This window comes from Sphingopyxis terrae subsp. terrae NBRC 15098, assembly GCF_001610975.1.
Classification (GTDB): domain Bacteria; phylum Pseudomonadota; class Alphaproteobacteria; order Sphingomonadales; family Sphingomonadaceae; genus Sphingopyxis; species Sphingopyxis terrae_A.
The window spans coordinates 1,290,206-1,405,548 of the sequence record NZ_CP013342.1; the positions used below are offsets into that span (position 1 = coordinate 1,290,206).

A 115,343-nucleotide genomic window follows, 5' to 3' on the forward strand; every position below is an offset into this window, starting at 1 on the left:
TCTACGGAAACGTGAACAGAAAGATTTATTAATGGATTTGCCTATCTGAGTTTTCTATTTCTTCGTTGAATGAATCGCTGGATTTCGTGAGTGAAAACGAACGAATCCAATGCGATTAGGAGGGCTGATTTATCAGCCCGACTCCTGAAGATTAATTGGTGATCAATCCGAAGAGGTAATCACCGAGCTATCACCACTCGCGTATCCCGCGAAATCTTCAATGATCCCATTCCTCATGGCCGAGTGGTTTATGGTTCAACTCGGCTCTAATCACTCGCCAGCGCGGGAGATGCAGGTCCATCAGTGAAATAAAGCGCTCCCCATGTGAGCGCTCGATAAAATGCGCGATCTCGTGACAAACCAGATAATCGATGCAAGCGGGCGGCTTCTTCGCCAATTCCAAATTAAGCCAAATGCGGTTCGCCGACGCATTGCATGTGCCCCACTTGGTGCGCATCCGCTTTATGCCTAACTCGGGGATCGAAAGGCCGTATATGCGCGTGTAAGCTCGACAGGACAGTCGCTCGACATCCAGCATGAAGCCCTGACCGATGCAGGGTGCGAGAAGATGTTCGCTGAGAAGGTGTCAGGACGTTCGACCCACGACCGCGAAGGATTGGCCCGAGCCATCGACTTCGTTCGGGAAGGCGATACCCTTGTCGTGACACGGCTCGACCGTCTGGCACGGAGCGTCGGCGACCTTCATCGGATTATCGAGAAGCTGACCGAGAAGAAGGTCGCGTTCCGATGCCTGAACCAGAGCGGCGTCGATACCGATAGCTCGACGGGGCGATTGATGCTCGCGATCCTCGGTGCTGTCGCGGCCTTCGAAAACGACATCCGCCTCGAACGGCAACGCGAAGGCATCGCCAAGGCCAAGGTCGAAGGAAAATACAAAGGACGGAAGCCGACTGTCGATGTCACCCGCGTGAAGACGCTTCGAGATGACGGTCTGGGGCCGTCGCAGATCGCGAAGACCATGGGCATAGGTCGGGCATCCGTCTATCGCGCGCTGGCAGCTTAAGGGGAGTTAGAATGGGGGCCTCGTTGAATGCGGGAGATGTGTTCCAGCTATCGGAGTGGCGAAACAGCGTCGAAGCCCGACGGGCTGTCATCCGTACAATTATCAATCGCGTGATCATTGGTGATGAAAAGCTCGATCCCGTTCTCGCCGAGTTTAAAAGAGCCGTGAGATGGTATCGAATGGCAGATCGAGACAAGAACGCTCTTAATGTCATGTTCCATGATATCCGAAGCATTGTGTGGAACTGGCATCTCATCCCTCAGAAGGATCGTGAAGCCTTCCTTGTGGGGAAGATCGTTCCTTCTACAATGGCGAAGCAGGCACGCGCATTGGCCCCATGATCACACGCTTCACCTGCCCCAAGTGCACGCAGAAGACGGGCGTCCCCATCATATACGGCTTCCCGAGCAAGAGACTGCTCCGAAAGGAAAAGCAGAAAGAGGTCGCGCTCGGCGGCTGCGTCGTGATGGTCGATGATCCAGATCGAAAATGCCTCGAATGCCGACATCGATGGTCACATCAGCCCGACACATAGCAATATGGCGGCACCCCTACAGGCACCGCCATAAGGCAAGGGGCGAACACGATGTGCAAGGTGAACCCCCCTCTGGGTCGCACGAATCGTATAGCACAATCGGCAGGCGAAGAAATTAACGACCAAGAGCGTCCGCCGATCATCGCCCAATCGAACTCGTTGACGCCTCCGCGATCTGTGCGACGATCACGAAATGACCGACCAACACGCTGACCAGATCGATGATGCCGCATCATCAACAACCATCGAAATACGCTCGAAACAGGCGTCCGAGGATGGTCAGGATGATCCCCAGATCATCGCAGCCGATGCGGTCCCTTCGCCCGCTCCAGAAATTCAGAAATCGACGGAAAACTGCGACAGACCGTCCTCGCAACGGTCCCGTGCGAGCGTCCTTCCCACAAAGCTGCTACACAATGATGTCGCGGAACGTCCCTCAAACCTGCGGAAACACGGACATGCGAATACCAAAAAACTTCAAATGGGAGCGTGCTCCTTGGTCGCAATGCCCAATGTGCAAGGAGAATACGCTCGGTTTTTTGAGCGGCGGGGGTCACAGCATCGTCTGGAGATGCTCCACGTGTCGATATGATGAAAAAGAGCCACTTCCGCCGACCGACAAAAAGATTCTCTATCTCGACCAGTTTGCATTTAGCGAACTTTTCAAGCTGAAGTCAGGATCACGCAGAGAGGATAAGCTAACTGAATTCTGGCAGGAGGTTGACGTCTTAATACATCGCGTTGTGCATCTTCAGGCCGCCGTATTCCCCCACTGTAACATTCACCACGGCGAAACTGTCGTTTCGCCGTGGCCGAAAGAACTTCGCGAAGCGTATGAGGAAATTGGCGGCGATATGCGCCTTGAAGATACGGGCGAAGTGCAACTTCGAGAGATAACGGAGTTTGCCCAAGCGTTCATTGAAGGCCGCGATCCGACAATGAAGTTTGATGTGGATGACATCCTTCGCGGAAACCGCAACGAGTGGCTACCGAACATCCGTGTTGTCGTGAACGTCAACTACGACCAATTTGCTGACGGCACGCGAAAGCGTCGTGAAAAGACGGGAAACAGCGTCAATAATTTGATGCAAGCTTGGCGTGAACGTGACCTTGGGTTTGATGAGGTGTTGGAGATTGAACTGGGTGCATACTCAGACAGTCGGATCGGTGCGCTCAACGATTATCGACAGAAATATTCGCGAGCCGAGGCAGAAGGTGACGTGATGGAGATGTTGAATCTCGACATGAGTCCAATATCCCGAGAACTTGCGATGCTCGGCCGCCTGTTCGAGAGGGTAGGCATCCCCGAACCTAATCACGCGGCAGTTAGAGATCAGTTTTGGCAATGGAACCGAAATCGCGAAATGCCGTTCGGTCGCCTCCTCGCATATATGTTCGCAGCATTGGCTGGTCAGGTAAAAGCTGGCAGGAAAAAGGGCGTCTCGTCAGGGTTCATGAACGATGTAGAGGCCATCGCAGCCTACGCTCCGTTCGTAGATGCAATGTTCATTGATAAAGAATGCGCGTCGCTTCTGACGCAGGGCCGCGCTGGACGAGAATTGACGTATCGATCACGCATTTTCTCACTTTCTAACCGAACTGAATTTTTGGACTACCTACGTGAGCTAAATGCAGATGCCACCGAAGAAACAAAACGATACGCTCGAATAATTTACGGCCTTGATTGAGAGCGACACTCAGACCGCATATAGATGGGAGAAATCGATGGTGGGGAAGCGAACGGCGTTCAAGGCTTCGGCCAATGCGGACGCCCGATATCCGTTGCCATAAATGTCAGCTACTACCGATCCACTTCCCTCGGTTGTCCAACCGCCCAAAATCAGAGCGAGGTCGCGGCCAACCTTCGCATCTCGGAGGCCATCGCGGAAATTGTGGCGAAAGCTGTGGAAGCAGGTGAGTGGGGCGGACGCCTCGGCTGTAACCAAAAAGCGTGAGAACCAGCGAGAGAAGCTCGTCGAGCGGTAGCCAAGATGCCCCAGCGGAAGCTCGGGAAAGAGGCTAACCTCTCCGTGCAGCCGTTGGGCCTCGACGAACGCGAGGAAGCCGAACCGTATCAACTCATTGTGAATCGGAACGATCCGTTCGCTCGCAGCGGTCTTCACTCGCTTCTGTTGGCCAGCGTCGCTCAATCCCGCCATGACCCGAAGGCAATGCACGCCTTCGATGTGCTGGATGTCGGCAACTTCCAGTTGGCAGATTTCATTGAGCCGAAGCCCGCTGAACAGCGCAATCAACGGCACCCAAAACCGCGCTCGACGAGGACGCTGATCGCCAACAACGGCATAGTGATACTCGTCGTTCCGACAGCCCGTGAAAATTGGCGCGCTGAAGATCGCCCGCAACTGATCGGTGGAGAACGGGTGCCGCTTGTCGCGCTTTCTCACGGGGTCACGCAGCTTGAGGCCGCGAACAGGATTCCGCTCGATGTAACCTTCGTCGAGCGCCCAGTTCATGACGCCGCCAAAGCGGTTCACATACGCGTTGAGATTCGCGGTGTTGATAAGGCGCCTTTCGTTTTGCTTCTTTGCGGCGGAGACGGCTTCGCGGATCGACATGTTGGGAAAGCGCTTGTCTGCGTGCTGCGGCATAGACCGCAGCAGATCGACGAACTCGCGGCACCCCTCTCGTGAGATGTCTGTAATCGGCGTATCGCCACCGAAGACCTCTACCACCCACTTGCGGGTCGTCACATGAGCGACCGCCGTTCGCTTCGACCAGTTGTGCTTCGGGTCGGCGATGAATTGGTCATATACCTCACTGATCGAGCGCGTGCGGGCAGGCTTCGTTTCGTGGCTCGACACGGAATGATCGACGGACGCCAAAACGGTGGGGAGACCGTCAAAGGACGGTGGGGCAGGCGTCACGATAAGCGTAGGATCAATTGATTGACCGAGACTGGACCGCGCTCGCTCGAACTCGGCTTCTATGCCACGCCATGGAGACGGCGAGCCGCAAGCTTTCGGCTATCAGTGTCCAGCGAGCGCCAGATTTCACGACAACCGAGCGCCGTCACCAAATCGGTCGGAACACGCCTTCGATAATATAACCGTCCGTTCCGATCGAACAGGCCAACCACTCGTTTGTGTAGCAGCTTTGTGTAGCAGCCAGATCGATCATTTTCTGAGGATTTCCGCAGGTTTGAGGGACGTTCCGCGACATCATTGTGTAGCAGCTTTGTGGGAAGGACGCTCGCACGGGACCGTTGCGAGGACGGTCTGTCGCAGTTTTCCGTCGATTTCTGAATTTCTGGAGCGGGCGAAGGGATTCGAACCCTCGACCCCAACCTTGGCAATATTCATCTCTTTTATAACTACTGACGTGATGGCGTGGACGGCCCCTGCACCCGCGTAGCTGTGCAATGATGCGGCCGTTGTAGGTCCACGCCTAGGAGTCGTCATATGAAGCAGGAGGTTGCCACCGTCGGATTAGATCTGGCGAAGAACGTTTTTCAGGTACATGCGATCGGTAGCGACGGCGCCGTCCTGGTGCGGCGGAAGTTGAGGCGCGCGGAGGTGATCGGCTTCTTCACCGACCTTCCAGGCTGCGTGGTCGGCATGGAAGCGTGCGCATCCGCGCACCATTGGGCTCGCGAGCTGATCGCATTCGGCGATGCGGTGTGAGGACCAAAAAAGTCGAGCGCCGGGATTTTAACCAAGCCATGGGAGAAGGGTTTGACTTCCAGCGGGCTGGCGAACTCTGGCTGCGCGGGCGACTTGTCGCTCGAGCCATCGCCGCCGAACAAGCGCTGGAAGAACCCCTTCATGCGGCCGCGTTCAAGGAATTCTGCAATTCTGCAATCGCCTCGACGACCGCATCAAAGGGCGGCGGCGCGCCGAAGATCATCGTGTTCATGGCGCGATAGTCCTGGCGCAAGGCATCCGTCATCCCTCCCTCCGGGCACAAGGCAAATGTCGGGGCCTGCGCGGCGGCGAGATCGAAGTCCGGGCGATTGAAGAACATGCGGGCATGGGCAACGCAGTCCTCGCCAAGCGCGCGGTTTGCAAGGGCGGCTTGGCCGATCTCCGATTGGACCAGGCGGAACAGGTCGTAATAGTGCCGAGAGATGCGCTGGCCGTCGCCCCGCAGCTGCCCTCGGATTTCGAACCATCGCCTCAGGCCATGAAGGATGACGACCTTGTCCCAGAAGGTTCGCTCGGCATCGACCACAGTCACGCCCGGCACGGCGAGGTCGAGGTCGACGGCGTCAGCGTCGACATAGGGCACAATAGTTCGGACCGAATTAGGATCGAGCGCCGACTTTGCGCCTGATTCGATCTTCACCGACTTGGCGATGTAGGCATCCTCGGGAGTGATGCTGGGATATACCAGGAGCAAGGTCTGGCCATCCCGGGCGTCGGCCTCGACCCGAATTGACTGCACTTCAAGGCCTGCGCGCGCGCAGGTTTCGGCGCAGATTTGCGCGAGGCGCGCCTTCATTAGTCCGTTGATATGGGTTTCGCAGGCGTCCTTGATTTCATCGAGCGCGGCTTCCCGCTTCTTGCGGCTCAGTGCAGCCAATCCCGCGATGGTCGCGGGCACGCCGAGATCATCGCGGAAGACCGTTACGTCGATGTCTTCGGAGAACCGCTCGATCAGCCCAAACCCCTTCGACAGGGAGGTTCCGCCCTTGAACAGCAGGCGGGGTCCGTCCTCGATTCCGTTGAACAACGCATCAAGGGTCCAGCAGACCCAGAAATCCTTTTCGACGTTTTGCGGGGTCGTGCCGAGGCGTTGCGCAGTCGCCGTATAGAGCCCCGTGCGGGTGGCCGTGTCAGCGCGCAGCACTTCATCGAAGGCGGAGTTCATGCGCTGGGCACTTCAGAGACGAGCGGACGGAGCAGGTCCTGCATCCAGGCCGGGAGCGTTGGCAGCCCCTCGGCAAGATCAGCGCGCAAAGCTGCGCCGTGGGTGGGGTTGCCGAGAAGGGCGGCAAGTCGCTCACGCCATTGTCTCGTGTCGTCGTCCGTCGACATTGTATCGCGCAGCCAGTGCAGCGCCTGGACGATCCTCATGGCCGGGCGTCCCGCCCAATAGAGTTTGCTTGCCGCGGTCGTTTTGAATTCGATGGTTAGGTTGCCGAGCTTGATCGACTTGGGCCGCGCTTCGCTGTGCACGACGATTTTCGCCGGTACGGCATTGGTAAAGCCGAGATCGTTGGCGGCCGTCATTCCGTCGACCAGGACACGGATCTGATCGCGCCGCGCGACGGCGTCGATGACCGCTCGCGGATCGGGAGCATTGTCCTGCCGGGTCAGGCTGTTGAACTGCGGTTTGTCATAGAGGCCGCGATCGATCCGGCGCAGCTCGCCCCATTTGACCAAACGCTGGAGGGTCTTGTCGACCGCATCGCGACCGGCAAGGTCGAGGAAGTCGGCCGGTGTCCAGACAGTGTTCGCCGTCCCTCGGCTTACACGATCGAGGATTTGCGCTTTCAGTCCGGTCGGGATTTTGTCCATGTCCGAAATAAGTAGCATAACTTCGGACATTATCAAAATCGCTATTGTCCGAAAAATGTAGACGGATTTCGGACGGGGTAGTGACGAAAACCGTCTCCCCCGGCCCAAGCAGATCAAACAGCTTATGGATAAAAGGGAACGTAAGGCTCGGCCTTCTCATTGAAAAACCGGGGCGCCATGTGTGGACGACCCCTGCGGCGCAAGAGCTTTTGTCTAATGATGAGCACCGGTCGGGTGCATCCATGTGTTCGGCCTGTTCGCGCAGCGCCGCATGGCTGCTGGCCCTGATGAAGTCCGCAGGTGCTGCACGACAATCAAGGTGAGAACAGCGCGACAATCTGGATGAGAAAGGCGGCGGTGTGTCTGTCGAGACGAGGGGAGAAGCCCCGAGGAGCGACAGACACACCGCCGCGAGCGTCTTTTCTTCTGGAAGGGCGCTTTTGGTGATCGTGACCTGTCAGGTGGCGCCTCCTTCTGAAGGGGAGAAGCGGTGCCTGGGAGCCATATCAACGATCATCAGGTGAGATTATATATGAAGATGAGACAGACAGTGTCGCCGCGTTCAGCGGGGGCGTGCGCGGCGTTCAGCACGGCGACGGCCTATCGGCTGGAGCAGGATGCGCAGTTACCGTCGCGGAAGAAGGCGCCGCGCGGTCGCCGTCGCCCCGATCCGCTGGCGGATATCTTCGACAGCGAGGTTGTGCCACTCCTGGAGAGTGAACAAGGTCAGGAGCGCTTGTCGCAGAAAACAAAAGCTTTGCCGCGCTTACGCTCTGCTTACAACCAGCGAAGCCGAAGGCTTTGTAAGCAACCAACTGCGTCGATGATTGGCCACAACATCTAGGTGTTTAATGAAAAAACTGGAGCGGGCGAAGGGATTCGAACCCTCGACCCCAACCTTGGCAAGAAATTACTGCAAATACCCCAGAGCTTCTTTTTCTACGCCAAGGTACGAAAATCCAAGCATTTGTTGACTTCGGCCTACGATAATTTATCCTAGCCCTACCCTGCGAAGCGGTGATTTTCTATTACGTCCTCATTACTTTTCGAATCGGCCACCCTCGCGTAATATGATGGAGGAACTTGTGGCGCTTGCGAAGCTCAATAAGCGGACGGTCGATGCGCTGGCTGCACCAGCGACAGGCCAGGCATTTCTTTGGGATACCGAGATCAAAGGTTTCGGTGTCCGTGTCGGCGCAACCGGGACGAAAACCTTCGTCATCCAGTATATGAATGAGGAAGGCCGGGTTCGGCGAGTGAAGATCGGGCGCTTCGGCGTGATGACGGTCGAGCAAGCCCGCGAGCTCGCGAAGATTCAGTTGGGCAAGGTCGCCTCTGGCGAAGATCCCGCAGAGGAGTCGCGCCGGGTCCGGAAGGATCTCAATGTCGCCGAGATGTGCGAATGGTATCTCGTCGAAGCGCGAGCCGGCCGCATTCTTGGACGGAAGAACCGCCCGATCAAGGACACCTCGCTCAACATGGATGAGAGCCGCATCCTGACGCATATCATCCCGCTGATGGGCAAACGCCTCGTGCGGAAGCTGACGATCGCCGACGTCGAGGCAATGCAAAATGACATTGCAACCGGTCAGACCCGAAAGCCTCCTTCGGGCGGGCGCGGCGGCCGCCCGACGGGCGGTGCCGGCGTTGCCGGGAGGAGCCTCGGCACCCTCCAGGCCATCCTAGGCCATGCAAAGCACAAGGGACTGATTGCGGAACATCCTACGAAGGGCGCGAAGAAGCTCGCGACCAAGAAAAGGACCCGGCGTCTCAGCATCGCCGAGATCGAGCTGCTGGGTCGGGCGATCGGCCGGGCCGAACTGGGTTCCGAGAACCCCGTTGCGCTCGCAATTGTCAGGACGCTCCTTCTGACCGGCTATCGGCGCGAAGAGGCGCAGGCGCTGCAGCGGCAGTGGGTTAACCCCATGGGCGGCTACGTCGCGTTCCCCGACACGAAGAGCGATGCACAATTTCGGGCGATCGGACCCGAGGCGATCAAGATCGTCGTCGCTCAACCCGAAATAGCCGGCTGCCCCTACGTCTTTCCCGCGTCGAATGGCGAAGGCCCGTTTACCGCCGTCAGCGACTGCTTGGCCCGACTATGCCGCTCGGCCGGCATTGAGGGCGTAACGCCGCATACGCTGCGCCACACCTTCGGCAGCATGGCGGGCGAACTCGGCTTCTCCGAGCTCACGATCCGCGCGATGCTAGGCCACGCGTCGCAAAGTGTGACGCAGGACTATGTTCATATCGATGAAGCCGTGAAGCTGGCGGTCAGCCGCACTTCGGACGAGATCGCAAAACATCTTGAGACTGGCGTGCGGAAGGCGGCAAAGATGAAGTTCGCCGCCTGATCAAGGCGGCGAACCGTCGCGCGCCTCCATTTGCTCGAGAAGCTGCACTCCGATGATTTCCAAATCGGACTTGCCGATATCGGCAACTCTCCGGATCGAGAGGTCATGCTTTAGTATGGCAAGGTCCATCATCAGATCGGGCTCGCCATTCTCCTTCACGTAAGTGGGAACCAGAATGAACGAGCCACCCGCGGGATAGTTATCGAGAAAGAACCTCAGATTCGTGTCGGCGGCAGGTTCGAGCAGCTTGAGGCGGCTCGGCATGCTCACCAGCGTACCAGCGAAATCCCCTGGCTCAGTTCCCGCCATCAATAGCACCGCATAGTGGGACGGGGGCCGACCAGGTAGTTCGCGCAAGATCGCGATGTGGATAGCCCCTTTGGCATCTCGTGCGCCGAACCGTTCGCGCCAACGCTCGAAAATTTGGCGTCCCGCCTCGCGATCCTCAAAGTGCAATCCGACGATCGGGAGATCATGCTGCAGACCGAGCATCACGCCGATCCAGCGGGCCTGCTCCCATTGCGGAATGTCCAAGATCGAGCGCACTTCGACGCTGCGGTGATCGCCAGTCGCGTATCGCTCGCTGATTGTTTCTTCTTCGGGATCAGCCTCTGGCACCCTTACAATTACCGGCCGGTCGGCCTTCGGCGGAAACCGCTCGAGCGATAGCTCGTTCCAATCCGTCAGTCGCGACGCTGGACTGTTCATCGCCCGGATGCGGCTGTTCGAACTCGCGACTGCGGCGCTGACGCGCTCAAGGAGTGATTCTTCCCGAAAAAGCTTCTCCAGAGATATTTTTTGCCGGTCGGCGAGTGAGGTCGCGACGAGCATCAGCGTTGAGAGAAGCAGGAATTGGCTATGGGTTCCGCTCTCACCGAGATGATCGGCGGGTGTCGATCCGGCAGGCCAATGAAGTTTGGCGCGCATGTTATTGCCATCGAAATCAACGTTCGGTGCTGTGGCAACATCGCTTTCCACGAGATCGATATCAAAGCGCTCGACGAATGCTCCGATCCGCAGGCCGATATGGCTGCATATTGCTCGGATCTCGCGGCGCAGCTGCCATTCGGGTTGCTCAGGCCGGAGACGCTGACCTGGAAGCTGGCCGCCATGGTCATGCTCGCATCCGCTGGCACGCCTCCGCGCGAGGATCACAGTTTTTCCCGCGAGGAATTGCCGGACCTGTTCGAGCAGCTCGTGGTCCAGATGCAGCAGCTTCCGGCGCCGCCCCCGGTGTACCGCGCCCAGGTCGACGAACCCGCCCTGCTAAGTGACCAGCCCGTCCGCATCATAGCGGGACTTTCGGGCTCGGGGAAAACCGCCTGGATGGCCGAGGCCGCGGTCCATGCTGCGCTCCCGGTCACCTATCTCGACGTTGGGGACACGCCGGGACCCGCGCTCGCGTCAGCGGTAGCGCGCGAAGTGGCGGCGAAGATGTTCGGTCGCTCCAACGACAAGCTCGGCGAAATTCTTCTGCCGGGCGCGAGCGGATTGGACATGGTGAGCGCGCTGAGCATCAAGCTCGGCGAAGACGGCCTTCACGCGGCTGTCGTCATCGATAACAGCCACCGCATTCCCGCGGCCGATATAGAGGCGCTGGTAGCACGGGGCCCCAATCTCCGATTTGTCCTGCTGAGCCAACCGGGTCGGCACATCGCCGAACTCGAAGCAGGACTAGATATTCAAGCCGAGACTCTGAACGGCTGGGACGAAGACACTATCGCGGCGGCAGTTCAAGATGCTGGTTGCCGTGCCGATTTCGGCGATTGCGAGCGGCTATCCAGAATTACCGGAGGCCTGCCATTTTATGTACTCAATGCGGCGACGATCGCGGCGCGCGAATATGGCGGCGACATTAGGGCCTTTTGTACGGATATCGAGCAGCAGACCAATATCGTCGAGACGGCTCAAGAGATTATCCTGAGGCGCGCGTTCGAAGGCTTGCCGCCGGTCGACAGAGAAACGATCGCGGTCCTGAGCCTCGCCGATGTCGCGCTCTCACGGGACGAAGCCAGTGCCTTGCTTCAAGCCGCATGCGACATCGACGCGAAGGCGGCCACGGCCCGGTTGCGCGCGCTTCCCGCAACGGGTGCGCTGGAATTATTCGGGAATAGCGGCCTAAAAATTCACGACGCGGTGAGGATACTCGGCAAAGCGGACGTCTCGGCAAAGGGTCAGGACTTCGAGCAGAAAGCCTTGGGCTCGCTGCAGCGGGTCATCGTAAGCTCGATCCGGACCAACTGGAGCCTCGCGAAGTTAGGACTGCTCATCCGTCTGTTCGGGCTTCTCGGTCAGGCGAGAATATTGGTGCAGTTTGCCACAGACGAATTGTTCCACGAACTCGGGGTCTGGCCGGAAATCGAACCCTATCTGCTGACGATCGCGGCCGATCCGAACGGAGATGCCGAGACAAGGCTGTGGGCGCTCGACGGCCTGGTCTTCAATGATCTGCGCGAGGGAGATTATGAGGCCGGCCGGGAGCGGGTCGACGAGATGGAATCGCTGCTGAGGGCGAACGAGCTCGGCGACGAGGAGTGGATGGCCTGGGGCATGAAGCGGATGTTGCTCTTGTCCGAGCTTGGCGACATTGATGGCGTCCGGGCCATGCTTGACGAAGTTTCGGATCGACTTCCCGACCAGCCCGAACATCTGCGCGTGTTTCGCTACAATCGCGCCCTCGCCCTCTTCAAGCTCGGCGACAACGATACAGCGGTAAGTGAGGCACTCGCCCTCATCGGCGAATATTATCGGGAGCTCGGGATCAGGCCCGACGATGTGATAGGACGGAACGCCCCCGAACTTCGGGAGCTTCTTCCCAAAGACGAAGATCTCACCGATCGGCTGAAACATCTGGCAGACAGTCACGATCTTTTCGCGCAGGCCTTGGGCCGGAAGAGCCAGCGATCTACTCTCGCACGCATCCATGCGATGAAATTCTACGAACTGTCGCAATCCTACCAGTCATTCGTCCGGGTTGGTCTCGATCTTGTCGAAGAACTGGTCTGGGTGAACGACTTCATAAGCGCCCGCGAGGCCTTCGAACGGAACATCTTCCCCATCTTGCAAGGCGCGGGCCTCGCGGGGCCCGTTCTCGAAGCTCGCGCTCTATATGCGGTGGTTCTTGCGTACTGCGGCGACCATGATGCGGCGGCGAACGAGGTCGAGCGGCTGCTGCCGTTCGAGGATGCGATGGATCCGAACCATCGCGCGGCATTCCAGGAGCAGAAGGCCATCATTCGCGAGGTTCGGCGCAAAGGCGGTCCCCCGCAGCGACAGGTTGTGATTCCTGCCCCTTTGCAGGCGCTGTTCGATCAGCGTCGCGGTGCCCCCAGGGAGGTTGAGCCGAGGAAAAAGGTCGGCCGCAACGAAAAATGTCCCTGCGGTTCTGGCAAGAAATACAAAATCTGCCACGGGCGATGATCGCGAGCGGCTAGAGTCGGTCGTAGATGGCGTTCGGCAGAAGTTTCATCAGGCCAGCGACGAGCCACCAGCGTTTGGTGACATAGGCATGAGACTTACGGGCGCGGATGGCGCCGTAGATCTGCTTCGCCGCCTTTTCAGGCGAAGCAACCCAGAAGAGTCCGTCACCCTTCGCCATCGCGGTGTCGACGAAGCCGGGCCGCACGTCGGTCGTTGCAATCGGCAGGCCCCGGCGCGCCATGTTCTGGCGTAGCGCCTCCATATAGTTGGAGACGAAGGCCTTGGACGCATTGTAGGCAGGCGCGTCGCCGCTTCCCCGCAATCCCGCGATCGACGAAATGGCCACCAGATGCCCCGTGCCTTGGGCGATGAAGTGCTGCATGCCGATATTGGCCGCGGCCGCGAAACCTTCGACATTCACCGCGATGGTCTCGCGTTCCGCCTCCCAGACAAGATCGGCATTTATGTGGCCGACCCCGGCACTGATCACCAGCAAGTCGAGCCCGCCAAGCCGCTCGATCAGGGCGGCGAGTCCGCGTTGCATCGCGGTCGTGTCGGCCACGTCGAACGCCTCGTAGATTATCGAACCGGAAGAATTGCCAGCGAGATTGGCGAGCAGGTCGCGGCGCCGACTGGTGACGCCAACCGAATAGCCATGATGCGAGAGCAGCATCGCCAGCTCTCGGCCGATCCCTGAACTCGCGCCGACTATGATCGCTTTGTTCACGGGCAAGCTCTTGGAATGCGCCGGAACGAAACTGCGATCACAGCCTTCGTCATCAGATTTCGAATGCCTTGAGGAAGTCGGCCATAATTTCCGCGGCATGTCGCTGCCGCAAGATCCGGGCGTTCAGCAGATCGGGGTCGGCCGAGACATCGGCTTCGTCGTCTTCGAAACTTGCCACGGCGACGGGCCCGTCGCGCAAATAGCTCTCGTCGGGATTGGGATCGCGGAAGCGAGCCGCCATGCGAGTAAGAGCCTCGCGTATCGCCTCGGCATGCGGACCGGTCAGTGCAGCCGCGAATGCGGATTGCGCCGCGCCGACGCCACCTTCCAGATTCTCGATGCAGTAGATCAGGTCGTGCGCATCCTTGCGCTCGAACCTCTGATCGAAAGCAAAGGCCTTGAGACAGGTGAAGGTGACGATATCAGCGTAGCGCACGACCTCGGTGGCACGGCCCTTACCGTTCAGCAGGTCCGCCGTGATTTCGACGGTCCCGTGATGGTCGAACACCATGGAAGCGTGGGGGATGTTCAACGCCGAGACATTTCCGTCCGAAGGAAGTTCCTTTACCTTGCCGCCTCCAAGTTCCGGCGAGTCCGCCAGAAACTCGAGGATCATCGTCGTGCCGTCCTCGATCTCGGCGCGCCACCGCCAGGATTGCTTCGCACCCTTTTCATTCTCGGCGCGCTCGAAGTTCATCGCCTTTAGATTTTCTTCTAGCGTACTGTAGGCTTCGGTCGTCGTGAGGATTCCGACGTCGACGACGATATCGACGTCACCCGTGCCCGCATGTTTCGGGACTTTCGGCGGCCTGGCGGTCACGAGATAGCGCGGCGCGAGTCCGCCGACGAGAAAGACCGAATCCTTCCATGGTCCAAGCCCGCGCAGGAGCGTGACCAGTACGCGCTCGCACGCGTCGGTGACCATGTCCTCATAGCCGCTGATCGTCTGTGGTTTGGGCATTATTTATCCAGACATTCGCTACGGAGGTGCATCGCCAATTCACGGGAACGGCCGGACGCCTGGAGCAGGTCGAGATAGACCTGCAGCGGCGGCGCATAGCAGACGCCATCGATCCGTTGGCCGACCGCGACATCGCGCCGGCTCTTCGCCTCGATGATACCGAGATTCCACCCCTCCGCCACGGGCCGGGCGTCGAGATTGAGCAGCGCCTCGATCAGCTTCTGCCCGGGCTCGATCCGGCAACGAAGCTGCGAGATGGAAGAAAGATAGGGGGCATAGATTTGAGCGGCTACCTCGCCGGTGACCGCATAGGCGGCTTTCGCCTCGTCGCACGCCTGATCAAGGCGCAGCGCCAGCGCCAGTGCGTCACTCCCTTTCGGGACATAGTAACGCCGCACTGTCGGCGCCTTCTGATCGCTCGCATAGCTGGTCCAAGCTTCGAGAAGGGGCCGTGCGGCGCGCAATCGACGCTGTTTCGACGGACCCGCCCCCTGCACATCCACCCACTCGCGCCGTTCGAGTTCCGTGAGGGTCTCGGAAGCCGTAGCGGGCGATACGCCGCTCGCATCGGCGAGATCCTTCACGCCCAGCCAGTCCTGCCGCCTCTCATAAATTTCATGGAGTGCGCGCGCCTTTTGCCCCTGAAAAATGGAATCGAATTTCTTCGTCCCTTTTTTCGGAGCCGGTTTATCGAGAAATATGAATGCCTTTTTCCCCGGAATATAAAGCGAGCCTCCGAGGTCGTAATATCCGACGCGCTCTTCCCGAAAAATCTCTCGAGCGCCCGGCGAGATCGCACGGGCGACAAAAAAAGGAATGATTTCCCGGTCGTCACCGGAATTGCTGAGATGGGCCTGATTATTCCGAAGCTGCCAGATTGCTTCGCGCACATCGCGCGGAAAAAGCTGCGCCTTGATTTCGACAAGCAATAAGAGCGGCTGGCGGCCGATATATGCGCCGATCAGGGCGTCGGCGCGGCCGCGAGGCCCGATTTCGACCTCATATCGCTCGATTTGCGCGTGCGACTGCGGCAGCGCCAAAAGCGCCTCCAAAAGCGCATCGAGCAATTCGCGCTGAGAATTTTCAAATTCGGCCATATTTTGTGCCCAGCAAAAATCACCCTAAAAGTGAATATTCGGAAAAACCTTGATATTTGCTGCGCAGAAAATTTGCATTAAAAAAATGGAAAAAATTTCATCTGAAATCTGGAAAGCGTCGAAACTGGCAACGCTCCGGTGGCGTCAACGAAGGATTTTGGCGTCACCGCGCCTCGAGGGTGATTTCACGCCTGCTGAACTGAGATGGCAATTTGATCTCGATATCGCCCGATGTGATAGCCCAATCGGTCGTCACCAAGGCTGGCTCTTCGCCACTATCGTCCTCGGACACCAGCACCTCAACATAAATAGCCGCGCTGGAAGTTGGACGAGCATGGTAAGTCCGAATATCCAAATCAGGCTCTCCCCGCCGCGAGATGACATACTCATGACCCGTCTCACGAACGTCGGCTTCGACCTCAGCCAAGACTTCGACCTCAAGGACAAAATCCTGTCCCTCCTCGGATTCGTCGACGAGAAACACGCTCGAAATCTCAAGATCGAAGAACTCGACATCTTCAACCTCGATATCGACACGGCGCGGACGATAGGAGTTAAGGCGTGCCCTCAGCCTTTCGAGCAGGGACGCGTCTCCACGGACATGCGCTTCAAGACGCTTCACCAACTGGGCTGACGCCAGAGCCAGCGAGAGAAGCTGGGCAACGGAGTCCAATTGGATCAGATCGTCCCGTCCCTCGCAGAATTTCACCAGGTCCGGATCCTTGCCAACCACATATATTCTGGGTCGACCGGGCCGGATCCAGGCGAGGAGGCTCGACAGCACAAAGGCGTCCGGAAACTCGCTCTTTTTTTTGCCCTCCCCAAAGGGCGCAGCACCAGCAAAATAATCGTCAAAAATCGCTTTGTGATCGGCAACAACGGGGATTTCGGTAAATTTTGCTGTCGCTAGGAATTCTCGAAAGCGCGCGTGAAGCAGTGCCTTCCGATCGGCTGGATCGGTATCACCAAAGGGACCGCTTTCTCCAAGCTGGCCAAAAATCGCGCCGTGCTTCTTCGCTGCTGCTTCCGCCTCCGCCAGCGCTTCCGAAAGTCTCGCTTCAACCTCCCGCGTGGTGATGGAAGTCGTGATCGGCTCGAGCGTGCTCTTCGACGCTAGATCGATCAGGCTGGACCAAGTTCGCGATTGCCAGTCGAGACCCGCCGCACGAAAAGCCTCGGTATCGATGAAAGCATATGGTGTGACGAGGCGCTGTCCGCGCGGTGCTGGTGGTTCGCTCATCGTTGCAAACTAGCTTTTGCGACGGATTTCCTCAATCGTTCCCTTGAGCCTCGCCGCCCAATGCGACGCTTGAGAGAGAGCTAAGAATGGCGCAAAACTGGCTCACATAGGCCGATGGACGGAGAACTAGCCTCAATTTGGTTCTAAATCTCAAATCGCCACTGCATGGACCGGGTCGCCGACGCTAGAGTTGATCGTCGGAGGTGACGATGATCATTTTCAAGATGCTGGCGATCGCCAGCCTGACGATCCTGACAGCATGTGCTCCGCCGGAGCCACGCAGCGTTCAATATTTCGAGGCCAATCTCGATGAGGCACGCGACGTCGTCCAAAGCTGCACGGCGGGCGACAAGCGCGGCGATGAATGCAGCAATGCCAATGTCGCGGTCGAGACTGCCGAGGGAAAGGCCAAATTCGAGCGGTTCCGCGGGAAAAAGTAGCGGGTCTCAACCTGCCTGACGCGCTGTTGTCTCAAGCTCAGCGATGCGGTCACGGCAAATAGTCTCGACGATACCGGCGAGATGCTGAACCCGCGCGCCGAGCCATTCCAGTTCGTCGGCGGTGATCGCGTAATGCTTCGAATAGCGCGCCTTGATGTACGCTTCCTTCAACTTTTCGAACCGCGACCGGTCGGCCTTAACTTCTCGCGGCCATGCCTCGATCAATCGATCATCGATCCGCTCGGCTTGGGTGCGCAGGAAAACAAGATTATGGATGTGCGGCGTGTGGAAAGTGCATACCAATAAGATGCAGTGGTAATATCGTTCCGTCGCCTGATGAAGCTGAAAGGCCGCATTGTTCAACCAACCTGCAGCGACAGCGCTTCGATAGTGATGAAGAAACTGCGCTCCGCTAGGATACCACTCATCAAAATACTCGCGCGCCATCTCGAGCGCCGCATGCGGCGTCATCGGCTTGGGTTCTGCGAGCTCCTTCCCGTCGGCCTCGTACAGCGCGATCCCGTCACGAGCGACGTCGATGAAGAAATAGCGACCCTGCGTCAGTCCGGCATTCACCTCGTCGAGACTGTGAACGATGAAATTCACCGGCGTGCGGAGCCGCTTCGTTACCGACAGCTCACGAATGAGCCGGTCGTCGAGCTTCGACCAATAGTCCGCCCGATCGGTCAGCCGCTTGTCGTTGACGATGATCAGCAGGTCATAGTCCGACTGATAGCCCTTCGCCGTGTGCGGCTCGTCGACCCACCCACCCCGTGCATAGCTGCCGTAGAGGATGATCTTGGAAATCCGGCCCTTGCGCTTCCAGTCCTGCGTCGCGAGCGCCAGCGCATCCTCGAATTCCTCGAAGATGATCTCGACGACGCGCTCGATCTCGCGTTGCTTGTGCGGGGGAAGATGTTCGAGGCTGCTCTGCATTGGGGTCACCCTAACAAGGTGGCGGCACCCTTGCACCCGGAAGATTGTTCCGATGCGCAAGGATGCCGCAAGATGGCCGCCGCTCAGTCGGCGGGTGTCCAGATGATCGCGAAAACATTGTCGCGATCCTGCCCCGCGGCCCGCCCGAGATTGGCGTAGATGCGCCGCGGCCCGAACTCGGGGGTCGCGAGCGAGAGCGAGACATAGGGACGCCCCGATTGCTCGGCGACGCGAATCCAGCCGGCTCCGATCTCGACGCCATCGGACCAAACGCGATAGTCGGGCTGCACATCGCTCGCCTTGCCGCGGTTGGGGCGTATCTCGATCGGTGCCTTGATCGACAGCGTGATGAGCTGGCCCACAAAGCCCTTCTCGATGCTGCCGCTGACGATGCCGATGCTCGCCATGTCGATACTCCTGCTGATTTGCCCGGGACCATCCCGGGCGTGCAGCCGGGCGGGTCGGCGGCTTGAGGCGCTTGCGCACCCGAAGGGCCGAAGCGCAGCGGAGGAGTGAGGCTACGCCTCGCTTGCGCGGGCGCCGCCGCCGACCAGATTGGCGGAGCGCTCTTGGGTGGGACCGGTCGAACTTCGAAAATGGAAGAGCGATCAGGGCGAGCGATCGCGCCAAGGATATGACGAAGCCGAAAAGGGAGCTGCATCGATACGGATGCTTCCCGGCCTCGTCGCGGCGATATATAGGCCTGCTCTATCGGGCGTGGTTCTTCTGAAGGCACGCGCTCGACGGTCGTAACTCTGCTGAACAGGATCGTGTCGATGCCGTGGCCCAAAGGTACGCGCGCCCTCGTGCTGCACAATGCAAAGGCGCGGCAGGGCGAGCAGGCGCTCGTTCCCGTTCGCGAGCGCCTCGCTGCCGGCGGCCTTCTGGTGACGGTCGAGCCGTTCGAGAGCTTGCCCGAAATTGCACGCGACGTGACACGCTTGCATCAGACCGCCGATATCATTGTCGTGTGCGGCGGCGACGGTTCGATCTCATCCGCCGCGCCCGCGGTGATCGAGAGCGGCCTGCCGCTGGGAATCATTCCCGCCGGAACCGCGAATGACTTGGCGCGCACCCTGTCGATCCCGCTCGACTTCGCGGCGGCGGCCGACGTCATTGTCGAGAGTCACAGCCGACGGATCGATGTCGGCATGGTCAATGGCCATGCCTTCTTCAATGTCGCGAGCATCGGGATCAGCAGCGAACTTGCGCAGAAGCTCGACCCGGCGATCAAGAAAAGGTTCGGCCGCCTCGGCTATGCCGTCGCCGCGCTGCGGGTCATCCTGGCTGCCCAGCGGTTCCGGGCGAGGATCAGGGAGAAGGGCGAGTCGAGGACCGTCAGCACCTATCAGGTCGCGATCGGCAACGGGCGTCTCTACGGGGGAGGTAATGTCGTAGAAGAGAATGCCGCGATCGACGACGGCACGCTCGATCTTTATAGTCTCGAGGTCAAAAACCTCTGGAAGCTCGCCCTCATGCTTCGCGCCTTCCGGTCCGGCACGCATGGCGCGTGGAAGGAAGTGCGCACCGCCAAATGCGTCGAGTTCGATATCGAGACGCGGCGGCCGATGCCGGTGAACACCGACGGTGAGATCGTCACCGCGACGCCTGCGCATTTCCGCGTCTTGCCTCGAGCGATATCGGTGCTCGCCCCGTGCGAATGCCCGACCACCGCACGGCAATTCCCGCTCTACCATCACTGACCGAGCGAAGGCCCAGCGCAGTTGCGGCTGCAGCGTGCGGCGACGATTTTCAGTCGTTCGAAATGGCTCTGTGACATCGCGCCGCGCGGACGTCCAAAAATCGTCTCGTTAAGTATTTGAAAAATTTGAGTTCATATCGAAGGTTGAAAAACGAGGAGGCACAGGGTAGTTAAATTAATAAATTAAGCAGTGTGACATCGACCATGACCACCATCGCGCAATATCTTTCAGAGCATGGCCCATCGCGCTCGTCGCTGATTGTCGAGGCGCTCGTCGCTGCCGGAGCGAGCCCAGAGGCAGCGCGCCAGCGCGTCGCTCGGGTCGCAAAACCGATACGCCGCTTTCCAGTCCCGATGCTGCCCAAGCGCGAAGCCTTTCTCTATCTCGACAAGGATCGGAACAGCGAACGCTTCTGGCAGAATTTCATTCGCGACATGCGCGCGACCAATTCGGTCTTCGCTGCATCGGTCGATGGCATGATCGCACGCGGCGGCCTCATCCGTGCCGACCAATTCGCGTCGATCAGCGGCGCGACGGTCATCCCGCAGCGCGGACAGCTGCCGGTCGAGACGGTCGCGCAACGCCTGATCGCCGCAGGGTTCATCAAGGAAATACATAATATCGACCACGGCCGATGTTTCGAGCTCGCGCCGTCGCTGGCTTTCGGCACGCCTGCCGGACTAAGGGCCCGCGACCTCACAGAGGGGATTCTGCTCGACGGAATGCGCGAATGGGCGAGGAAGATCGGATTTGCGAGCTACAATCTGATCCGCATCCGCGGCGACGAAGAACTCCAGCCCATCGGCCCCTTCGCCTTCGATTTCGCCGGCCCGAGCTACCTGCTTCCGCTCCAGGGTCCCGGCGGCAAGCCCGGCTTCATTGTCGCCGACGTGTTCGCTGAGGGGCGGCTTACCGCCGACGAAATCCAGTTCTTCATCCGCAAGGCGAGGATGCTCAAGGCGACCCTCAAGAATATCGGGGTGTTGTCGATCATTGTCGCGGAAGAATTTACCGGCGAAGCAATGAAGGCTGGCCATGCCGCGGGCGTGATGCTCGCCACGCCGAAAGATCTGTTCGGCAAACGGGTTGGGGTGGCGATTGCGTCACTATGCGAAGTCCTAAAAAATGCCGCCAAATATGCATCGTCCAGTCCTGAGCGGCTCACATACCTCCTCGACAATTTGCTCGACATCGAGGGACGCAGCCTCAACCTGCGCGGCATCCTATTCGAGTTAGTGGTCGGCTACCTCGCCCGGCGAAGCGCTATCTCTATCGATATGGGGGTTACCGCGCGAAATCCTGCGACCGGCCAGACCGCGGACATAGACGTTCAGGCCATCACCCAGCAGTCGAGCGCGGTGACAGCGATCGAATGTAAAGGCAAAGAGCCCGGCGGATCACTGTCGCGCGCTGAGGTCGAAATCTGGCTCAAAAAGATTCCGATCTTTCGTGCGCACTATGCGAACCATGCCGCCCTACGAGAAGCCGAACATCGCTTCGAGATATGGACGAGCGGAACGATCGATGCCGACGCTCTCTATCTTCTCAAGGAAGAAAAGGCCAAGCGGTCCAAGGCGCCGATCGACTGGAAGGACGGGGATGCGGTTCTTGCGTTGGCGCGTGCCGGAAAGGAAAAGGGTATCGCCGACGCGCTCAACCAACATTTTTTCAAACACCCGTTCGCCGAGGTCGGCAAGACGCTCGCGGCCGAAAATCCTCCAGAGTTCAATTTCCCGTCGTTCATGATGCCTGCTTTCAAGCCAGACACGGGACCCGGCCCCTCGGGGCTGCCCGCCCTTCCCGACCTTTCGGGGATGGTCACCGAATGCTCACTCGACGACGAACTAAAGGGCGCGAAATAGCCTCGCGGTCCGCAGGAATTTGACTCGATCTGGACCTATCTCCGCACAGCCGGCTTGCAAGCGACAGGGGCAAAGCTATGCTTTGAGGTGCATCGGGCAAGGCGCACGGTGCCAGGCGTGAGAACCTGCTTAGCTTAGTTTTCCTATTCCATCCTGCCGGGTGGCCGCTGCGCATGTCCAAGCCCTCGGGCTAAAGGCGGCGGCGCTTGTTCGCTAAGCAAGTTCTCAACGCCCGGCTTGCCGCCTTCGTCCCGAACGGGAAGGCGGCAGGTATGGACTTCGAGGACAAGGACAGCGAGCGACCGGGTATTGCCGGCGGCGACCCCTTGCCGCCAGAGGATTGGGAGCGCTTCGGCCGATCGGCGCGCATCGAGGCGATCTACTCCGAACACCGCCCCCAAATAACCCGCTTCTTCAAGAGCCGCGCGCCGACCCAAGATGTCGGCGACCTTGTGCAGGAAGTCTTCAGCCGCTTTGCGAGCGCGCGCGGCGGCCTCGCTGCGCTGGTCGAAGGCCCCGGAGCCTATCTCGTGAAGAGCGCCCGGATGCTCCTCGCCGAATATGGTCGCGCCGACGGGCGCCGTCACCGGTCGCAGCACGACAGTTTCAGTGACGAGCATGCGCGTGGGTGCGGCTCGAACTTCGGCAATAAAGTCGAGAAGAGCGGGCGCGATGAACCGACCGAAATCGCGGCTTGTTTTCACGTTCGATGACAGCGAAGCCGCCGCCAATCGGCCACGGGGAATGATGCTCGCAAGCTCTTCGGCCAGCGACTGCGGGTGTCTCGCGTCGTCACCCGCGAACAAGATGACCGGAACGGAAATGACGGCAAGCTCTTCGGGATCTTTAAAGGATCGGTCGCGACCGATCGCCGCAGCCGCGGCAATGCTCTCCGCATCGGAACGCGGGATCGCCTCGCAAACCATCGCGCCGATGATCGGAGATAGATGCGGCAAGAGGGGCTCCCATCCGGCCAGAATGCCGTCACGCTGTACTCGCAAGGCGAACGCCTCCATCATCCGGATTTCAGCCTCCTTTGCCTTATCGTCCTCGATATCCTCGATCCCGATCGCGATGACAGCCAGAACATAGGTCGGAAGATCCACCGCGAAGCGGAGTGCTATCGTCGATCCAAGTCCGGCGCCTCCGATGATGGCGCGCGAGAAACCAAGGGCGTCAAGCAACGCGACTGCATCGGATACATATTGGGCCCAAGTGTGGCGCGCCGTGTCGCGACATCGCGATCGGCCATAGCCGCGCACATCGGGAAGTATTACCGCATATTCGTCCGGGATTGTCTCGATCAGGGGCAGGAACATTGCGTGATCGGGTCCGCCACCGTGGCATAGCAGGATCGGCGTTGGATTCTCGATCCCTGGAGCCGCCGCCGACACCCAGGCAGACAACTCACATCGATCATCGCCCAGAAACCGGATCTCGGCCAGAGCCGCTTGCCTCGACATGATCGCCTCTCCTTCATTCTCGGGCCTAGGCGGTGTCTGCAGCTTCGCCGTCGCGAAGAAAGCGAGCGACGATGCAGCCATCATCGCTTATTCCGTCGCGGCGGGCATCGTCTAGAATGCCCTCCAGTTCCAGCCTCCCGATCGGGTCGTCGTCATTTTCCAGGAGACCGCGGGCCGATCGTTCGACTTCGGCGACGTCGAGCGGCGAAAGGATAAGGCGGCAAAAATAGTCGATCGAAAATTCTTCGGCTGCAAACATAGAGATTAGTTCGATCGCCGTGGGGCAGGCGTTGTGCACATATCCGCTCTTGCGGTCGCGCCTCTTCAGCCAGTTGTCATAGCGTCGTGCGACGCGCTGGGAAGCAAGGGTGTCGTCGAACCAGCAATCCAGGATGAGCACGGCGCAGCGCGCGACGCGCGACGCCTCGCGCAATGCTCTCGGCAAATTCTCCGTATGATGTGCGACATAATCGAGCGTCACGACGTCGAAACTGCGGTCTTCGAATGGCAGCGCTTCGGCACGACATGAAATGACGTCCAAACCCCGGGATCGCGCGCGGACGCAAGCTTGGGTTTCCGGCTCGATCCCGACAGTGCGGGCGATGCCCGCTTCGCGCGCTGCGACGAGAAGATCGCCCGTGCCGCATCCGACGTCGAGTAAGGTTGCCGGCTTGAGAGCGACAATTTCGTCGAGCAATTGGCGCTTATATTCCCCATGGGGACGGGCGGCGGACGAACGCTTCGTGGACTGGATCATCATGGGTAGGCGCATAAGGTCTCCGTCGATTGCGAAGACGATGCTGAGCGTTGGAGACTATGTCCGATAGATGATATCAGGACATAATGAATTCACTATCCGACAAGAATGCTCCTTCGGTCTCGATCGAGGTGGAACGAGCCACATTCCATGCACGAAGCATCGGGGAGTGGCACCGGCACCCAGTAGTCCAACTGATATACCCGAGCAGGGGGGTCATGATATTGCACACCCGTGAGGGACAATGGGTCGTTCCGCCCCAGCAGGGCGTTTGGCTGCCCGCGGACCATGAGCATCGCGTCGAGACCTCGGGCGGTTTCGAGATGTACAGCATATATTGTTTCGGCAGCATTCTACGGAGGCTGCCGAAAGAAGCCGGGCTAACTTCCGTGAGCCCCTTGATGCGCGAGATCATTTTTGCGGCCGCAGGCACGGGCGCAGGGGCGCGTCAGCGGCATCTGGCCTTCCTCTTCGCCGACGAGATGGCGTTGAAAATATCGCCTGCCCTGACGATCCCGTCGGTCACAGCGCCCCGTATCGCGCAAATCGCCGCGGCACTCGATCGCAATCCCGGCGACCGGAGGAGCCTCGAAGCCTGGTCGGAGCAACTCCATATCTCGAGCCGAAGCCTTGCGCGGCTGTTCCAACGCGATACCGGAACAGGCTTTACCGCGTTTCGGAACCAGATTCGGCTCAAGGCCGCGCTCTTGCGGCTGGCGCAGGGCGAGGCGGTCACATCGATCGCGCTCGAACTCGGTTTTGGGACGGCGAGTAACTTTATCCGCTCGTTTCGCGAACTGACCGGTGTAACGCCGGCACGCTACTTTCCCGATCGCAAGCGGAATCGAGACAATTAGTCTCCCGCTCTCACCGAGAGTGGCTTGGCGCGCAAGTTTTTGCGCAATCGGCGCGTGACATTCTGTTTTACCTAGCTGGGAGTCGGCGAAGTTGTATAGACGACTTATGAACCCTTCGCTCACTCGAAAATCCCCCGCTTCAGAATCTCGGCCCCGCGAGGCAACCCGGCCGCCCGAAGAGACGGGAGGCGAGGTGATGCCCCGGTACGTCGCCATCAAGCAAAGCATTTGCGATGCAGTGCGGGACGGCCGCCTCAACCCAGGAGACCGGGTGCCGTCGGAAGCGGAGCTGGTTCAGCAGTTCGACGTTTCGCGGATGACCGCGAACCGCGCTCTACGCGAGTTGCAGGCGGCGGGCGTCGTCGTGCGGCGCGCCGGCAGCGGATCGTTCATCGCAGAGCCAAAGCCGATCGGCCAGATGATTGAAATCCGCAACATCGCCGAGGAAATCCGGGAGCGCGGTCATGCGTACCGCGCCCGCGTGATCCAGAACCGCGAAGAGCGCGCCAATGTAGAGACGGCGCCGCTGCTCGAGGTGTCCGTGGGCACGAAATTGTTCCATTCGATCATCGTCCATCACGAAGCCGAATTTCCGATACAGATAGAAGAGAGGTTCGTTCTCGCGTCGATCGCCCCCGACTATGGCACGCTCGACTTCACGCGGATGACACCAAATGAATATCTGACGCGCATTGCACCGCTCGAACGGGTCGAGCATCGCGTTTGCTCGACGATGCCCGACGAGCGGATGCGCGGCATGCTGGGATTGTCCGACGGCGAACCGGTGCTCCAGATGACGCGCCGGACTTGGAGCCGCTCGCGCCTTGTGTCGCATGCCTGGCTGACACACCCCGGAACACGCTTCGAGCTGTCAGCCGCCTTTTCGATCGACGATTGAGGCCGGTCAGCCGGTGCGGGTGACCACGACCGGCTTGCGGCGCCGGCGCAGCCAACGGAAGTCGGCTTTGCTGAAGCTTTTGAACAGCAGGTAGAAGCCGGTTCCCGACAGCCATAGTACACCGAAGGCGACGAAGATGATCAGCGGGTGGTTGAAGCTCGACCGGTTGATATAGTCCATATTGTGGAGCATCCAGAAGAAGTCCCATGTGCGCCAGGTATCGCCGCGCATCACGAGAAAGCGGGCGGTATCGAGCGAGACATAGGCGCTGCTGTTCTCGTCGTCCGCGAAATCGACGCGCCACATCGCCCCCTCATGATCGCGCGATTCGAGGTTCGGCTTGGCGATTACGCTCACCTCTCGGATCGGCGCCTCGTTCATCATGGAGGCGACTTCGCGCGCCATGGCCTCGTCGACCCGGATGTGCTCGCCGCTTGTCGCGTCGACGAGACGGACGCCTTTTGCGGAGCGCACTTCATAGACCGGCCGGGTTCCGAGATCGCGAAGGATCACGCCCGTGACAGGTTCGCCGCGCGGCAGGGCCGCCACGTCGAAATATTCCCCCGGTGGCAGTGGATGCGCATGCGACATCCCGCCGCCGTGCCCGCCGACCTTATCCTTGTCGAGCAGCGCCATCACCGATCCGCTGAGCGCCCAGAGCAGGAACTGGAGACCCAGGATCAGCCCGACCCATTTGTGGATGCGCCGGAAGAAGAGCGGCGTCAGTCGGATGCGTTTCATGCCTGCTTCCTCTTGCGGCGTTTGAAGGACCAGATCAGCAACCACGCCCCGCTGATCGCCATCGCGAAGACGCTCCAGGTCGCGACGCGGAGCAACGGGTTGTTGACGTCGGTCCGCTCATCATAGTCCATGATGTGGAGCATCCACGCGAAGTCGAACACGCGCCACAATGCGTGCCGGCGCGAGATAAGCTCACCGGTCGTCGGCGACAGATAGAGCGTCGGGCGGTTCCAGCCCTCGAACTCGACCTGCCAATAGGGCGGCTTGCGCGACTGCATTTCCTGTGGCGCTTCGGTCAACAGCCGCACCGACACGATCTTGCCGTCGCCGGTGTAGATGCGCCGCGCCTGCTCGCGGACCTGGGACTCGGTAAGCGCAGGCAGCGGCGCACCCGAGCGGGCATCGAACAGCCGCGCCCCTTCGGGAGTTTCAGCGCGCCAGACGGGGCGATCGAAGAACCGCTGCAAGCGAACCTCGGACGCACCGGGCGCGGCCGCAACGATCCGCGACGGCGGCGCGAGGCCCGCGAGGTCGAAGGGCTGAACCATCGGCGCGCGCACGAGATGGTCGCCATGGATGGTGTCGATATGCACGACCACCATGTAGAAGCCGGTCAGCGTCCAGAGCAGCGCCTGGACGCCGACCACCAAGGCCAGCCATTTATGCGTTCGCCGGACGAGCAGCGGCCAACGGATCGCCATATCGATTACCCTCAGAACGCGGTGCGGAAGCCGACGTAGAAACGCCGTCCGAGCAGGTCATAGGTCATCGTGTCGGTGTTCGCATCGGTGAAGCTCTGGATATAGGGCGCCTTGCGATCGAAAAGATTGTCGACACCGACCTGGAACCGGGTCTTCTCGTCGATTTCGAAAGCGACCTGGAGATTGTGGTAGAAGACATTCGGCGTGCTGTAGCCGATGTCGCCGGGGGCCGCATTGAAGTCGGTCGCCTTGCCGATCCACTGGGTCGACCAGGTCGCGCTGACCCCGTCCTTTTCAGCGGTCAGCACGCCATAGCCGCGCCATTTCGGATAGCCGCCATTGCCGCCGCCGATAAAGCCGTCGAAGTCGATCGGCGCGCCGCCGGGGAAAGGCAGGACCACATATTTGTTGAGATAGGTCACGTTGACGTCGAGCGAGACGTTCACGCTGCCGATGTCATTGTTGTAAACGAGACCCAGATCGAGGCCGTTCATTTCTTCGCGGCCCGTGTTGATCGGTTGCGCGGAGAGGAAGGTAACCTCGCCGGTCAACGGGCTGCGGGTAAAATCTTCGCAGAAGGGATGCGAAAGATTCTGGCTCGCATAACAAATGCTGAGCTTTGTCGAGCCCGGAATAGCACGGATCGCATCCTTGATCTTGATGTCGAACCAGTCGGCAGTGAGCGAGAGTCCCGGAACCAGTCCCTTCGGTGAAATCACCGTCCCGACGGTCCAGGTCGTCGAGCTTTCGGGTTTCAGATTCTCGTTGCCGCCGACCGTTGTCAGGATCGTTGTACCGAGCTGAACATAATTGGCCGGCACGCCCGACGCCTGACAATTGGCGATCAGTGTCGCATTGCCGCTGGTCGAATAGCGCGAGCAGGGGTCGGTGGTCGTCAGATTGCCCTCGGAGACGCCGCCGAACAATTCGGGGACGTTCGGAATGCGAAAGCCGGTGCCGTAGGTGCCGCGCAGGCGGAAGCTGTCATTGATGACCCAGTCGACGCTCCCCTTGTAGTTCCAGTCGCTGCCGAACAGGTCGTAGTTCGAGTAGCGAACCGCGCCGTCGAGGGTAAGCGACTGGAAGAAGGGTGTGTCGGCCAGAACGGGCACCGACAGTTCGAGATAGGCTTCCTTCGCCGTGCTCGTTCCGGAGATCGGATCCTGCTGGTTGGTGTTGGCAATACCGAGCACCGTCAGCGGATCGGGATCGCGCCAACCCTTTTCCTTGCGATAGACGACACCCGCCGCGAAGGAGACGGGGCCTGCGGGCAGCTTGAAGAGATCGCCGTTGATATCGGCGGTGACCGTCGCAAGCTCGTTGCCGCCGCGGTCGCGCGACGTGAACAGGATATAGTCGAGAACCTCCGGGGTCAGGTCGCCGAACCCGAGATAGTCGGCGCAGGGGATCGTGGCACCGGCAGCAAGACTGCACTTGGTCGTATCGAGGGAATTCGCCACTCGCTCGAGATTGGCGATGTTGGTCGAACCATCGACCGCGGTGTTGCGGCCGAAGGCGCCCGCGATTTCCCATCCCCAATCGTTAGAGAGCTTGCCGCGGAGGCCAAACGTACCCTGCCAGGTATCGGTTTCCTGGAAGAATTGGCGCGGGCCGGGCTCGGCGAGGCGGCGCTGGATGAGGACGATATTCTGCCCCGTCGGATTGGTGGGATTGCTCGCCGCGATCGAGAGGTTGCGCAGCGTTCCGGGCGTCGCGATCTGATTCGACTTGCGGAAGGTGTAAAGGAATTCGCCGAACGCCTCGATATTGTCAGTGATGTCATAGTCGGCGAAAAACGCCGTGCTCACGCGCTCGACCGGGCTCACCGCGTTGAGGAACGGGTTCGAGTTGAAGTTGTGCTTGGCAGCGCTGTACGGCTCGAAGAAGTTGCCGTTACCGCCCAGCACCTGATTGAAGTTGATCTGCTGGCCGTTCGGCAGCACCGCGCGGCCGCCGATCGTCGAGGCGCTGTTCACGCAGCTCAGCATGCCGGGCGTGGTTTCGGCAAGCGAGCAAGGCGCGCGCGTTGCCATATTGACCGCGCTCGTCTTCTGATAGGTGACCGCCGCCATGAAACCGCCGCGATCGTTGCGGACGCCCCACAGGAGGTCGGCGGTGAAGTCCGAGCCATCGCCCTTTTCGGTGATGCCTTGGCGCACGCTGAGGCCGAGGCCTTCATAGTCAGTGCGGGTCACGAGGTTGACCACGCCCGCCATCGCGTCGGCGCCATAGATCGCCGAGGCGCCGTCCTTGAGCACATCGGTGCGCGCGAGCGCCGCGACCGGGATCATGTTAAGATCGGGCGAGGAGTTCGCGCCGGTGCCGCCCGCGACGAGGCGGCGGCCGTTGAGCAGAACAAGCGTGCGCTTGATGCCGAGACCGCGCAGGTTCACCTGCGCCGTGCCATATCCATTGTTCGCCCAATAGGCGGAGGTCTGGTTGCCTGCGAAGCCGGCGTTGGCGGGAAGGCGCTGCAGCACCGTCTCGATATTGACGACGCCGGTGTTCTCGATCTGCTCGGCCGACACGACGGTCGCGGGGCCGACGCCCGCGAGATCCTGGCGACGAATGCGCGAGCCGGTCACGACGATGTCCGATCCGTTCGGAGCATCCTCCGCGGCGGGTGACTGCGTCGCAGCATCGCTCTGCGCGAGCGCTGGCGTTGCAAAGGTCGCGACCGCTGCGGCGCTGGCGAGCAAAATTGTCCTGGTCATCATAGCGAAACCCCCTGATGGTTGGCTGATTCCCCTCAGAGAGCATCAAATGTATATACAGGTCAATAGGAATTTATTGAATCATATCAATTGGTTATGAAGTAAATTCCGGGCGCGCGATACCTACTAGATACGCACCCCAAAGCTCTACCCCTCATCAATTTTGAAATTTTTTCCGGCCTGAGCCTTTTCGCGCAAGGAGCCGGCGGGCCCCTCCCTCGGCTTGCTTATGAAATGACATGATTAAGTGGGTCGGCACAGCTTGGGGGCGCGACCGACTTGAGCCGCTCAATGCGAAAGTATCTGTTCGAGAAAGGTCCGTGCGCGTTCGCTTTTCGGCGCGGCGAAAAAATCTGCCGGCCTTGCGTCTTCGATGATCTGGCCCTGATCCATGAAAAGCATGCGATCGGCCGCCTCGCGCGCGAATCCCATTTCGTGCGTCACGCACACCATCGTCCGTCCTTCGCCGGCAAGGGACGTCATCACATCGAGTACCTCCTTGATCATCTCGGGATCGAGCGCCGATGTCGGCTCGTCGAAGAGAAGAATCCGGGGCTCCATCGCCAGAGCGCGGGCTATCGCGGCCCGCTGTTGCTGCCCTCCCGAGAGCTGCCCCGGATATTTGCCCGCCTGGTCGCCAATCCTCACCTTGTCCAAATAGGATATGGCGCGCGCCTCCGCCTCCGGAAGAGACAAGCCGCCGAGCAGGACGGGCGCGAGGGTGCAATTCTCCAGCACCGTCTTGTGCGGGAACAGATTGAACTGCTGAAAAACCATGCCAATGGCGCGGAGCGCCGCAACGGCCTCTCGCGACGCGTCGGTTATCCTGGTTCCCTCGATCAGGACGGCACCGGAGTCGGGCACCTCGAGCCTGTTCATGCAGCGAATGAGCGTCGATTTGCCGGAGCCTGAAGGGCCGCAAATCACGATCCGCTCGCGCGGGGCGATTTCGAGGTCGATCGAGCGGAGGGCATGATAGGCGCCATAATATTTGTCGACCTGCCGCAAGCTGACGGCCGCGTGGCCCGAGGCATCGGTCATGACGCCTGCCCCCGGCCGCGTATCGCCCGTACCCGCGCGAAGGCTGCGGCGAGGTCGGCGATCAGATCCTGCGGCGCTTCGAGGCCGGCGTGAATACGGATCAGCGCCCCATCTGCCTCGCCATTGGGAAAATCGCGGATCGGAGCGGGCCACGCCGGAACCGCGAGGCTTTCGAAGCCGCCCCAACTCGAACCGAGCTGGAACAGCGAGAATTCGTTGAAAAAGGCGCTGGTTTCCGGAGGGGTAAGACCATCGAGCTGAACACCGAACAATCCGGACGCTCCGGTGAAATCCCGCTTCCAGATCGCATGGCCGGGATCGGAAGGATGGGCCGGATAGCGGACCGCGACCACTTCGGGTTGCTGGGCGAACCATTCGATCAGCGTCGCCGCGGTACGCTGGTGGCGTTCAAGGCGGGCATCGAGCGTCCTGATGCCCCGGTGGACGAGATAGCAATTGTCGGGACTCGCGCAGTTGCCCCAGCGCGCCGCCGCATCCTTGAGCTGGCGGTAGACGGCATCGCTGGCGGCGGTCATCGTGCCGAGCAGACAGTCGGAGTGCCCCGAGAGATATTTGGTTGCCGAAGCAAGCGAGATGTCGACCCCATGGGCCAACGGTTTGAAGAAAAGCGGCGTCGCCCAGGTGTTGTCGAGAGCGGTCAATATGCCCCGGCTGCGTGCAACCGCCGTGATCGCGGGGACGTCGATCATATCGAATGTCTGCGAGCCCGGGGTCTCCATGTAGATGAGCCGGGTGTTGCTGCGGCACAGCCCGGCAATCTCCGCTCCGATATCGGGCCGGAAATATTCCACCTCGACCCCGAAGCGCGCGAGAACGTCGGTCAGAAACTTGCGGGTCGGCCCATAGACGCAATCCGCAACGAGCAGATGATCGCCCCCGGCCACGAAAGCCGTGAGGGCTAGCGCGATCGCGCTGGTTCCAGACGAGGTGATGACGGTGGCGCAGCCGCCTTCGAGTTCGCTGACGGCCTCGGCGAGCGCAAAGGTCGTTCGCGTTCCGTACAGGCCATAGATGACCTCATCGTAGAGACCCTGGTGCCGGTCCATATAGGCCTCGACGCTGCCGTAGATAATGGTGGAGGCTCGATCGACGGGCGGATTGATGAGGCCCCGCTGATCGCGCGGGCGGGGACCGCCGTGAACGGCACGCGTCGGGTCCTGCCAGGCGTGCCCTTTCGGGCTTGCCGGCTCCCCGGGCCATTTTCTGTCGTGATTATCCTGCATAGTTTAGTTTCCGTTCGATCTTCATGCTGAGCCGGGACAGGGAGAAACAGAGGAGGAAAAAGATTGTCCCGGTAAAAAGATAGGCTTCGGCGAAATAGGGTCGCCATTGCGCCTCGACGTAGGAGAGGCGGGTCGTCTGCAACAAATCGAAGACGCCGACGATGAGGACGAGCGTCGTGTTCTTGACCTCGCTGATCGAAGTGTTGACCAGCCCCGGCACGCTGACTTTCAGCGCCTGCGGCAACAGGATATGGCGCCGCGCCTGCCATTTGGTGAGGCCAAGAGCATGCGCGGCCTCGGCTTGCCCGACGGGAACCGCCAGCAGGCCGCCCCGGATGACCTCGGCCATATAGGCGGCAGTGAAGAATATGAGCGCGAGCTGGACGCGCGGCAGGCTGTCGATCGAGAGATAGGAGGGCACGAACAGCGGGAACAGGACCGCAGCGAGGAAGAGCACTCCGATCAGCGGCGTTCCGCGAACCAGCTCGATGAAGGCGACGCTCGGCCAGCGAATGCCGCGCCGCGCCGACCTGCGGCCGAACGCGAGGAGTATAGCCAATGGAAAAGCGCCGACCACCGCAAGGCTCGCGAGCAGCAATGTGACCGGCAGGCCGCTCCACTTCTCCATCGGGACATAGGAAAGGCCCGCGAATCCTCCTCGTAGCAGAAGTACCGCCACGGCGATTGCGCCGAGCCAGACAAGCCCGAGGCGGCTGCGCCAGAATCGCGGGACGAAGGAGAAGGCAAGGCATGAAAGCAGCGCGGCCGCCGCTGCTGCGGACCGCCACTGCTCGGCTTCGGGATAGGTGCCAAACAATATCAGCCGCGCATTTTCGCGGAGGAATGGCCAGCAAGCACCGCTGGCCAAACGGCAATCGGCCGCGCCCCCGGCGAAGGTCGCGTCGAACAGCAGCCACGAGAGCCCCTTGCCGGCGAAAGCCGCGGTCATGGCGAGGATCGCGATGGTGAGTATCGACTGGCGTCCTCCTCTGAACAGATTGCGCCGTATCCACGACGGCCAGGCGGTCGCCGAGCGCAGCGGAAAGGGTTCGAGGGGCGCCGACTGGATGCTCCGGCCGGGCTGCCCGGCGACGCTCCAGCCCAACTGGCGGGCATAGAGGCCGGTGACGAACGACAAGGATAGCGAAAGCAGCAGGAAGGTCGCGACGATCAGGCCGACGCCCTCGATCGCCTGCCCTGTCTGACTGATGACGGTATCGACCACCGAGACAAATTCGGGATATCCGATCGCGACCCCCAGGGAGCTGTTCTTGATCGTGTTGAGATGCCAGCTCGTCATCGGCGGTATGGCGATGCGCAGCGCTTGCGGCATCACGATCCGTCCCATTGTTTGCGCGGGCGACAGGCCGAGCGCTTTGGCGGCCTCGCTCTGCCCTGCGGGAACGGCGAGGATCGCGCCGCGGAATATCTCGGCCAGATAGGCCGAGGCATAGACCGAAAGGCTGGCGACCAGCGTCAGAAACTCCGTGGAGAGCGACAATCCGCCGACGGTTCCGAAGCGCCCCGCCCGCGGCAGATCGATCCCGCCCCACAGCAAGAGCGGCACCAGGGAGATGCCGGCGAAGGCCAGCGCAGTGCGCGTGCGAACGGCTCCTCGCCGCACGGCACCCAGCAGGATCGCACAGGCGACGATCGCGATGAGAAAGACCGGCCGTCCCGGATCGGCCAAGGAGAGCGCGGGGAGGTGCAATCCCCGATTATCGAGGTCGAACGGTCCGACGGCGCCCGGGCCGGGTCCGGGCAGACCGAACAGCAGCGCGGCGTACCAGACGAACATCTGGAGCAGCAGCGGAATATTGCGAACCAGCTCGATATAAAGGCCGGAGAGCCTCGCAAGCAGCCAGTTGGACGACAGGCGCGCCATGCAGACCGCGAGGCCGAGCAAGGTCGAGAAGATGATGCCGAGCGCCGATATCAGGAGCGTGTTGAGAAGACCCACCGCCAGCGCCGCGGCATAGGAATCGCCCGGCGCGTAAGCAATCAGCGTTTCGCCAATCGCGAAACCCGCCCGGTCGAACAGGAAACCGAACCCCGTCCGGATGTTTCGGTCCGCGAGATTGTCCGCCAATGTCGCAAACAGGCCGTAGGCGACCACAAGCCCGCCCGCGATCAGCAGCCAGGGTAACGCAGCGATGGCAAGCCGCCTGTGTTTATGAGTCATCGCATCGGCAACGGGTAGATCAGCCCGCCGTCCCGATAGAGCTTATTCTGTCCGCGTTCGACGCCGAGCGGCGTAATGTGCCGGTCGAAGATTTCGCCATAATTGCCGGTCGCCTCGATTGCCCGGTACGCCCAGTCATCGTCAAGGCCGAGCGACTTGCCGAATCCGGGCAAGCCGCCGAGCATCTTGCGCACTTCAGGGTCGCGCGAGGCCATCCGCATGCGCGCGGCATTCGCGCGGGTGACCCCCATTTCCTCGGCAGCGAAGAGCGCGTTCAGCACCCATTTGTTGATCTCGTACCATTGCTCGTCGTCGCTGCGCACGACTGGGCCGACCGGTTCTTTGGTGAGCCGCTCGGGCAGCACCACATAATCGTCGGGATGCGCGGTGTCGGCCAGGCGGATCACCGTCAGCGTGAAGGCATCGGTGGTCATTGCGTCGCACCGCCCGGCAAAGAAGGCGAGCTTGGCTTCCTCGGGATTCTCGAACACGACGGACTGGAAACGCAGCCCCTTGCGCTCGAAATATTCGGCGGTGTTGAGTTCGGAGGTCGTCCCCTTGGTGATGCAGATCGATGCGCCATCGAGATCCGTCGGAAGCCGCACACCCGATCGCCGGGGCACCAGGAAGCTCTGCCCGTCATAATACATGGTGCCGACGAAATTCACCCCGAGGTCGGTGTCGCGCGTCAGCGTCCATGTCGTCGTCCGCGACAGGACGTCGGCCTCGCCCGTCTGCACGATCGTGAAGCGCTTGTTCGAGGCGACCGGCATGAACCGGACCTTGCGGGCATCGCCGAGGACCGCAGCGGCGAGCGCCCGGCAGTAATCGACGAAGAAGCCCTGCCAGCGTCCGCGTTTGTCGAGATAGGACATGCCGAGCTGCCCCGTATGAATTGCGCAATTGAGCGTTCCGCGCGCGCGAATCCGCGCAAGCGTCGATCCCTTCGCCGCGGCGATTTCATGCCCACCGGTGCCGGCGGGCTCGCGGCCGCAGCCGCCGAGTAACAGGGCGCCTGCGGCGAGCAGCGCCGGTAACCAGCGGCGCGATGCGTGCGACCTATTCATAAACGAGGCTTTCAATGCTAGCGCCATAAGAAATAGCTATAGGGAGCGATGTCCGATGAACCTGCGTCACCTCGAAGCCTTCAGGGCCGTGATGCTCTCGGGATCGGTCACCCAGGCCGCGCAGTCGCTCAACCTGTCGCAACCCGCGGTGAGCAAGATGCTTGCCGAGCTCGAGCATCAGCTGGGCTTTCAGCTCTTCCTGCGTTCGCGCGGCAGCGCGCTCACCGTGACGCCCGAAGCCGACGCCTTTTTCTACGAAGTCGAGCGGAGCTTCTCGGGCATTGCGGCCCTGAAGCGGGTAGCGGAAGACATCCGCAACATGGCGACCGGCACGCTCCGGATCGCCGCCCTTCCGGCGCTCGCGGTCAGTTTCCTGCCGCGTGTGATCGCGGCCTTTCGCGAGACACATCCCGGCGTCACCGTTCAGCTCCAGACCCGCAGTTCCTCGACGGTGCGGCAATGGATGGCGAACCAGCAGTTCGACATCGGGCTCGCGACGCCGGCGCGCGAATTGCCCGGCATAAGGATGGAGCGCTTCCTGCGCTGCCCCGGCGCCTGCGTTCTCCCTGCCGGCCACCGCTTGGCCGTCAAGGACGTCATCCGGCCGGCCGATCTCGAGGGCGAGCCCTTCATTTCGCTCGCGCTCGAGGACGGCGTGCGTCACCGCATCGACCGCATTTTCGAGGACGCGGGCGTCCACCGCGAGATGGTCATCGAAACCCAATATGCGATGACCATCTGCGCGCTTGTCATGCAGGGGGTCGGATGTTCGATTCTCAACCCCGTGACCGCAGCGGATTATGCCGAGCGGGGCCTTACGGTCCGTGATTTCGCGCCGGAGGTCCATTTCGAATATATGCTCTTCACGCCGAAGTTGAGGCCGATGTCCCAAGTCGCTGCGGCCTTTATCGCGGTGCTCGAATCCCACCGCGACGCGATGTTCGGCTCCGACGCCAGCTGAAGACACAAGACGCCGCACGGCCCTCACGGCCACCGATCAGAAGGAGGCGGTCGCGCGGACGTACCAGAAGCCCCCGTTGAACCCCGTCGGCGCGAAGCGGAGATATCGGATCCCGTTGTTGATCTGGGATTGCCGCGCCTCGACGTCGGGGTAATTGTCGAAGATATTCTCGCCGCCGACCGCGAGCTTGAGCATGTCGCTAACCTTGTAGGACAGCTCGAGATCGACCAGCAGTTCGGCGCCGCCCGTCTGGTCGGCAGCCGGTGCGGCGCCATAGTCGGTCCATTTGCCATAATAGTTCGCGCGCGCGACGAAGCCGAAGCGCTCGCCCGCATAAGTGAAGGACGCATTGCCCTTCCACTTCGGAACGAAGCCCTCGAGTTCGAGCAGCCGCTCGCGGTCCGCAGTGATCACCGGCGAGGCCTTGATGACATCGGTTTTGGTATAGTTGCCGTTGAGGCCGAGCGTGGCCTTGCCGTCGCCGAGGTCGAAGCCCACGGTGAGCACCGCATCGACGCCCTGGGTGCGGCTGTCGAAGGAATTGGTGAAGAAGCTCACCTGCTGGAAGGAATCCCCACCGGGAATGCCAAGCGCCGCGAGCTGCGCACGCTGCGCCGGGGTGAGATTGAAATTGCCCGATACGGCGATCCGGTCTTCGACCTTGATGTTGAAATAGTCGAGCGTGAAGGTGATGCGATTGGAGGGCTTCACCACGATGCCGCCGGCGACGTTGAACGAATTCTCGGGCCGAAGCGGCGTCGCGCCGAAGAATTGCGCCACCGGATTGTTGGGCGCGATAATGCCTGCGGTCAGCGGCGCCCCGGTTATCGAGTCGATGTTGGTCTGGACCTGCGAGGCGTTCGACTGGCCCGGCGTCGGCGCCCGAAAGCCGGTGTTGACCGATCCGCGCACCGCGAAGACGTCCGAGAAATCATATCGCCCGTTGATCTTCCAGGTGAATTTCGAGCCGAAGTCCGAGTAATTCTCGTAGCGGCCGGCAAGGCCGAACTGGAGCGCGTCGGTGAGATTGCCTTCGAGCGACGTATAGGCGGCCCAGTTGCTGCGCGCGAACTCGCCCGCCTGGATGGGACTGAAGCCCGGGAAGCCGTTCGAGCCGACCGGCAGTCCGACGCGGTTTCCGGTATCGGGATCGATGACCGACGCGAAAGGACCAACCTGCCATGATGCGATGTCGCCGGCCGTGATCTCATATGTCTCGCGCCGATACTCGAGACCGCCTGCAAGCGTCAGCGGATCGGAGGTGCCGATCGCGATGGGGTAAGTGAGATCGAGATTGAAAGCGAGTTCGCGCTGCTCGAGCTGCCCCGGCTTGAAGGAGGTCGGCGACGCGAGGCCAAGCGACGGATTGACCGTATTTTCGATCCGGTAGGAAGCATGGTTCTGACCATAGGAAGCGCTGAGGTCATAGGTCAGGCCCGAGGAGAATTCGCCCTTGAGGCCGGCCGCCAGCGCCGCATCGGTCACCGTGGCACCGAAATCCGGGGTGAAACCGCCGGGAAAGAGCTGGCGGAAGCTGAACCGCTGTCCTCCGGGCGTATTGGTGAGCGGAATCGAGGTGGAAATGAAGCTGGCATCGGGGTTGCGGTAAAAGAAGGCCGTCGTGCCGCGGCTCCAGCTATAGTTGCCGAAGGTGTAGAATTCCATCTCGTCCGACAGTTCGATGCCGGCATTGACGAAGATGCGCGCCGCCTCGGATTCGGGATTTCCCCAGCGCTGCGCCGGGACCGGGACATCCTGAACGCCGGCATCGATGAGCGCCTGCGCGTCGGGACGCTGAATGCCGCGCGACGTCGTGCTGGCGTTCACATATTCGCCGCTGATGTTGACGAAACCGGCGTCGGTGAAGGGAAGCCCGACATTGCCCTGGACGAGGAAATCCTCGCCGTCGCCCTTATAGAATTGGCCATAGCGGGCGATCAGCAATCCGCCTTCGCGGTCGCGGCGCAGACCGAAATTGAGGACGCCGGCGATCGCATCCGATCCATAGAGCGCCGACGCGCCGTCACGCAGAACCTCGAGCTGGCCGATCGCGATCGACGGGATCGCCGAAAGATCGGGTCCCTGCGATCCCCGGATATAGGGAACATTGGTGAACTGGACCGTCGCGCCGCGATGGCGCCGCTTGCCATTCACGAGCACCAGCGTCTGGTCCGGCGGCAGGCCGCGCAGCGAGAAAGGCCGGGTAAAAACGGCGCCGTCGTTGCTGACGAGGCGCTGGACATTGAGCGACGGGACCTCGGTGCGCAGGAGATCATTCATGTCGGCCGTGCCCTTTTCGAGCAGTTCGGCACCGGTGATGATGTCGATCGGCTGAGCGGAATCGGCCGCCTTGAGATCGTTCCGCCGCGTACCCGTCACGACGATTTCGCCCTGCGACGCGCCTGGCCCCGGCGCCTCTTTGGCGTTATCCTGCGCGAAGGCGGCGGCGGCCGACATGCCTGCCAGGACGGCGATAATCGAGCCACTCGTGCGAAGCAATTTTCTCATGGTCCCCTCCCATTTGCGAAAGCTCTCGGCTTCGCCACCGAGCTATCTTCGCGGCCTTGGCATGACCAGAAATAATCACCACTCATCGCTATAAACGAGATGGTTATTCCATATGGTTATATCTCTCGCTGCGGCATCGAGCAGCGCCCGACCGCGCGGCATGCCGGGCGCGGCGATGCCGGACACTTCGCGCAGCTTGTCCTCGACCGCCCGGGCGACATGCCGCGTCGGCACATGCTCCTTATTTTTTGTCCATATCGTGCCCGGCATGAGGATCGGGTTCGGGTTCGACAGGTTTCGGCGCTTCCGGCGCGGCCTTTGCCCGCGGCGGCACAGCGGCCTTCGCGGCGGGTTCTTGCTTGGGGCGGGATTTCTCCGGAGGCATCGCTTCTTCGGTCGGCGCCGCCGGGGCAGACGCGGCGGGCGGCTCGTCCGCTACGGGCATGGTCTCGACCATTGCGGGCGGCTCACCGGCAGTGACCTCACTCTGTTCCGGTGTGACGTCGCTCTGCTGCGCGGGCTCAGTGCCGCATCCTGCCAGAGCAAATATCAGCGCGGCGGCGCTCGCTAGGGGAATGAATCTCGTCATATCTGTCTCCTCTTCGTGTCGGCAGGTCATGCGCGGAATTCAGAAACCTTGCCGTCGCTGCCGAATGCCATCACTTCGAATGCGTCCGCGCTTCCGTCCGGCATTTCCATTCCCGGAGAACCGCGCGGCATGCCGGGCACGGCGATTCCGCGAATGTCGCGTGGCTTGTCGTGGAGGAGTCTCGCAACATGCCGCATCGGCACATGACCCTCGATCGCATAGCCGCCGATCACGGCCGTGTGGCACGACGCCAGCTGGCCAGGCACACCATATCGCGTCTTTACGGCGGCCATGTCAGCGCGGTTCTCGACAGTCACATCATAACCGGCCTTGCGTGCGATATCCGCCCAAGCTTCGCAGCAGCCGCATTCGGGATCGCGATAAACGAGCATTCGCTTGGGGCTGGACGTCTCGGCGCCCGGCGCGGGCGCCGCGCCATTCTTATCGCTGGTCGCCGCCGGGCCCGAGGCAGAATTGCATGCCGCAAGCGCCATCCCCGATCCGACCGCAATCAGGCCGAAAAGATGACGGCGCGTCATCAGATTTTTCATGTCATTTCCTCGCGAGAATGGATTTCATCTGTTCGATTTCGGCCGCCTGCCCCGCGATGATGCCGCGGCAGAGTTCGCGTATCTCGGCATCTTTGAGAGAAGCCTGTTCACACATGAGGATCGCGCCCGAGTGATGCGGGATCATCGAACGCAAGAAGGCCGTGTCGCCGATCGTCGTCTGTGTCCGGATGAGCCCGAAGCTCCCGAAGAAGGCAACTGCCGATCCCAGCAGCAGGAACGTATTGAGACGTTTCGACGGGAACATGCCCGGCATTGCGACGATCATCAGCACGACCATCGGCGAGACCATCATCAGCGTCATGTAGAGCATGTTGAGATTATTGTAGAAGCTCGAGAGGCGGTCGATCATGACGAACATCACCAGATACATGATGACGCCGCTGACGATCGTCTGCAGCGCGAGGCTGCGATAGGCTGGTTTCACGGCATTTCTCCTCGACGTGTCGCCACCCCGCGAAACTTCTAGAACCAGGCCCGCACCCCCATCACGAAGCTGACGCCGCTCGCATCCTCGCCCGCGGCGCGGGCAAAACGCGCGGTATCGCCGACCTTGCGCGCCCATTCGACGCCGACATAAGGCGCGAATTCCTTCACGACCTCGTAACGCAGGCGAAGCCCGAGCTCGAAATCCGAAAGCCCCGAACCAACGCCGGTCTCGGGGACATCCTGGAGCGCAAAATTGACCTCCGCCATCGGCTGGAGGATCAGTTTCTGGGTGATGCGCTGGTCGTAATAGCCTTCGAGCCGGGCGAGCAGATCACCCTTGTTCGAAAGAAACAGCGCGCCCTCGACTTCGAACCAATAGGGGGCGAGCCCCTCGAAGCCGATCGTCGCATAGGTGCGGTCGGGGCCGGGCCCAAGATCCTGCCTGATACCCGCCTGCGCGTTGAAATAGGGTCCGATCGCCCGGCTGTAGAGCGCCTGTACCTCGGCGCTCTCGATGCCTTCGCCGAACACGCCCTCGCCTTCGCTCTTGATCGTCAGCCGGTTAATGTCGCCGCCGTACCAAGCCTCACCGTCCCAGCGGAACCCGTCGCGGCCCTTGCGCGCCTGATATTCGGCAAGGTTGAAGCTGATGAAAGCGATGGTCTGCGCACCATTCTCTTTCATCATGTCGTGGCGCGAATGCTCCATTTCGGCTTGGGGATAAATGCGATCGGCATACCAGTCGCCGGGAGGCGCAGGCGCGGTAGCATCGCCCGGCGGCAAATCGGTGCCGCTAGCGCTGCTCGTGGTCGCCATGCCTTCCATTCCCGCCATCGCGTCCGCAGATCCGCCCTTCGGGGTGCAATGGCCCATTTTGGCATGTTCGGGCGGGCAATCGGGATCGGACGGCTGCGGTGCGCCATGATCCATCGCACCCATGTCCGAAGCGCCCTTGCCTGGAGCTTCCGCCTCAGGCGTACAATGACCCATCGCCGCATGTTCGGGCGGGCAGCTTGAAGCCTCGGGTTCCATGTCCATGCCCTGCATGTTCCCATGGTCCATCTGCTCCATCGACCCTTCGGCGGGCGCTTCGGGCGCGGACTGCGCTACGGGTGCTGGCGTTGGCGAGGGAGCGGGTGTCGGCGCGGGCGCCGCACCATGCATCGAATGATCCATCGACTGCGCCGCGGCGGGCACAGCAAAGGCCAGCGGGGCGATACCCGCGAGGAGAAGCGCGACCCGGGTCATTCGCCGTCTCCCTTCGGACGGACGCTGACGACGCGCATCATCCCCGCGTGCATGTGATAGAGAAGGTGGCAATGGAACGCCCAGTCGCCGAGCGCGTCGGCGGTGAAATCGAAGCTCGCGATGCCGCCCGGCTGGACAAGCACCGTATGCTTGCGCGGCGACCGGTCGCCCTTGCCCGTCACCAGTTCGAAAAAATGGCCGTGGAGGTGGATGGGGTGGCTCATCATCGAATCGTTGATGAGGTTGATCCGCACGCGCTCTCCCTCGATGAAGGGGATGGGCTCGTGATAGTCGGACATCTTGATGCCGTCGAACGACCACATGAAGCGTTCCATATTGCCGGTCAGATGGATGTCGAGCGAGCGCGAGGCGGCGCGGGTATCGGGGTTGCGCTCGAGCGCGACAAGGTCATGGTAGGTCAGCACCTTGTGCCCGACATTCTCCAGTCCCTGCCCCGGCTCGCCCATGCGATCCATCGGCATCGGCGAGATCGTCTGAACGCTGGGATCGCGCTTGACCTGCGGCGCGACACTGAAGTCGCGCATGCTGTGCTGCATGCCTCCGCCAGATCCATGATCCATGCCCGCCATCGCGCCGCTTTCCCCCGCTGGCGTACAATGGCCCATCTTGGCATGTTCGGGAGGACAAGAAGGGTCGCTCGCCGGCATGGGCATGGCGCCCATATCGCCGCCCGAATGGTCCATACCCGCCATCGCGCCGCCCGACATGTCGCCCATGCCCATGTCCTTCATGGTCGCGAGCGGCCGTTCGCGGAGCGGCGGCACCTCGGCGACCATGCCAGCGCGCGGTGCGAGCGTCGCGCGTCCCATGCCCGAGCGGTCATTGGCCTCGGCAACGAGCGTATAAGCACGGTCCTCGACCGGGGTCACGATGACGTCATAGGTTTCGGCGACCGCGATCTGGAACTCGTCGATTTCGGTCGGCACGACATTGAGCCCATCAGCCTGGACGACGGTCATCCTGAGGCCCGGGATACGGACGTTGAAGATCGTCATCGCCGACGCATTGACGATGCGCAGGCGTACCCGCTCGCCGGGGCTGAAGAGCGCGGTCCAGTTGTCGCGCGGACCATGGCCGTTGACGAGGAAGGTGTAGGTCGAACCATTGACGTCGGCGACGTCGGTCGGGTCCATCCGCATCTTGCCCCAATCGATCCGCTCCTTGAGCGGTTGATCCTTGCCGGCAAGCAGGCCCGCCAGCGTCTGGCGCTGCATGTTGAAATGGCCGGGATTGACCTTGAGCTTGCGGAAGATCGCCTCGGGCGACAATTGACTGTGGTCGGACAGGACGACGACATGCTCGCGGTCGTAGCCGATCGGGTCGGCGCCCGCGGGATCGATGACGATCGGGCCATAATGGCCGAGCTGTTCCTGAAGCCCCGAATGGCTGTGATACCAATAGGTCCCCGATTGAACGACCGGGAATTCATAGACAAACTTCGAGCGCGGCTTGATCCCGGGGAAGCTGACGCCGGGCACGCCGTCCATCTGGAACGGCAGGATCAGGCCGTGCCAGTGAATCGAGCTGTCCTCGTCGAGATCGTTGACGACGGTGAGGCGCGCGTTTTGTCCCTCCTTCAGCCGGACGAGCGGCGCGGGCACGGTGCCGTTGATCCCGATCGCGCGACTGACCTTGCCGTCGATGCGCATCGTCTGGCGCGCGATGCGCAGCGTTATGTCATTGCCGGATACGGTCGGAAGCGGCGCGGTGATGCCGGACGACACCGGCTGGGCCCAGGCCGGGAACCATGCGGCCATCGCCGCAGCAGCCCCTCCACCCAAAGCTCCACTGACGAACCGACGCCTTTCCATCTGCATATTCTTTCCGACCGTTACTGACTGTTCCTAAAGCTATACGCAGGCGGCACGCCTGCCCCTCAATAAAAATGCCGGACGATGAGGAGATGCCGCCTGAACGAGCGGTCGAACCCTCAACCCTCGGCGCTCGCAGATGTTCCCGCGAGCAATTCCCGGAGCCTGGTCCGCGCTCGATAGAGGCGCGTTTCGACTGTTTTCTCGCTGACCCGCAAAATGACCGCTGTTTCGGCCTGGCTGACCTCGTCGACACCGCGGAGGAGCAACACTTCGCGCAAATTCTGCGGCAGCTGATCGATCGCCCCGCGAACCCTGGCGAGCTCTCGCCTGTCGGTCGCCGCGGAATCGGGCCCAGGACCATCGCTTGCTACGTGATGCGCATTTTCGAGCGGGAGCGCGCGGGAGAAAAAGGCGCGCACCTTTCGCCGTCGTGCCCAGTCGCGACATTTGTTGAGCGCGATACGGGCGATCCATGTGCGGAAGGGGCGTTCGCCATCATAGCGATCGAGCGCCGAAAAGCCGGAGACGAACGTCTCCTGCGTCAAATCCATCGCCTCGTCGGCATCGCCGATCTGCTTTACGATGAGCCGGTAGACGCCCGTTTTGTAACGGCGCAGCAACTCGCGATAGGCGTCTTCGCGGTGCGCGCGCGCAAAGGCCGCCAGATCCTGGTCGCTACATTGCGATAGGTCGGCGCTCACCGCGCATCGGCGGTCAGCGCCTTGACCACGCTTTTGTCGAACATTTCCGCTTGATCGGGGTTGAGAACCCCGCGCATCGCGAAGAGATGCTGGAGCGTTTCCTTCTGCAATGTCCCCATCACCTCATGCGTCTCGTCGATCGCCTCGGTGACGCGCGGTCCATAGCCATGCTCGGCTTCGATCGCCTGCGCGAGCCGGACATTGGCGGCGCGCATCTCGAGTTCGAGCGCCTGGCGGCGACCGGCGAAGTCGGCTTCGATCCGCTCGAGTTTCTTTTCCTGCTCCGGGGTCAGGTCGAGTTGGCCGTGGAGAAGCGCATGAAGTTCGGTTTCGCTGGCTTTGGGCGCATCGGCTACCAGACGGCCGATGAACACGCCGGCAATCGCCGCGGCGAAGGCAATGAGCCCCAAGAGAAGAAGACGGCGCGACGGCATCGCTACTGTACATCCAGCAAGGTGGAAGGCACCAATGCGCTAGGCGGGCCGAATGGGGTCAGGGGGCTTGCCGCGACCGCCGGCTGGGAAATCGCACTCCCCGCAAAGACACCGCCGCCGAGCGAGACAAAGGCCGCGAGCGCCATCAGGCGGCGCATCGCTACCGCTTCGCGCCGGCGGATCGCCAATGCGCCCATGATGCGATCATCGAGCGCATCGAGCGCTGCGGGCAGATCGATCCTGTTCAAAATGCGAAGCTCCTTATCCATCGATCGTCTCTTCAAACCTTTCCATCATTGTACATACGCGCCGAAGCGCCTCACCCCTCACACCAGAATATTATTCCGGAATATTTGAGGGCCATGCCGATATCCTGCGTATTAGCAGGACAGACACGCATTTGGAGGTGTTCATGTTCAAGTCTCTTCTCCCCTCTGCAGCGGCGGCTTTCGCTCTGCTTCTCATGCCGGCCACGGCAAGCGCGCACACCAAGCTCGTCAGCTCGACGCCCGCCGCCAATTCGACCGTTTCGAAGGTCACGTCGGTCAATCTTCAGTTCAACGAAAAGATCGTCGCCTCGACCCTCAAGACCGAGCTGGTCATGACCGGCATGCCCGGCATGGCCAATCATGCCCCGATGAAGGTGCCTTACTCGTCGATGATGGGCAAAGAGGGCAAGTCGGCGATGCTGATGCTCAAGCGGCCGCTGACAGCCGGAACCTACAAGGTCACATGGTCGGCGGCGGGCGCTGATACCCACCGCATGGGCAGCGAATTCAGCTTCACCGTAAAGTAAAAGACGGTGGGGGACCCCGTTCTGATCGGCATCAGGTTCGCACTTTATGCGGACCTGATGCTCATCGCCGGCCTTGCTGCGTTCCCGCTTTTTGCGCTGACACGGAGCGAACGCCTTGCGCCGCAGTCGATGATGGCCTCGATCTGGCGCGCAGAGCGATGGCTCTGCGCCGCCGGACTGCTTCTCTCCATCTTGGGGATGGGCGTGCTCGCGGCTTCGATGCAGGGTGTGGGGCTCCTCTCCCTGGAACTCCAGCCTTTTTGGGACCTTGTTCGCGAGACCGAGGTCGGCACAGCCTGGGTCTACCGGAGCGCAGCGCTGCTGCTCGCGCTGGGAGTCGCGATCTGGATGGTCCGCTGGCCGACAACTTCGGCCGCCGTACTCGCGGCCGCGGGCTCGGTGGCCGTCGCGAGTCTGGTCTGGTCCGGCCACGCCGGCGCGACCGAAGGCGCCGCAGGCACCGTGCACCGGATCAGCGACATCTTGCACCTGATTGCAGCGGCGGTCTGGATCGGCGCGATCGGCGCCTTCCTGATCCTGATCTCACCACGTCGTGTCCGCGAATGGCCGGGCGGACTCCAAATTGCGGCGCGGAGCCTCGATCAATTCTCGCGCGTCGGTACGATCTGCGTCCTCGTCATCGCCGCCACCGGCCTCGTCAACAGCCAGATGATCGTCGGCGCCGAGAATCTCGGCCGTTCCCTCGGCTCGCCCTATGGACAATTGCTTCTCGCCAAGCTTGCGCTGTTCGGACTGATGCTGGCGCTCGCGGCGGCGAACCGCTGGCGGCTGACCCCGGCGCTCGCGGCCGCCGTCCCGGGGACCGATACCGACAATGTCGACGCCGACCCCGACCTCGCGATTGCAGCCATGCGCAGAAGCCTCATCATCGAAGCGTCGGCCGCGCTCGCCATACTCGCGCTGGTTGCCTGGTTCGGTACGCTCGAACCCTTCGTCACCGCCGATCCGGTTTGACCCCAAGCACCGCCTCTTGGTCGGGTTCGATCATGCTCGGGACCGGCTGGGCGCTCATTGACGCGCGCATCGGGAGCAGCCGTCCCCATAACCATGTGGCGCACCAGATCAGCCTCGCCATCGAACGCGACCTCGAAATTTCCGGTGATGCCGACCTGATAGTTCCCGCCGGACACGCCATTGCGATAGCGTCGCATGTCCGGCACCGCCTCGGGCCGCCGGGCGCCCTCGTGCGGTCATTTTATCTCGACCCGCTTTTTCGTGCCGGCACCCGGCTGTCCGCCGGATCGGCGCCTGTCCTGTTGACGCCGATAGAGACAGCCGGACTAGGTGACATCGCAAGCGGCGCGGACGCGAAGCGCTGGGCGTCCGACTATCTCGACCGCTCGCAGGCGCGTCCGGTGGATGCCCGCCTGTCCGAAGTGCTCGCGGCCCCTGACGATTTGTCGACCGCGCGCGCCTTGGCCGACGTCGCCTGCCTTTCGCCCTCGCGCCTCCGCGAAATCGTCAGCCGCGACTTCGGCGTGCCTCCGGCCAAATTGCTGCAATGGCTCCAGCTTCAACGCGCCGTGCGGACGCTGGTCGGCGGCGGAGGTCTTGCCGACGCCGCGGCGGCGGGAGGCTTCGCCGATCAGTCGCACTTCACGCGCCGCTGCGCTCAATGGCTAGGCGTGACGCCTTCGGCCGGCCTTAGTGCCTTCGCGTTCGAAATCGTGCCCTGAGCCGGATGCGCCTCGCACCGCGTCGCCCCGGCGAAACATTCAAGACTGCCGCGCCTGTTTGCCCTTAAGCGTCTCGTCGAGACCGGCGATTGCGGCCGCAATCCGGCGGCAAGCCAAAGCGTCGAAAGGAGACGGCCATGCCCGACCCGAAACCCGTAGCAAGATCCTACACGCCAGCGGCAGGATATCACTTCCTGACGCCCTTTTATGATTTCGGCGTCGCGGTGACAACGCGCGAGCGCGTGTGGCGCGACCGTCTCGTTCGCCATATGGCGCTCGGCGAGGGTGACGTCATTCTCGATATCGGCTCGGGTACGGGAAATCTTGCGCTGGCGATCGCTCGCCATAGCCGGGACGTCCGCTATCTTGGTTTCGACCCCGACGAGGCAGCGACGCGAATTGCCCGAACGAAGACCGCGCAGATTGTTCCACCGCCGGAGTTTCGAGTTGGCTTTTTCGCGGCTTCGGCGATCGATGACTGGCCCCCGCCTGCCAAGATTGCGATCTGCCTCGTCCTTCATCAGGTCGGGCTTGAGGAAAAGGCACGTCTGCTACGCGAGGCCCGGCAGGTGCTCGCGCCGGGCGGCAAACTCTATGTTGCCGACTATGGGGAACAGCGCAGCCGCCTCATGCGGTTGTTGTTCCGCCTCACGATCCAGCAGCTCGACGGCGTCCAGGACACCCAGCCCAACGCCGATGGATTGCTCCCGGTGCTGATGAGAGAGGCAGGCTTTTGCGATGTTCGCGAGCTTGAGACGTTCCGCACGCCAACCGGTGCGATCGGGATCATCGAGGCCCGAAAGCCCGGGACCTGACGGCACGGGGCAAAGAAAATCCAAGGGATAACCGCTCTTCTTGCGTATCGATAGAAGCGGCTCCATTCTGGAACCGCCAGGAACGACGCCAACGGCGAACTCGACCGGTGGCGTTTGGACCGCCCCGCCGCGAGGCGGGCATCCGACACATACGGGAGCGGCGGCGATGCACGATCATCAGGGCGCAGAAAAAGGCAGCGGGAGCACGACTGATCCGGTCTGCGGCATGATGGTCGATCCGGCCACCACACCTCATATCGCGACGCATAGCGGCAAGCATCACTATTTCTGCAGCGCAGGCTGCCTCGCCAAATTCGAGGCCGATCCCGATCTTTATGCCGCAAAACGCGAGCCGGCCGCAGCCGATGCACCCGAAGGCGCCATCTGGACCTGCCCGATGCATCCCGAGATCCAGCGCGCCGGCCCCGGAAGCTGCCCGATCTGCGGCATGGCACTCGAGCCCGTCATGCCGACAGCATCGGGCGGCCCCAGCGAAGAATATCGCGATATGCGGCGGCGCTTCTGGATCGGGCTCCTTCTCGCACTCCCGGTGGTTGCGCTCGAAATGGGCGGCCATCTGACAGGCCTCCACCAATATGTCGGCCGCCAGACGAACAACTGGGTCCAGATGCTGCTCGCGACCCCCGTCGTTCTATGGGCGGGCTGGCCCTTCTTCGAGCGCGCCTGGCTCTCGATCCGCAACAAGAGCCTCAACATGTTCACCCTCATTGCGATGGGGACGGGCGTTGCCTGGGGCTACAGCATGATCGCGGCGATTCTCCCGCAAATCTTCCCGGCAGCCTTCCGCGCCGCCGATGGCTCGGTCGCGGTCTATTTCGAGGCCGCCGCGGTCATCACGGTGCTGGTGCTACTCGGGCAGGTGCTCGAACTCAGGGCCCGCGAGACGACGAGCGGCGCGATCCGCGCGCTCCTTGACCTGACACCGAAGCTCGCCCGGCGCGTCCGCAGCGATGGAAGCGACGAGGAGGTAGCGCTCGAGGAAGTCGCGGTCGGCGACATGCTGCGCATCCGTCCGGGCGAAAAAGTCCCCGTCGATGGCATCGTCGTAGAAGGCCGCGGCACGGTCGACGAATCGATGGTCACGGGCGAATCGATGCCGGTGACCAAGGCGGCCGGCGCGGCGCTGATCGGCGGAACGATCAACCAGACGGGCGGCCTGCTCATGCGCAGCGAGAAGGTCGGGCGCGACACGATGCTCGCGCGGATCGTACAAATGGTCGCCGACGCGCAGCGCAGCCGGGCGCCGATCCAGCGTCTCGCCGATACCGTTTCGGGCTGGTTCGTGCCCGGCGTCATCGTCGTCGCCATTGTCGCTTTCGTTGTTTGGTCGCTTCTGGGGCCCGCGCCCGCCATGGCCTATGGCCTTATCGCCGCCGTCTCGGTGCTCATCATCGCCTGTCCCTGCGCGCTCGGCCTCGCGACGCCAATGTCAATCATGGTCGGCGTGGGGCGCGGCGCCGAAGCCGGCGTGCTGATCAAAAATGCCGAGGCGCTTGAGCGGATGGAGAAGGTCGACACGCTCGTCGTCGATAAGACCGGGACGCTGACCGAAGGCAGACCCTCGGTCGTCGCCATCGAAGTCGCCGGCGGCTTCGAGGAGCAGGATCTGCTCCGGATTGCCGCGAGCCTCGAGCGCAGCAGCGAACATCCATTGGCGGCCGCGATCGTCAAGGCCGCCGAGGACCGGGGCCTCGCGCTGGTCGAGCCATCGGGGGTCGACCAGCCGGTCGGCAAGGGTATCGTCGGGGTCGTCGACGACAAGGCGATAGTCCTCGGCAATGCGAGCTTTCTTGAAGAATATGACGTCGATCTGGGCGCGCTCACCGAGGCAGCCGACCGCCTTCGCACAGACGGCGCGACGGCGATTTACATCGCGGTCAATGGCAAGGCGGCCGGGGTCATCGCCATCGCCGACCCCGTCAAGGAAACGACGGGCGACGCGCTCGCTGCGCTGCGCGAAGCCGGAATCAAGGTCATCATGCTCACCGGCGACAATCGCGTCACCGCCGAGGCGATCGCGCGGCGCCTCGGCATCGACGACGTCGAGGCCGATGTCCTCCCCGACCAGAAGAGCGCGGTCGTGCAGCGGCTGCGCGAAGAGGGCCGGATCGTCGCCATGGCCGGCGACGGGGTCAACGACGCCCCCGCGCTCGCCGCCGCCGACGTCGGCATCGCGATGGGCTCGGGAACCGATGTCGCCATCGAAAGCGCGGGTGTGACGCTACTGCGCGGCGACCTTCTGGGCATCGTGCGGGCGCGGCATCTCAGCCATGCGACGATGGCGAACATCCGTCAGAATCTCTTCTTCGCTTTCGCCTATAATGTCGCCGGGATTCCCGTCGCTGCGGGCGTGCTCTATCCGATTTTCGGACTATTGCTCTCGCCGGTCATTGCCGCCGCTGCAATGGCACTCTCGTCCGTCAGCGTCATTGCCAATTCTTTGCGGCTGCGCTTTGCCAGAATCTGATCGAAACCACGGGAGGCACTCGTGAAGTGTCGGCACAACAAGGGGAAATGATATGAGACGACTGACGATTACAGCAATCGCATTGGCCATGCTGGTGGCCGTCCCGGCTCAGGCGACCGAGCCTGCGGATTTTCAGGGCGCGGCGGCAGCGCTCGCGCAGTATAAATCGGCGATGGAGAAACTGGACCTGACCGGCGTCGAGGCCCTCTTTTCGCCAGACGCCCAGATATTCGAATCCGGCGGCGTTGAAGGGAATTTCGCCCACTATCGCGACCATCACCTGGGTCCCGAACTCAAGGAATTCAAATCCTTCACCTTCCGCAATTACAAGATTTCGGTTCGCGGCGAAGGAAATATCGCGATCGCAACCGAGACCTACAGCTTCTCGATTGTGCTCGCGAGCGGCGAGACCATCGAACGGGATGGCGTCGCTACGAGTGTCCTCAAACAGGACAACGGAAAGTGGCAGATCTTCAATCTCCACAGCTCCTCACGCAAGCCGAAGGTGCGACCGGCGGGTGGCAGCTGAGCGGGCAAAAAAGGGGCTAGTCCTCACGATCTCTCCGAACCCACACCTAGCAGGACGCATGAGCCCGAGCGGGTGTGGGCACCCTGAAATGGCTCGTCGCGGCAAGTACGGAAACGCCTGCCTCGTCTGTGACAAGGGCAAAGCTGTTGGGGTGCGTATCATCTGTTGAACAGCCGCCGCATTGCGTTCGGCTGCAAAGCTCAAGGCCTGTTATGCGGGAGATAGATAATGGAGCGATTTCGAACTTTCGATTTCCGAAAGCATATGCCGAGCGTGACGTTCACGCTGCTGGCGGTGGCCCTGATAGCGGGCGCGGGTGCGATCACCGTCTATCTCGGCCTATATAATATAGCGGCCGATGCCCCCCATAACCGGCTGACTTACAGCGTCATCGAAACATTCAGGGAGAAGTCCATCGCAGCGCGATCCGGATCGATCGCGGTGCCGGCAGATTTGGCGGCTCCGGCGCGGATCGCGTCGGGCGCAGGTCTCTATACCGAGATGTGCAGCGGCTGCCATCTCGCGCCCGGGATGGAAAAGACCGAAATGAGTCAAGGGCTGTATCCGCAAGCGCCCGTCTTGTTCAAAGGTTCGGAACGTTCGGCTGCGGAGCAATTCTGGATCATCAAGCATGGCATCAAGATGACCGCCATGCCGGCCTGGGGGAAAACGCATGATGATCGTCTCATCTGGGATATGGTCGCGTTTGTCCGAAAACTCCCTGGCCTGTCGCCGGCACAATATCAGGCTATTACGCAGAATGCGCCAATGGACCATGACGCGATGATGAAGGGCATGACAGAGGCGGAAGGCGCGAGTCAGAAACCAAGCGGAGCGGGCGAACACGCAGGGCACTGAGGTCGTCGACAATTATGCAGCGCCGGGCGTGAACGGGCTCGTTTCGACCTTCCATTCCCGCCCACCTTGCCGGTGGGACGGAAGGTTTCGCCTTTCGCTAAGGGCCGAATCGAGCGAACTGTCTTGGCCGGCAAGCCGCAGGTGGAAAACAGCAATTCGGAATGGATCAAGCGGGGGCTATAAACATGAAGCGCGACCTTGTTCGCGAACTGATCGAGCGCTGGCGCGGCGATTCCGGCTCGACCTATCAAAGCTGGTTCCTGTGGGAGGAGCGACTGAAGAATTTTCGGTCGATCAGAAGAGGCATCTCGCAGGTCGTCGCCGAAATTGAGGCCGGCACCTTCGGAGCGGCATATCGGGGCTCGTCATTGGAGATCATTGTTCATTCAATCGCCGAGCAACGACAGATTTTCAAAGGTGCGGATCATGCTTTCTTGTGGAAGCCCAAACTCCGAATCCCGGACATCTACGAGAACGCCGACAATCAACGAGCTTTTGGCAGACTTCTTCACCATTGCTCCTGTTGCGATACCGCCGAGGAGGTCGTCGCCGGGATCCTCGCAATCGATAGACAGAAGATCAAGGGGTTGGGTCCTGCGGTGGCCAACATTCTCTATTTTCTGCATCCCACTCTTGTGCCTCCGTTCAATACGGCAATCGTAAAGGGCTACAACGCGCTAACGGGTGCGAATGTGAAGCTTGGCAGTTGGGAGCATTTTCTCGCGATGCGCGCGGGCATTCTGGATCTCAACGATCGCTACCGGGATCTTCTTTCCAACGATTTGGGGGCGATAGGAGGGCTGCTGTTCGATATCGGATCGGGACGGTTTCCAGCCCCACCGCTCAGCGGTTCGAGCGAAAATGCGCGCGATTGGATGGCCTTGCTGAATGAAACGCGCTCACAGTCCGACAAGTTCGATAAGGGGCTTGCAAATCAGAAAGAGACCGACCGGACGCATAGCGAAGTCCAATCCTGGCTTCGGGACCTCGGGCTTGCACTTGGATATGACGTCTGGGTAGCGGCAAATGACCGGGGGCGCCTTCATGAGGGTGTGCCGCTCGGGTCTCGATGCCTCGATAGCTTGCCGCATGCCATCGCAACCGCTCAAGGAAGCGATGCCATAAGACTGATCGACATCTTATGGCTCGAGCAATCGACGGCTACGGTCGCGGCGGCATTCGAAGTGGAGCATTCGACATCCATTTATTCCGGAATTGTCCGCATGCTTGATCTCGCGCTGAGCAGCGAGAATCTTCATTTGTCGACGCCACTTTTCCTGGTTGCACCCGATGCGCGAGAAGCCGATGTCCGCGCTCAGCTCCGACGCCCGGCTTTCAGCCGGATCGGTGATCTCGACATTTCCTACCTGCCCTACGCCGAGCTCGAACAGAACAGGGTCGCCATTGCCCGCTTCGGTACGGGCCTGAAGGCGATCAAGGCGATCTCCCATCCATTGCCGTGAGGCAGCCGACGACGCGTAGGCCTCCGAAAGCAGTTGGTCTTTGCATCCTCGCGGCGTCACAGGGAAAGCCGGGCATCGAAATCGCGCGCGCTACCGACGTTCAGGATGGGACTAGCCCGTATCTGTTCGTGCCATCTTACTGCCCGGCTCATCGTGCCATCAGCAGGGCCGTTCAAGTAACGGCGCCGGTGAGAACAGGGACATATCATGTCCTGCGTTCAGAGGAAGTATTCCCCCCGGGCGCAAGCGCCCAGGGGGACCGACGACCGTAGGGGAGTCGCCGGGGGACCTCGCAGGACGAGGAACCTCAGAAAAAGTAGCGCAGCTGCAGTCCATACTGGCGCGGCTCGCCGTAGATGTAGAGCGGAAGAGTAGGGTTCGAGACACCCGTCGCGTCCGTCCCGATCGTACTATAGCTCACATAGCGCTCGTTGGTGAGATTTCGGCCATAAAGCGCAATTTCCCACGCTTCGCTCGCCGGCTGCCATGTGACACGCCCATTTATAAGGGTCGTGGCGTTTCCGGAAAAAAGCGGATTGTTGCTGGGCTTGAAAAAGACGCTGTCGCGCCAGGAGATATCGGTCCGTAATGTCAGCATTCCGCCGCCCAGGGAGGCCTTATATTCTCCGCCGAAAGTGATGTTCCACTTCGGCGCGTTCGGCAGCCGCTTGCCCTTGAGGCTTGCGCCGACGTCGTCAAAATAGACATCGTAGCGCGCATCGAGATAAGCGATCGTGGATGTAAGCGTCAGGCGATCGAACGGCCGTGCCATCAGTTCCGCTTCAACGCCCTTGATCGTCGCCTTGCCGGCGTTGGTGGTACTGGCAACGCCATTATTATACTCGACCACCTGAAGATTGGTGTAATCATAATAGAAGGCGGAAAAATTAGCTCGAAGCCGGCGATCGAGGAGCGTCGACTTCAGGCCGACTTCGTAGCTCCAGACATACTCCGGGAGGAAAGGCCGCCCGTCTCCCAGCTGGAATCCACCCGATTTGAACCCGCGGGTTGCCGACGCATAAGCCATGACGTCATCGGCAAGGTCGTAATCGATCCCAATTTTCGGAGTCCAGGCGGTCCAGGATGATTTGGGCTGACCGGCATCGACCTGATTTCCGTTCAGCAGGACACGATATCCGAAATCCTTTTTTTCGTATGAGTATCGAAGCCCTCCGGTCAATCGCAGGCGGTCGATGAGTTCGTAGCTTGCTTGTCCGAAGAGCGCGAATGCATTCGTCGTATTGTTTTCCGGGATCGCGAGCCGACGACCCGGTTCGATGATCCGTATTTCGTCGTTGCCCTTTTCATTCAGATAGAATGCTCCGACGATCCAGCGCAGCTTGTCCGCATCGTTGTTGAGAAGTTGGAACTCTTGCGTGAAACTGCGGGAACGTTCGTAAAATTCGATATCGCGGAGGAAGAGGTCAGTCGAGTCAACGTCGAGCGCCTGGACGACCTTGCTCTTGCGCAGCGCCGTAATCGAGCGGAGCGTGACCGGGCCGCCGTCCCAGTTCATGGTCGAGGACACGCCCCAGGCATCGACATCGTAACGCGGCAGGCGGTCGAGTGCGGCCTCTTTGTCATTGGCCGGGATCGTCGCCCCCGCATCGACGAAGCCTTGCGGATAAAAGGGCCGAACAGACCGCGCGCCGGTCTCGCGATCACGGCTGGCATCCGCCCGCAACACGATCTCAAGACGGTCGCTCGCGTCAATCGCAAGCGTCAGTCGTCCAGCGAGATTATCTTCGTTTTGGTATCGCCGTCCCGAGACGACGTCGCGGTAGATGCCGTCGCGCTGGTTGGCAAGCAAGGTGAGGCGGCCTCGGACGCCCGCTCCAAGCGGTCCAGAAATCGTGCCGCTCAGCGAGCGCTTCTCGTAATTTCCGACGGTGAGCCCCAGCGCGCCAGTCAAATCCTCCGTAGGCATTTTGGAAATGATGTTGAGTGTGCCGCCGGCGGAGTTGCGACCGAAGAGAACGCCTTGCGGTCCGCGCAGCACCTCGATGCGTTCGACGTCGAACAAATCCTGATAGCTTGTGGTCGGGCGCGAGATGTAGACGCCGTCATAATGGACTGTCGTGCTGGGGTCGGTCGCAACGCCGAACGCCGAGGTGCCAATTCCACGAATATTGATGATCGCCATGGAATCGTTGGTGATCGACACGCCCGGCACAAAAAATTGGAGGTCTTCGACGTTTGATATGCCCGTTGCCGTAAGCGCCTCGCCGGTCATCGCTGTCACCGAGACGGGAACGGACTGCAGATTTTCCTCGCGCTTCTCCGCCGTTACGATGATCTCGGCGAGGCCGTCCGACTGGGCTTCCTGAGCCTGCGCGGGAAACGCGACCGCCACCGCAATCGCCGCCATCGAGCTTCGCTGCATTGCGCGCTTCGTCGACGAATAACAGTATAATTTGTTCATTATGCTTCCCCTGTTTCGAAGAACTGCCCTTTCGCGCAGCCCAAATGAGTTTCGGGGAAGTCGAGGACAAAAACATGCATGCCCGGAAACCGCTGCTTACGGCTTCCGAGTTCAAGCACCCAACATCCCCTACTGACATTGATTACGCACCAGAACGACTCATCCCTCAAAAATGGTTCGGGCGACGTAAAACCATTGGAATTGGGCTCCCCGATTTGTTCAGATCGCCAGGATGAAGTTGATCCGGAACGCCCAAAGGCTCCTACCTTCATCCAGAAGCGGCGCTTTTCGCTTCTGCCCCTCGTCGGAGCCTTGGTCGGCGCCGTGCACGTGACGCAATCGCTCGCTTGACCCTATGGTCAGGTCTTCCCCGTGGAAGCCTATTTGTTCGCTCTGATGCCGGTCCTAGCCGCGGAGATTCGATGGCGCCTGACCCAGGCACTTCGGACGGCCGTCGCAACTCCGGACGCGGCAGCGGCGAGACCTGCGGCTGCGATCCGCGCTAGCCTTCTGCTCGATGTCGCAGCCGGAATTACCATCCCATCGCTTGTAGCCGGGATGCTGGAACCATTTGCGACCGATTGACACCAGTTGGGAGGTGAGACCGGCCGTCAGCACCATCCGCCGCCAAGGCCAGTCGGGCTAGACCTGCTCGAACGCCGCTATGATCGGGCAGTGGAGCGTGTCGGCGGCAGCGCATTGGCGCGACAGGCCCATGAGCGCGCGCCGCGCCGCATCGAGTTCGGCGATCGTCTTTTCGATCGCCGCGATGCGCGCATCGGCCAGTTCGCGCGCTCGCGCGCGATCGCTCGACGCGTCGAGTTCGAGCAGTTCGGCGATCTCGGTGAGCGTAAATCCCGCTGCTTGTGCCGATTTGATGAAGCGCAGACGGCGCAGAACCGCCTCGTCGTAACGCCGGACTCGGCCTTCCGACGGGGCGCTGGCCGACTGAGGCGGAACGGGCAACAGGCCGCGGCGTTGGTAATAGCGGATCGTCTCGACATTGACGCCGCCCTGCCGGGCAAGCTGGCCGATGGTCATGTCACGCAAGGCCTTGACTCCGTACTATGGTACGGAGCCTATATAGCGGGAAGCGATCGGGAATCAAGAAAGGCGAATCGATGAATATGCAGGTTCAGCGCGCGAACGAAAGCGCGCCAGCGCACACTGGTGCGGCGGTTTCGGGCAAGCCGCGGGCGACCATCTATCGCATGGTGATGGAGCAGCATATCTGCCCCTATGGCCTGAAGGCGCTGCATCTGTTGCGCAGCCGCGGCTATGACGTCGAGGATGTCTGGCTGACGACCCGCGAGGAAACCGACGCATTCAAGGCGAAACATGGCGTCGCGACGACGCCGCAGACCTTCATCGAAGGCGAGCGGATCGGCGGTCTTGACGATCTGAGGCGCCATCTCGGTCTGAAAGTCCGCGATCCTAAGGCGCTTACCTATAAGCCCGTCATCGCGCTCTTCTCTATCACCGCGCTGATGGCGCTGGCCGCCAGCCAAGCGGTGTCGGGCACGCCCTTCACAATCCGTGCCGCCGAATGGTTTATCGGGTTCAGCATGGCGTTGCTTGCCTTCCTCAAGCTCCGCGACATCGAGAGCTTCTCGAGCATGTTCCTGAACTATGACTTGCTCGCCAAACGCTGGGTACCCTATGCTACCATCTATCCCTTTGCGGAGGGTCTTGCCGGCATCCTGATGATTTCTGGCGCGCTGAACTGGATATCGATTCCGGTGGCGCTGTTCATCGGGATCATCGGCGCCGTGTCGGTGTTCAAGGCGGTGTATATCGACAAGCGCGAACTCAAATGCGCCTGCGTCGGCGGCGACAGCAATGTGCCGCTGGGTTTCATCTCACTGACCGAAAATCTGATGATGATCGCCATGGCGCTGTGGATGCTGGTCGCGCCCGCCGCCATGACAATGGGCCATTCTTAACGGGTCCGGCGTAACCACGACGGGACAGTCGGCGAACAAGTGAGCGGGATCTCCACCCCGGTTTAGATTGACGCCAAGTTTGACAAGGATCATGCTTCGACCGTGAAACGCTGGCTCACCTTTCTACTTCTTGTCGGAGCCTTACTCGGCCTTCTGGCGCAGGAGACCGCATTCGCCTCGGCGCCCGCGCTCCCGTCGGCCGAGACGGCGTTCGCGGCGGCGATGAGCGACGAATGCGCGGAGATGATGGGGATTAAAAAATCCCAGAAGAGCGCTCCGTGCAAGGGCCTCACGCTCGACTGCATCGCCAAGATGGGCTGCGCGCTACCGCCCGCCGTCGTCTCTCCGGCTACCCCCCTTGCCGAAAAGACATTTGTCGCCGGCTCTTTCGATCCGCTTCCTGTCCGGCGCCTCGCCGGAAGAACATTCGGCCCCGAACCCGACCCGCCCCTATTTCTTGCCTGAATTGCCGACGCGCACCGGCTCGTCCCGGCGCGCGGTTTCACGCTTTTCAATCAAGGAATTCAACATGAAACCGTTTTTTGCCGTTGCCGCGCTCGCGGCAGCAACGCTTGCCGCTCCCGTCCTCGCCCAAGAACCGTCCGGCGGCCATCATGAATGGCAGACCCGCCAGGTGCCAGGGCCGAACAAGTCCAATACCACCTCGCGAGTCCGCGTCTGGGTCAAGGACAAGCCGGGACAGATGGCGCATTGCGACTGCGACATGATGAAGGTGAGTCCGGCGGACTGCATGAAGAATATGTCCGGCGACCAAAGGATGCCCCCGCAAGGGTAACGGTCTTTCTTCCCCGGCGTACAGACGCCGGGGAGGCTTTCGCCCAGTCCACAGCAGGGGGACATCATGCGCCCATATTTTACGGCAGCCTTGCTTGCGCTGCCCTCGGCTCTTCACGCCGAGCCGATGACGCTCGATTCGGCGCTCAGCCGAGCAGCATCGGAGGCACCCGAACTGCAAAGCCGCGAAGCGGGCGTCGACGCCGCCCAATCGGCGGCGATCGCCGCCGACCGGCTGCCCGACCCGAAACTCAATATCGTCCTCCAGGATTTCCCGGTGACCGGACCCGACGCGGGCCGGTTCAATCGCGACGATTTCACGATGCAGGTCATCGGCGTCAGCCAGGATTTTCCGAACCCCGCCAAACGCCGCGCGCGCGCGACCCGCGCGCAGGCCGACATTGGAATCGCCCGCGCCGACGAAGCGGTCACCGCGCAGGACATCAGGCTCGCGACCGCGCTCGCCTGGGTCGATCTCTATTATGCCAAGAAGGAGCTGAAGGAACTCGACCTGCTCGATAGCGGCCTCGAGGACCTTCAATCGACCGTGACGGCGCGGCTTGCCAGCGGTGCGGCGCGCCCGGCGCAGGCGCTCGAACCCGATCAGCTTCGCGCCGCGATCAACGATCGCCGCAGCGCGCTCGCCGCCGAGATCGCCCGCGCCCGCGCGCAGCTCGCCCGCTTCACCGGCGACCCCGCCGCCGACACGCTCGGCGACTTGCCGCCGCAGTCGATCGACGAACAAGGATTGCGCGCCGGCATCGACGCCCTGCCAAAGCTCAGAGCACTCGATGCCCGCGCCCTCGCCGCCGACGCCGAGACCGGTCTCGCACGCGCCGACAAGCGACCCGACTGGAGCGTCAACGCGGCCTATGGGCGCCGCGAGCCCAATTACGGTGATCTCGTCACGGTCGGGGTCACCGTCGACCTGCCCTTCTTCTCGAAAAAGCGGCAGGACCCCAAGATCGCCGCGCGCGCCAGCGAGGCGATGCGCGCCCGGCTCGACCGCGAGGCTGCCAAGCGCGACATCGCGGCAGCGCTCGACGCCGATCTCGCCGATCACCGCATGCATCATGAGCAGCTCGCCAATGCACGTACGCGGCTCGTGCCGCTCGCGAAGAAGCGCGCCGAGCTCGATCTTGCAAGCTACGCCGCCGGAAAGCTCGACCTCGGGACCGCGCTCCTGTCGACTCTCGCGCTTGCCGAGGCCGAAGTCGATGCGCTGGCGCGCGAAGCCGAGGTCGCGCGCGACGCGATCCGGATCAATTATATTTATGGGGAGGCAGGTCGATGACCGATGCAACATCAGCGGCGCGCTGGCGCGTCGCAATCCTGGCCACGGTGCTGATCGCGGGCGGCGGCGGTTATTGGTTGGGACAGAGCGGCAAGAGCGATGCACCAACCGAGACGGCAAGCGGCGGGCGCAAGATCCTCTACTATTATGATCCGATGTTCCCGAACCAGAAGTTCGACAAGCCCGGCAAGTCGCCCTTCATGGACATGCAGCTCGAGCCCAAATATGCCGACGAGGGTGGCGGCGCGGCGCCCGGCGTGTCGATTGACCCGTCGGCGCGTCAGAGCCTCGGCATAAGAGTGGTCGCGGCCGAAATGGGGAGCCTTGCCGCAACCTTCGACGTCAACGGCAGTATCGATTTCAACCAGCGCGATGTCGCGATCGTCCAGGCGCGCTCGGGCGGCTTCGTCGAACGCGTCTATCGCCTCGCGCCTGGCGATGTCATCGGCGCCGGTGCGCCGATCGCCGAATTGCAATTGCCTGAATGGGGCAGCGCCCAGACCGAATATCTGAGCGTCAAGAAGCTCGGCAAACCTGAACTCACGGCGGCCGCGCGGCAGCGGCTGCGGCTGATGGGCATGCCCGAAGGCGTGATCGCCGAGGTCGACCGGAGCGGACGGACCGGCGGCAGACTGACGGTGCGCGCGCCGATCGGCGGCGTGGTCCAGACGCTCAATGCCCGTGCAGGCGTGACTCTCGCCTCGGGGCAGACACTTGCCGAAATCTCGGGACTTGGAACGGTGTGGCTCAATGCCGCGCTCCCCGAAGCGCAGGCCGGACTGGTGAAGATCGGCCAACCTGCCACCGCGAACCTCACCGCCTTTCCCGGCGAGGCTTTTACCGGGCGGGTCGTCGCGATCCTGCCGACCGCAGCGGCGGACAGCCGGACGCTGACAGTGCGCATCGAGCTCGCCAACCGCGGCGGTCGCCTACGCCCCGGCATGTTCGCCGTCGTCGCGCTCGGCGGGGACGCCAAGCCAACGCTGCTGGTGCCAAGCGAAGCGGTGATCCGCACCGGCACGCGCAGCATCGTGATGCTCGAGAAGGGCGACGGACGCTACCATCCCGCCGAAGTGGTCGCCGGACGCGAAGGCGGCGGCAAGACCGAGATATTGCGAGGGCTCGCCCCCGGCGAGAAGGTCGTCGCGTCGGGCCAGTTCCTGCTCGATTCCGAGGCGAGCCTGACCGGTCTCACGGTTCGTCCGCTGGAGCCAGCGCAATGATCGCACGCATTATTCGCGCCTCGGTCGCGGCGCGCGGGCTTGTCGTCGCTTCGGCGCTGATCCTGACCTTGCTCGGGATCGCCGCGGTGCGCACGACTCCGGTCGACGCCCTGCCCGACCTGTCGGACGTCCAGGTCATCGTCCGCACCAGCTATGCGGGACAGGCACCGCGGATCGTCGAGGACCAGGTCACCTATCCGATCACGACGACGATGCTCTCGGTGCCGGGCGCGCGCGTGGTGCGCGGCTACAGCTTCGTCGGCGACAGCTTCGTCTATGTCCTGTTCGACGACGGCACCGATCCCTATTGGGCGCGCAGCCGCGTGCTCGAATATCTGAGCCAGGTGCAAAGCCGTCTCCCCGAGGGCGCGCGCGCGAGCATCGGTCCCGACGCGACCGGGGTTGGCTGGATCTATGAATATGCGCTCGTCGACAAAAGCGGCCGCCACGATCTTGCCGAACTCCGCAGTCTTCAGGACTGGTTCCTCCGCTTCGAGCTTAAATCGGTTCCCGGCGTCGCCGAGGTCGCGAGCATCGGCGGCATGGTGCGCCAGTATCAGATCATCGTCGATCCGCAGAAGCTCGCCGCGTTCGGGGTGACTGCAACCGACGTCGCCGACGCCCTCAAGCGCGCCAACCAGGAAAGCGGCGGCGGCTCCCTAGAACTCGCTGAGGCTGAATATATCGTCCGCGCGAGCGGCTATCTGGAGTCGCTCGACGACTTCCGCGCCGTCCCGATCCGCACCGCCGCGGGCGGACTCCCGGTAACGGTCGGCGATGTCGCGACGGTGCAGATCGGTCCCGACACAAGGCGGGGCATCGCCGAACTCAACGGCGAGGGCGAAGTCGCGGGCGGCGTGATCGTCATGCGCGAGGGCAAGAATGCCCGCGAAGTCATCGACGGCGTGCGCACCAAGCTCGCCGAGCTCAAGCGCAGCCTGCCGCCCGGGGTCGAGATCATCACCACTTATGACCGCTCGGGGTTGATCGACCGCGCGGTCGACAATCTTACCTCGAAGCTCGTCGAAGAGTTCATCATCGTCGGGCTCGTCTGCGCGCTCTTCCTCTGGCACGCGCGCTCGGCACTGGTCGCGATCCTGACGCTGCCGCTCGGCATCCTCATCGCCTTCATCGTGATGCGGCTGCAGGGACTCAACGCCAATATATTGTCGCTCGGCGGCATCGCCATCGCGGTCGGTGCGATGGTCGACGCTGCGGTGGTGATGATCGAAAATGCCCATAAGCATCTCGAACATTGGGAGCGCGATCATCCGGGCGAGGAACTGAAAGGCGCCGAACGCTGGCGCGTCATCACCGACGCCGCCGCCGAGGTTGGGCCCGCCCTCTTCCTCAGCCTCCTCATCATCACCTTCTCCTTCCTCCCCATCTTCACGCTCGAAGGCCAGGAGGGACGGCTCTTCTCGCCGCTCGCCTTCACCAAAACCTATGCGATGGCGGCCGCCGCGATCCTCTCGATCACGCTCATCCCGGTGCTGATGGGCTGGCTGATCCGCGGTAAGATACCCGCCGAACAGAGTAATCCGGTCAACCGCTGGCTGACCCGCATCTATCGCCCGGCACTCGACTGGGTGCTCGAACGGCCGAAAAAAGCGCTCGTGATCGCCGGCCTCGTCTTCGCCACCAGCCTGTGGCCGATGACCCAGATCGGCGGCGAGTTCATGCCGCAGATGCACGAAGGCGACCTCCTTTACATGCCCTCGGCGCTACCCGGCATCTCGGCCGCAAGGGCATCGAGCCTGCTCCAGCAGACGGACCGACTGATCAAGACCGTGCCCGAGGTCGAGAGCGTGTTCGGCAAGGCGGGGCGGGCCGACAGCGCGACCGACCCCGCGCCGCTCGAGATGTTCGAGACGACGATCCGCTTCAAGCCGAAGGACCGTTGGCGCCCCGGCATGACCGAGGAGAAATTGATCGAGGAGCTCGACGCGCGGGTCCGGGTTCCGGGGCTCGCCAATTTCTGGATTCCCCCGATCCGCAATCGCATCGACATGCTTGCGACCGGGATCAAGAGCCCGGTCGGCATCAAGGTCGCGGGCTCGGATCTTGCCGGGATCGATCGCACCGCCAAGCGCATCGAAGCGGTCGTCAAGACCGTACCCGGCGTAGCGTCGGCGCTGGCCGAGCGGCTGACTGGTGGGCGCTATATCGATGTCGACATCGATCGCGCCGCCGCAGCACGCTACGGCCTCAATGTCGCCGACGTGCAAGCGATCGTCTCGGGCGCGATCGGCGGCGAGACGATCGGCCAGACGGTCGAGGGGCTCGCCCGCTATCCGATCAGCGTCCGCTACCCGCGCGAGCTGCGCGACAGTATCGGCGAGCTCGCGAGCCTTCCGGTCCTGACGCCGTCGCGCCAGCAGATCACGCTCGGCACGGTGGCCAGAGTCAAGGTCAGCGACGGGCCGCCGATGCTGCGCAGCGAGAATGGCCGCCCGGTGACCTGGATCTACGTCGACAGCCGCGGCCGCGATTTGCAGGGCCTCGTGCAGGACATCCAGCGGGCGATCGCGCGCGATGTCGATCTGCCGCCCGGCGTCAGCGTTTCCTACACCGGGCAGTTCGAGTTCCTCGTTCGTGCGACCGAGCGGATGAAGGTCGTCGTGCCGGTCACGCTCGCGATCATCTTCCTGCTGCTCTACCTGACCTTCCGCCGCTGGGACGAGGCGCTGCTCATCATGGCGACCCTGCCCTTTGCGCTCACCGGCGGGCTCTGGCTCCTCTATCTGCTTGGCTATAACCAGTCGGTCGCGAGCGCGGTCGGGTTCATCGCGCTTGCGGGCGTTGCCGCCGAGTTCGGGGTCGTCATGCTCATCTATCTCAAGCATGCGCTCGCCGATCGCAGCGACGGCCACATATTGGCCGCGGTTCGCGAAGGCGCGCTGCTCCGCGTCCGCCCGAAGGCGATGACCGTTGCGGTTATCCTCGCGGGCCTGTTCCCGATCCTCGTCGGGACCGGCACCGGCTCCGAAGTGATGAGCCGCATCGCCGCGCCGATGATCGGCGGCATGCTCACCGCGCCGCTGCTGTCGATGCTTATCATTCCCGCCGCCTATCTGCTGATGCGAAGGCGTGCGGCTCATCCCGTCCAACCCGAAGGAGAAACGACATGAATAAACTCACTGCGATTACGCTCAGCCTTGCGCTCGGCGCTGGACTTGTCGCCTGCGGCAAGCAAGGCGAAGCACCGAAGACGGAAGAAAAGGCCGCGATGGCCGATGACACAGGGACCATGGCGGCCCCGGCCGAAACGAAGCATGGCAAGGGCACGGCGACCGTGACCGCGATCGATACGGCAAAAGGCCAGGTCACGCTCGATCATGGCGCGATCGCCGAACTCGAATGGCCGCCGATGACGATGGGTTTTGCGGCGAAACCCGAGCTGCTGAAGGACATCAAGGTCGGCGACAAGGTCGCGTTCGAGCTCAATTGGGACGGCAAGGCCGGGACGATCACCAAGCTCGACAAGGCGCCGTAACGCGCCGCCATTGCGCGCGGTGGCCCTAGTTGCCGCGCGCAATGGCTGCTTTGGGGCGCTGGCGGAAGACGGCTGTACTCGAACCTAGTCGGACAGCGCCTCCAGAAGCGGGCAGCCCCCGGCATCGCCGGCGCCGCACGCCTCGACAAGATCGCCCAAGACAGCGGCCATCCGGTCGAGGTCGGCGCGCTTGGCGAGGACGTCGGCAAGCTGGCTCTCGGCCATATGGCGCGCCTGATCGCAGCTATGGCCGCCGCCTTCGGCAAGAAGGAGCAAAGTCCGGACCGTATCGAGGGGAAACCCCAGTTCGCGCGCGCGGCGCACAAATGCAAGGCGCCGCACACCAGCTGAATCATAACGGCGAAATCGCCCGTACCGGACCGGCGCGGGCAGAATGCCGATGCGCTCATAATAGCGGATCGTCTCGATATTGCAGCCGGTAAGCCGAGAAAGCTCGCCGATGGGGATGGTGCTTGAGGGGGCCATTGCGATTCCGCTTGCATCTGTAGTCACTACAGATGGTAGACTTGCCGCTACCGCGAAACAAGGAGTTTGAATTTGGCTGGAGATGCAAGGCGTCCAAAAGGATTTGGGGCCATTTCGCTGGCGCTTGGCGGGATCGCATCGGGCTTTCTCGCAGCCACCTGCTGCGCCCTCCCCATGCTGCTGGCCTCGGCGGGGCTCGGGTCCGCCTGGCTCGTCGGCATAGCGGTCCCGGCCGCGCCCTACCGGCTCTGGTTCGTCGCATTCGGCGCAATTTCGCTCGTCGCCGGTGGCGTCCTGCTGGCGCGCCAGCAGATGCGCGCGGCGCGCTGCGGCGCCGATGGCCTGTGCGTGCCCGCGTCGCTGCGCTTTGTGACCCTGATCGGACTGCTCCTCGCCGCCGTCCTCCTCTGGCTCGGCTATCGCTATGCTTGATCCCTCGCCGGTCCTGCAATCGACGCTGACGTGTCCGCTCTGCGGTCAAATCGCCGACGAAATCATGCCCACCGATGCGTGTCAGTATTTCTACGACTGCAAGGGATGCGGCGCGCTGCTCAAGCCGCTGCCAGGAGACTGCTGTGTCTTCTGTTCCTATGGCACGGTACCCTGCCCGCCAATACAGGTTGACGGCGGCAAGGGCAGTTGCTGCGGCTGAGCCGCAAGCCGCCGACAGTCCCGATAGCGCGGCGGCTAGGCATTTCCGGCGGCGATGGCCTCGATGACCCGGCAATCCGACACCGGCCCGCCATCGCAGAGCTGGACGATACGGGCAAGTTCAGCACGGAGCCGCGCCATCCGTTCCAGCTTTTCATCGACATCGAGCAGGTGACGCGCCGCAACTGCGCGGATTTCGGCGCAGTCCTGCCCCGGCCCCAAGGCCAGCGCCGTCAACGACCGGATTTCATCGATCGAAAAGCCGAGGCCGCGGGCATTGCGGATGAATGCGAGGCGCCCGACATCCTCATCCCCGTAGGTGCGCCGGCCAGAGGCTGTGCGCGCTGCGCAAGGCAGCAATCCGATATCCTCATAGAAGCGGATCGTGTTTACCTTGGTGCCGGTGCGTTTCGCCAGGCCGCCGATCGGCAGCCGCGTGTCGCGCGCCATCTCCCTTCCTCTCAGTCTCGTTTCGATTTCAGCTTGCTTCTACAGTTACTGTAGAATGTAGAACAGGGGAATGAGCAACGACAGCAATTGCGGCTGCACGGGCGACACCGTCAGGGCCGAACGCGATCCCGCCTATCGAAGGGCCTTGTGGATCGTCGTAATTCTCAATCTCGGCTTCGGCGCGATCGAGATCGTCGGCGGGTTCATCGCCAACAGCCAGGCGCTGAAAGCCGACTCGCTCGACTTTATCGGCGACGGCACGATCACGTTGGCCGGCCTCGTCGCGATAGGCTGGACTGCGCTCGCCCGCACGCGTATCGCCTTAGCCCAAGGCCTGTTCCTGCTGTCGCTTGGCATAGGGGTCATCGGCGTCGCGCTGTGGCGTGCCCTGACCGCGGTTCCGCCCGAAGCCGAGCTGATGGGCGGCATCGGCGCCGCCGCCCTCCTCGTCAACCTCACCTCGGCCGCGGTCCTCTCGCGGTTCCGCGAAGGCGACGCCAATGTCCGGGCGGTGTGGCTGTTCAGCCGCAACGACGCGATCGCCAATGTGGCGGTGATCATCGCCGCCGGCCTCGTCGCATGGACCGGGCAAGCCTGGCCCGACCTTGCAGTCGCCGCCATCATTGCCACGCTTTTCCTGCATTCGGCCTATGAGATTCTACGCAGCGCGCGGACCGAATTGCGCGAACTGTCGACTGTGCCCGGACAATAGGGCCAATGCCCCCCGCCCGCCGCTTTCTCTCTCTGCTGATCGCGCTCGCTGCAATCTGCGGCCTCGTCGTGCCGACGGCACAGGCCCGCACTGATGCCGGCGAAGTCCAGACCATCTGGCGCCTGCTGGACTATGTTGCGGTCGACTATGGTGGAGCGGTCTCGAATGGCGCGGTGACGAGCACGGTCGAATATGCCGAGATGACCGAGTTTTCCGCCACCGTTCGCAAGGGGATCGAAGCGCTTCCGGTATCCCCGGCGCGGGCTCGCCTTGTCAGTGAAGCGGGACAACTCCAGACGGCGATCGCATCGAAGGCGGACCCCGGCAAGGTGGCTGGCCAGGCGCGCGGACTCGCGGCGGACCTCCTCGCCGCCTACCCTGTGCCCCTCGCGCCGCGCAACGCTCCAGATCCCCGGCGCGGAGCCCAAGTCTATCTGGAAAATTGCGCCAGCTGTCACGGCGCGCGCGGCGATGGCAATGGACCTCAGGCCAAGGGGCTCGACCCGGCACCTATCGATTTCACCGACGCCGGACGCGCTCGCAAGCGCAGTCTGTTCGCGCTCTATCAGGTGATAGGACAGGGGCTCGAAGGCACGTCCATGCCCAGTTTTGCCCATTTGCCCTCCGACGACCGCTGGGCGGTAGCAGCCTATGCCGGTGGATTTGCCTTTCGCGACGTCGCAGCCGGCCGGCGTGTCTGGAACCAGACCCCTGCGGCGCGCGAACTGGTCCCCGACCTGCAAGCCTTCACGAGTCTCAGCCCGGAAGTGCTTGGTCGTGGGCTGGGATCGGAGCAGGCCGACGCGCTTACCGCCTATTTGCGCTCAGATCCCCAAGCATTGACAACCGCTTCGCCCGCGACGCTTGCGGTTGCCCGTGACAAATTGGCGCAAAGCCTTGCCGCGTACCGCAAGGGAAATCGGAGCGAGGCAGAGCGTCTCGCGCTGTCCGCCTATCTCGACGGTTTCGAACCGATTGAGCCGATCCTGACGACGCGCGATTCCGCCCTTATGGCGCAAATCGAATCCGCGATGTCCGATTATCGCGTGTCCATCGCGCGAGGTGTGCCGGTCGATGCGGTCGCGGGTAAAGCCGCCGCAGTCGAAACCCTTTTCGCCGATGCCGAAGCTGCACTGTCTCCCGATGCAGCCAGCGACGCATCGACCTTTGTCGGGGCGCTTACCATCTTGCTGCGCGAGGGTCTCGAAGCGCTTCTGATCATCGTGGCGATGATCGCTTTCTTACGAAAGGCCGAACGGCCTGAGGTCCTACCCTATGTCCATGGCGGCTGGATCGCAGCCCTGGCAGCCGGCGGCGCAACCTGGGCAGTCGCGACCTATGCAATCTCGATCAGCGGAGCGAACCGCGAGTTGACAGAGGGATTTGGCTCGCTTTTCGCCGCAGTCGTTCTCGTCTGGGTCGGCATCTGGATGCACGGAAAGTCACATGCGGAGAGCTGGCAGCGCTATATTCGCGAAGCGATGGGCAAAGCGCTTTCACGTCGCTCGGCCTGGTTCCTGTTCGGGCTCGCTTTCCTCGTGGTCTATCGGGAAGTCTTTGAGACCATCCTGTTTTTCGCAGCTCTCGCCGCGCAAGGAAGCCGCAGCGCGATCGCCGCCGGAGCCGGAACCGCAGTGGTGATCCTGGCAGCAATCGCATGGGTCATGCTTCGTTACAGCCGGGTCCTGCCGATCGGAAGATTTTTCGCTTACAGCTCTTCGCTCATCGCTATCCTCGCGGTTGTCCTGGCCGGCAAGGGCGCGGGCGCGCTACAGGAAGCCGGCCTCCTCGGCATCACCCCGCTAGCTCATTTTCCCCGCTTCCCGGCGATGGGGATATTTCCTTCGCTCGAACCGTTGTTGCTCCAGCTTCTCGCGCTTGCAATCCTCTGGATCGGCTATCGTTACAACAGTCGGCAACATCGCCGCATCGAGACAGCGCCCGGTCGATGAGGGGAATCATCACGGGGTCGGCGCACTCCTCCTTGGCCGTAAGACGGCTTCCGAAAAGAGCCTCCGAGCCAGAGTGCTTACCCGGCGCCCGTTACGCACACGAGTTAGGCCTGCTATTGCGACCCGATGCCCGAAACGTCCAACTGGAACGGCCGACTTAGCCTCGGCGACTATCATGCTCTCTGGTCGGGTTCGGTTGGCGATGCCGCCGCGCACCGCCATTTTGCGGCGCAGGCAGTGTTTTGTGCCGAGCCGCTTACCGTGGTCGATGCTGATGGCGCGCGCCTGTCGGGGCGTTGCTTGCTCATCGAACCCGATACCGTGCACCGGCTGCTCCCCGCGCCCACGGCTGAATTATGGTTCGTCGAGCCGACAGTGGTCTTCGGTCCGCCGGTAGATCTGAAAGACCGGCTGATCTGCTCCGATCCGATTCATGTCGCGCTGCCGGGACAGCGGTCCTTCTGGAAAAACTGGCTCACGCGAGGCGCCCGACCCCCGCTCGATCCGCGCATCACCCGCGCCGCCGCCTCGATTGACCGCCTGATCCCCATGGGCTCTGTCCGTCTCGCGGCTGTGGCGGAGGAGAGCCGCCTTTCGCTCGGCCGCTTCCGGCATCTCTTTGCCGCCGAGATCGGCATGCCCTTCCAGCGCTTTGTGCTCTGGCGAAGGTTGATTATCGCCTTCGACGAATTGGGAATGCGCCGCAGCGCGACCGAGGCCGCACACATGGCAGGGTTCAGCGACAGCGCGCATTTCGCCCGCACGATCAAGGCGATGTTCGGTATCCGGGCAAGCGACCTTTTCATCGAATCATAGCCTCTCCGTTCAAGCCGGTGCGTGATCGCGCCTGGTAGAGGCGCATCATGTCAGACGCACACAGAGACTTCGTCCCGGCACTCGGCAAGAGCGGATCGCTCGACCGCTACGATGCCGCCATAGCCCTCATGACCAGAGAGAAAAGATGGCGAAGCGACTTGCTGCGCTTCGCCGAACCGCGGCCGGGCGAGCGGATCGTCGATATCGGGTGCGGCACGGGAACCTTTGCGATCGCCCTCAAGCAGGCGGCGCCGGAGAGCATCGTTCTGGCGGTCGATCCCGACCCCGCCGTGCTGGAAATCGCGCGCGCCAAGGCTGAGGTTGCCGATGCCGAGATTCGATGGTTCGAGGCTATGGGCGACGAGCTGGACGGCATCGACGCACTCCGGCAATGCGACAAGATCGTATCGAGCCTGGTCCTTCACCAGTGCCCGATGGCCGTTAAGGAAGCGATTGCCGCGCAGATGTTCAGGCTCCTGAGGCCGGGCGGGACCCTTTTCATAGCCGACTATGGCGAGCAGCGCTCGCTGCTGATGCGCATGCTTTTTCGACAGATCCAGCTGCTCGACGGGTTCGAATATACCGAACCCAACGCTAAGGGCTGCGTCCCGGTGATCCTTAAAGCCGCGGGTTTCGAGGCGGTCGAAGAGATGAGAGTCATCCCGACGCCGACCGGCTCGATTTCAATCTATGGGGCGAAGCGGTAGTTTCTCGCCCGGCCCGCGCGGTCGCGGCTAGCCGCGCCAGTGACGCCCGCGGTGATGGTGGTGCATCCGGCGCTTCTGATAGCGCCGCTCGTAGCGGTCCCGCCGTTCATAGCGGCGATCATGGCCGCGGTAGTAGGGATCGTAGCCACGATAGCCACGATCATAGCCATAATTGGGCACGCCGTGGCGTGAGGAACGATAGTCGCGGTCATGACCACGTGGCGCGTCATGTCCGCGGCTATATCCCCCGCGATCGCCATGGTGCTGGGCAAGCGCTGTTCCGGGGAGCGCGAAGGCGAGCATCGCGGCCGCGATCGTCATCAGTTTTCGCATGTCAGTCTCTCCTTTTCGTGGCGTTCAAAATCCCCCTTCATGTTTGAATGCGCTGTGAATATTGGCTCCGATGCTGCCGATCGGACGGTGACCCGGCGTCTCCATGCGACAGGCCGATGGCGGGAGAGACAGTATCGCGCCGCATGGTGGGCACCCGTCCCGCGTGGACGAAGCGGGACGGGTGCGGGCCCTCATTTGCCCTTTGCCGCTACCGCGGCCTGGACTCGGGCCTCGACCTGTTCGGGGCTCGGCTGGACGAGCATCTCGCCATTGACGAAGAAGGTCGGCGTGCCCCGGACGCCGACCGCACGCGCGTCGGCGATGTCCTGCTCCATCCAGGCCATCGCATCGGTTGTCGGCATCGCGCGCGCCTTCGCGACATTGAGGCCGGCCTTCTCGGCGGCCGCCCAGGCACCGTCCATCTTGCCGTCGTGCCATTCGGGCTGCGCTTCGAGCAGGGCGGCCGTCACCGGCTCGAGCTTGCCCTGGACGCGGGCGGCTTCGAGGATCACGATCGCCTCGGCCGAGCCGGGGTGCAGCGGCAGGTAGCGCATAACGAGACGCACATCCTTGGGATATTTGGCAACGATGCCCTTCACCGTGGGATAGAAGGCGCGGCAGGCCTCGCACGACGGGTCGAAAAATTCGACGATGGTGACCGGGGCATTTTTCGGTCCGATGATCGGCGAATGCGGGCGAATGAGGCTGTCGACGGGCCCCGCCACGACCTTCTTCGTGGGTTCGCCCTCGGCGGTTCCGCTGTAGAGCATCGCGCCGCCGGTGAAAGCGAGTGCGGAAACGACAAGCGTGGCCACCACTCCGATGCGTTTGTTCATGATTTCAGTCTCCTTTGGAAGTTGAGCAAGAGGGTGAGGATGAGCGCGAACGCGGTCAGCGACGGGAGGGGCAGCGGCACGCCTCCGATTGCCATGCTCTCTCCCGAGCATGATGGACCGCCGGTGCAGGGGACGATCGGGGCCGGAATGACGCCGACGTAGAGCAGGCTATGATAGAAAGCGACGAGACCACCGCCCGCAGCCAGCGCCAGCCCATAAGGAACGATGGCGCGGTCCGACCTGAACGCCGCGATGCCGAGAATGATCGCAAGCGGGAACATGAAGCTACGCTGGAACCAGCAGAGGTCGCACGGCGCCTGGCCCATGACCTCGCCGACGAAGAGGACGGCCAGGCTCGACAGGAGGGCGATTGCCCAGGCCGCGCCGAGCGGACGCCATTTGTGCGGCGCGAGCAGCGGAAAGCTCGTCATCGCCGGCCACCTTTGAACTTGGACTTGGGCCGTCGCGGCGGCGGTGGCGGCTTGCTGTATTTGGACTTGAGGTAGCTGAGCAGGATGCCGTCGATCGACGCGATCATTCGCTGGAAGCTGGTCTTGATGCCGGGAAGCCGGAGCCAGGCAAAGGGCCCGCGGCAACGATAGCGGTGAACGAACTTCGTCCCGCTCGCCGTCGGCGTCAGGATATAACTCTCCTCGAACTGGAGGATGAAGCTCGGCTTGACGTCGAGTATCAGCTCCTCGCCCGGGCGCGCGGAGAGCACCGCCGCGGAGACTTCGAGAAACTTGGGCTTGTGCGGATCCATGCGCATCGAATAGCGGATCGCGATCGGGTCCTCGGCAAGCTGCTCGATCCGGACATAGGGATTCCAGATCCGGTGGTTCTCGAAATCGCCGAGGACCGCCCATATCTGCTCCGGACTATAGGGGAGGTCATGCTCCCGCTCGAACTCCATCAGCTTAACTCCTCTATCGATCGGCCGCCGGGCTTTGCCCCGCGCCGATGTCGGTGACGCCCGCAGGCGATGGGTCGGCGTGCGCGCCGCCCGTCGTGAACCAGCGGCGCAAGCGCGGGACCATCCGGCGTTCGAAGCCCGCCGCGAGGCTGAAGGACGCCGGCACGATCAGCAGTGTCAGCATCGTCGACAGGATGAGCCCGCCGATCACCGTGACCGCCATCGGCGCGCGCCATGCGCCGTCGCCGGTGAGCGACAGCGCGGTCGGGATCATGCCCGCGACCATCGCGACCGTGGTCATCAGGATCGGCTGCGCGCGCTTGTGTCCGGCGTCGACAATCGCCTCGTCGCGCGGCACCCCCGACGCCATTTCCTCGATCGCGAAGTCGACGAGAAGGATGCTGTTCTTGCCGACGATACCGAGCAGCATCAGCACGCCGATGAACACGGGAAGCGAGAGCGGATAGCCCGTCAGCAGCAACGCGACCGCCCCGCCGAGCGGGGCGAGCAGAAGCGAGCCCATGTTGACGAAGGGCGGGATGATCTTGCGATAGAGTAGGATCAGCACAGCGAGCACGAGAAAAATCCCCGATACGACCGCGATCGCGAAGTTGCGCAGCATCTCGGCCTGCCACTTGGCGCTCCCGAGTACCAGCCGCGTGACCCCGGCGGGCAGCGCCTTGAGCGCCGGCAGCGCCTCGACCTTGTCCATCGCCTGACCGGTCACGAGACCCGGAGCCAGGTCGGCCCCGATGGTGAGCTGGCGCACCTGGTTGGTCCGATTGATCTGGGTCGGGCCGGCGCCGAAGCCGATCTCGGCCACAACCGAGAGCGGCACCGTTCCCCCGTTCCGGGTCGGAACAGGCATATTGCGCAGCGTATCGAGCCGCTCGCGCGCGGTTTCCGCAAGCGCGACGCGAACGGGGATTTGCCGGTCGGACAGCGAGAATTTCGCGCTATTCTGGTCGATCTCGCCCAATGTCGCGACGCGGATCGACTGGCTGAGCGCCTGCGTCGTCACGCCGAGCTGCGCCGCGAGCGCGAAGCGCGGGCGAATGACGATCTCGGGGCGCTGAAGATTGCCCTCGACACGCGGCGACCGGATTTCCTTCACGCGGGCCATCTCGGCAAGCAGCCGGTTGCCGACATCTTCGAGCTTCTTCGGGTCGTCGCTGCCGAGCGTGATCGAGATGTCGCGGCTGCTGCCGCCGCCGCCGCCATGCTGCGACTGGAAGTTGATTCGGGCATCGGGAACCTGCGCTAGCCGCGGCGCGCGGTCCTTTTCGAACTCGGTCGAGGTCAGCTCGCGGTCCTTGCGCAATTTCAGATAGACCGTCGCCGTGCCGACATCGATCCGCGACAGGGCGGATTCGACGAGCGGGTCGCGCTTCATGAGATCGGTCACCTCGTCGGCCACTGCCTCGGTCTGTTCGAGCGTTGCGCCCGGGGCGAGCTGGATGGCCACGCGGCTCGTGTCGGAATCGATCGACGGCTGGAAGGTCATCGGGAGCAGCGAGAAGCTGAAAATGGTCGCAAAGAGCGCCAGCACACCGATGCCGACCACCCAGACGCGATGGTCCTTGATGTAACCGAGCCATTTCCAGCGCCCGCCGCGCGCACGCGCGGCAGCGGCCCCGCTGGTGTCGAGGCTCCAGCGCAAGATGCGCATATAGGTGTCGATCAGCGGGCCCTCGCCATGCTTTTGCGGACCCTGCGCAGAGAGAAAATAGGCGGCGAGCATGGGTGTGATCATGCGCGCGACCGCGAGGCTCATCAGCACCGCGGCCACGACCGTCAGTCCGAAATTCTTGAAATATTGCCCGGCGACGCCCGGCATCAGCCCGACCGGCAGGAACACCGCGACGATCGTCATGGTTGTCGCGAGCACCGCGAGGCCGATCTCGTCGGCCGCATCGATCGAGGCCTGATAGGCCGATTTGCCCATCCGCATGTGGCGCACGATATTCTCGATCTCGACGATCGCATCGTCGACCAGCACGCCGGCAACGAGGCTGAGCGCGAGCAAGGTCATCATGTTGAGCGAGAAGCCCATGAGGTCCATGAACAGGAAGGTCGGGACCGCCGACAGCGGGATGGCGAGCGCCGAGATCAACGTCGCCCGCCAGTCGCGCAAGAAAAGGAAGACGACGACGACCGCGAGGATCGCGCCCTCGACCATCGCATTGATCGCCGAATGATATTGGCCTTTGGTATATTCGATATCGCTGAACAGCTCGGTGAATTTGACCTTGGGGTTTTCCTTCTCGAGTTTTCGCAGCTCCTCGACCGCAGCGTCATAGACGGTCACATCCGAGGCGCCCTTGGCGCGCTCGAAGCCGAAGGTCAGCACCTGCCGCCCGTCCTGCTTCGAGACCGAGCGCTGCTCGGCGTAGAGATCCTTGACCTCGGCGATATCGGCGAGGCGCACGGTCCGGTTCGTCCCGACCGAGATTAGCGTCTCGCCGAGCGCGTTGGCGCTGCTCGCGTTCCCGAGGATACGCACCGCCTGCTCGGAGCCCGCGACCTCCATCCGGCCGCCGGCCGCATTGACATTGAGCTGGACGAGCTGGGTGTTCACCGCGGCGGCGGTAAGGCCGTAGGCGCGCATGCGTTCGGGGTTGAGGATGACGCGGATTTCGCGGCTGACGCCGCCCCGGCGATAGGCGTCGCCCATGCCGGGGACCGCGATCAGCCGCTTCGCGACGACATTGTCGACATACCAGCTCAATTCCTCGAGCGTCATATCGGTGGCCGAAGCCGACCAATAGGCAAGCGTGTTGCCCGAGGTAGAGAGGCGGATAACCTGCGGTTCGAGGATGCCGTTCGGCAGGTTGCTGCGGATCTGGGTGATCTTGTCGCGAATGTCAGTCACCGCCCGGTCGATCGGCGTGCCGATCGCGAACTGGACGAAGGTCTGCGACTGGCCTTCGGTAACCGTCGAATTGAGCTCGTCGATCCCCTCGATCGTCCGCACCGCCGCCTCGACACGCTGCGTGACCTGCGTTTCGAGTTCGGTGGGCGCGGCGCCCGGCTGGGCGATGATGACGATGGCGCCCGGAAAATCGATGTCGGGATCGCTCTGGACCCCCATCATGAGGAAGGAGACGATGCCCGCCACCGTCAGACCGAAGAACATGACGAGCGGCGGGATCGGGTTCCGGATGGACCAGGCCGAGATATTCTTGAAGTTCATCCTCTCTCCCCCTTCCGGTTCGATCCCACCGCGACTGTGCGCCCTCAGCCCATGCTGCGATCGCGATAGGCGAGCAGGCGAAGCGCGTTGGCGACGACGACGAGGGTCGAGCCTTCGTGCGCCGCGACCGCCGCACCGATTCCGAGTCCGAAGATCGTCGCCGGCACGAGGACCACGACGACGCCGAGGCTGACCACCAGATTCTGGCGGATGATGCGGCGCGTCTGGCGGCTAAGTCCGATCGCGAACGGCAGATGAGCGAGGTCATCGGCCATCAGCGCGACGTCGGCGGTTTCGAGGGCAACATCGGACCCCGCGGCGCCCATCGCGATCCCGACGGTGGCGCTCGCCATCGCCGGTGCGTCATTGACGCCGTCACCGACCATGGCGACCGGCTGCTGCGCCTTGAGGTCGCGAATGGCGTCGACCTTCTGATCGGGCATCAGGTCGCCCCAGGCCTCGTCGATCCCGACCTCGGCGGCAATCGATTCCGCGACCTTCTGGTGATCGCCCGAAATCATGATCATCCGGCCGATGCCGAGCTCGCGCAGTTTGGCGATCGCGGTGCGCGCCGCTTCGCGCGGCGTGTCCATCAGACCGATCGCGCCAAGATCGCGGTCGCCCATACGAACGACCATCGTCGTGCGGCCCTGCTCGCGGAGGCCGGCGATCGCAGCCGCCACTTCGCCGCCGATCGGCGCGATGCCGTCGGCACCGAACATTTCGGCCTTGCCGATCAGGACGGTTTCGCCCTCGACCTTTGCCGTGACGCCGCGACCCGTCAGGCTGTTAAGGTCGTCCGCCACCGGTACGCGCGTCGACGTCAGCATGGCCTCGCCATCGCGCGCGATGGCAGCGGCAAGCGGATGATCGCTCAGCCGCTCGACCGCCACCGCGATCCGCAGCAGTTCCTCCTTCGGCACGCCGCTGGCCGGCAGGACGTCGGTGATGCGCGGCTTTCCTTCGGTGAGCGTTCCCGTCTTGTCGAACGCCAGCGCGGTCAGCGAGCCGAGATTTTCGAGCGGGCCACCGCCTTTGACCAGCACGCCGCCGCGCGCCGCACGCGCAACGCCCGACAGGACGGCACTCGGCGTCGCGATCGCGAGCGCGCACGGGCTTGCCGCGACAAGGACCGCCATGGCGCGATAGAAGCTGTCGCGGAACGGCTCGTCGACAACGACCCAGGCGAAGAGCAGGACGAACACAAGCGCGAGCACGCTCGGCACGAAGATGCGCTCGAACTTGTCGGTGAAGCGCTGGGTCGGCGATTTCTGCGTTTCCGCCTCGCTCACCATCTTCACGACCTTAGCGAGCGTGGTATCGGCCGCAAGACGGGTTACCGCGATCTCGATCGCGCCATAGCCGTTGATGGTGCCCGCGAAGACGCGATATTTTGCGTCGAGTGCATCGGGCTTTGCCGCGGCCTGCGCACGATCGGCCACCGGTTCCTTGTCGACGGGGACGCTCTCGCCGGTCACCGGAGCCTGATCTATCGCCGTGCGGCCAACGACGACGAAGCCGTCGGCGGCAAGACGCTCGTTGGGCTTGACGATGACGGTGTCGCCAATCGCCAGCTGCTCGACCGGGACTTCGCGAGCCGTCCCGTCGGCATCCTTCACCGTCGCGGTCTGCGGCGCCAGCTCCGCAAGCGCCTCGATTGCGCGCTTGGCGCGGCCCATGGCATAATGTTCGAGCGCATGGCCGAGGCTGAAGAGGAAGAGGAGCAGCGCGCCTTCGGCCCACGCACCAAGCGCGGCAGCGCCGGCCGCGGCGACGAGCATCAGCGTGTCGATCTCGAAGCGCTTGAGCTTCAGATTCTCGATGGCCTCGCGGACAGTGAACCAGCCACCGAAGCCATAAGCGGCAATATAGAATGCGAGCGGCACCCACTCCGGCGCCGCGGCGAGCTTCTCGATCGCAAAGCCGATGCCGAGGACGAGACCGCACAGCAGCGCGAAGATCAGCTCGGTCCGCTCGCCGAAGATGCCGCCATGATCATGGCCATGGTCGTGGCTATCCTCGCCCGTATGGCCATGTTTGTGATCTGGCCCATGCGCGTGATCCGGACCATGGTCATGGCCATCATCGCCATGTTGGTGGGCGGCTTGTGCCGGGGCAGCCGCGGCGACGGCAGTCGATTTCTGAGTGACGCCCATATCCGAGAGTGTCTTTCTGATCATTTCGATGGAGGTCTCCGAGCGCTGGAACTCGGCGCGCAGCGTACCGGCGGCGCCGACTTCGGCCTCGATCACGCCCGGCATTTCGCGAAGCTTCAGTCCGATCGTCCGCGCGCGACGGGCGTGGCCGACGCCTTCGAGGTCATCCCAGAAGAGATGCTGATACTGGCCGGTGAGCTCGGCACCGGCGCTGCGCGCGAGCTGCCGCACGCGTTCGAGCGGGAGAATATCCGGACGGTAATGGATGCAGAGCTGTGGCGGCGAACCGTCGCTTGAGCGGACAACATGGACCTTGTCGACGCCTTCGCGTCCTTCGAGTTCGCTCGTCAGGCGCGCGACGCAGCGGTCGGCGGTATCGGCGACTTCGGGGAGGAGAAGCGGAATATCGAGCCGCAACTGGTCACTCATGATGCCATCCTTTTCTGTTGGCGGTCGGCAATGCGATCCGGGCGCATGTTAAACGCGCGGCAGGATGAGGTGCGGGAGCCATTGCGGGATGCGACCCGGCTCCCGCACCTCCCTGACAGCCGGAAATCCCTGCCCGTGGTGAGGGGGGCGATTGAGAGGGGCCTCCGACGGCCAGGTTTCGAATTCAAGATCATGCGCGGCGCCCGCTTGGCCGCGCGTAGCGGGACTGAACTGTCGTGCGACGGAGTTGCTGTTCGAGCGCCATGTTCGAGCGCTTGAGAAAAACGCTGCAAACCCGCCGCAGAATGGGATAGCCGAGCCATGAGAAGAGACCCGCGCATTCCAGGCGATGGGTAACCTCCACCCCTTGGCCGAGCTTTTCGAGCCGGTAGCTCTCCTCGATGACGAGCAGCCCGCGCGTGCCTGTCCGCCAGGAGAAGCCCGTCAGCCAGTCGAGGCCGGTTATCCGCCCCTCGGATGCAAATTCCGGACCCCGCTTCCCGCGCGGAGAATAGACATAGCCTACGCGCTCATCATCTCCCGGACGATCGGTGAAACGGAGCGTCGGATGCCAGTCGTCGTACCGCTCGATATCGACGAGCAGTCGCCAGACCCGCCCGATCGGGACCGGCAAGCGGAGCGAGGTGCCTACCGAGAACATCGGAGACCTCCTCGCTCGCACGAGCTGGTCCGCGACGCAGGCCGGGGACCTGCGCCGCGGTGTAGACCGGCAAGATGCCGGTCAGCTCTGAACATCGGGGGGCTCCGCGGCGGATTTCCCGCCGAGGATTTCGACCGCTTCGAGCGTGATGAGCCCGATGTCCGGTATTTCGGTCAGCTGCGCCGCAAAGTCGCGGAGCCGCTGCTCCTCGTCGATGATCTCGATCACGACCGCCCGGTCATTCTCCAGCGCATGCTTGCGGTGGAGATGCGCCGAGCGACCGAAACCGAGAACCGCTTCGAGCACCGTAACGCCTGCCAGCTTTTGCTGGCGAGCGAGTTCGGAAATGAACTCGAAGACCCGCTGATCACCGAAGAAGGCGGATTCATCGGTGTAGATGCGCAAGAGCTTGGATGCTTTTGTCATGACAGTCTCTCCCTATTCCGTGACCGGCTGGACCGCCGACTCCGCTTTTCGCTTGAGGAACTTCGGCTGCCAGTTCGCCCCGAGGACGACTTTTGCGATCGCGGGGAGAACGAGCAGCGTCAGGATGGTCGCCGCGATGAGACCGCCGATGACGGTCGTCGCGAGAGGCTTCTGCACCTCGGCACCCGTGCCGGTCGCGATCGCCATCGGCACGAAGCCGATCGCGGGCACGAAGCCGGTCATGATCACCGCACGCATCTTCTCGGTCATGCCCTCGCGGATTGCCTCCGTGAGCGGGACATCATTCTCGAGCCGTTCGCGGATCGCCGTCATGACGACGAGACCGTTGAGCACCGCGACGCCGGCAAGGCAGATGAAGCCCACCGCCGCCGACACCGAGAAGTTGATGCCCGTAAGCGCGAGAGTGAACACCCCGCCCGCGAGCCCAAGCGGCACGGCGAGGAACACGGCGGTCGCGCGCCCGAACGTGCCGAGCGCCATGTAAAGCAGGATGAAGATGCCCGCGAAGCAGAGCGGCACCACGATCGAGAGCCGCTGCGATGCGGCCTGCAGACTTTCGAACTGCCCGCCCCATTCGAGGTAATAGCCCGCCGGAAGCTTCACATTGGCGATCTTCGCCTGCGCTTCGGCCACGAAGGATCCCGCATCGCGGCCTTCGAGGTTCACCTGCACGACGACGCGCCGCTTGCCATTTTCGCGGCTGATCTGGTTGAGCCCTTCGGTCAGCCGGATCTGCGCCACCTGGGCGAGCGGTATCTGTCCGCGATTGCCGCCCTCGGAGGGCAGCAACACGGGCAGCGCGCGGATGTCGTCGAGATTGACCCGGGTCGCGTCGGGGACGCGAACCGTGATGTCGAAGCGCCTGTCGCCCTCATAGAGCAGGCCGGATTCCCGCCCGCCGAGCGCCGCCGACACCGTATCGGCAACCTCCTGTACCGAGAGACCGTAGCGCGCGATCGCATTGCGATCGAGCTTCACGTCGAGCGTCGGAGCGCCGCCCACTTGGTCGGCCTTGACGCTGCCCGCACCCGGTATGCCCTGGAGCACGCGCACCATCTCGTTCGCCGCGAGCGACATCTTGTCGAGGTCGTCCCCGTAGAGCTTGATGGCCACGTCGCCGCGAACGCCCGCGATCAGTTCGTTGAAACGAAGCTGGATCGGCTGGCTGACTTCATAAAGCTGGCCGAGCTGGCCGCCAGCGGCTTTCTCGATACGCTCGACGACATCGGCCTTCGAATCGACACCTGCCGGCCACTGATCCTGGGGTTTCAGGATCACGAAACCGTCGGAGATGTTCGGCGGCATCGGGTCGGTCGCCACCTCGGCCGTACCCGTCTTCGAAAACATCAGCTCGACTTCGGGCAGGCTCGAGATCGCCGTCTCGACGTTGCGCTGCATGACCAGAGACTGTTCGAGGCTCACCGAAGGCACGCGCGTCGAGGCAAGCGCCATATTCTTCTCGTCGAGCTGCGGAATGAATTCCGAGCCGAGCAGTCCGAACGCCGGGATCGCAAGGACGAAGAAGGCAAAGCCGCCGGCGATGAAAGCCCACGGCTTGGCGAGCGCCTTGTCGAGCAAGGGCAGGTAGCGCTCCTTCGACTTGCGGATCGCCCAGACTTCCTTCTCGGCAACCTTGCCGCGAATCATCAGCGCGACAAGCGCCGGAACCAGGGTGATCGCGAGAATGAAGGCCGCAACGAGCGCGAGCATGATGGTGATGGCCATCGGCGAGAAGGTCTTCCCCTCGACGCCCGTAAACATCAGCAACGGCGCGAAGGCCAGTAGGATGATCGCCTGGCCGAAGACGGTCGGTTTGATCATCTCCTGGCTCGCGCGCATCGTCTCCTCGAGACGTTCGCGAAGGTTGAGCAATCTCCCTTCATGCTCCTGCCGGTGCGCCAGTCTGGCGAGGCAGTTTTCGATGATGATCACCGCCCCGTCGACGATCAGACCGAAGTCGAGCGCGCCGAGGCTCATCAGGTTACCGGGGACCCGGAAGGCGTTCATGCCCATCGCCATCATCAGGAAGGAGAAGGGAATGACGAGCACCGCGATGATCGCGGCGCGCCAGTTGCCGAGCAGGAAGAAGAGCGCGGCCGCTACGAGCAGCGCGCCTTCGGTGAGGTTCTTTTCAACCGTGCCGACGGTTGCGTTCACGAGCTTGGCGCGGTCGAGTACCACCTTCACTTCGACGCCGGGCGGCAGGGTCTTCGACACCTGCGCGATCTTCGCCGAAACATCCTCCGCAACAGTGCGGCTATTCTGCCCGATCAGCATGAGCACGGTCCCGATGACCGCCTCCTTGCCGTTCATGCTGCCCGCACCGGTTCTGAGGTCGCCGCCGATCTTCACATTGGCGAGCTGTCCAACCGTCACGGGCACGCCGCCGCGCGTCGCGACGACGGCGTTGCGGATTTCGTCGACCGAGCGGACGCGTGCATCGACGCGCACGAGATAGGCCTCGCCTGCCCGGTTATAGTAGTTGGCACCGACCGCGAGGTTGGCGCGTTCAAGGGCTTCGCCCAGTTCGCTATAGGAAATGCCGTAGCTGGTGAGGCGGGTCGGATCGGGTTCGACCACGAAGGTCTTGGCATAGCCGCCGATCGAGTCGACGCCGGCGACGCCGCCGACCGACTTCAATTGCGGGCTGACGATCCAGTCCTGGACCGTGCGAAGATAGCCCGATTTGGCGATCTCGTCGGTGAGGATATCGCCCTCGGGGGTCAGATAGCTGCCGTCGGGTTGCCAACCTGGTTGGCCCGCGACCTTCTTGGCGCCCTTCCCGTCGGGATTTTTGTAGCCGACGGTGTACATGACGACCTCGCCGAGACCCGTCGTGACGGGACCGATCTGCGGCTGGGCCCCGTCGGGAAGATTCTCGCCCGCCTGGAGAAGCCGTTCGCCCACCTGCTGGCGCGCGAAATAGAGGTCGGTTTCATCGGTGAAGATTGCCGTCACCTGGCTGAAGCCGTTGCGCGAGATCGAGCGTGTCGTCTCGAGCCCCGGAATGCCGGCGAGCGAGATTTCGATCGGATAGGTTACGAGCTTCTCGATTTCGACCGGCGAGAGACGCGGATCGATCGTGTTGATTTGCACCTGCTTGTTGGTGATGTCGGGAACCGCGTCGATCGGCAGCTTGGTGAGCTGCCATACGCCGAGTCCCGCGATCACGAGGAAGAGAAAGAGTACCGCCCAGCGCGCGCGGACGGATAGCGCCATCAGTTTCGCGATCACGGTTTATTCCTCCTCGCCCGCGCCCTTGCCGAGTTCGGCCTTGAGCAGGAATGCGTTCTTGGTCGCGACGATCTGGCCCGGCTTCAGCCCGGCGAGGATTTCGACACGGCCCGCGCTGCGCTGGCCGACGGTCACCTGCTGCGCGCGGAAGCCGTCCTTCGTGCGGACGAACACCACGTCGCGGCCTTCGAGCGTCTGGAGGGCTTCGTCCGCGATCACGATACGGGCCGGCCCACCGGTTTCGGCGCCGCGGCTCGGAAGCAGCCGCACCCGGACCGCCAAGCCCGGCTGGAGCGCCCCGGGTACGTCGAGCACGGCGGTTGCCGAGCGCGTGTCGCCCGACAGGCCGGGCGTGACGGCGCGCACGCGGGCATCGATCGTCCGTCCGTCGGGAAGTTCGATGATCGCACGGTCTCCGGGCGAGAGCCGCTGGGCATCGGCCGGACCGACGGCGGCCTCGATCTGCACCTTGCTGGGATCGGCAACGCGGAACAATTCGGTTTCGGGCTGAACGAAGGCGCCAAGGCTGGCGTTCTCGGCCGTGATCCGTCCCGAGATCGGGCTTGCCACGATGACGCTGCTGCCATCGCGCGTGACCTGCGCGGCGCTCGCTGCGGCACGCGCGCGCTGCGCTTCGGCCGCGGCGGCCGCGGCTTCGGCTTGCGCCTGCTCATAGTCGACGCGCGCCGACACCTTCTGGTCGAACAGGGTCTTCTCGCGGTGGAGATTTTTCTGCGCGAGCGTCGAGCGCGCATCGGCGGCAATCCGTTCGGCCGCAATCTGGGCGGCGTCGCGGCTTTGCACGATCGCGATCGTCTCACCGGCGCTGACCGGATCGCCGAGCCGCTTGAAGAGACGGGTGACCGCGCCGCCCGCGCGGGCGGTGACGATCGCCTCGCCGCTCGGCGCGGCGGTAACGGTCGCTTGCGAGATGATTTCCGAACCGAGTCCGCCGGCGCCGATCGTCTCGACGCCGATCTCGGCGGCCTTGATCGCTTCGGGCGTGATGGCGAGGCTGCTCGGAAGGGCTTCGCTCGCCGCTTCCTTTTCGCCTTCGGCAGCCGGCGCGGCGGCCGGGTCGGCGGTGCAGCGTGCAACGCCGAAGCCCGTGACGGCAGCGAGTATCATGGCGCCCGCGACAGTGCCGAGGAGACGCTTGTCCTTGGTGATCATATTCTATCTCCGCTGTTGATGCGGTTCGCGCGCCGACCGGCGGCGCACCCCTGTTGACTTGGAAGGACGATGGCGAAGGCGCCTCCGTCCACTGGAAGGCTCGGCGCGCTCATGGCTGATGATCCGCATCGCCGTCGGCGGCTGCCTGGCGCGATAGGATGGCGCGGGCTTCGGCCCGGGCCTGGCGCGCCGCGATCAGTTCGGCCTGCGTTGCCGCATAGGCCTGCTGCGCGTCGATATATTCGACGAGCGAGGACTTGCCGGCGCGGTAGCTGAGTTCGGCGAGCCGGACACCTTCGCGCGCCTGCTCGATGCCGCTACCCTCAAGCGCCGCGAGGCGGGCCTCTGCGGCTTCGAGTTCGGCCTGCGCATTGGCGATCTCCGCCTGAGCATTGACCACTGCATTCTCGCGCCGCGCAATGGCGGCGGCGACATCGGATTTGGCTGCCGAGATGTTGCCGCGGTTGCGGTCGAAGACGGGGAGCGGCACGGAAACATTGGCGATCAATGCGCGATCGCCGGTGTCGCGAAGCTGACGCACCCCGAAGCCGACCGACGGATCGAGCCGGCCATCGGCGCGCTGCCCCTGGAGCCGCGCTTCAGCAATCAGCTTCTCGGTTTCTGCCAAGCGAACGTCGAGCGTCGCGAGCGAGTCCACCGTCTCCGGTGCCACCCACATATCGCCTTCCATCAACTCGGCAGGCGGGACCGAGCTTCCAAGGAGCGCCGCGAGCGAACGCCGGGCGGTCCTTTCTTCGGCCTCGGCCGTGCGTAGCTCGGCGGTGGCCTGAACGAGAGCCGCATTGGCGCGGAACGCACGGAGCGGCGGCTCGTTGCCGGTATCGACCATGGCCTGTGCCACGCGGACGAGTTCGCGGGCACGCGCTTCATTTTCGCGTGCGAGCGCGAGGCTATCGCGGGCCGCGAGAGCGGTCGCGAACTGGTTGCGGACATCGAGCGCAAGATCTGCGCGTGCAATCTCCAACTTGTACTTCGCGGCCAGAAACTCGGCGTCGGCGAGCGTCATGCGCGACCGGCGCCGGCCCCCGATATCGAGACGCTGATTGACCGACACGGTCGTTTCGAGACCGTTCAGGCCCGAGTAGGGGCCGGTGCCTGCGAAATTCTCGACATCGACATTGAGCGTCGGATTGTAGCGATAGCCCGCCTGACGCTGGCGACCGCGAGCGGCCTCCACTTCGGCTTCGGCGGCAACCACGCGCGGCGAGCGCGCGTCGGCTTCCTCCATCGCCTGCGCGAGGGACAATCGAGCGGGAAGCGGGCCGGTACGCACGGCCTCGCCTGCGGAAGAAGGCGGTCCCACCAGCTCCGTCGCTGCCGACTGGGCAGCGGCGGGCGCGGAATTTGAGCCTGCAACGAGCGCCACGAGACTCGCGGCGACAACTATGGATTTCATGAAAAGGAGACTCCTGACGTTTCCAGGGAGAAGCGCACGCGAAGGGCACGCGCAGACCTAGAGCGTCAGGCGATTGGAGGGCGGAACGTCCCGATATAGGCGACGGGCGGCAAGGCGGCCGTCAGGATGCGCGTATGCGCTTCAGGGGCAGGCGTTTCGGTCGCTGCCGACAGCGATTCCGCCGGGACGCCCGAATGGTGACCGTGGCAGCCATGAGCGGCGGCAGGCACCTGCTGCTTTTCGCCGGGAGAGGATTTTTTCTTGTCGACTTCGGCGCCTTCGATCGCCGGTGCGGGAACGCAGCCGGCTTCGATCACAGCAACGAAAAGGCTCGCCTCGGCCCGATCCTCGGTCGCATGTGCGAGCGACCCCGCAACCGTTCCGGATGCAAGGAGAAGGGTCAGGAGGAAGAGGATCACCCGTCGCATTGAAACCGGCCCCTAGCATCGAAACGGCGCGGTGAAAAGTAGAAGATTTTCAATCAACTTCGGCGGCACTCTTCGAACCCCCGAACCGGCTCCGTAATTTTATCTCATGGAGGTAAGAGAGCAGTGCACCTTGCCCCTCTATAGTTGCAGATGCGCCTCAAGAAACAGGATATCGGCCGAACAATCACGCGTTAAGCACAATAATTCTACAATTGTCTTTCACTCTTATTTCTATCGCTTCGCTATTGGCCCCCGCCTCCTTTGTTCGGGACGACATTCGAGCGATATGCTTCCCGTGAGACGAGGGGGTAAATCGGACGCAGAGCGGCACAGCGTCCTGCCGGAACATCAGGGCTTGACCCTGTATCTACTACAGGGTGCAAGAGCCTGCCCTGCACAAAAAAGGGGGAAAGAGGATGGTGCCGCCGACAGTAAATCCCGTGAGCATGGCCGTCATCGAGCCGCTGCTGCGCGAGCAATATCGCCTGTTTTGCGAATCACGCCGAATCGGAGATGAAGCCGCTGCGTGGCAGGCGCTGGAATGGGAACATATATTGAGCCAGCCCTATATGGGCGCGCATCTCGCCTCCCACTGGCACATGTTTCGCTATGCGATCGAGCTCGGCGATGCCCGTGAAGCTACCGGTCAGGCAATGCGGTTCCTGCTCGTCCCGCTCGGTTCGCTGACCGGCCGCCTCCCCGCAGGGAATAATGGTCGCGCGCGGGTGAGCGCCTTCGAGCCGATGCCGATGCCGCAGGCCCTCGAAGCGCTGATCGAAACGGCCCGGTCGACGGAGAGCCGCGCTGCGCGAACCGATTGATCCGGTTTTGGACTTCCGGAACGGGTCATTCGCTGTTAGGGGCGCGACCATGTCCGGCGCTACCCTTCGCCTGTTGCTTGTGTTCATCCTGCTGCTCAGCGGGCTCCACAATGCTGCGCCGGCGATGGCGGGCATGACGCACCATGCGACGGATTCGCATCTTTCGCACCATGTCGAGCCGGGCCATGCGTCGGACAAGGACACGCAAAAAGGTCAGCAGGACGCCGACCTCCACGGCAGTCACCATAATTGCCCGGTCGCATCCGATCAGGCCCTTTCGGGTCATGACGATCTGTCCTGTTTTTCCGGCGGCCTGCACTTTGCGTTGCCCGCGACGCGCCTCGCTTCGCGCGCGCTCGCACCGCCCCTGAACCCTCCCCTCGCCTGAACGCCGCCTGCCGCGCGGCCCCTTTTCGGCCTGCGCTCAGTCGAATCGTTCAGGAGTGATCATTCATGCATATCCATATGCGCGCCGCCCTGTTGGCCGGGGCTGCGCTGCTGGCGGGGTCCGTTTGGGCCCAGCCGCTAACGCTCGACCAGGCGGTCGAGCGGGCCATCGCTGCATCGCCCGAGCTTAGAGCGGGCGAAGCGGGGGTCGACGCCGCGCGCGCCGACCAGCTGCAAGCCCGCGTCCGTCCCAATCCGACCGTGTCGGTCGACATGGACAATGGCGTCGGGACGGGCGGCTATGGCCTGTTCCGGCAATCGGAACTCACCGTCACCTATTCGCAGCCGCTCGAACGCGGGGGCAAGCGCGAGGCGCGAATGGCGCTTGCCGAGCGCGGTGTCGTTCTCGCCGAGGCGCAGTGGCGGCTCGTCCGGCTCGACATCGCCCAGGAAGTGCAGCGCGCCTATATCGACGTCCAGATCGCCGAGCAGATGGTCTGGATCGCAGAGGATCGCGTCAAACTTGAAAAGGAGATGCGGACCGAAGCGATCAGGCGCGTGCGCGGCTACAAGGATCCGCTCTTCGTCGAGACGCGCGCCGATGCCCGCATTCTCGAAGCCGAACTGGCCCTGAAGGAAGCCCAGGCGAAGCGGCAGTCCGCACGCGCATTGCTCACCTCCTTCTGGGGCGGCACGCCTGACAGCCTCGTTATCGCCGAGGGGATCGAGAAACCCGATCCGCGCGATCCGCCGCTCGCCGAAGCCGACGCGGCGGTCTTCGACGCCGCCGTCGACCGGGCCCGCGCGCAGGTCGTCGTCGAGCAGAGCCGTGCGCACCAAGACTATACGGTCTCGGGCGGCACGCGCTTTCTTCGCGAGACCAATGATGTCGCCGTTCTTGGCGGCATCTCGATCCCGCTCGGACGGTTCGACCGCAACCAGGGCAATATCGCCCGGGCGCAGGCCGAACGGCGGCAGCTCGAGTTCCAATCCGAAGCGAGCCGGCTCGAGCGGCTGCGGCGCCTCGCGTCGCTGCGCGCCGATGCCGACGCCGCACGCGTCCGGGCCGAGGGCATCATGAACGACGTCTATCCCAAGGCGGTGAAGACGCTCGGCCAGGTGCGCGAAGGCTATGCCCGCGGCGGGTTCCTGTTCGCCGACGTACAGGATGCCGCCGACGTCATCATCCAGATCCAGGGTCAGTGGGCCGAGGCCATGACACGCTACCGCGATTTGCTCGCGGAGATCGATCGCCTGACCGGCCGCTTCGATGCGGCTCCCCTTGCGGAGAATATTCCATGAAGAAGTTTCCATTTCCCGCCGCGGCTGCGGCGCTGTTCCTTGCTGTGCCTCTCGCTGCCTGCGGTGGCGGAGCCGAGGGCGAAGACAAGCATGAAGAAGGCGAAAGCCACGCTGAGGGCGAAGGCGAGGAAGATGCCAAAGGCCCGAACGGTGGCAAATTGCTCAAGAATGGCGATTTCGCGGTCGAGGTCATAATCTTCGAGAATGGCACCGAGCCGCAATTCCGCGTTTTCGCAACGCGGGACGGCAAACCGGTCGACCCGAAGGATGTCCAGCTCGCCATCACCCTCACGCGGCTTGGCGGCGACGTCGATCGCTTCACCTTCCGCCCGCAGGGCAAATTCCTCGCAGGGCAAGGTGTCGTCACCGAACCGCACAGCTTCGACGTCGAGGTTGTCGCGGTGACGGGCGGCAAGCGGCACGTTTGGAAATATGCGAACCCCGAAGGGCGCACGCGGATCGGGGCTGACGCCGCCAAGGCCGGAGGCATCGAAACCGCGGTCGTCGGACCGGCGACGATGGGCGAAATGCGCGAACTCTACGGCACCGTCCAACTGTCGCCGACCGCCCGCTCCGAAATTCGCGGCCAGTTCCCCGGCCGCGTCGTCTCGGTGACCAAGGCGGTGGGCGACAGCGTCCGCCGTGGGGAACTGCTCGCGCGCATCGAGTCGAGCGAGAGCCTCCAGGTCTATCCGGTATATGCGACGGTCGGCGGCGTGATCGCCGAGCGCAACGCCAACCCCGGCGACGTCACCGACGGGCGCGCACTCTATGTGGTCACCGACCCGGCGCAGACCACGGTCGTCTTCAACATCTTCCCCCGCGACCTCGCGATCATACGTCCGGGCATGCGGGTGACGGTGGAGACGCAGGACGGCGCCGAAATCGCGACCGCGCCGCTCGGGCAGTTCCTGCCCGACGGCAATGTCGAGGCGGGCACTGCGCTCATCCGCGCGACCATCCCGAACCGCTCGGGAACGCTCCGCCCTGGCATGGCCTTGCGCGGCCGCGTGATGGTCAACCCCGTCACCGTGCCGCTTGCCGTGCGCACCGAGGCGATCCAGCCCTTCCGCGACTTCAAGGTGGTCTATGCCAATTTCGGGCAGGACTATGAGGTCCGGATGCTGAAGCTCGGCCGTTCGTCGCCCGAATGGACCGAGGTCCTGTCGGGCATCAAGCCCGGCACCGCCTATGTCACCAAGGGCAGTTTCCTCGTTCGCGCCGACATCGAAAAGTCCGGCGCGGGCCACGACCATTGATCGGGGAGCAGGATAACATGCTAGCCAGAACCATAGGCTTTTCGATCCGGCAACGATGGCTCGTCCTCGCGGTGGTCGCGCTCCTCTGCGCGATCGGCGCGTGGAGCGCGACCAAATTGCCCATCGACGCCGTTCCCGACATCACCAACGTCCAGGTCCAGATCAACACCAAGGCGGAAGGCTATTCGCCGCTCGAGTCCGAGCAGCGCATCACCTATCCGATCGAGACCGCGATCGCGGGCATCCCGAACCTCAACTATACCAGGTCGATCTCGCGCTATGGCCTGAGCCAGGTCACTGTCGTCTTCGAGGACGGGACCGACATCTATTTCGCGCGCCAGCAGGTCAACGAGCGGCTCCAGGCCGCGCGCGGCCAGCTTCCGCCCGGGATGGAGCCCGAAATGGGCCCGATCTCGACGGGCCTCGGCGAAATCTTCATGTTCTCGATCGAGGCCGAACCGGGCGCGCGAAAACCCGACGGCACGCCTTATACGGCGGAAGACCTCCGGACGATGTCCGATTGGGTCATCCGGCCGCAGATGCGCACGATTCCGGGGGTCGCCGAGATCAACACGATCGGCGGCTATGCCCGCCAATATCATGTGACACCCAACCCGGCCTCGCTCGCCTCGCTCAATCTCTCGCTCAACGATGTCGTCACCGCACTCGAGGCCAATAATGCCAACCGCGGGGCCGGTTATGTCGAGCGCAGCGGCGAACAGATTCTGATCCGCGTGCCGGGTCAGGCCAATAATGAGCGTGACCTGTCGCAGATCATCGTCACCACCCGCGGCGGGGTTCCGATCCGGATCGCCGACGTCGCCGATGTCGCGATCGGCTCGGGGCTCCGCACAGGCGCCGCAACCGAAAATGGCAAGGAAGTCGTCCTCGCGACGGTCTCGATGCTGATCGGCGAGAATCCGCGCGTGGTGGCGCAGGCCTCGGCCGAACGCCTCGTCGAAGCCTCGCGTGCGTTGCCGAAGGGTGTCGTTGCCAAGCCGCTCTACGATCGCACCGCGCTCGTCGAGCGGACGATTTCGACGGTGCAGAAGAATCTCGCCGAGGGCGCGCTGCTCGTCATCGTGATCCTGTTCCTGCTGCTCGGCAATTTCCGGGCCGCGCTGATCACGGCGGCGGTCATTCCGGTCGCGATGCTGATGACGCTGACGGGCATGCTCCAGACGCGGACATCGGCAAACCTCATGAGCCTCGGGGCGCTCGACTTCGGCCTCATCGTCGACGGGGCCGTCATCATCGTCGAGAACTGCCTCCGCCGGCTCGGCGAGGCTCAGCACAGGCTCGGACGCCTGCTCGACCGCGACGAGCGCTTCGGCCTAGTCGCTTCCGCAAGCGCAGAAGTGATCAAGCCGAGCATCTTCGGCATTATTATCATCACCGCAGTCTATCTGCCGATCTTCGCGCTCGAGGGCGTCGAGGGCAAAACCTTCCATCCGATGGCGATCACCGTCGTCCTCGCGCTTACCGCCGCTCTGCTGCTGTCGCTCACCCTGGTTCCGGCCGCGGTGGCGCTGTTCGTGACCGGCAAGGTCGAAGAAAAGGAAAATTGGCTGATGCGCGGGCTCGGCAAGGGCTACCGCCCGATGCTCGACCGCGTCCTCAATTGGCCGAAGGCTGCGCTGGCTGGTGCTTTGGCGCTTGTCGCGCTGAGCGGCGTGGCGGCGACCAGTCTCGGGTCCGAGTTCATCCCGGACCTCGACGAAGGCGATATCGCGATGCACGCGATGCGCATTCCGGGGACGAGCCTCACCCAGTCGATCGCGATGCAGGAGGCGCTGGAGAAGAGGATCAGGCAGTTCCCCGAAGTCGAGCGGGTGTTCGCGAAGATCGGCACTCCCGAGGTAGCGACCGATCCGATGCCCCCGTCGGTCGCCGATAATTTCATCATGCTCAAGGACCGGAAGGAATGGCCCAATCCGAGAAAGACGCGCGACCAGCTCGTTGCCGAACTCAACAAGGCGGCGAACGAGGTGCCAGGGAACAATTATGAGTTCACCCAGCCGGTGAAGATGCGCATGAACGAGCTGATCGCCGGCGTTCGCGCCGACGTGGCGATCAAGTTGTTCGGCGACGACCTCGATCAATTGCTCGAATCGGGGCAGGCGATCGAGGAAGTCGCGGGCGGGATTGCGGGCGCGCAGGACGTGAAGCTCGAACAGGTCACCGGCCTGCCGATGCTCTCGGTCACGCCCGATCGCGACAAGCTCGCGCGCTACGGTGTCAGCATGGAAACGGTGCAGGATGCGGTTTCGACAGCGACCGGCGGCCGTCAGGCCGGCGAGCTTTTCGAGGGTGACCGCCGCTTCGACGTCATCGTCCGGCTTCCCGAGGCCATTCGCACCGATCTCGCGTCGCTCGGCAATCTCCCCGTTGCACTTCCGGCCGGCGGCTTCGTGCCGCTTTCGGAGCTGGCGGAGATATCGCTCGCGGCGGGGCCGAACCAGATCAGCCGCGAAAATGGCAAGCGCCGCGCGGTGATCACGGCGAATGTTCGTGGGCGCGATCTGGGCTCGTTCATCGACGAGCTCACGCAAAAGGTCGAAGCTGAGGTCGTGCTGCCCGATGGTTACTACATCGAATATGGCGGCACATTCGAGCAGCTTCAGTCCGCGACCGAGCGCCTCCAGATCGTCGTGCCGCTGGTGCTGCTGCTGATCTTCGGGCTGCTGTTCATGCTGTTCGGCACGGTGCGCGATGCTGCGATCGTCTTCTCGGGCGTGCCTCTGGCGCTGACGGGCGGGGTCGCGGCGCTGGCGCTGCGCGACATTCCGTTATCGATCTCGGCGGGCGTCGGCTTCATCGCTTTGTCCGGGGTCGCGGTGCTGAACGGCGTGGTGATGCTATCCTTCATCAAGGATCTGCGCGAACGCGGAAAAGCGCTCGTCGAGGCGATCCGCGAAGGCGCGCTGACCCGCCTCAGACCGGTGATGATGACGGCGCTGGTGGCGTCGCTCGGGTTCGTACCGATGGCGCTCAATGTCGGGGCTGGGTCCGAGGTGCAGCGGCCGCTGGCAACTGTCGTCATCGGCGGGATCATCTCGTCGACGATCCTGACTTTGCTCGTGCTGCCGGCCCTGTACCTCCTGGTCCATCGACGGACCGCGAAGGCCGAAGAGGAAGAGCTGGCGCGCCCGAGCAGCGTCCCCAGCCCCGAAGGCTGAGACACTCCCGGATGGCCGCCATTCCCCCCTGTCGGCGGCAACCGAGAGTGCTGACTGGGGCGGAACCCAAGCGGGTTCCGCCTCCTTTTAGGGATGGTGAGGATTGAGGAGCTTGCAATGAATGAAAAAGCATCCGGGAGCGAACGCGAAAAGCGAACGCTCCAGATCGTTCTCGTCCTGAACTCGGCTATCGCGATCGCCTTCCTCGTAACCGGCGGGCTCGGCGATTCGAGCGCGCTCATCGCCAATGGGCTCGACAATCTGTCCGACGCCGCGGTCTATGCCTTGAGCCTCGTTGCGCTCAGCCACGGCCTGAAATGGAAAACCCGTGCTGCCACGGCATCGGGTGTCATGCTGCTGGTCTTCGCGGCCGGCGTCCTGTTCGATGTAGGACGGCGCTATTTCGAAGGCAGCGAACCGATCGGTCCGACAATGATGATCATGTCGGCCGTCGCTGCGGTGGTGAACTATGCTTGTCTGAAGCTCTTGCAGCGCATTCAGGATCCGGACGTCAACCTCAGAGCCGCGACAACCTTCAGCTACAACGACTTCATCTCGAACGGCGGCATCCTGATCGCGGGTGTCCTCGTCTGGTGGCTCGGTACGAACTGGCCGGACCTTCTGGTTGGATTTGCGACTGCGCTGATCGCGATCAAGGGCGGCATCGAAATCCTTCGCGACGCCCGCCAAGAGGCCAAACAGCAGAAAGATTAGAGCATGTGAGGCGTGTCGGATCGGCGGAAGAATGTTCGGACCTCTGCGAACAACGTCGCCGATCCTGCCCTAGAGGCACCCGACAGCTCGCTCCCATCATATTACGTCCTTATTACGCGAGGCAAAAATCGAGCCCACGTAACGACGCGTATTACGCCGCCATTCGGCGTAAGTGTCTGAAATTGTTAGGAAAACTGGAGCGGGCGAAGGGATTCGAACCCTCGACCCCAACCTTGGCAAGGTTGTGCTCTACCCCTGAGCTACGCCCGCTCTGGCGGCTGGCGACCGGTGGGTGCCAGCGGGTGAGGCGGGCGATTAGCACCGGCTTTTGGAGTCGGCAAGCCCCCCCTTGTACTTTTCTTAGAGGGGCCGGGCGAAGGGTTGGCATCCGGCGTATAATTCCCACATAACGCGGCGAGGAGATTCTTTTCGCGTCGGCACGGGGCCATTGCAGCCCGCCACCATGGCGCGAAACAACCGGCAAGGAGCATGAGCGTGGCGACATTGGGGCTGAACCCGCAGGAAAAGGAAGCCGTCGAAGCCTTCCGCCGCGACGTCGTCGAACCGTCGATGACGAAGCTCGTCATCCTCGATTTCTGGGCCGAATGGTGCGGGCCGTGCAAGCAGCTCGCCCCCGTGCTCGAAAAGGTCGCCGCCGATTACGCCGACAAGGGCGTGGTGCTGGCGAAGGTCGACGTCGATACGAACGGTTTCATCGCGAGCCAGTTTCAGGTCCAGTCGATCCCGACCGTTTATGCGATCTTCCAAGGCCAGCCGGTCGCCAACCTGACAAACGCGCGCAGCGAAAGCCAGCTCAAGTCGATGCTCGACCAGCTGCTCGCTCAATTGCCGGTCGAAAGCGACGCCGGAGCACGCGCGGTCGAGATCGCCCCGCTGCTCGAAATGGGCGAATCGGTTCTGGCCGAAGGCGACGGCCCGCGCGCGGTCGGCATTTTTTCGCAGGTCGCCGAAATGGCGCCCGACAGCGCCGCCGCGCACAGCGGGCTGATCCGCGCGCTGCTCGCCGCAGGCGATAGCGAAGGTGCGGCGCTGGCGCTGGCCGCCGTCCCCGCCGACATTGCGGGCGATCCCGCGATCGCGCAGGCGAAAAGCGCGCTCGAACTCGCCGCAGATGCGCCCGACGCCGGCGAACTCGCGGCGCTGGAAGCCGCGACCGCCGCCCATCCCGACGACCATCAGGCGCGCTTTGATCTTGCCGTGGCGCAAATCGGCGCGGGACAGCGCGATGCCGCCGCCGACAATCTGCTCTACATCGTCGCCGCCGACCGCGAATGGAACGACGGGGCAGCGCGCGCGAAGCTGCTGTCGCTGTTCGAAGCGGTGGGGCTGGAAGATCCGTGGGTCGCCGCCCAGCGCCGCCGCCTGTCACTGATCCTGTTCGGCTGATGTCGACCGACGCGCCCCTGACCATTCAGCGGATCGCGATTTTTCCGCTGCCCGGGGCGGTGCTGTTTCCGGGACTGCACCTGCCGCTCCACATTTTCGAGCCGCGCTACAAGGCGATGGTGCAGGAAGTGCTGGCGCGCGACCGCCAGATCGGGATGATCCAGCCGCGCCAGATCCCGGGCGAGGAGGATCGCGAGCCCCCCGCGCTTTACGATGTCGGCTGCGTCGGGCGCATCATCGACGTCGAGGCGCTCGCCGAGGGTCGGTTCAACATCGTCCTGGAAGGCGTCGCGCGCTTTCGCGTCCGCCGCGAGCTCGACGTCACGACACCCTTTCGCCAGGTTGAGGCCGAAATAGAGGCCGAGGTCGAGGATGAAGCAGCGCTGTCGAGCATCGAGCGCGCGAGCCTTGAGCGCGAGGCGAAACGCTTTGCCGAGCGGCAGGGCTATGTCGTCGACTGGGCTTCGGTCGGTCAGCTCGACGACGAAACACTGGTGAACGGCATCGCGCAGGTCGCACCGTTCGACGCTGCGGCCAAGCAGGCGCTGCTTGAAACCTCTCCGCTCGAAACGCGCGCCGAACTGGTGATTCAGTTGATGCAGTTTTTCGGCCGCTTCGACGGCGACGACGGACGCGCGACGCTGCAGTAGAGCGTTAGTGCGGCGAGCGCCAGCGACGCGCAAAGGCACGATCGATCCGCGCCCGCGCACCCGGCGTCACCTCTGCCGCGGTGTGCGCCGTGCCTCGATCCTGTCCGACATCTTATGTCCCCTGTTCCCCGCGGCAAAATGGCCGCGCAGGATCAGGCTATGCCGCAATGGTTAGCGCGGTCGCACGGGGCGCCCAAGCAGGACTAGCTATATTTCGGTGCCAGCCAGCAGCCGAGGCAGATCGCCCGCTTCGCCGCGCGCTTCGTCCATGAAGAAGCGCTTGAGCGCCGGCATGCGCTGCACCGCGCCGAGCCCGGTACGGCGGACGAGGGAGGCGGTGCGCCCCGGAATGCCGAACAGCCGCGTCAGTCCGTCGGTCGCGAGGCTGACCATCAGATTGTCGAGCCCGCGCCAGCGCTGATAGCGCGCGAGCAGCGCCGCATCGCCAAGATCGAGTCCGATCCGCGCGCCGTCGACGAGGACCTCGGCCAGCGCCGCGGCATCGCGCAGCCCCAGGTTGAGACCCTGCCCCGCGATCGGATGGATGCCGTGCGCAGCGTCGCCGACCAGGACGATGCGGTCGCCGACGATCTGCGCGCTGTGATGGAAGCCGAGCGGATAGGTCATGCGCGGCGCGACGAGCTCCATCGTGCCGAGAATGTCGCCCGCGCGCTTGCCGAGTTCGGCAAGGAAGCCCCGGTCGCCAAGCTTGGCGAACCCCGGCCCGTCCTGTTCGGATACGGTCCACACGAAGGCCGAGCGATGCCGCCCCTCGCCATCGTCGACAAGCGGAAGCAGCGCGAAGGGTCCCGAGGGGAAAAAGATTTCGTGCGCGATCTGATCATGCGGACGCGAATGCGCCACCGCGCCAATCATCGCGTGATGATGATAGGACCAGTTGGCGATCGTGAAGCCGGCCGCATCGCGGGTCGGCGAACGGCGCCCTTCGGCGACGATGAGCAGTGGCGCCGCGAGCCGCGTGCCATCGGCGAGGGTCAGCGTGACACCATGCGCGTCGATATCGCGCGCGACCACCTTCGCCGGCATGAACAGGCGCACCAGCGGCGCCTCGGCAAGCGCCGCCGCGAGCGCGACGCGAAGCTGGCGGTTTTCGACCATCGTACCGAGCGCGGGGGCGTCCGCATCGGCGACGAAATCGAGCTCGCCCGCCTGTCCCCCGTCGCTGACCTTGATCGCGCGGATCGGGCAGCCGTGGGGTGCGAGCCGGTCAGCAAGGCCGAGCACGCCGAACATCTGCCATACCGCGCTGGCGATCGCCGAGGCGCGGCCATCGAAGCCTGGCGCGATCGTCGCAACCGGATCGGCGGGGTCGACGATCTGCGACGACAGACCATGATGGGAAAGCGCGATCGCCAGAGCCTGGCCGACAAGCCCGCCGCCGGAGATCAGGACATCGCTGCGCAATATTTCGCTCATGCCGCCGCTCTACTCTGGCCCGGCGCGCTTGGGAAGCGGACAGGCGCACCCGGATCGCCGGCGGGCCGGGCGCCGCTTGACGACGAGTCCGCCCCATGCGCATATCGCCGTGGTTAATCGATCGAGGACCGCATTCCGCATGGCAAGCCGCAAGCCCGCATCGGCGAAGGCCGACTGGCGCACCGTTTTCAGACAAAGCATCGCGCGATCGCTGGTGATTGCCGCGGCACTGGCGCTCGCCGCCTTCACGCTGTTTTTCGCGCTCGCCCTGCTCACATACGACAGCACCGACGCAGCGCTCAACACCGCTGCGGGCGGCAGCGCCGCCAACTGGATGGGCCATGCGGGGGCCTGGTTCGCCGACCTTGGCCTGTCGGTCGGCGGCGCGCCGGTCGCGCTGCTCGTCCCGCTGTTCGGCATCATGGCCTGGCGGCTGTGGGCGGCCGAGCCGCAGCCCTATTGGCTGCGTCAGCTCACCTATTGCTTTGCCGGCATCCTGCTCGTCGGCATGGGCGCCGAGCTTTGGTCGCCGGCGTCGGGATCACCGATGCCCGCGGGTTGGGGCGGCCTGCTCGCTCTGCTCGCGGGGAGCGCGGTCACCCCGCTGTTTGCGCTGGCAGGCGACCCCGCCGCGGCGCTGATCCGCTTCGGCACGATCCTGCTCCTCATCCTTGTCGGCCTCTGGCTCGCGATGCGCTCGCTGCGGCTTGAAAAGGGCTGGCTCGGGCGGCTCAGACTGCCGGCGGCCGAAGGAAACCGGGTCGTCGAACCGGCGCGCGCGGCCCCGGCCGATGCGCCGCGCCCCGCCAATCTGGTCGAGCGCGTGATCCGGCCGCGCCCGCGCGCCGAACCGAGCGATCGCGCCCCGCCCGAGATTGCCGACCCGGCGCAGCGCTCGGCGCCATCGAAGCCGCGCGCCAAGCCGCAGACCGAGCTGTTCACCAATTACCGGCTTCCCTCGATCGACCTGCTTTCCCCGGCCCCCGACACGCCGGCGGGACAGATCGACAAGGCGGCGCTCGAACGCAATGCGCGCTTGCTCGAATCGGTGCTCGAGGATTTCCAGGTCAAGGGCGTGATCACTGCGGTCCGCCCCGGTCCGGTCGTCACCATGTACGAGCTTGAGCCCGCGCCCGGAACCAAGGCGAGCCGCGTGTCGAACCTCGCGGACGACATCGCGCGCAACATGTCGGCGCTGTCGGCGCGCATCGCGCCGATTCCGGGGCGCACCGTCATCGGCATCGAATTGCCCAATGCGCACCGCGAGGCCGTCGTGCTGCACGAAATCATCGGCAGCGGGCTGTTTCAGGAACATAGCGGCGCGCTGCCCATCATCCTCGGCAAGAATATCAGCGGCGACGCGGTGATCGCCGATCTTGCGCCAATGCCGCACCTGCTGATCGCCGGCACCACCGGGTCGGGTAAATCGGTCGGCCTCAATGCGATGATCCTGTCGCTGCTCTATCGCCTCGGTCCCGATCAGGTGAAGATGATCATGATCGATCCCAAGATGCTGGAACTCAGCGTCTATGACGACATCCCGCACCTGCTTGCCCCGGTGGTGACCGAACCCAAGAAGGCGGTGCGCGCGCTCAAATGGGCGGTCGAGCAGATGGAGGATCGCTACCGGATGATGTCGTCGCTCTCGGTGCGCAACCTCGCGTCCTACAATGACAAGGTGCGCGGCGCGCTCGCCAAGGGCAAGTCGCTCGGGCGGCGTGTCCAGACGGGCTATGATCCCGAGACCGGCCAGCCGGTCTATGAGGAAGAAACGCTTGATTATCAGCCGCTGCCGCAGATCGTCGTCGTCGTCGACGAGCTGGCCGACCTGATGATGACCGCGGGCAAGGAAGTCGAATTCCTCATCCAGCGCCTCGCGCAAAAGGCGCGCGCGGCGGGCATCCATCTGATCCTTGCGACGCAGCGTCCGTCGGTCGACGTCATCACCGGCGTCATCAAGGCGAACCTGCCGACCCGCATCAGCTTCAACGTTACGTCGAAAATCGACAGCCGCACCATTTTGGGCGAGGCCGGCGCCGAACAACTGCTGGGCAAGGGCGACATGCTTTACGTTCCCGGCGGCAAGCAGATCACGCGCATCCACGGCCCCTTCGTTTCCGACGACGAAGTCCGCGCGGTCGCCGACCATTGGCGCGGCCAGGGACGCCCCGACTATGTCGAGAGCGTCACAGAAGATCCCGAGGACGGCGGTTTCGCCATGGAAGGCGCGCCTGCGGGCGGCGACAGTGCCGAGGACCGCATGTATGCCAAGGCCTGCCAGATCGTGGTCGAAAGCCAGAAGGCATCGACCAGCTGGCTGCAACGCCAGCTGCGCATCGGCTATAATAGCGCGGCGCGGCTGATCGAGCGGATGGAGGACGAAGGGCTGGTCAGCCCGCCGAACCATGTCGGCCGCCGCGACGTGCTGACCGACCAATATGGGCAGCCGCGATAGGGAACCTTTCGCCACGCCAACGACTTGAACAGCGGCTAAAGGCCGGGTTCAGGGCGGGTTCAATGCCGCCCTGCAACAAGCCGGTATCGACCGAAACATACAAGAGAGCCCGATGACCCTGACGATCGACCGCCATATCCTGACCCGCGCCGCCGCGCTGGCGCTCGCGCCCGCCGCCGCCATCGGCCTGACGCTGACCGCGCCCGCCATCGCGCAATCGGCGAGCGCGCTCGCCGCGGTGCAATCGCACCTCAAGTCGACCAGTTCGATGACCGCCGACTTCGTGCAGACCGATCGCAACGGTCAGCGGCTGAGCGGACAGCTGACGCTGAAGCGTCCGGGCAAGATCCGCTTCCAGTATCAGAAGGGCGTCCCGCTGCTGATCGTCGGCGACGGCAGCCGCCTGACGATGATCGATTATGAGGTCAAGCAGGTCCAAAGCTGGCCGGTGAAAAATTCGCCGCTCGGCGCGCTGCTCGATCCCGATCGCGATCTCGCCAAATATGCGAAGGTCGTTCCGACCGGAAACAGCGATGTGCTGAGCGTCGAGGTCAAGGATCCCAAGCGCCCCGAATATGGGACGATCACCATGGTGTTCATCCGCGATGCGGGGGCGCCGGGCGGATTGCGGCTGCGCGGCTGGGTGGCGCTCGATTCGCAGAACAACCGGACGCGGATCGATCTGTCGAACCAGCGTTTCAACGTGCCGGTCGCCGATTCGGCCTTCCGCTGGACCGATCCCCGCCCCAAACAGCGCGGCCGCGTCTGACGCCAGCACGACTTTTATGAACAGGGCACCGTCTCCCCAATGGGATTCGGCGCCCTTTTTCCGTCCAACCGACGTTCGGCATCGACGAACTGCAAATGTCGCCGACAGCCGCCGATTTTCGTTCAGCTTGGGGACAGGGAAGAGGGGCTATTTCAACTCTCGAAGGCGCCGACACGGCCTCCGGATTTTGGGTTTCCCCCTGTTGCCCCAACCGGATTGCCAGGTGTCTTCATTCAAGAGCGTGACGAACGCTGACCTTGAACCCCCGTTCCACCGCCCCTGGAACGGGGGTTTATGTTTATGCGCGGCGTGTCCGGCGCGTCGCTGCAGGCGGCACCAGCCCGCAACGATTGCAGTGAAGGCTTCGCACCGATAGAGCCGGACCCCATGACCCAAACGAGCATTGCTTCCTGGAACATCAACAGCGTGCGTGCGCGCATTGGCATCGTCGAGAAATTCCTGCGCGAAGAGGCGCCTGACGTCCTCTGCCTTCAGGAAACGAAGGTCGAATGCGGACTGTTTCCGAAGCAGATGTTTGAGGATCTGGGCTATCGTCACATCGTCACCAACGGCCAGCGGATGCACCATGGGGTCGCGATCGTCAGCAAGCTGCCGCTCACCGATGTGCGCAAATATGATTGGCAGGCCAATGGCGAGGCACGCCATGTCGGCGTGACGCTGCCGTCGGGCGTGCGACTGGACAATGTCTATATCCCCGCCGGCGGCGATATCCCCGACCGCGCGCTAAACCCCAAATTCGGTCAGAAGCTCGACTTTCTGGAGCGCATGACCGAATGGGCGGGCGCGCTCGCCGATACGCCCACAGTGCTGACCGGCGACTTCAACGTCGCGCCGCTCGAAAGCGACGTATGGAACCATAAAGCGCTGCTCGACGTCGTCAGTCATACGCCGGTTGAGGTCGATACGCTCGCCCGCCTGCAGGCCGCGGCTGGCTGGATCGATCTCGGCCGCCAGTTCGTGGCGCCGCCGACGCCGCTCTACACCTGGTGGAGTTACCGCGCGAAGGACTGGGAAGCGTCGAACCGCGGTCGGCGGCTCGACCATATGTGGGTTACCCCCGACATCCGGAACGCGGCGCAGAGCCACCGCGTCGTCCAGCCGGCGCGGAGCTGGGAACGCCCGTCCGACCATATCCCCCTCGTCACGGAGTTCGCATTTTGAGCGACGCGGCGGGTAGCGACCGCGGCGCCCGCCGCGCCGCGCGCGCAATCGACGCGCTGCGCCGCGGGTGGCCCTTTCGGATCGAAGGCGCCGACGGGGCTCTTGATCTGCTCGCCGTCGAAAGCGCGCGCGATGCGGCGCTGGCCGAATTCGGCAGCGCCGACCTGCTGATCTCGGGCGAGCGCGCGGTCACGCTGAAGCTTACCAACCAGCGCGCCGCCGCAACGCCGGGGCCCGTGCGGCTCGCGGATGGCGCCGCGAGCATCGCCGCGGCGCTGGCGATCGCCGACCCGGCGCTCGACCTTGCCAATCCGCTCAAAGGACCGTTTCGCACGATCGCAAACGGCGGCGAGGCGGCGGCGGCGACTGCGATGACAATGGCGCGCCACGCGGGCCTGCTCCCCGCCTTTTTCGTGCACACGGCCGGAGGTGAAGCCGAAACCGTCTGTTCCGCCGCCGACGTCGCCGCCCTGCTCGACCCGGCGCGGCTCGAAATCGCGGCGCGCGCGCGCCTGCCTGTCGCGGCGAGCGAAACCGCAGAGATCGTCGCCTTTCGCAGCCCCGAGGAAGCGTCGGACCATGTCGCGCTGATTATCGGCAAGCGCGACGGCAATCCGCCCGTGGTGCGTCTGCACAGCGAATGCCTGACCGGCGACGTGCTCGGCAGTCTCAAATGCGATTGCGGACCGCAGCTGCATGCGGCGCTGCACGCGATGGCCGACGCGCCATGGGGGGTGTTGCTCTATCTGCGCCAGGAAGGCCGCGGCATCGGCCTCGTCAATAAGCTGCGCGCCTATGCGCTGCAGGATCAGGGCTATGATACAGTCGACGCCAATCTGCGGCTGGGTTTCCCCGTCGAGGCGCGCGATTTTGCGATCGCCGGCCAGATACTCGCGCTGCTCAACATCCCGCGCATCCGCCTGATGACCAACAATCCCGAAAAGGTCGCGCGACTGGAAAAGGAGGGCGTCGACGTCGTTGAACGCATCCCGCTCGCGCTGCCGACGAACAAATATAACGCGCAATATCTCGCGACGAAGCGCGACCGCACGGGGCATCAATTGTAGAGCCTCGCCATTGCGAGCGCAGCGAAGCAGTCCAAAGCGGCTTACGCCTGCTCTGGATTGCAGCGTCGCTTCGCTCCTCGCAATGACGATATGTGTTGGCGCTTAGTGCACAAACCGCGCGACCACGTCGCGGTAGCTGCGGCTGACCTTCACCTGCGCGCCCGAGCCGAGCACGAGGAAACACTCGCCGTTGGTGTGGGGCTTGACCTGCTTCACCTGGCTGAGGTTGACGATGGTCGAGCGATGCACGCGCTGGAAATTGCGCGGGTCGAGCCGCTTTTCGAGATCCTTCATCGTTTCGCGCAGGATCAGCGAATTGTCGGCGGTGTAGATGCACATATAGTCGCCGGCAGCGTCGATGCGTTCGATGCTGTCGACATCGACGCGGAAAATCTGCCCGCGATCCTTGATGTTGATCATCTTTTCGTAGCGGTCAGCGGCAGGCGCATCGGCCGCCGTTTCGGCATCATATTCCTCGACCGCGTCGGGCGCGACTTCGGCAAGCACCGTCTTCAGCCGCTCAACCTCGGCCGCGCCACGCTTTTCAGTGAGGCGCTGGCGCACGCGGTCGATCGCATCGGCGAGCCGCTCGGGTTCGACGGGCTTCACCAGATAATCGACCGCCTGCGCCTCGAAGGCGCGGATCGCATGATCCGAATAGGCGGTGACGAAGACGACGAGCGGCGGCTCGACTTCCATCAGCCCCTGGATCACCGAAAAACCGTCGAATCCGGGCATCTGGATATCGAGGAAGACGAGGTCGGGCTTGTGCGTCTTGATCTTGCGAATGGCCTCCCGGCCGTTCTGCGCGGTGTCCACGACTTCGACATCGCTATGCGCTTCAAGCCGCAGTTGCAGGCCCTGGGTCGCCAATTTCTCGTCATCCACCAGGATGGTTCTGATCGTCATGTGCGTTCGGTTCCAATCGTCGCTTGTCCATCGGGCTGAAACGGAATCTCGATAATCACTGTGAATCCGCCATCGGTGCCCGATTGCACCTCGAACCGTTGCTGGTCGCCATAGGCCTGGGCCAGCCGGTCCCTGATGTTGGCTAAACCCACACCGGTCGATTCCGTTGCAATCCCGGTGGTGGGGTCGACGCCATCGGCTGACAATCCCGTGCCGGTGTCGGACACGGTAATCCGAACATTTTGACCGGCAAGCTGAGCCGTCAGGGTAATGTCGGCTCCTTCTTCCTGCGGTGTCACCGCATATTTGATCGCATTTTCGATCAGCGGCTGGAGCAGCAACGAAGGCAGGCGGGCGCGCTGCGCCGCCGGATCAATCTGGAAATGCGGCCGCAGCCGGTCCTCGAAACGCATCTTCTCGATGTCGAGGTAGAGCTTCAGCGTCTCGACCTCCTGCGCCAGCGTCACCTGCGCGGTCGGTTCGTTGGCGAGCGTGTAGCGCAGAAAGGCCGACAGGCGCGACAGCATCGCATTGGCGGGCTCGGTCTGTTTCAGAAGGACAAGGGTCGAGATGCTGTTGAGCGTGTTGAAAAGGAAGTGCGGGTTGAGCTGGTAGCGCAGCATCGCGAGCTGCGCCGACGCGGCCTGCGCCTCGAGCCGCAGCACGCGGTCATTCTGTTCCTCGAGCTGCAGGAAATAGTTGATCGCGAAATAGAGCGCCGACCAGGCGGCGAGCGTCGTCGCGTCGATATAGATCGATACCAGCAGCAGGCCAGTAAAGCTCGTCTCGCTGTCGGGCTTCAATATCTGGAACAGCCAGGCGTCGATGAAGGCCCAGACCGCGGTGGCGAAGGCCAGGAGGCCGAAGCTTGCCCCCCACATCAGGATCGTGCGGCGGTTGATCAGCGCGCGATAGCAAACCGAAAGCAGCAGTGTCAGCGAAAAGCCCGTAACCGCGGAAACGACGACGAGGACAAGGAAATCGAAGGATTGGCCGCCCGCCAGCCCCGACACGACGCGCAGCCCGAACCAGCCGAGCCAGCCGAGGATCTGGAGATTCCAGAAGGCGCGGATCTTGTTCCCGAAAAACGGCCCGGGCGAGGAAAAGCCGAACAACGGAATCGGGGAAGTCTGGCTTGCCATGTCAGCCGCCGAAATCAGGGGACGAGCGCGTCGTCCGCAAAGTGGGGATCATTCGGCCGCGACCGGTGCCATCCGCACGCGCGCCTGGCCGAGCGGCTGGAGTTCCGAACGATGTTTCCAGACAAGCTCGCCATATTCCAGCGGCCGGCCATCGTGCGCGGTGATCGTCACCGGGCCGATCGGCTGTTCGTCATGCGAATCGACGAGCACCGGGGTCGAGGGGACCCCCGCCCCCCATTTTTCACCCCACTGGCGCAGCGCGATCATCGCGGGCAGCAGTTCGACGCCCTTCTGGGTAAGCTGATACAGAACCTTGCGACGATCCTCGGCCATCACTTCGCGCGCCATAATGCCATGATCGACCAGCTTCGACAGCCGGTTCGACAGGATGTTGCGCGCGATATTGAGCTCCTGCTGGAACTCTTCGAAATGATGGACACCGTTGAAGGCGGCGCGAAGGATCATGAAGGACCATCGTTCGCCCATCGCCTCGAGCGCGAGCGGCAGGGCGCAATTGCCCCCATCAAGATCGTTCAGTTTTTCGCGTAATTTTCCCATAGGCCATGCCCTAACGTAAAATCGCCGCCGTGCCAAAAAAATATAGGGCCTCGGTTGCATTTCGCAACGGACGCACCAGATCGCGAAGCGCAATCTTCCGGTTGTCAAAAAAAGGAGGCCCCCATGTTCCATTTCCGGCTTTCCCCCGGCACCCCGATGCTCGCCCTGGCGGGCGCGCTGTCGATCGGCGCCGCGGTGCTCCCCGCTGTTCCTGCCGCCGCCGCTGGCGGCCCTTTCTATCGCGCCGAACTGGCCGACGCGGCGAAGACCGCGCGCTTCGTCGCCCGCGATGTCGTCTGGGTCTGTGAGGGCACGACCTGCACGGCAGGCCGCGGCACCAGCCGTCCGCTGATGATGTGCGCCGCACTCGCCAAGAAGGCCGGCCGGGTTACGAGCTTCACCGTCGATGGCAAGCCGCTCGAGGACGCCGACCTCGCGCGCTGCAACGGCGAAGGCTGACCCTCCGCCCGCAAGAAGGGCCGCGCCGGCTCTCCCCCCTGCACCGCGCGGCCCTTTTCTTGCGCTGGCGAAGCCTCGTGGCTTCGCTGCTCCACCGATACAAATATATTGCAATTGGCCTCGCATGAACGACATTGGATGCGATGCTGAGGCAGTATGAACTTGTCGAGCGCGTGCGCGCTTATGATCCCGACGTCGACGAGGCGCTGCTGAACCGCGCCTATGTCTTCACCGTACAGAAGCACGGGAGCCAGAAGCGCGCGTCGGGCGACCCTTATTTCAGCCATCCGGTCGAGGTCGCGGGCATTCTGACCGACCTGCATCTCGACAGCGAGACGATCGTCACCGCGCTGCTCCACGACACGCTGGAAGACACGCTGACCACGCCCGAAGAGATCGAGCGGCTGTTCGGCGCCGACGTCGGGCGACTGGTCGATGGCGTCACCAAGCTCAGCAAGATCGAGGCGCAGACCGAGAATGAGCGCGCCGCCGAAAATCTGCGCAAATTCCTCCTCGCCATGTCCGACGATATCCGCGTGCTGCTCGTCAAGCTCGCCGACCGGCTGCACAATATGCGCACGCTGCATTTCATCAAGAATCCGGACAAAAGGCGCCGCATCGCCAAGGAGACGATGGACATCTATGCCCCGCTCGCCGAGCGGATCGGCATGTATGAATATATGCGCGAAATGCAGCTTCTGGCCTTTCGCGAGCTCGAGCCCGAGGCCTATGCGACGATCACCGGCCGGCTCGCCAAACTGACCGCGGGCGGCAAGGACAAGGTCGCCGGGATCAGCCGCGAGTTCAAGGAACTGCTCGCGAAAAGCGGGATCGAGGCGGACGTGTCGGGGCGCGAAAAGCATCCCTATTCGATATGGCGCAAGATGCAGGAACGCCACGTCAGCTTCGAACAGGTCACCGACATCATCGCCTTTCGCGTCATCACGCGCAGCGATGCCGACTGCTATGCCGCGCTTGGCGTCTTTCACCGCAAGTGGAAAATGGTTCCCGGCCGCTTCAAGGATTATATCTCGACCCCCAAGCGCAACGGCTACAAATCGCTGCACACGACGATCATGCACAATGAAAATATGCGGATCGAAATCCAGATCCGCAGCGAAGCGATGCACCAGCAGTCCGAATTCGGCTTTGCCGCGCACTGGGCCTACAAGCAGGGCGGCGGCTCACCCGACGGACAGGCGGGGTGGATTCGCGACCTGCTCGAAATCCTGGACCAGACGCACGATCCCGACGAACTGCTCGAGAATACGCGCATTGCGATGTATCAGGACCGCATCTTCGCCTTCACGCCGAAGGGCAGCCTGTTCCAGCTTCCCAAGGGCGCGACGCCGGTTGATTTTGCTTATGCCGTCCACACCGGGCTCGGCGACCGCACCGTCGGTGCCAAGGTCAACGGCCGGCTCGTGCCGCTGCGCACCCAGCTCGTCAACGGCGATACCGTCGAGATATTGTCGTCGGAAAAGCAGACGCCGCAGCCCGCGTGGCTGGGCTTTGCGGTGACGGGCAAGGCGCGCGCCGCGATCCGCCGCCACGTCCGGTCGAAGGAAAAGGTCGAACTCGCCGCCCTTGGCCGCAAGATGTACGACGAGATCGCCCGCCGCCTGCCCAACAAGGTCGGCGACAAGGCGCGCGCCGCCGCGCGCGAGCGGCTGAAGCTAGAGGATGACAGCGCGCTCTATGTCGCGATCGCACGGCGGCGATTGTCCGACGACCAGATTCTCGAAGCGCTCGTCCCCGGCATCACCGCCGAGATGAAATCGAAGCCGGGCAAGCTGCGCCAGGGCGCTGCGGTGTCGATCGAGGGGCTGACCCCCGGCGTCGCCTACAAGCTTGCCGACTGCTGCCACCCCGTTCCCGGCGACCGCATCGTGGGCCTCGCACGGCCCGGCGAGGGGATCGAGGTTCATGTGATCGATTGCCCCAGCCTGGCCGACGGAATCGACGCCGACTGGATCGACCTGAGGTGGCAGGAGGACAGCGAGGGCGGCAATGCCCGGCTGTGCGTCGTAATCCTCAACGAAACCGGCACGCTCGCCGAAATGTCGGGCATCCTCGCCGCCAATTCGGCGAATATCACCAATCTGCGGCTGTCGAACCGGGAGGGCGATTTCCACACCTATGACGTCGTCGTCGAGGTGCGCGACGTTCAGCATGTCATGCGTATCCTGTCCGCCCTTCGCGCATCGGACAGCGTCGTGCAGGCCGAGCGGCTCTAGCGAAACGTCAGTTCGGGTATGCCAGGGGCGGTCGCCATGCCGCCTGATCGACGGTGTCGCTGACCTTGTAGACCAGCCCCTTGCTGTTCAGGAACAGCTTCTCCATTTCGGGCCGGGTGAAGGGGCGCGAACCGACGCGGCCGAACACCGCCATCTGCCCCCCCGTTTCGTCGACCGCCCGGTCGCGGTCGAGCCCCTTCGACAGCGCGAGCGCCGGCGAAGGAGTTTTGGCCCAGGCGATCAGTTCGGGCGTCGGCGCGGGCGAGAAGCCATAGAGGCCGGGATTGTCCGGACTGGTAAGCTGAAGCACCTTGATGCCGTTCCGTCCGTCGGCGACATAGGCGAAGAGCGACGCGTTGGTCGATGCGACGATTACATCCTCGGCATCGTTGAGCGCCCCCCCGAAGGTCATCGCGGGCCAGGCGGCCGGCGCCATCGGCCGCGTGACGTCGACGATCACCAGACCATCCTGCTTGGCCGCGACATACATGAAGGTGCGCGCGAGATAGATCTTGCGCGCATTGGCGAGCCGCACCGTTCCCGCCGGAACCGGTTCCGGCCGGTCCATATGCGTGATGTCGAACAGCTTCACGCCCTCCGCGTCAGTGACCCACAGGTACCGGAACTGCACGGCACTCGCGCGCGCATCGGTCATCGGCAGCTGCGCCGTCACCTTCGGTTCGAGCGGCGTCGACAGGTCGAGCACGACGAGCCCGGCATCGGTGGTGACATAGGCATAGTCGCCCGCAAGCGTCACGTGGCGGGCCCCGGCAAGCACATTGTCTGGATTCCACGTCAGCGCGCGGCTCAGCTTGTTATTGCGGAATTCGCCGTCCGCCATCGTGTCAATGTCGACCAGAATCAGGCCTTCGACGCTGTCGGTGATGACGGCATAGCGGTAGAGCGGGTGCAGTGCCTGTTCGTGATTTTCGGGGAAATCCTTACGGATATGCTCGTTGCGGGCCATGCTGATCGGCTGGTTCGTGCCGATCGCCATGCAGGTCGCGTTCGTCGTTTTGACATGCGTATCGTGCCCGAGCGGCGAAAAAGGCGCGCGGGTGATGCGTTCGGAGAAGCCCTTGTTGCCGATCGATGCGACGTCATAGACGCGAAAGCCGCCCCTGCCTTCGGCGACATACATATATTCGCCGCGCAGTTGCAGGCAGTTGACCCGGCCGCTCGTCCCCTGGACGATATTCGCGAATTCCTCGAGCGCATGGCTTTCGCCCGACCCCTTCTTGTCGAAGGTCTTGCCGCGCACCCAATTTTTAAGCTCGCGATGGTTCTGATCGACGTGCAGGCGCCAATAGTCGGGATAGGCATATTTCTGGAGATAGCTGCCGATCACCGCCTGCGGCTCGTCCCATTCGGTGACGCGCGTCGCCTGGAAGCCGTCCTCCAGCCCCGACCAGACATTGAGCCCGACGAAATTGACGAAATTGGTCCCCATCAGGAGCAGCTGCGACATGATCGCATTATTGTCATCCGCCTGCGACAGATGGCAGTCGCTGCACTGCTTCGTTTCCTGACGCCGCACCGTATGCGGGAAATGCGGCGCGAAGGCCTGGCTCGAGAAGCCCGCAGCAGAGATCGGCGGCTGCTGGATATAGATGCGTTCGCGGTTGAGGTTCGTCGAGGACAAGACCAGCGCCGATGTCGACCGGATCGGCGCGATGATCCCGCGCGGATTGCCGTCGGCGTCGGGCTCGCCGGGCTTGGTCAGCATGTGCCGGCCGAGCTGGAACATTTCGTCGCGCGCGACCTGCGGGTTGTAGGTTGCGAAGTTGCGCGTCTCCTCCCCTTCGAAATGGTGCATGCTGGTCTTCCAGTTCGCCTCGATCGGCAAATGGCAACCGCCGCAGCTCGTCGTCCACGACAGGTGGCAGGTGAAGCAGGCCATCTTGTCGTCGCCGTGGGCGCGATCTTCCCTTGCCACGCCCGGCCCCCACGCAAAGCTGCCATCGTCGGCGCCGCTGCGCGACATCAGTTTGGCGCGCGCCGCCTTCGCGTTGAAATGCGGTCCCGGCGTCACCGCCTGCTTGACGAGGCTGACCTGCCACTGGAGCTTCGGATCGACGATCGACCGCTGGATCAGCCCGGTGATTTCGCCATTGTCGTCATATTGGAATTCGAACCGGCGCCGGCCGTCCGAATTGCGGAGCAGCGCAAGATTGGTTCCCTGCGGCCGTGCCGCGACGTTCGAGGTGAGCAGATTGGGATAGGCGTCGGCGGTGCCGTGACAATCCTTGCACCCGATCTCGACCGCGTTCGCGACCTCGCCCTGGATATAACCATTGCCGTGCGCGTCCTGCGCGAAGTGGCAGTCGGCGCACTGCATCCCCTTTTCGGCGTGAATGTCCATCATATGGACCGCCTTGCCGGGATTGATGCCGGGCGGCACGAACTTGCCCTCGATACCGGGCTTGGCGGGATCGGCGCTGGCGAGACACAGGTCGCGCTGCGCCGGATCGCTGTAGCTCGCGCAGCTCTTGCGCCATTTTTCGGGGTCCTTGGGATCGACGATATGCGCCTTGTCGGTGCCATAGGTCGACATATTGCCGTCGGCGTCGAGCAGATTGCCGCTGCGGTCGCGCTTGAAGATGCCGCGGAAGTTCCAGCCATGGCCGTGATAGTCGGCAAACTGGGTGTCCTTGTTGCTGTCGTTCACGTCATAGACGTCGCGCAGAAACTCGACGTCGGCCCACAGGCCGCGCGGGCTCGCACCTTCGGGATTGCGTTCGAGAACCTTGTGGACTTCGGCTGCGGTCGGATAGCGCTGTTGCTTGTATTTCTTCTGATATTCCTCGTCGCTCATCCCCGGTGGGCGCGGCGCGGTGTTGTCGGGGCCGGGCCATAGCTGCGGCGCGTCCGATTCATAATCCCACATCGTGTAGCCGAGGTAAGAGTTCAGGAAGATATTGGGCTGGTGCATGTGGCAATTCATGCACTGCGCCGTCGGGATCGCGCGGGTGAAGGCGTGGGTGATCGGATGCCCCGATTCGCGCCGGTCCTTCGCGGGTACGGCTTGCGGTCCGGCTTTTGCGGCTTCGGGGTCGATCAGCGCGCCATGGCCACCGGGCGACGGCGCATGTTTCTCCGCATCGCCATGCGCGTCGCCGGCGCCCCCACCATGTCCGCCGCCATGCCCGTCATCATCGGGTTTCCATTTCTTCCCCGCGATCGTCGGATCGATCGTCGCGCTTTCGCCATCGCGGCCATATTGCGCATAGGTCAGGCTGTGCCGCGGTTCGCGGTCGTTGGCATAGATGACATGGCAGCCGGCGCACCCCGACTGGCGATAATCGCCCGGCTGGTCGTTGGTTCCCATAAACCACATATAGGGGTCGTTGAGGCGCGTCTTGTGGAGATTGAGCACCGCAATCGCGACGCGCAGGCCGGTGCCGGGGCCGCGGTTCGACTGTTTGAGGTCGGGGCGTCCCGGTTCCTCGAGGCGCTGGATGCTGCCCGTCGGGTTGGGCAGGCCGATTTCGGAAAACTGCGTGTTGATATTGCGCCCGCCGCGTTCAAAGACGCGAAACACATCGCTAGGCGGCATGACATTCCAGCGCGGCAGCGGATAGAGCCGCGCCAGCGCTCCCCGCTTGGTCTCCGGTGCCGTCAATATCTTGTCGGACGGAAAGTCGGGTTTGCAGGCCTGTTTATATTCCTCCGCCGTCAGCTGCGACGAGGGCGAGAGGACGCACGCTGGATCGCCATCCCGCGTATAGGCCTCTCCGAACAGATATTGCTTATAGGGAACAATGCCGTTGTTATAGGCCGCGCCGCCCCAGAACATCGCCGCCGTGGACATCAGCGACCGTTCGGTCGCCTCGATAATCTCGAGGTGGCACGACCCGCACGCCTCGCGCGCGACGCGGTAGTCGCTCGGGTTGACGAAGCGGATATATTCGGGCGCTTCCTTGTTGAGCAGCGTGTAGCTGCGCTTCGGGTTCGCCGATGTGCCACCCCACGCCCCGGGCAGCGTCGGCTGGGGATGCGCGAGTTTCATCGCCGCCAGATTATAGGGATTGTCGTAGCCGAGTTCGGGGCGCCCGAACGCCGCGGGCGATTGCGAATCCCCGCCGTGGCAGTCGGTACAGCCCAGCCGCACCGCAGGCGTCGCGTGCATCGACGGCCGGTCGGTCTGGGTGTGGCAGCTGTAACAGCCCTTCGACTTTGCCTCGACGTCGGCCTCGCTCTGTTCGCGCGGCGCCGGCGGCGTGAAGCGATAGGTGACGGCGACCGGCTTTTCGCCTTCCGACGCGCGCGCGCCCTGCATACCGGCGGTCATCGCCATCAATAGGAAGATCAGGAGGGCGAGCAGCCTGCGCATCATCGTCTAGAAACTCACGATCAGATTGGCGAGGACCGAGACATAAGCCCGGTCGCGCTCGCGATTCTCGAACAGATCCTTGAATCCGTCACCGGGCAGCAGCACCGCGGCGCTGAGGCGGCCGACGATATTCTGTGTCGCCTTGGGCCGCCAGATGCCCGCCACCGACAGATCCCAGCCGATATCCTTGGGGATCGACCCTTCGCTGCGCAGCACCTGCAAACCCGCGGTATTGTCGAACCACAGATGATTGGCATTCACGCTGACGCGCGTTTCGGGCGACAGGTCGAAATCGGCGCCGGCGCCGACGAAAACGGTGCCAGGGTTGTTGAAATTCGACTGCCCCTCTTCCTTCGATGAGCGCAGCGAATTGAGGATGCCGTTGCGACCGTTGATCGAAATGACGCGCCCGCCGCCCGCAAAGGGAATCGTCTGACGAATCCAGTAGCTGGTGTCGGCGCCGCCGAAGATCGGATTTTCGAAGATCGCGTCGAAGCCGCCCTCGACATTGTTATAGGGATCGCTGTCGCCGGTGGCGTAAAGGCCCGACAGGCGAAAGCGCATCCAGTCATGATCATAGCTGAGTTCGGCGGCGCCGAAGCCCGCGCGGATCTTTGCCGGCTTGCTGGTGAAGAAGCTGTTCCGGTCCTCGCCCAGCGCCGCATAGAAGCTGGCGGTCAGATTAATCCGTCCGATGCGCCCGTCGGCGCTGTAGCCGAGGTAGGTCACGTCATATTCGCGGCCGCGCAGATCGCCGAGCAGCGCCGGGCGCACCGGAAAGCCGTTATGATCGATCTGGATGTCGTTCTTTTCGCGGTTGCGATTGTAGGTGACGCTGACCTGGCTCGTCAGTCCGACGAAGGGGAAGTCCTGGCGATAGAGGTTCGCGGTGAAGATGAAATCGTCGCGCGGGCTTTGCGTGATGTCGTTGAGCCCGCTGTTGGTGTCCTTTTCGAGCCGCCAGAAGGCCGCGACATTATATTGGAAGCGATTGTTGTCGCGGTTGCCGAACAGGCGGATGCCGAGTTGGCTGTCATTGAACAGGAAACCGCGAAAATCGCTCTGGAACGGCTGGATGCCGATGCGGATCGAATGGAAGTCGTAACGGTCGCTGTCGTTGCCCAGATGCTTGTCGACGAACAATTCCTGCACCCCCAGGAAATTGTCGTAACGATGGCTCGGCTGCGACGGGCGCACGTCGAGCACGCGCCGTTCGGGCACGTCGACATAGTTGAAATTATAGGCCAGCGTAACGCGATATTCGACGTCGGGCGGCTTGAAGGCGGTCGATCCCTTGATGAGCGCGGCACCCGCGATCAGCGTCTGCGACAGCACGAAGCTGCGGTTCTTGCCGAACACGTCGAGGCTGCCCGGCCGCTCGGTGGTCTGGACGCCGACCGGAATCGGAAAGGTGCGCGGTTCGAACACCGTGTCCGACACCGCGCTGGCGACGAAAAACCAGTCGTCGCCCCTGATCGGCAGCCACGGCACCTTCGACCGGTCGATCGGTCGATCGCCCTTCAGCGTATTCTGATGATAGGGGTCGAACCAGCGTTCCTTCACCACGCCAAGCGATTCGATGAGGCGCCAGCGGTCGGGCACCGGCAGTTGATCCTCGATCCCCGGAAAGGCCTGCGGCGGCGGCGGGCGCAGCGCCCCGACATTGTCCTGCCGCATCTGGTCGGGCAGGTCGGGCGTGTAGCCAGGACGGCGGCGCCCTTCGATGATCTGGGTGACCAGATCGTCCTTCAGCACATCCTTCCAGTCGACCGGCGGCGGCGGCGGGATCAGCGCTTCGCCGTCGGGCGCCGGGATCGCAGCCGGCGCCGCGTCCGGCGCGGCGCCATGGGGCGCGGGCGGTTCGGGCGGCGGCGGGGGTGGCGGCAGCGCCTGACCCGCCGCGGGCGCGCCCTGCGCCGCAAGCGTCGCGATGATCGGCAGCAGGCTGCTTCCAAGCGCGCTCATCGCCTATAGCCCCTGGCAGACATTCTGCTGGCTGGTGTCGAGGAAGGGCGCAAAGGGGCAGCTGATGTAGCGCAGGCGCACTGTCTTTCCATCGGACAGCGTGACGACGATATTGTCGGCACGCTTGTCGATCGGGGCGTTGCCGATCGTGCCCACGCGCGCGCCGCCGTTATGCGTCCCGAGGAAGCTGATCATATCGTCCTGGTCGATGCCGTCGCCCGACACGCCGATCGCGCCGACAAGCTGCGTCCCGCGATAGATGGGCACCGAACCCGGGAAAATCTGGATACCGTTCTGCAGGCGATTCTGCCCCGCCGCGACGTCGGGCAAGGTCGTGCAGCGTTGCGGCGTGTCGGTCGCGCTGGCGCCCGACACGAAGCCGAGGTGCACGCCGATATTGCCGATGACGAGGGCGGATTGCAGCCCGGTCGAAAAGGGATTGAACTGCGCGATCGGGCGCGACAGCGGGCCATTGGGCCGCCCGACCTCGCCGTCGGGGAAATAGGGGCGCGACAGATTGCCCCCCGACCGGTCGGCGAAGGCGAAGGTGCCGGTGAGCGCGCTCGGATCGTTCAGAAAGCTGCGCACCGCGGGGACGAAATGCTGCACGTCGGCGCTGGCGTTGGCGCTGAGTTCCGCTCCGGCGTTGGCGCCCGAGAAAAAGGCCGCGGTGCGCGCCTTCTGCAGCGATACGTCGGTGCCGAAAATCGGCGCGTCGGGCGCGCGCACGATGCCGAGCACGGCGCCATGCGTATCGACGAGGCTGATCGTCACCTGCGCCCGGCTGTCGAGCGGGCGGCGAATCTGCGCGCGCGCGCGGCTCATCACCGCAAAGGCATCTTCGAGCACGGCGCGCACCTCGGCCTGGGTCAGCGGCGCGCTGTTGGTCGATGCATCGGTGCCGGCGCGGATCGGGAAGCGGTTGGTGCCGCTGCCATTGGTCAGGACAAAGGCATCGCGGTTGGAAAATTCGGCTGCGGTCGAGGCGCGGATTCCCGACGCTTCACTGCCATAGGCGGTGCCCGCGACGATCGCCGCGGCGGCATAGCCGATGACCGCGACCAGATTGCCGGCCGTGCCGTTCAGGCTGGCGAAGCTCGCGCCGCCGCTCGTCTGCAAGCCGCCATAAGTGGCGTCCGAAAAGCGCAGCGTCGTCCCGTCGACGGTGATCTTGTCGGCGGTGATCGCCGCCGGCGCCTCGAACCCGCGCGTCCCGGCGAGCGCAATGAACTCCTCGGCATCATTGTCGATGTCGAGAATGTTGGAATCGCTGCCATAGACGCCGTCGCCCATCACCCCGATGCCGCCGACGAGCACGCCATTCTTGTAAAGCGGCAGGCCGCCCGGGTCGGCCGCGAGGCCGAGCGGCGAGCGCTTTGGCCCGATCAGCGCGCCGCCGCCCATGGCGCCGAAGCGCGCGGCAAGATCGCTGCACGGAAGCTGGCTGAACTGCACCCCGAACAGCGGCCCGCTCTCCAGCCCCGCAGTCGTCGGCGCGGGCGGGAAATGCTCCTGGACGATCTGGCTCGCGGTGCGCGTCGAAAAGGCGTTGCCGCCGCTCGACAGATAGGCGCCGGTGATCG

Annotated in this window: 100 protein-coding genes, 1 tRNA gene and 2 pseudogenes (1 of these 103 cut by a window edge); 48 read left to right on the plus strand and 55 right to left on the minus strand. The window is 63.2% G+C overall.

The window, feature by feature from the left end; all coding sequences use genetic code 11:
- Window positions 1–217: 217 nt before the first annotated feature.
- A complete protein-coding gene (locus AOA14_RS19185; protein ID WP_238929738.1) occupies window positions 218–457 on the minus strand; it encodes a YgjP-like metallopeptidase domain-containing protein in 240 nt (79 codons plus the stop codon).
- A gap of 72 nt (window positions 458–529) precedes the next feature.
- Between AOA14_RS19185 and AOA14_RS06245 the strand changes: the two genes are divergently transcribed.
- From AOA14_RS06245 to AOA14_RS06255, 3 genes are all read left to right on the plus strand, one after another.
- Entirely contained in the window at window positions 530–1,024 is a 495-nt protein-coding gene (locus AOA14_RS06245) for a recombinase family protein (protein ID WP_062901199.1), read from the plus strand.
- A gap of 11 nt (window positions 1,025–1,035) precedes the next feature.
- A complete protein-coding gene (locus tag AOA14_RS06250) occupies window positions 1,036–1,365 on the plus strand; it encodes a hypothetical protein (protein ID WP_062901192.1) in 330 nt (109 codons plus the stop codon).
- A gap of 706 nt (window positions 1,366–2,071) precedes the next feature.
- The gene (locus AOA14_RS06255) at window positions 2,072–3,247 is read left to right on the plus strand and encodes a hypothetical protein (RefSeq protein WP_062901200.1); all 1,176 of its coding nucleotides are present in this window, start codon (window positions 2,072–2,074) and stop codon (window positions 3,245–3,247) included.
- Between the two features lie 9 nt (window positions 3,248–3,256).
- Here the strand turns inward: AOA14_RS06255 and AOA14_RS06260 are convergent, their stop codons facing one another.
- Window positions 3,257–4,444 (minus strand): site-specific integrase, encoded by a 1,188-nt coding sequence (locus AOA14_RS06260; protein ID WP_202988411.1) that lies wholly within the window; start codon window positions 4,442–4,444, stop codon window positions 3,257–3,259.
- Between the two features lie 59 nt (window positions 4,445–4,503).
- Window positions 4,504–4,656: a DUF6538 domain-containing protein gene (locus tag AOA14_RS20360; protein WP_409372282.1), complete on the minus strand. Its 153-nt coding sequence runs from the start codon at window positions 4,654–4,656 to the stop codon at window positions 4,504–4,506.
- Between the two features lie 322 nt (window positions 4,657–4,978).
- Here AOA14_RS20360 and AOA14_RS06265 point away from each other — a divergent pair.
- Window positions 4,979–5,197: pseudogene (locus AOA14_RS06265) on the plus strand (IS110 family transposase); the annotation flags it as partial.
- A 142-nt stretch (window positions 5,198–5,339) separates the two neighbouring features.
- Here AOA14_RS06265 and AOA14_RS06270 read toward each other — a convergent pair.
- Window positions 5,340–6,386 (minus strand): nucleotidyl transferase AbiEii/AbiGii toxin family protein, encoded by a 1,047-nt coding sequence (locus tag AOA14_RS06270; RefSeq protein ID WP_062901203.1) that lies wholly within the window; start codon window positions 6,384–6,386, stop codon window positions 5,340–5,342.
- On the minus strand, window positions 6,383–7,036 hold the full coding sequence (locus AOA14_RS06275; protein WP_062901204.1) for a DUF6088 family protein: 654 nt from the start codon (window positions 7,034–7,036) through the stop codon (window positions 6,383–6,385). Before AOA14_RS06275 ends, AOA14_RS06270 begins: the two co-directional genes overlap by 4 nt.
- A 490-nt stretch (window positions 7,037–7,526) precedes the next feature.
- Between AOA14_RS06275 and AOA14_RS20090 the strand changes: the two are divergent.
- Together AOA14_RS20090 and AOA14_RS06280 are read left to right on the plus strand one after the other, a co-directional pair.
- Window positions 7,527–7,763, plus strand: a pseudogene (locus AOA14_RS20090) (IS21 family transposase); the annotation flags it as partial.
- Window positions 7,764–8,121: 358 nt separating this feature from the next.
- Window positions 8,122–9,390, plus strand: a complete 1,269-nt coding sequence (locus tag AOA14_RS06280; protein WP_120218387.1) for a site-specific integrase — start codon at window positions 8,122–8,124, stop codon at window positions 9,388–9,390.
- Here AOA14_RS06280 and AOA14_RS06285 read toward each other — a convergent pair whose 3' ends face one another.
- Window positions 9,391–10,317 carry a hypothetical protein gene (locus AOA14_RS06285; RefSeq protein WP_202988414.1) on the minus strand — a complete coding sequence of 309 codons (927 nt, stop codon included), beginning with the start codon at window positions 10,315–10,317 and terminating at the stop codon, window positions 9,391–9,393.
- Here AOA14_RS06285 and AOA14_RS06290 point away from each other — a divergent pair.
- Window positions 10,300–12,810 (plus strand): YecA/YgfB family protein, encoded by a 2,511-nt coding sequence (locus AOA14_RS06290; protein ID WP_062901205.1) that lies wholly within the window; start codon window positions 10,300–10,302, stop codon window positions 12,808–12,810. The genes AOA14_RS06285 and AOA14_RS06290 overlap by 18 nt on opposite strands.
- Window positions 12,811–12,820: 10 nt before the next feature.
- Here AOA14_RS06290 and AOA14_RS06295 read toward each other — a convergent pair whose 3' ends face one another.
- The 4 genes from AOA14_RS06295 to AOA14_RS06310 all read right to left on the minus strand — a co-directional run bounded on the left by AOA14_RS06295 (window position 12,821) and on the right by AOA14_RS06310 (window position 16,835).
- A complete protein-coding gene (locus AOA14_RS06295) occupies window positions 12,821–13,537 on the minus strand; it encodes an SDR family NAD(P)-dependent oxidoreductase (RefSeq protein WP_037553328.1) in 717 nt (238 codons plus the stop codon).
- Window positions 13,538–13,589: 52 nt separating this feature from the next.
- Window positions 13,590–14,462, minus strand: a complete 873-nt coding sequence (locus AOA14_RS06300) for an antitoxin (RefSeq protein WP_235211415.1) — start codon at window positions 14,460–14,462, stop codon at window positions 13,590–13,592.
- Window positions 14,463–14,497: 35 nt separating this feature from the next.
- The gene (locus AOA14_RS06305) at window positions 14,498–15,595 is read right to left on the minus strand and encodes a MarR family transcriptional regulator (RefSeq protein WP_037553325.1); all 1,098 of its coding nucleotides are present in this window, start codon (window positions 15,593–15,595) and stop codon (window positions 14,498–14,500) included.
- A 163-nt stretch (window positions 15,596–15,758) separates the two neighbouring features.
- Entirely contained in the window at window positions 15,759–16,835 is a 1,077-nt protein-coding gene (locus AOA14_RS06310; RefSeq protein WP_037553323.1) for a PIN domain-containing protein, read from the minus strand.
- A gap of 209 nt (window positions 16,836–17,044) precedes the next feature.
- Here AOA14_RS06310 and AOA14_RS06315 point away from each other — a divergent pair, with 209 nt between their 5' ends.
- Window positions 17,045–17,275 carry an EexN family lipoprotein gene (locus tag AOA14_RS06315; RefSeq protein WP_037553321.1) on the plus strand — a complete coding sequence of 77 codons (231 nt, stop codon included), beginning with the start codon at window positions 17,045–17,047 and terminating at the stop codon, window positions 17,273–17,275.
- Between the two features lie 6 nt (window positions 17,276–17,281).
- Here the strand turns inward: AOA14_RS06315 and AOA14_RS06320 are convergent, their stop codons facing one another.
- Window positions 17,282–18,211 (minus strand): HEPN domain-containing protein, encoded by a 930-nt coding sequence (locus tag AOA14_RS06320; RefSeq protein ID WP_037553319.1) that lies wholly within the window; start codon window positions 18,209–18,211, stop codon window positions 17,282–17,284.
- Between the two features lie 83 nt (window positions 18,212–18,294).
- Window positions 18,295–18,618: a DUF736 domain-containing protein gene (locus tag AOA14_RS06325; protein ID WP_062901207.1), complete on the minus strand. Its 324-nt coding sequence runs from the start codon at window positions 18,616–18,618 to the stop codon at window positions 18,295–18,297.
- Window positions 18,619–18,987: 369 nt separating this feature from the next.
- On the opposite strand from AOA14_RS06325, the gene AOA14_RS06330 reads away from it, so the two are divergent.
- Both AOA14_RS06330 and AOA14_RS06335 read left to right on the plus strand, forming a co-directional pair.
- Entirely contained in the window at window positions 18,988–19,914 is a 927-nt protein-coding gene (locus AOA14_RS06330; protein ID WP_052181962.1) for a lipid kinase, read from the plus strand.
- Window positions 19,915–20,117: 203 nt separating this feature from the next.
- Window positions 20,118–21,776: a hypothetical protein gene (locus AOA14_RS06335; protein ID WP_037553316.1), complete on the plus strand. Its 1,659-nt coding sequence runs from the start codon at window positions 20,118–20,120 to the stop codon at window positions 21,774–21,776.
- Window positions 21,777–21,919: 143 nt separating this feature from the next.
- Here the strand turns inward: AOA14_RS06335 and AOA14_RS19195 are convergent, their stop codons facing one another.
- Window positions 21,920–23,323, minus strand: a complete 1,404-nt coding sequence (locus AOA14_RS19195; RefSeq protein ID WP_202988415.1) for an alpha/beta fold hydrolase — start codon at window positions 23,321–23,323, stop codon at window positions 21,920–21,922.
- A complete protein-coding gene (locus tag AOA14_RS06345; protein WP_197412049.1) occupies window positions 23,265–23,936 on the minus strand; it encodes a class I SAM-dependent methyltransferase in 672 nt (223 codons plus the stop codon). Before AOA14_RS06345 ends, AOA14_RS19195 begins: the two co-directional genes overlap by 59 nt.
- 146 nt (window positions 23,937–24,082) lie before the next feature.
- On the opposite strand from AOA14_RS06345, the gene AOA14_RS19200 reads away from it, so the two are divergent.
- Window positions 24,083–24,853, plus strand: coding sequence for an AraC family transcriptional regulator (locus AOA14_RS19200; protein WP_081932949.1), 771 nt, complete (start codon window positions 24,083–24,085; stop codon window positions 24,851–24,853).
- 196 nt (window positions 24,854–25,049) lie between these two features.
- Window positions 25,050–25,751 (plus strand): histidine utilization transcriptional repressor HutC, encoded by a 702-nt coding sequence (gene hutC, locus AOA14_RS06355; RefSeq protein ID WP_052181953.1) that lies wholly within the window; start codon window positions 25,050–25,052, stop codon window positions 25,749–25,751.
- Window positions 25,752–25,757: 6 nt separating this feature from the next.
- On the opposite strand, the gene AOA14_RS06360 is transcribed toward hutC, so the two are convergent.
- The 7 genes from AOA14_RS06360 to AOA14_RS06390 form a co-directional block, all read right to left on the minus strand.
- Complete coding sequence (locus AOA14_RS06360; RefSeq protein WP_037553306.1) at window positions 25,758–26,492, minus strand: PepSY domain-containing protein; 735 nt, start codon at window positions 26,490–26,492, stop codon at window positions 25,758–25,760.
- Window positions 26,489–27,193, minus strand: a complete 705-nt coding sequence (locus AOA14_RS06365) for a PepSY domain-containing protein (protein ID WP_011542692.1) — start codon at window positions 27,191–27,193, stop codon at window positions 26,489–26,491. The genes AOA14_RS06360 and AOA14_RS06365 overlap by 4 nt, the downstream gene beginning before the upstream one ends.
- An 11-nt stretch (window positions 27,194–27,204) precedes the next feature.
- A complete protein-coding gene (locus AOA14_RS06370) occupies window positions 27,205–29,910 on the minus strand; it encodes a TonB-dependent receptor domain-containing protein (RefSeq protein WP_037553305.1) in 2,706 nt (901 codons plus the stop codon).
- A gap of 285 nt (window positions 29,911–30,195) precedes the next feature.
- Complete coding sequence (locus AOA14_RS06375) at window positions 30,196–30,948, minus strand: amino acid ABC transporter ATP-binding protein (RefSeq protein WP_037553304.1); 753 nt, start codon at window positions 30,946–30,948, stop codon at window positions 30,196–30,198.
- Window positions 30,945–32,192, minus strand: coding sequence for a cystathionine beta-lyase (gene metC / locus AOA14_RS06380; RefSeq protein ID WP_037553302.1), 1,248 nt, complete (start codon window positions 32,190–32,192; stop codon window positions 30,945–30,947). Before metC ends, AOA14_RS06375 begins: the two co-directional genes overlap by 4 nt.
- The gene (locus AOA14_RS06385) at window positions 32,182–34,374 is read right to left on the minus strand and encodes an ABC transporter permease subunit (protein WP_223181174.1); all 2,193 of its coding nucleotides are present in this window, start codon (window positions 34,372–34,374) and stop codon (window positions 32,182–32,184) included. The genes metC and AOA14_RS06385 overlap by 11 nt, the downstream gene beginning before the upstream one ends.
- Window positions 34,371–35,441: an amino acid ABC transporter substrate-binding protein gene (locus AOA14_RS06390; RefSeq protein ID WP_003046368.1), complete on the minus strand. Its 1,071-nt coding sequence runs from the start codon at window positions 35,439–35,441 to the stop codon at window positions 34,371–34,373. Before AOA14_RS06390 ends, AOA14_RS06385 begins: the two co-directional genes overlap by 4 nt.
- Before the next feature lie 55 nt (window positions 35,442–35,496).
- Between AOA14_RS06390 and AOA14_RS06395 the strand changes: the two genes are divergently transcribed.
- Entirely contained in the window at window positions 35,497–36,402 is a 906-nt protein-coding gene (locus tag AOA14_RS06395) for a LysR substrate-binding domain-containing protein (RefSeq protein WP_003046376.1), read from the plus strand.
- Between the two features lie 36 nt (window positions 36,403–36,438).
- Here AOA14_RS06395 and AOA14_RS06400 read toward each other — a convergent pair whose 3' ends face one another.
- The 10 genes from AOA14_RS06400 to AOA14_RS06440 all read right to left on the minus strand — a co-directional run bounded on the left by AOA14_RS06400 (window position 36,439) and on the right by AOA14_RS06440 (window position 44,984).
- Window positions 36,439–38,910, minus strand: coding sequence for a TonB-dependent receptor plug domain-containing protein (locus AOA14_RS06400; protein WP_003046379.1), 2,472 nt, complete (start codon window positions 38,908–38,910; stop codon window positions 36,439–36,441).
- Between the two features lie 75 nt (window positions 38,911–38,985).
- Complete coding sequence (locus AOA14_RS19690) at window positions 38,986–39,144, minus strand: hypothetical protein (RefSeq protein WP_231292907.1); 159 nt, start codon at window positions 39,142–39,144, stop codon at window positions 38,986–38,988.
- Between the two features lie 7 nt (window positions 39,145–39,151).
- A complete protein-coding gene (locus AOA14_RS06405; RefSeq protein ID WP_003046382.1) occupies window positions 39,152–39,499 on the minus strand; it encodes a hypothetical protein in 348 nt (115 codons plus the stop codon).
- 26 nt (window positions 39,500–39,525) lie between these two features.
- Window positions 39,526–39,891, minus strand: coding sequence for a DUF411 domain-containing protein (locus AOA14_RS06410; protein WP_234715625.1), 366 nt, complete (start codon window positions 39,889–39,891; stop codon window positions 39,526–39,528).
- Between the two features lie 160 nt (window positions 39,892–40,051).
- A complete protein-coding gene (locus AOA14_RS06415) occupies window positions 40,052–40,441 on the minus strand; it encodes a DUF305 domain-containing protein (protein ID WP_223181178.1) in 390 nt (129 codons plus the stop codon).
- Between the two features lie 92 nt (window positions 40,442–40,533).
- Window positions 40,534–41,745 carry a copper resistance protein B gene (locus AOA14_RS06420; RefSeq protein WP_003046391.1) on the minus strand — a complete coding sequence of 404 codons (1,212 nt, stop codon included), beginning with the start codon at window positions 41,743–41,745 and terminating at the stop codon, window positions 40,534–40,536.
- Window positions 41,742–43,583, minus strand: coding sequence for a copper resistance system multicopper oxidase (locus AOA14_RS06425; protein WP_037553295.1), 1,842 nt, complete (start codon window positions 43,581–43,583; stop codon window positions 41,742–41,744). The genes AOA14_RS06420 and AOA14_RS06425 overlap by 4 nt, the downstream gene beginning before the upstream one ends.
- A 113-nt stretch (window positions 43,584–43,696) precedes the next feature.
- Window positions 43,697–44,281, minus strand: a complete 585-nt coding sequence (locus tag AOA14_RS06430) for an RNA polymerase sigma factor (protein WP_003046398.1) — start codon at window positions 44,279–44,281, stop codon at window positions 43,697–43,699.
- A complete protein-coding gene (locus AOA14_RS06435) occupies window positions 44,278–44,715 on the minus strand; it encodes a periplasmic heavy metal sensor (RefSeq protein ID WP_003046401.1) in 438 nt (145 codons plus the stop codon). The genes AOA14_RS06430 and AOA14_RS06435 overlap by 4 nt, the downstream gene beginning before the upstream one ends.
- 2 nt (window positions 44,716–44,717) lie before the next feature.
- Entirely contained in the window at window positions 44,718–44,984 is a 267-nt protein-coding gene (locus AOA14_RS06440) for a hypothetical protein (RefSeq protein ID WP_003046403.1), read from the minus strand.
- A gap of 143 nt (window positions 44,985–45,127) precedes the next feature.
- On the opposite strand from AOA14_RS06440, the gene copC reads away from it, so the two are divergent.
- The 8 genes from copC (at window position 45,128) to AOA14_RS06480 (ending at window position 53,361) form a co-directional block, all read left to right on the plus strand.
- Window positions 45,128–45,511, plus strand: a complete 384-nt coding sequence (gene copC, locus AOA14_RS06445) for a copper homeostasis periplasmic binding protein CopC (protein WP_011542702.1) — start codon at window positions 45,128–45,130, stop codon at window positions 45,509–45,511.
- 6 nt (window positions 45,512–45,517) lie between these two features.
- Window positions 45,518–46,486: a copper homeostasis membrane protein CopD gene (copD, locus tag AOA14_RS06450; RefSeq protein WP_003046408.1), complete on the plus strand. Its 969-nt coding sequence runs from the start codon at window positions 45,518–45,520 to the stop codon at window positions 46,484–46,486.
- 32 nt (window positions 46,487–46,518) lie between these two features.
- Entirely contained in the window at window positions 46,519–47,208 is a 690-nt protein-coding gene (locus AOA14_RS06455; RefSeq protein ID WP_003046411.1) for a helix-turn-helix domain-containing protein, read from the plus strand.
- A gap of 137 nt (window positions 47,209–47,345) precedes the next feature.
- The gene (locus tag AOA14_RS06460; RefSeq protein WP_003046415.1) at window positions 47,346–48,023 is read left to right on the plus strand and encodes a class I SAM-dependent methyltransferase; all 678 of its coding nucleotides are present in this window, start codon (window positions 47,346–47,348) and stop codon (window positions 48,021–48,023) included.
- Window positions 48,024–48,189: 166 nt separating this feature from the next.
- Window positions 48,190–50,511 (plus strand): heavy metal translocating P-type ATPase, encoded by a 2,322-nt coding sequence (locus tag AOA14_RS06465; protein WP_037553293.1) that lies wholly within the window; start codon window positions 48,190–48,192, stop codon window positions 50,509–50,511.
- 52 nt (window positions 50,512–50,563) lie between these two features.
- A complete protein-coding gene (locus AOA14_RS06470; protein ID WP_037553291.1) occupies window positions 50,564–51,040 on the plus strand; it encodes a YybH family protein in 477 nt (158 codons plus the stop codon).
- Window positions 51,041–51,304: 264 nt separating this feature from the next.
- The gene (locus AOA14_RS06475; RefSeq protein WP_223181176.1) at window positions 51,305–51,898 is read left to right on the plus strand and encodes a c-type cytochrome; all 594 of its coding nucleotides are present in this window, start codon (window positions 51,305–51,307) and stop codon (window positions 51,896–51,898) included.
- A 185-nt stretch (window positions 51,899–52,083) separates the two neighbouring features.
- Window positions 52,084–53,361: a type II restriction enzyme NmeDI-related protein gene (locus AOA14_RS06480; RefSeq protein WP_037553287.1), complete on the plus strand. Its 1,278-nt coding sequence runs from the start codon at window positions 52,084–52,086 to the stop codon at window positions 53,359–53,361.
- 307 nt (window positions 53,362–53,668) lie between these two features.
- Here the strand turns inward: AOA14_RS06480 and AOA14_RS06485 are convergent, their stop codons facing one another.
- Both AOA14_RS06485 and AOA14_RS06495 read right to left on the minus strand, forming a co-directional pair.
- Window positions 53,669–55,729, minus strand: coding sequence for a TonB-dependent receptor (locus tag AOA14_RS06485; RefSeq protein ID WP_058806630.1), 2,061 nt, complete (start codon window positions 55,727–55,729; stop codon window positions 53,669–53,671).
- Between the two features lie 696 nt (window positions 55,730–56,425).
- Window positions 56,426–56,824, minus strand: a complete 399-nt coding sequence (locus tag AOA14_RS06495) for a MerR family transcriptional regulator (RefSeq protein WP_003046425.1) — start codon at window positions 56,822–56,824, stop codon at window positions 56,426–56,428.
- Window positions 56,825–56,904: 80 nt separating this feature from the next.
- Between AOA14_RS06495 and AOA14_RS06500 the strand changes: the two genes are divergently transcribed.
- The 7 genes from AOA14_RS06500 (at window position 56,905) to AOA14_RS06530 (ending at window position 64,534) form a co-directional block, all read left to right on the plus strand.
- Window positions 56,905–57,726, plus strand: a complete 822-nt coding sequence (locus AOA14_RS06500; protein WP_003046430.1) for a MauE/DoxX family redox-associated membrane protein — start codon at window positions 56,905–56,907, stop codon at window positions 57,724–57,726.
- A 102-nt stretch (window positions 57,727–57,828) separates the two neighbouring features.
- Window positions 57,829–58,191, plus strand: a complete 363-nt coding sequence (locus tag AOA14_RS06505; protein WP_003046437.1) for a hypothetical protein — start codon at window positions 57,829–57,831, stop codon at window positions 58,189–58,191.
- A 64-nt stretch (window positions 58,192–58,255) separates the two neighbouring features.
- Entirely contained in the window at window positions 58,256–58,522 is a 267-nt protein-coding gene (locus AOA14_RS06510) for a hypothetical protein (protein ID WP_003046439.1), read from the plus strand.
- Between the two features lie 66 nt (window positions 58,523–58,588).
- A complete protein-coding gene (locus AOA14_RS06515) occupies window positions 58,589–59,815 on the plus strand; it encodes a TolC family protein (protein WP_003046442.1) in 1,227 nt (408 codons plus the stop codon).
- Window positions 59,812–61,038, plus strand: coding sequence for an efflux RND transporter periplasmic adaptor subunit (locus tag AOA14_RS06520; protein ID WP_003046445.1), 1,227 nt, complete (start codon window positions 59,812–59,814; stop codon window positions 61,036–61,038). The genes AOA14_RS06515 and AOA14_RS06520 overlap by 4 nt, the downstream gene beginning before the upstream one ends.
- Entirely contained in the window at window positions 61,035–64,169 is a 3,135-nt protein-coding gene (locus tag AOA14_RS06525; protein WP_037553279.1) for an efflux RND transporter permease subunit, read from the plus strand. The genes AOA14_RS06520 and AOA14_RS06525 overlap by 4 nt, the downstream gene beginning before the upstream one ends.
- Window positions 64,166–64,534 (plus strand): copper-binding protein, encoded by a 369-nt coding sequence (locus AOA14_RS06530; protein ID WP_003046451.1) that lies wholly within the window; start codon window positions 64,166–64,168, stop codon window positions 64,532–64,534. Before AOA14_RS06525 ends, AOA14_RS06530 begins: the two co-directional genes overlap by 4 nt.
- A gap of 84 nt (window positions 64,535–64,618) precedes the next feature.
- On the opposite strand, the gene AOA14_RS06535 is transcribed toward AOA14_RS06530, so the two are convergent.
- Entirely contained in the window at window positions 64,619–65,020 is a 402-nt protein-coding gene (locus AOA14_RS06535; RefSeq protein WP_003046453.1) for a MerR family transcriptional regulator, read from the minus strand.
- A 174-nt stretch (window positions 65,021–65,194) separates the two neighbouring features.
- Here AOA14_RS06535 and AOA14_RS06540 point away from each other — a divergent pair, with 174 nt between their 5' ends.
- Window positions 65,195–65,452, plus strand: a complete 258-nt coding sequence (locus AOA14_RS06540) for a hypothetical protein (RefSeq protein WP_003046455.1) — start codon at window positions 65,195–65,197, stop codon at window positions 65,450–65,452.
- A complete protein-coding gene (locus tag AOA14_RS19205; protein WP_081611194.1) occupies window positions 65,445–65,672 on the plus strand; it encodes a GDCCVxC domain-containing (seleno)protein in 228 nt (75 codons plus the stop codon). The genes AOA14_RS06540 and AOA14_RS19205 overlap by 8 nt, the downstream gene beginning before the upstream one ends.
- A gap of 35 nt (window positions 65,673–65,707) precedes the next feature.
- On the opposite strand, the gene AOA14_RS06545 is transcribed toward AOA14_RS19205, so the two are convergent.
- Window positions 65,708–66,121 (minus strand): MerR family transcriptional regulator, encoded by a 414-nt coding sequence (locus AOA14_RS06545; protein ID WP_003046458.1) that lies wholly within the window; start codon window positions 66,119–66,121, stop codon window positions 65,708–65,710.
- Between the two features lie 70 nt (window positions 66,122–66,191).
- Between AOA14_RS06545 and AOA14_RS06550 the strand changes: the two genes are divergently transcribed.
- The 4 genes from AOA14_RS06550 (at window position 66,192) to AOA14_RS06565 (ending at window position 70,308) form a co-directional block, all read left to right on the plus strand.
- On the plus strand, window positions 66,192–66,833 hold the full coding sequence (locus AOA14_RS06550) for a cation efflux transmembrane domain-containing protein (RefSeq protein ID WP_037553278.1): 642 nt from the start codon (window positions 66,192–66,194) through the stop codon (window positions 66,831–66,833).
- 5 nt (window positions 66,834–66,838) lie between these two features.
- Complete coding sequence (locus AOA14_RS06555; RefSeq protein ID WP_003046463.1) at window positions 66,839–68,785, plus strand: cytochrome c/FTR1 family iron permease; 1,947 nt, start codon at window positions 66,839–66,841, stop codon at window positions 68,783–68,785.
- Between the two features lie 126 nt (window positions 68,786–68,911).
- Window positions 68,912–69,601 carry a helix-turn-helix transcriptional regulator gene (locus tag AOA14_RS06560; RefSeq protein WP_003046466.1) on the plus strand — a complete coding sequence of 230 codons (690 nt, stop codon included), beginning with the start codon at window positions 68,912–68,914 and terminating at the stop codon, window positions 69,599–69,601.
- A gap of 47 nt (window positions 69,602–69,648) precedes the next feature.
- Entirely contained in the window at window positions 69,649–70,308 is a 660-nt protein-coding gene (locus AOA14_RS06565; protein WP_037553277.1) for a class I SAM-dependent methyltransferase, read from the plus strand.
- Between the two features lie 27 nt (window positions 70,309–70,335).
- Here AOA14_RS06565 and AOA14_RS06570 read toward each other — a convergent pair whose 3' ends face one another.
- The 12 genes from AOA14_RS06570 to AOA14_RS06625 all read right to left on the minus strand — a co-directional run bounded on the left by AOA14_RS06570 (window position 70,336) and on the right by AOA14_RS06625 (window position 85,528).
- Window positions 70,336–70,641, minus strand: a complete 306-nt coding sequence (locus AOA14_RS06570; protein ID WP_003046472.1) for a hypothetical protein — start codon at window positions 70,639–70,641, stop codon at window positions 70,336–70,338.
- Between the two features lie 191 nt (window positions 70,642–70,832).
- A complete protein-coding gene (locus tag AOA14_RS06575) occupies window positions 70,833–71,477 on the minus strand; it encodes a DsbA family protein (RefSeq protein ID WP_003046475.1) in 645 nt (214 codons plus the stop codon).
- Entirely contained in the window at window positions 71,474–71,908 is a 435-nt protein-coding gene (locus tag AOA14_RS06580) for a disulfide bond formation protein B (RefSeq protein ID WP_003046478.1), read from the minus strand. The genes AOA14_RS06575 and AOA14_RS06580 overlap by 4 nt, the downstream gene beginning before the upstream one ends.
- Window positions 71,905–72,390, minus strand: coding sequence for an SRPBCC family protein (locus AOA14_RS06585; protein ID WP_003046480.1), 486 nt, complete (start codon window positions 72,388–72,390; stop codon window positions 71,905–71,907). The genes AOA14_RS06580 and AOA14_RS06585 overlap by 4 nt, the downstream gene beginning before the upstream one ends.
- Before the next feature lie 13 nt (window positions 72,391–72,403).
- Window positions 72,404–75,583 (minus strand): efflux RND transporter permease subunit, encoded by a 3,180-nt coding sequence (locus tag AOA14_RS06590; RefSeq protein WP_003046483.1) that lies wholly within the window; start codon window positions 75,581–75,583, stop codon window positions 72,404–72,406.
- A gap of 44 nt (window positions 75,584–75,627) precedes the next feature.
- On the minus strand, window positions 75,628–78,168 hold the full coding sequence (locus AOA14_RS06595; protein ID WP_003046486.1) for a heavy metal translocating P-type ATPase: 2,541 nt from the start codon (window positions 78,166–78,168) through the stop codon (window positions 75,628–75,630).
- 190 nt (window positions 78,169–78,358) lie between these two features.
- Window positions 78,359–78,829, minus strand: coding sequence for an SRPBCC family protein (locus tag AOA14_RS06600; RefSeq protein ID WP_003046490.1), 471 nt, complete (start codon window positions 78,827–78,829; stop codon window positions 78,359–78,361).
- A gap of 81 nt (window positions 78,830–78,910) precedes the next feature.
- The gene (locus AOA14_RS06605; RefSeq protein ID WP_003046493.1) at window positions 78,911–79,255 is read right to left on the minus strand and encodes a DUF190 domain-containing protein; all 345 of its coding nucleotides are present in this window, start codon (window positions 79,253–79,255) and stop codon (window positions 78,911–78,913) included.
- A gap of 12 nt (window positions 79,256–79,267) precedes the next feature.
- Window positions 79,268–82,510 carry an efflux RND transporter permease subunit gene (locus tag AOA14_RS06610; protein WP_003046495.1) on the minus strand — a complete coding sequence of 1,081 codons (3,243 nt, stop codon included), beginning with the start codon at window positions 82,508–82,510 and terminating at the stop codon, window positions 79,268–79,270.
- A 3-nt stretch (window positions 82,511–82,513) separates the two neighbouring features.
- Window positions 82,514–83,683, minus strand: coding sequence for an efflux RND transporter periplasmic adaptor subunit (locus AOA14_RS06615; protein WP_003046498.1), 1,170 nt, complete (start codon window positions 83,681–83,683; stop codon window positions 82,514–82,516).
- A gap of 109 nt (window positions 83,684–83,792) precedes the next feature.
- A complete protein-coding gene (locus AOA14_RS06620; RefSeq protein WP_037553274.1) occupies window positions 83,793–85,100 on the minus strand; it encodes a TolC family protein in 1,308 nt (435 codons plus the stop codon).
- A gap of 65 nt (window positions 85,101–85,165) precedes the next feature.
- On the minus strand, window positions 85,166–85,528 hold the full coding sequence (locus AOA14_RS06625) for a hypothetical protein (protein WP_003046504.1): 363 nt from the start codon (window positions 85,526–85,528) through the stop codon (window positions 85,166–85,168).
- A 446-nt stretch (window positions 85,529–85,974) separates the two neighbouring features.
- On the opposite strand from AOA14_RS06625, the gene AOA14_RS06630 reads away from it, so the two are divergent.
- The 6 genes from AOA14_RS06630 (at window position 85,975) to AOA14_RS06655 (ending at window position 93,190) form a co-directional block, all read left to right on the plus strand.
- Complete coding sequence (locus tag AOA14_RS06630; protein ID WP_037553271.1) at window positions 85,975–86,349, plus strand: DUF3703 domain-containing protein; 375 nt, start codon at window positions 85,975–85,977, stop codon at window positions 86,347–86,349.
- A 49-nt stretch (window positions 86,350–86,398) separates the two neighbouring features.
- Window positions 86,399–86,737, plus strand: coding sequence for a hypothetical protein (locus AOA14_RS06635; protein WP_003046510.1), 339 nt, complete (start codon window positions 86,399–86,401; stop codon window positions 86,735–86,737).
- A gap of 65 nt (window positions 86,738–86,802) precedes the next feature.
- The gene (locus AOA14_RS06640; RefSeq protein WP_003046513.1) at window positions 86,803–88,038 is read left to right on the plus strand and encodes a TolC family protein; all 1,236 of its coding nucleotides are present in this window, start codon (window positions 86,803–86,805) and stop codon (window positions 88,036–88,038) included.
- Complete coding sequence (locus AOA14_RS06645; protein WP_062901208.1) at window positions 88,035–89,297, plus strand: efflux RND transporter periplasmic adaptor subunit; 1,263 nt, start codon at window positions 88,035–88,037, stop codon at window positions 89,295–89,297. Before AOA14_RS06640 ends, AOA14_RS06645 begins: the two co-directional genes overlap by 4 nt.
- Window positions 89,298–89,314: 17 nt before the next feature.
- Window positions 89,315–92,476, plus strand: coding sequence for an efflux RND transporter permease subunit (locus tag AOA14_RS06650; protein WP_037553392.1), 3,162 nt, complete (start codon window positions 89,315–89,317; stop codon window positions 92,474–92,476).
- A gap of 117 nt (window positions 92,477–92,593) precedes the next feature.
- Window positions 92,594–93,190, plus strand: coding sequence for a cation efflux transmembrane domain-containing protein (locus AOA14_RS06655; RefSeq protein ID WP_003046522.1), 597 nt, complete (start codon window positions 92,594–92,596; stop codon window positions 93,188–93,190).
- 195 nt (window positions 93,191–93,385) lie between these two features.
- Here AOA14_RS06655 and AOA14_RS06660 read toward each other — a convergent pair.
- Window positions 93,386–93,460, minus strand: a tRNA-Gly gene (locus AOA14_RS06660).
- A gap of 225 nt (window positions 93,461–93,685) precedes the next feature.
- Between AOA14_RS06660 and AOA14_RS06665 the strand changes: the two genes are divergently transcribed.
- Together AOA14_RS06665 and AOA14_RS06670 are read left to right on the plus strand one after the other, a co-directional pair.
- Window positions 93,686–94,597: a tetratricopeptide repeat protein gene (locus AOA14_RS06665; RefSeq protein ID WP_062903041.1), complete on the plus strand. Its 912-nt coding sequence runs from the start codon at window positions 93,686–93,688 to the stop codon at window positions 94,595–94,597.
- Complete coding sequence (locus AOA14_RS06670) at window positions 94,597–95,247, plus strand: LON peptidase substrate-binding domain-containing protein (RefSeq protein WP_082819847.1); 651 nt, start codon at window positions 94,597–94,599, stop codon at window positions 95,245–95,247. The genes AOA14_RS06665 and AOA14_RS06670 overlap by 1 nt, the downstream gene beginning before the upstream one ends.
- A gap of 207 nt (window positions 95,248–95,454) precedes the next feature.
- On the opposite strand, the gene AOA14_RS06675 is transcribed toward AOA14_RS06670, so the two are convergent.
- Window positions 95,455–96,684 carry an FAD-dependent monooxygenase gene (locus AOA14_RS06675; protein WP_062901209.1) on the minus strand — a complete coding sequence of 410 codons (1,230 nt, stop codon included), beginning with the start codon at window positions 96,682–96,684 and terminating at the stop codon, window positions 95,455–95,457.
- A 139-nt stretch (window positions 96,685–96,823) separates the two neighbouring features.
- On the opposite strand from AOA14_RS06675, the gene AOA14_RS06680 reads away from it, so the two are divergent.
- The 4 genes from AOA14_RS06680 to ribA all read left to right on the plus strand — a co-directional run bounded on the left by AOA14_RS06680 (window position 96,824) and on the right by ribA (window position 102,157).
- On the plus strand, window positions 96,824–99,139 hold the full coding sequence (locus AOA14_RS06680) for an FtsK/SpoIIIE family DNA translocase (protein ID WP_062901210.1): 2,316 nt from the start codon (window positions 96,824–96,826) through the stop codon (window positions 99,137–99,139).
- Between the two features lie 112 nt (window positions 99,140–99,251).
- Entirely contained in the window at window positions 99,252–99,908 is a 657-nt protein-coding gene (locus AOA14_RS06685; protein ID WP_062901211.1) for a LolA family protein, read from the plus strand.
- A 387-nt stretch (window positions 99,909–100,295) separates the two neighbouring features.
- A complete protein-coding gene (locus tag AOA14_RS06690) occupies window positions 100,296–101,090 on the plus strand; it encodes an exodeoxyribonuclease III (RefSeq protein WP_062901212.1) in 795 nt (264 codons plus the stop codon).
- Window positions 101,087–102,157: a GTP cyclohydrolase II gene (gene ribA, locus AOA14_RS06695; protein WP_062901213.1), complete on the plus strand. Its 1,071-nt coding sequence runs from the start codon at window positions 101,087–101,089 to the stop codon at window positions 102,155–102,157. The genes AOA14_RS06690 and ribA overlap by 4 nt, the downstream gene beginning before the upstream one ends.
- A gap of 102 nt (window positions 102,158–102,259) precedes the next feature.
- Here ribA and AOA14_RS06700 read toward each other — a convergent pair whose 3' ends face one another.
- From AOA14_RS06700 to AOA14_RS06710, 3 genes are read right to left on the minus strand one after another with little or no spacing between them, the layout of a single operon-like run.
- Window positions 102,260–103,066, minus strand: a complete 807-nt coding sequence (locus AOA14_RS06700; RefSeq protein ID WP_062901214.1) for a LytR/AlgR family response regulator transcription factor — start codon at window positions 103,064–103,066, stop codon at window positions 102,260–102,262.
- Window positions 103,063–104,208 (minus strand): sensor histidine kinase, encoded by a 1,146-nt coding sequence (locus tag AOA14_RS06705; RefSeq protein ID WP_062901215.1) that lies wholly within the window; start codon window positions 104,206–104,208, stop codon window positions 103,063–103,065. The genes AOA14_RS06700 and AOA14_RS06705 overlap by 4 nt, the downstream gene beginning before the upstream one ends.
- A gap of 48 nt (window positions 104,209–104,256) precedes the next feature.
- Window positions 104,257–104,766: a winged helix-turn-helix transcriptional regulator gene (locus tag AOA14_RS06710; RefSeq protein WP_003046553.1), complete on the minus strand. Its 510-nt coding sequence runs from the start codon at window positions 104,764–104,766 to the stop codon at window positions 104,257–104,259.
- A gap of 123 nt (window positions 104,767–104,889) precedes the next feature.
- Here AOA14_RS06710 and AOA14_RS06715 point away from each other — a divergent pair, with 123 nt between their 5' ends.
- Window positions 104,890–105,225, plus strand: a complete 336-nt coding sequence (locus tag AOA14_RS06715) for a CC_3452 family protein (protein WP_062901216.1) — start codon at window positions 104,890–104,892, stop codon at window positions 105,223–105,225.
- Window positions 105,226–105,368: 143 nt separating this feature from the next.
- Window positions 105,369–107,462 carry a RelA/SpoT family protein gene (locus tag AOA14_RS06720; RefSeq protein WP_058811283.1) on the plus strand — a complete coding sequence of 698 codons (2,094 nt, stop codon included), beginning with the start codon at window positions 105,369–105,371 and terminating at the stop codon, window positions 107,460–107,462.
- A gap of 7 nt (window positions 107,463–107,469) precedes the next feature.
- On the opposite strand, the gene AOA14_RS06725 is transcribed toward AOA14_RS06720, so the two are convergent.
- The 3 genes in view from AOA14_RS06725 to AOA14_RS06735 are tightly spaced (at most 3 nt apart) and all read right to left on the minus strand, a layout consistent with a single transcriptional unit that may run on beyond the window.
- Complete coding sequence (locus tag AOA14_RS06725) at window positions 107,470–111,798, minus strand: hypothetical protein (RefSeq protein WP_409372284.1); 4,329 nt, start codon at window positions 111,796–111,798, stop codon at window positions 107,470–107,472.
- A gap of 3 nt (window positions 111,799–111,801) precedes the next feature.
- The gene (locus AOA14_RS06730; protein WP_238929739.1) at window positions 111,802–113,760 is read right to left on the minus strand and encodes a hypothetical protein; all 1,959 of its coding nucleotides are present in this window, start codon (window positions 113,758–113,760) and stop codon (window positions 111,802–111,804) included.
- A gap of 3 nt (window positions 113,761–113,763) precedes the next feature.
- Window positions 113,764–115,343, minus strand: partial view of a heme-binding protein gene (locus AOA14_RS06735; protein WP_062901217.1) — the 3' portion only. It continues 400 nt past the right edge of the window; the window shows 1,580 of its 1,980 coding nt (coding positions 401–1,980); its start codon lies off the right edge, out of view; it ends in the stop codon at window positions 113,764–113,766.

Excerpts from the sequence above, each read along its gene's own strand:
- AOA14_RS19185 (WP_238929738.1), bottom strand. The coding sequence starts at position 457 with ATGCGCACCAAGTGGGGCACATGCAATGCGTCGGCGAACCGCATTTGG.
- AOA14_RS06250 (WP_062901192.1), top strand. The coding sequence starts at position 1,036 with ATGGGGGCCTCGTTGAATGCGGGAGATGTGTTCCAGCTATCGGAGTGG.
- AOA14_RS06255 (WP_062901200.1), top strand. The coding sequence starts at position 2,072 with ATGTGCAAGGAGAATACGCTCGGTTTTTTGAGCGGCGGGGGTCACAGC.
- AOA14_RS06270 (WP_062901203.1), bottom strand. The coding sequence starts at position 6,386 with ATGAACTCCGCCTTCGATGAAGTGCTGCGCGCTGACACGGCCACCCGC.
- AOA14_RS06275 (WP_062901204.1), bottom strand. The coding sequence starts at position 7,036 with ATGGACAAAATCCCGACCGGACTGAAAGCGCAAATCCTCGATCGTGTA.
- AOA14_RS06290 (WP_062901205.1), top strand. The coding sequence starts at position 10,300 with ATGAAGTTTGGCGCGCATGTTATTGCCATCGAAATCAACGTTCGGTGC.
- AOA14_RS06285 (WP_202988414.1), bottom strand. The coding sequence starts at position 10,317 with ATGCGCGCCAAACTTCATTGGCCTGCCGGATCGACACCCGCCGATCAT.
- AOA14_RS06300 (WP_235211415.1), bottom strand. The coding sequence starts at position 14,462 with ATGGTCACCGACGCGTGCGAGCGCGTACTGGTCACGCTCCTGCGCGGG.
- AOA14_RS06305 (WP_037553325.1), bottom strand. The coding sequence starts at position 15,595 with ATGGCCGAATTTGAAAATTCTCAGCGCGAATTGCTCGATGCGCTTTTG.
- AOA14_RS06310 (WP_037553323.1), bottom strand. The coding sequence starts at position 16,835 with ATGAGCGAACCACCAGCACCGCGCGGACAGCGCCTCGTCACACCATAT.
- AOA14_RS06315 (WP_037553321.1), top strand. The coding sequence starts at position 17,045 with ATGATCATTTTCAAGATGCTGGCGATCGCCAGCCTGACGATCCTGACA.
- AOA14_RS06320 (WP_037553319.1), bottom strand. The coding sequence starts at position 18,211 with ATGCAGAGCAGCCTCGAACATCTTCCCCCGCACAAGCAACGCGAGATC.
- AOA14_RS06325 (WP_062901207.1), bottom strand. The coding sequence starts at position 18,618 with ATGGCGAGCATCGGCATCGTCAGCGGCAGCATCGAGAAGGGCTTTGTG.
- AOA14_RS06330 (WP_052181962.1), top strand. The coding sequence starts at position 18,988 with ATGCCGTGGCCCAAAGGTACGCGCGCCCTCGTGCTGCACAATGCAAAG.
- AOA14_RS06335 (WP_037553316.1), top strand. The coding sequence starts at position 20,118 with ATGACCACCATCGCGCAATATCTTTCAGAGCATGGCCCATCGCGCTCG.
- AOA14_RS19195 (WP_202988415.1), bottom strand. The coding sequence starts at position 23,323 with ATGATGGCTGCATCGTCGCTCGCTTTCTTCGCGACGGCGAAGCTGCAG.
- AOA14_RS19200 (WP_081932949.1), top strand. The coding sequence starts at position 24,083 with ATGAATTCACTATCCGACAAGAATGCTCCTTCGGTCTCGATCGAGGTG.
- hutC (WP_052181953.1), top strand. The coding sequence starts at position 25,050 with ATGCCCCGGTACGTCGCCATCAAGCAAAGCATTTGCGATGCAGTGCGG.
- AOA14_RS06360 (WP_037553306.1), bottom strand. The coding sequence starts at position 26,492 with ATGAAACGCATCCGACTGACGCCGCTCTTCTTCCGGCGCATCCACAAA.
- AOA14_RS06365 (WP_011542692.1), bottom strand. The coding sequence starts at position 27,193 with ATGGCGATCCGTTGGCCGCTGCTCGTCCGGCGAACGCATAAATGGCTG.
- AOA14_RS06370 (WP_037553305.1), bottom strand. The coding sequence starts at position 29,910 with ATGATGACCAGGACAATTTTGCTCGCCAGCGCCGCAGCGGTCGCGACC.
- AOA14_RS06375 (WP_037553304.1), bottom strand. The coding sequence starts at position 30,948 with ATGACCGATGCCTCGGGCCACGCGGCCGTCAGCTTGCGGCAGGTCGAC.
- metC (WP_037553302.1), bottom strand. The coding sequence starts at position 32,192 with ATGCAGGATAATCACGACAGAAAATGGCCCGGGGAGCCGGCAAGCCCG.
- AOA14_RS06385 (WP_223181174.1), bottom strand. The coding sequence starts at position 34,374 with ATGACTCATAAACACAGGCGGCTTGCCATCGCTGCGTTACCCTGGCTG.
- AOA14_RS06390 (WP_003046368.1), bottom strand. The coding sequence starts at position 35,441 with ATGAATAGGTCGCACGCATCGCGCCGCTGGTTACCGGCGCTGCTCGCC.
- AOA14_RS06395 (WP_003046376.1), top strand. The coding sequence starts at position 35,497 with ATGAACCTGCGTCACCTCGAAGCCTTCAGGGCCGTGATGCTCTCGGGA.
- AOA14_RS06400 (WP_003046379.1), bottom strand. The coding sequence starts at position 38,910 with ATGAGAAAATTGCTTCGCACGAGTGGCTCGATTATCGCCGTCCTGGCA.
- AOA14_RS06405 (WP_003046382.1), bottom strand. The coding sequence starts at position 39,499 with ATGACGAGATTCATTCCCCTAGCGAGCGCCGCCGCGCTGATATTTGCT.
- AOA14_RS06410 (WP_234715625.1), bottom strand. The coding sequence starts at position 39,891 with ATGCTCGTTTATCGCGATCCCGAATGCGGCTGCTGCGAAGCTTGGGCG.
- AOA14_RS06415 (WP_223181178.1), bottom strand. The coding sequence starts at position 40,441 with ATGTATCTGGTGATGTTCGTCATGATCGACCGCCTCTCGAGCTTCTAC.
- AOA14_RS06420 (WP_003046391.1), bottom strand. The coding sequence starts at position 41,745 with ATGACCCGGGTCGCGCTTCTCCTCGCGGGTATCGCCCCGCTGGCCTTT.
- AOA14_RS06425 (WP_037553295.1), bottom strand. The coding sequence starts at position 43,583 with ATGCAGATGGAAAGGCGTCGGTTCGTCAGTGGAGCTTTGGGTGGAGGG.
- AOA14_RS06435 (WP_003046401.1), bottom strand. The coding sequence starts at position 44,715 with ATGCCGTCGCGCCGTCTTCTTCTCTTGGGGCTCATTGCCTTCGCCGCG.
- AOA14_RS06440 (WP_003046403.1), bottom strand. The coding sequence starts at position 44,984 with ATGGATAAGGAGCTTCGCATTTTGAACAGGATCGATCTGCCCGCAGCG.
- copC (WP_011542702.1), top strand. The coding sequence starts at position 45,128 with ATGTTCAAGTCTCTTCTCCCCTCTGCAGCGGCGGCTTTCGCTCTGCTT.
- AOA14_RS06455 (WP_003046411.1), top strand. The coding sequence starts at position 46,519 with ATGCTCGGGACCGGCTGGGCGCTCATTGACGCGCGCATCGGGAGCAGC.
- AOA14_RS06460 (WP_003046415.1), top strand. The coding sequence starts at position 47,346 with ATGCCCGACCCGAAACCCGTAGCAAGATCCTACACGCCAGCGGCAGGA.
- AOA14_RS06465 (WP_037553293.1), top strand. The coding sequence starts at position 48,190 with ATGCACGATCATCAGGGCGCAGAAAAAGGCAGCGGGAGCACGACTGAT.
- AOA14_RS06470 (WP_037553291.1), top strand. The coding sequence starts at position 50,564 with ATGAGACGACTGACGATTACAGCAATCGCATTGGCCATGCTGGTGGCC.
- AOA14_RS06475 (WP_223181176.1), top strand. The coding sequence starts at position 51,305 with ATGCCGAGCGTGACGTTCACGCTGCTGGCGGTGGCCCTGATAGCGGGC.
- AOA14_RS06480 (WP_037553287.1), top strand. The coding sequence starts at position 52,084 with ATGAAGCGCGACCTTGTTCGCGAACTGATCGAGCGCTGGCGCGGCGAT.
- AOA14_RS06485 (WP_058806630.1), bottom strand. The coding sequence starts at position 55,729 with ATGGCGGCGATTGCGGTGGCGGTCGCGTTTCCCGCGCAGGCTCAGGAA.
- AOA14_RS06495 (WP_003046425.1), bottom strand. The coding sequence starts at position 56,824 with ATGACCATCGGCCAGCTTGCCCGGCAGGGCGGCGTCAATGTCGAGACG.
- AOA14_RS06500 (WP_003046430.1), top strand. The coding sequence starts at position 56,905 with ATGAATATGCAGGTTCAGCGCGCGAACGAAAGCGCGCCAGCGCACACT.
- AOA14_RS06510 (WP_003046439.1), top strand. The coding sequence starts at position 58,256 with ATGAAACCGTTTTTTGCCGTTGCCGCGCTCGCGGCAGCAACGCTTGCC.
- AOA14_RS06515 (WP_003046442.1), top strand. The coding sequence starts at position 58,589 with ATGCGCCCATATTTTACGGCAGCCTTGCTTGCGCTGCCCTCGGCTCTT.
- AOA14_RS06520 (WP_003046445.1), top strand. The coding sequence starts at position 59,812 with ATGACCGATGCAACATCAGCGGCGCGCTGGCGCGTCGCAATCCTGGCC.
- AOA14_RS06525 (WP_037553279.1), top strand. The coding sequence starts at position 61,035 with ATGATCGCACGCATTATTCGCGCCTCGGTCGCGGCGCGCGGGCTTGTC.
- AOA14_RS06530 (WP_003046451.1), top strand. The coding sequence starts at position 64,166 with ATGAATAAACTCACTGCGATTACGCTCAGCCTTGCGCTCGGCGCTGGA.
- AOA14_RS06535 (WP_003046453.1), bottom strand. The coding sequence starts at position 65,020 with ATGGCCCCCTCAAGCACCATCCCCATCGGCGAGCTTTCTCGGCTTACC.
- AOA14_RS06540 (WP_003046455.1), top strand. The coding sequence starts at position 65,195 with ATGCTGCTGGCCTCGGCGGGGCTCGGGTCCGCCTGGCTCGTCGGCATA.
- AOA14_RS19205 (WP_081611194.1), top strand. The coding sequence starts at position 65,445 with ATGCTTGATCCCTCGCCGGTCCTGCAATCGACGCTGACGTGTCCGCTC.
- AOA14_RS06545 (WP_003046458.1), bottom strand. The coding sequence starts at position 66,121 with ATGGCGCGCGACACGCGGCTGCCGATCGGCGGCCTGGCGAAACGCACC.
- AOA14_RS06550 (WP_037553278.1), top strand. The coding sequence starts at position 66,192 with ATGAGCAACGACAGCAATTGCGGCTGCACGGGCGACACCGTCAGGGCC.
- AOA14_RS06555 (WP_003046463.1), top strand. The coding sequence starts at position 66,839 with ATGCCCCCCGCCCGCCGCTTTCTCTCTCTGCTGATCGCGCTCGCTGCA.
- AOA14_RS06560 (WP_003046466.1), top strand. The coding sequence starts at position 68,912 with ATGCCCGAAACGTCCAACTGGAACGGCCGACTTAGCCTCGGCGACTAT.
- AOA14_RS06565 (WP_037553277.1), top strand. The coding sequence starts at position 69,649 with ATGTCAGACGCACACAGAGACTTCGTCCCGGCACTCGGCAAGAGCGGA.
- AOA14_RS06570 (WP_003046472.1), bottom strand. The coding sequence starts at position 70,641 with ATGCGAAAACTGATGACGATCGCGGCCGCGATGCTCGCCTTCGCGCTC.
- AOA14_RS06575 (WP_003046475.1), bottom strand. The coding sequence starts at position 71,477 with ATGAACAAACGCATCGGAGTGGTGGCCACGCTTGTCGTTTCCGCACTC.
- AOA14_RS06580 (WP_003046478.1), bottom strand. The coding sequence starts at position 71,908 with ATGACGAGCTTTCCGCTGCTCGCGCCGCACAAATGGCGTCCGCTCGGC.
- AOA14_RS06585 (WP_003046480.1), bottom strand. The coding sequence starts at position 72,390 with ATGGAGTTCGAGCGGGAGCATGACCTCCCCTATAGTCCGGAGCAGATA.
- AOA14_RS06590 (WP_003046483.1), bottom strand. The coding sequence starts at position 75,583 with ATGAACTTCAAGAATATCTCGGCCTGGTCCATCCGGAACCCGATCCCG.
- AOA14_RS06595 (WP_003046486.1), bottom strand. The coding sequence starts at position 78,168 with ATGAGTGACCAGTTGCGGCTCGATATTCCGCTTCTCCTCCCCGAAGTC.
- AOA14_RS06600 (WP_003046490.1), bottom strand. The coding sequence starts at position 78,829 with ATGTTCTCGGTAGGCACCTCGCTCCGCTTGCCGGTCCCGATCGGGCGG.
- AOA14_RS06605 (WP_003046493.1), bottom strand. The coding sequence starts at position 79,255 with ATGACAAAAGCATCCAAGCTCTTGCGCATCTACACCGATGAATCCGCC.
- AOA14_RS06615 (WP_003046498.1), bottom strand. The coding sequence starts at position 83,683 with ATGATCACCAAGGACAAGCGTCTCCTCGGCACTGTCGCGGGCGCCATG.
- AOA14_RS06620 (WP_037553274.1), bottom strand. The coding sequence starts at position 85,100 with ATGAAATCCATAGTTGTCGCCGCGAGTCTCGTGGCGCTCGTTGCAGGC.
- AOA14_RS06625 (WP_003046504.1), bottom strand. The coding sequence starts at position 85,528 with ATGCGACGGGTGATCCTCTTCCTCCTGACCCTTCTCCTTGCATCCGGA.
- AOA14_RS06630 (WP_037553271.1), top strand. The coding sequence starts at position 85,975 with ATGGCCGTCATCGAGCCGCTGCTGCGCGAGCAATATCGCCTGTTTTGC.
- AOA14_RS06635 (WP_003046510.1), top strand. The coding sequence starts at position 86,399 with ATGTCCGGCGCTACCCTTCGCCTGTTGCTTGTGTTCATCCTGCTGCTC.
- AOA14_RS06640 (WP_003046513.1), top strand. The coding sequence starts at position 86,803 with ATGCATATCCATATGCGCGCCGCCCTGTTGGCCGGGGCTGCGCTGCTG.
- AOA14_RS06645 (WP_062901208.1), top strand. The coding sequence starts at position 88,035 with ATGAAGAAGTTTCCATTTCCCGCCGCGGCTGCGGCGCTGTTCCTTGCT.
- AOA14_RS06650 (WP_037553392.1), top strand. The coding sequence starts at position 89,315 with ATGCTAGCCAGAACCATAGGCTTTTCGATCCGGCAACGATGGCTCGTC.
- AOA14_RS06655 (WP_003046522.1), top strand. The coding sequence starts at position 92,594 with ATGAATGAAAAAGCATCCGGGAGCGAACGCGAAAAGCGAACGCTCCAG.
- AOA14_RS06670 (WP_082819847.1), top strand. The coding sequence starts at position 94,597 with ATGTCGACCGACGCGCCCCTGACCATTCAGCGGATCGCGATTTTTCCG.
- AOA14_RS06675 (WP_062901209.1), bottom strand. The coding sequence starts at position 96,684 with ATGAGCGAAATATTGCGCAGCGATGTCCTGATCTCCGGCGGCGGGCTT.
- AOA14_RS06680 (WP_062901210.1), top strand. The coding sequence starts at position 96,824 with ATGGCAAGCCGCAAGCCCGCATCGGCGAAGGCCGACTGGCGCACCGTT.
- AOA14_RS06685 (WP_062901211.1), top strand. The coding sequence starts at position 99,252 with ATGACCCTGACGATCGACCGCCATATCCTGACCCGCGCCGCCGCGCTG.
- AOA14_RS06690 (WP_062901212.1), top strand. The coding sequence starts at position 100,296 with ATGACCCAAACGAGCATTGCTTCCTGGAACATCAACAGCGTGCGTGCG.
- AOA14_RS06700 (WP_062901214.1), bottom strand. The coding sequence starts at position 103,066 with ATGACGATCAGAACCATCCTGGTGGATGACGAGAAATTGGCGACCCAG.
- AOA14_RS06705 (WP_062901215.1), bottom strand. The coding sequence starts at position 104,208 with ATGGCAAGCCAGACTTCCCCGATTCCGTTGTTCGGCTTTTCCTCGCCC.
- AOA14_RS06710 (WP_003046553.1), bottom strand. The coding sequence starts at position 104,766 with ATGGGAAAATTACGCGAAAAACTGAACGATCTTGATGGGGGCAATTGC.
- AOA14_RS06715 (WP_062901216.1), top strand. The coding sequence starts at position 104,890 with ATGTTCCATTTCCGGCTTTCCCCCGGCACCCCGATGCTCGCCCTGGCG.
- AOA14_RS06720 (WP_058811283.1), top strand. The coding sequence starts at position 105,369 with ATGCTGAGGCAGTATGAACTTGTCGAGCGCGTGCGCGCTTATGATCCC.
- AOA14_RS06725 (WP_409372284.1), bottom strand. The coding sequence starts at position 111,798 with ATGATGCGCAGGCTGCTCGCCCTCCTGATCTTCCTATTGATGGCGATG.
- AOA14_RS06730 (WP_238929739.1), bottom strand. The coding sequence starts at position 113,760 with ATGAGCGCGCTTGGAAGCAGCCTGCTGCCGATCATCGCGACGCTTGCG.